This is a genomic window from Acinetobacter sp. CAU_H_29a_1, from assembly GCF_058599505.1.
In genome coordinates this window covers 3,455,192-3,570,534 of the sequence record NZ_CM178655.1, presented here as the reverse complement: position 1 = coordinate 3,570,534, position 115,343 = coordinate 3,455,192, and the positions used below count along the sequence as shown (strand labels likewise).

The window sequence follows — 115,343 nt, the reverse complement described above, 5'->3', positions numbered from 1 at the left end:
TGGGGTCACAAGTTCAAGTCTTGTCAGACCCACCAAATCTGACTAACAAGCATTGTTAAATGCTGAATACAGAAAACAGAAACATTGACTTATTGATAAGCTGGGGACTTAGCTTAGTTGGTAGAGCGCCTGCTTTGCACGCAGGAGGTCAGGAGTTCGACTCTCCTAGTCTCCACCAAATTTCAAGACAAGAAAACTTAAAGCACTGCTTTAAGGCTTTTCCTTGAAATTTAAGCAAGAAGCTATGCTTCGCGCAGATAGGTTGGATTACAGAAATTAGTAAGTAGATAACTTATTAACTTCTGTGATTTATCACAGTTTCCTGACCTGACGAAGGCTGGAAAAATCATTAACAGAATATATTTGAGTTGAAATAATTTGTTCATACTCGTTTTTAAGATCGACATTAACAGTGATTTATTACTGATTGATGAAGATTGAAGAAATGAGTTACTAGCGAAATTAACTGAATCAAGCGTTTTGGTATGTGAATTGAATTGAAGCTGTACAGTGTTTAAGTACACAGAACAACAAACTGTAAGGAAGTGATGAGAAATCATCATAGACTGTCTTAATCCTACTTGTAGGGATTAACGACTGTTTGGGGTTGTATAGTCAAGTAATTAAGTGCATGTGGTGGATGCCTTGGCAGTCAGAGGCGATGAAAGACGTAATAGCCTGCGATAAGCTCCGGGGAGGCGGCAAATATCCTGTGATCCGGAGATTTCTGAATGGGGAAACCCACCTGTCATAAGGCAGGTATCGTATGATGAATACATAGTCATACGAGGCGAACGAGGGGAAGTGAAACATCTCAGTACCCTTAGGAAAAGAAATCAATTGAGATTCCCTCAGTAGCGGCGAGCGAACGGGGAAAAGCCCATTAAGTCATATCAGTTTTAGTGGAATGCTCTGGGAAGTGCAACCATAGTGGGTGATAGTCCTGTACACGAAAGGGCTGATATGATGATGTCGAGTAGGGCGGGGCACGTGAAACCTTGTCTGAATATGGGGGGACCATCCTCCAAGGCTAAATACTCCTGACTGACCGATAGTGAACCAGTACCGTGAGGGAAAGGCGAAAAGAACCCCTGTGAGGGGAGTGAAATAGATCCTGAAACCGCATGCATACAAGCAGTGGGAGCCGACTTGTTCGGTGACTGCGTACCTTTTGTATAATGGGTCAGCGACTTACATTCAGTAGCAAGGTTAACCGCATAGGGGAGCCGTAGAGAAATCGAGTCTTAATAGGGCGTTTAGTTGCTGGGTGTAGACCCGAAACCGGGTGATCTATCCATGAGCAGGTTGAAGGTTGGGTAACACTAACTGGAGGACCGAACCCACTGTCGTTGAAAAGCCAGGGGATGACTTGTGGATAGGGGTGAAAGGCTAATCAAACTCGGTGATAGCTGGTTCTCCCCGAAAGCTATTTAGGTAGCGCCTCGGACGAATACCATTGGGGGTAGAGCACTGTTTCGGCTAGGGGGTCATCCCGACTTACCAAACCGATGCAAACTCCGAATACCAATGAGTACTATCCGGGAGACAGACTGCGGGTGCTAACGTCCGTAGTCAAGAGGAAAACAATCCAGACCGCCAGCTAAGGCCCCAAAATTATAGTTAAGTGGGAAACGATGTGGGAAGGCATAGACAGCTAGGAGGTTGGCTTAGAAGCAGCCACCCTTTAAAGAAAGCGTAATAGCTCACTAGTCGAGTCGGCCTGCGCGGAAGATGTAACGGGGCTAAAACTATATGCCGAAGCTGCGGATTTGCAATTTATTGCAAGTGGTAGGGGAGCGTTCTGTAAGCCGATGAAGGTGTATTGAGAAGTATGCTGGAGGTATCAGAAGTGCGAATGCTGACGTGAGTAACGACAATGCGAGTGAAAAACTCGCACGCTGAAAGACCAAGGGTTCCAGTCCAACGTTAATCGGGGCTGGGTGAGTCGACCCCTAAGGCGAGGCCGAGAGGCGTAGTCGATGGGAAATTGGTTAATATTCCAATACTTCTATGTAATGCGATGAGAGGACGGAGAAGGTTAAGTCAGCCTGGCGTTGGTTGTCCAGGTGGAAGGTTGTAGGCATGTATCTTAGGCAAATCCGGGGTACTGTATGCTGAGAACTGATAGCAAGCTGTACTTGTACAGTGAAGTGGCTGATACCATGCTTCCAGGAAAAGTCTCTAAGCTTCAGTTACATAGGAATCGTACCCGAAACCGACACAGGTGGTCAGGTCGAGTAGACCAAAGCGCTTGAGAGAACTCTGCTGAAGGAACTAGGCAAAATGGTACCGTAACTTCGGGAGAAGGTACGCTGCCGACGGTGATAGGATTTACTCCTTGAGCTATTGGCAGCCACAGAAACCAGGCCCCTGCAACTGTTTATTAAAAACATAGCACTCTGCAAACACGAAAGTGGACGTATAGGGTGTGATGCCTGCCCGGTGCTGGAAGGTTAATTGATGGGGTTAGCGTAAGCGAAGCTCTTGATCGAAGCCCCAGTAAACGGCGGCCGTAACTATAACGGTCCTAAGGTAGCGAAATTCCTTGTCGGGTAAGTTCCGACCTGCACGAATGGCATAATGATGGGGGCGCTGTCTCCAGCAGAGACTCAGTGAAATCGAATTCGCCGTGAAGATGCGGTGTACCCGCGGCTAGACGGAAAGACCCCGTGAACCTTTACTGCAGCTTGACATTGAACTTTGATCTTACTTGTGTAGGATAGGTGGGAGGCTTTGAAACCGAGACGCTAGTTTCGGTGGAGCCAATCTTGAAATACCACCCTGGTAATATTGAGGTTCTAACTCTGTCCCGTTATCCGGGACGAGGACCATGTCTGGTGGGTAGTTTGACTGGGGCGGTCTCCTCCTAAAGAGTAACGGAGGAGTACGAAGGTGCGCTCAGCGTGGTCGGAAATCACGCGTAGAGTATAAAGGCAAAAGCGCGCTTAACTGCGAGACCCACAAGTCGAGCAGGTACGAAAGTAGGTCTTAGTGATCCGGTGGTTCTGTATGGAAGGGCCATCGCTCAACGGATAAAAGGTACTCTGGGGATAACAGGCTGATACCGCCCAAGAGTTCATATCGACGGCGGTGTTTGGCACCTCGATGTCGGCTCATCTCATCCTGGGGCTGAAGCAGGTCCCAAGGGTATGGCTGTTCGCCATTTAAAGAGGTACGCGAGCTGGGTTTAGAACGTCGTGAGACAGTTCGGTCCCTATCTACCGTGGGCGTTGGAAATTTGAGAGGATCTGCTCCTAGTACGAGAGGACCAGAGTGGACGAACCTCTGGTGTACCGGTTGTGACGCCAGTCGCATCGCCGGGTAGCTATGTTCGGAAGGGATAACCGCTGAAAGCATCTAAGCGGGAAGCCTACCTCAAGATAAGATTTCCCTAGGACTTTATGTCCTCTAAAGAGCCGTTGAAGACTACGACGTTGATAGGTTGGATGTGGAAGCATAGTGATATGTGAAGCTGACCAATACTAATTGCTCGTGAGGCTTGACTATACAACACCCAAACAGTTGGTGTTGTGGTTCAAATCACTGCAAACAACTTGATTTAGTTATAAAGCTAGATACATGAGCGAGGAATAAACAAACATTAATTATGTTTGTCCGAGCGCAAGACATAAAGCTATGCTTTATGTTAAAATCAACTCAAATATACCTGTTAATAACTCATTTGATGAAAGTTAGGCATACACAATGTGTAAATAAGACCCAACGAATAGTCATAAACAGTTGTGCTGGCGACAATAGCAAGAGTGAACCACCTGATCCCTTCCCGAACTCAGAAGTGAAACCTCTTAGCGCTGATGGTAGTGTGGAGTTATCCATGTGAGAGTAAGTCATCGCCAGCTCATTAATTCTAAATCCCCCTAACTTAACGGTTAGGGGGATTTTTTTATGCTGAATATATTAAATAATGTTAGATAATAAAAGATTGGCTAAAAGGTAGCTGTTAACACTTAAGAGATTTAGTTTTTCACTTAAATTTGATGATTTATTACTCACTAAAAGAGATTATAACTAAGTATCCGAATATATTCTGAGCAATTTTAACAACTATTCCATCTATATCCGTTGGGAAAGAATGGCTATAGTTAACTCGTGATCATGCAAAATGTGTCAAAGCAAGGTTTCATTTAAGTTTTAATGTGCTCAATAAAAAAGAAACCCCGACATCCTGTCGAGGTTTCTTTGTATTTCAGTGCTTAGATACAACTCCTGTCATATCTCATGTCCTGATGCTCAAACTGATTATTGTTGTTTTAAGTTTGGGAAACGTCCTGTCTCCTGATGTATTCAATATATGCTATAAGCTGTTTTAAGGCTAGTGGTCACTTTCCTTAGTTTTTGTAAGCTTTGACTTACACGGATTCATCTTGTTACCAAAGCGGATAACGCTGTACTTATGATTTCTCTACAATGAATTGGGATCGTGCGTTTAATGGGGAAGGCAATGCTGAGAAAAAAAGCTTTTTGTTTGTTGATGACAGTGAGTGCATTTTTTGGATTAATGGCATGTCATGCACAAAGATCAGCGGAGTCAGCAGCACATGAACAACAGGACAGTTCTGCTTCTTTAGGCACATCTATACACCTCAAACGTATTTCTGAATTCAATGAGCCATGGGCATTAGCGGTATTGCCTGATGGGCGATTATTAATTACTGAAAGATCAGGACAGTTGATTTTATTTAATCCTATAGATCAGACAAAGACTCTCATTAGGAATATACCTAAAGTGGCTTACGGTGGTCAGGGCGGATTGGGTGATATTGTTTTACATCCTGATTTTGCACAAAACCATCAAATTTATCTTAGCTATGCTGAAGCAGGGCAAGGTGGTTATGGTGCGGTTGTGATTCGTGCTGATTTGAATTTAGATCAGGCGCAGCCACAATTAGACAACCTTAAAACGATATGGAAACAAGTACCCAAGGTGCGTGGGCAGGGACATTATGCACATCGGATGTTATTTGATGGTGCAGGGAAATTATGGATTAGTTCGGGAGAACGGCAAAAGTTTGAGCCTGCACAAGATTTAACATCGAACCTTGGAAAAATGATTCGCTTGAATGATGATGGTTCTGTTGCTTCAGATAATCCATTTCAGATGCAGGGTGATGTCGCAAAACAAATATGGAGTTTGGGGCATCGTAATCCTTTGGGAATGGCTTTGGATGCCAAAAAACAACTTTGGGTGGTGGAGATGGGCCCTAAAGGTGGGGATGAGCTTAATTTAATTCAAAAGGCTAAAAACTATGGTTATCCAATCGTTTCGAATGGTGATCATTATAGTGGTGTGAATATCCCTGACCACGCCACGCGGCCTGAGTTTGAAGCGCCAAAATTAGACTGGACACCCGTAATTTCTCCATCGAGTTTGATTTTTTATACGGGACAGATGTTTCCAAAGTGGCAGGATAAAGCCATCATTGGTGGGCTTTCATCTAAAGCATTAATTATTGTAGCCACCACAGCACAGCCAGTAAAAGAAATCCAACGGATAGATATGAAAGAACGTATCCGTGGTTTACAACAAGCGAAAGATGGCAGTATTTGGGTGATTGAGGATGGGAAACATGCAGATTTAATTCAGCTGCTTTCACATTAATCACCCAAACAGAGTGTTGCTAAGAAAGACAGTCTTAAAGCACAGCATGTCGATCGGCATTGAAGACATTGGCTTGGATCTGCATCAGTTTTCGTTGTCCTTGTTTACCATTCATCCGCCAATGGGCAATTTTAATATTATCGATCAAGGCGACATCCCCTTTTTGCCACTGGAGCAAGAGTGCATCGTGATATAAGGCTTCAAAGAAGTGTTGTTTTTCCTGATCGGTCCATTCAATTTTTTCACCTTCATGGGTGAAAAGTTCCCATGACAGTTGCATGCAGTTAGCCGTGGGGTCTGGTAGAAGCCTACCTCTATGCTTAAAGCTTTTTTGTGCAGCTTGGTGGGCAAAAGCGTTGGTATTGTTTGCAAAAGCCCACGGCTGGATCATCAACTTTTGCGTGTTCGGGTGTATGACAACGATAGGTGAGCGTTTTAAGGTAAGTTTGGTTTCTTTATTTGGTTGTTTGTTGAAACGAAAGGGCCTTTTGTTCAATAGCAAGCGATCAAAAAGATTGAGTTTACGTGTTGAAATATAAGAAAAATGGTTCCATGCGCCCAAGTATTTTTGTTGTAAGCTAACTGGAAAATGGGTCCAAATTTTTTCGAGGTTATTAAATCCAGTTTCGAGTAAGTGGTCTGCGGGTTCTTGGCAAAACAAGGCAATATAACGCGAGCGAGTCGAGTATAGGCCACCTTCGACATGTGGACCTTGAATTGAGTTTTCAACAGAGCCTAATTGCACCGTATTGTGGTTGAGATAAGGTCTATCATGACCTGCACGATTTTCGCTATATTTACGCATGAAAGAGGCAAACCAACCTGATTTTTAGGTGTAAATGTATGCCAAGGTTCAAGCTGAAAATGATGTTCGATCAACTCATGAAATTCATAGTGACGTTGTAATTTAAAGCTGCGAAATAATAAGATGCCGTACTGATGCAACTCTTGCATAAGTTCTGTGCGATGGACTCTAACGTAAGCGGTTAGAGCATCTACATCTGTATATTCGGGATCAGCGACATAAATTTTGCAATAATCATTTAAAAGTGTGGTGTTTAGTTGCATGTGAATGGTCTCTATTTTTGTTTTTTTAATTCATTGTATTGGACTGAAGCCTTTTGGCTGAAGCAGCAGATGTTCAGTAGGCGAGAGTATAAAGTGTAGTTCGACCAGCAGATGTAATATTTCGTTGTGCAGAAGAACATACTGACAAACGGTGACAGTCTTAATATTTTATGGATTAGCGCTTAAATATGTACGATGGATGGAAGTGATGTTTTTTAAATTTCCTATGTTTTTATGTATTTGTTTTATATCATTATTTTTAGAAAATTTAAGTTGGGATAGTCATCCTGACAGACCAATTTGATTTGTATTCATGAGTTTCTTCTAAAGTATTGAAGCTTATAAGAGGTTCGTTAATATCTGATCGTGATTTGGACTTTTAGAGAAATATTGAGCTAAAAATCAATACAATTAAAAAGCCCCCGACATCCTGTCGAGGGCTTTTTAAATTCTTTCAAGCGGTATAACTCCTGTCCTACCGATCAGCATCCTGCTGTGTATGTTGTTATTTTTGTTTTTCATCTGAGACATCCTGTCTCTGTATGATTTAACTATAGCGTCGATGCTGTTTATTGAAAAGCCGACAAATACTCAAGTTACTGTAAGCAATAGCGTACAGAAGAATCTCATGCTTATGCGCTTACATATTTAATGAGTTTATCAATTGCTGCTTTTAAATTTTTCTCATCAAAAGGATTTGGTTCAAAATCTTCGGTTTTATTGCGTGAAAAAATATCTCGAATTTCAATCACCGCATTGGTATCGACCAGACCGAGCTGAGTACCGACTTGGCGAATTTGGTCGATGGAGCGTGAGCCATTGGTACCACCATAACTGATATAGGCCGCAGGTTTGCCTTGCCATTCTTTGCCTAAATAATCCAAGGCATTTTTAAGTGCAGGGCTATAACCATGATTGTATTCGGGGCTAATGAAAATAAAGGCATCACCTTGGGCAATGTGGTCGGCCCATGCTTGTTGTTTGGGTTGATCATAAATGCCCGTCATAGGAGGATTGGCACCTGAAAAAATTGGCAAATCCCACTCTTTTAAGTCGACCAACTCGAGTTGGACTGTATTGAGTTCTAGTTGTTCAAAGCCTTTTTGCACCCATCGCGCAACTTTAATGGCTGTCCGACCTTCGCGCACACTGCCTATAATGACCTGAATTTTCATGAAAAATCCTTGGAAAATAAATGTGATGACGCTACGGTAGTATGAAAATTAGGCTTTGCATAGATTGAATGTGTATCTGATCGACAAATGTTTGAGGCATTAAAAAAGCCCCCGAAGGGGCTTTAGCTAACACACAGATGGTCGACCTGTGGCTTTACATAATTTTGATACCTTGTTGGCCGGCAGGTGTCACTTTGAAGATTTCTACTTCAAAGGTAATATCTTTACCTGCCAATGGATGGTTAAAGTCGACTTCGGTGATGTCATCACCTACAGTTTTAACCACACCATAAAGACTCTGTTTAGCTTTGTCCTCAAATTCAATCATGTGCCCTTCAATAGGACGCTGTTCAAATTTGACTGTATCAAACTGTTGTACGTTTTCAGGATTCCACGGGCCAAAAGCATCTTCTGGTGGTAGGCTCACCGTACGACGGTCGCCAGCACGTAAACCAAACAGTGCTTTTTCAAAACCAGGCAGTAAGCTGCCATCACCCATCACTAGGCTTACAGGCTCTTCACGGCTACGTGTGTTATCAATTTCTACGCCATTTTCAATGCAAACAGAAAAATGTAACTCTACTTTTGAACCTTCGCTTACGCGAGTTTCTTCATTGGGATTAATAAAATCAGTCATGGTTTACTTCGGCACGTTGGATACGGTTTTTTTCGAGAAAAAAGGTATCGATCAACAAAAGGATCGTTCCTAGCGTAATCGCACTATCTGCAATATTAAATGCAGGGAAGTGGCTGTTTTGATAGTACACATGAATAAAATCAACCACGTAGCCTAAGGTTACACGGTCAATTAAATTCCCTATAGCACCACCTAAAATTAGGGCAATCGCGATGGGCAGCACTTTCACGGTTTTAGGCATACGCATTAGCCAAAACAGAAAAATGACAGACACAATACCTGCAAGAGAGGTAAAGAAATAACGTTGCCAGCCGCCCGCATCGGACAAGAAACTAAAGGCTGCGCCATAGTTATGCAATAAGGTCCAATTTAAAAAGGGCAGGACTGGTACGGGATCTGCATAATTCAGATGGGTACTGGCAATCCATTTGGTCCATTGATCTAAGACAATCGCTAGAATAGCCAAACCTACCCACACCAAATTGTGCGGATAGAATTGGAATAAGCCCTTTTTATGTTGTGGGTTAGGCATACTTTCTCTCTTCGCCTTGGCCTGTAGGAAGGTTGATAATACAACGACCACATAGACCTGGATGTGTAACATGTGTATTCACATCTGGCAGCACATGCCAGCAGCGTACACATTTTTCACCATCAGCCGCCGAGACTTGAACATTCAGACCTGCCAGATCAGAGGCTTCACCTTGAGTTGCATCGAATGCATTGACCAAGACTTGTGAAGTGATCATAACAAAGCGAAGTTCATCATCTAGACGATCCAGTACGTCTTTGAGTTCTGCATCTGCCCACAGTTCAACTTTGGCAGAGAGATTTGAACCCACGATTTTCGCGGTACGCGCAGTTTCGATGAACTTGTTCACCGCAGACTTCACTGCAATCAGCGTTTGCCAATCGGCTTCAGACAACAAGTTTGCTTTTGAAGCCACAGGAATGTCATACCATTCCGCAGTGAATACGTATTTCTCAGTTTGTTCTGGAATGAGTGGCCATGCTTCTTGAGCGGTAAAGCTTAAGATTGGTGACATCCAACGTACAAAGGCTTGCACCAAATGATACAGCGCAGTTTGAGCTGAATGGCGCGCTTGTGAATCGGCTTTGGTGGTGTACTGACGGTCTTTGATGATGTCGAGGTAGAAACCACCCAAGTCATTGATACAGAAGTTGGTTAGTGCATTTGCCACGATATGGAAGTTCATATCTTCATAGGCTTGTTGAATGGTTTTCTGCACGTCCGCTGCACGTTGCAAGATGTATTGATCAAGTGCGATCAATTGATCTACAGGCAATGCATCCGTCGATGGTTTGAAACCATTTAAGTTTGCCAATAAGAAACGCAAGGTATTACGAATACGGCGGTAGCCATCTGATGCACGGTTAAAGATTTCTTTACCAGCAGTCATTTCATAACGGTAATCGGCCGATGCAATCCAGAAACGTAAGCCGTCTGCACCCATATCTTTAATAATGTCTTGTGGGGTGATGATGTTGCCCAAAGATTTTGACATCTTACGGCCTTTTTCATCCACCACGAAGCCATGGGTCAGTAAGCCTTTGTACGGCGCACGTTCATTGATCGCAATCGAGGTGAGCAATGAAGACTGGAACCAACCACGGTGTTGGTCTGAACCTTCAAGGTATAAATCAGCAGGATCGGTGAGTTCTTCGCGTTCACGCAGTACGGCATAGTGCGTTGTGCCTGAGTCGAACCACACGTCTAAAGTGTCACGAACACAGTTGTACTGTTCCGCTTCATCCCCGATAAAATCTTTCGCTTCACGGTTATACCAAGCGTCAATTCCTTCTTGTTCGATCAACTTCGCGACCTCTTCGATCAACTCTGCTGTGCGCGGATGGAGTTCGTTGGTGTCTTTATGCACGAAGAATGGGATTGGCACGCCCCACGTACGTTGACGCGAAATACACCAGTCGGGACGACCTTCGATCATGGCTTGAATACGGTTTTTACCCCAATCAGGCACAAAGCTAATCTCGTTTTCAATCGCATTTAAAGCGTTTTGACGCAGGCCTTGTGCATCCATGCTGATAAACCACTGTGGGGTCGCACGGAAGATAATTGGCGTTTTATGGCGCCAGCAGTGTGGGTAGCTGTGTTTGATCGGTTGATGTGCCCATAAGCGACCGACGGCACCCAAAGCTTCAATGATTTTTGGATTGGCTTTGTAGATGTGCTCGCCTGCAAAAATCGGTGAAGTTGGTAAATACACACCATTACCGCCCACTGGGTTTTCAACTTTTAAGTTGTACTGTAAGCCAACTTTATAGTCGTCTACACCATGGCCAGGTGCAGTATGTACCGCCCCTGTACCGCTGGTTGCAATGACATGTTCACCCAAAATCACAGGCACTTGACGATCGGTCAGTAACGGGTGTTGTAATAATAGGTTTTCGATTGCTGAGCCGTTAAAATCAGCGAGAACCACAGGATTTTCAAGCTTATAACGCTCAACTGCCGACTCAACTAAGTCTTTAGCTAAAATAAAGTTTTGCACGCCACGGTCGGTGCTAACTTGAACTAGTTGATAGTCAATTTCAGCATGGACGGCAACTGCTTGGTTTGCAGGCAAAGTCCAAGGTGTGGTGGTCCAAATTACGATATCTGTTGCGGCTTCTACGTTGATATTTAAACGTGCGCTTAAGTCTTTTAAGTCGACAACCGTAAAGCCAACGTCAATCGCGTCAGATTTTTTATCTTCATATTCCACTTCAGCTTCAGCCAAAGCTGAACCACAGTCTAAACACCAGTTCACAGGTTTAAGACCTGGTTCGATATGGCCTGCTTTCGCAATTGCGCCAACAGAGCGCACAATGTCTGCTTCCTGCTTAAAGTTCATGGTCAGGTAAGGATTGTCCCAGTCACCAAACACGCCCATACGCACAAAGTCTTTCTTTTGCAGTTCAACTTGGGTGTAAGCATATTCACGGCAGGCTTTACGGAAAGTAGAAGCATCCACCTTCACGCCCACTTTACCGACTTTCTCTTCTACTTTCAGTTCAATTGGAAGGCCGTGGCAGTCCCAACCTGGTACATAAGGGGCATCGAAGCCGTCGAGAATACGACTTTTAATAATGATATCTTTTAAAACTTTATTGACCGCATGACCCAAGTGAATTTGGCCATTTGCATACGGAGGGCCGTCATGCAGGACATATTTTTTCTTGCCAATACGCGACGCACGAATCTGCTGATAAATGTTGTCGGCATACCACTCTTCTAACCATTTTGCTTCACGTACCGCAAGGTTTGCTTTCATGGCAAATTCGGTACCTGGGAGGTTGAGTGTGGCTTTATAATCCACTGCATTTTCAGTAGTTTGCTTATCGCTCATGCAAGATGTCTTCCAATTTAATCAGCGGCTCGGCTGACGCGTTTTACATAAAATTGATTGGTATTTAAAAGGGAAATGTGGGGGTGTTTTGGCGGAACTCAAGCAGTTTCACCACATCATCATCAATTCCCGCTTTGAGTGCTTCCAGCGAAGGGTAGTTCTTTTCACCATGTAAGTAGTTCAAGAAAGTGACCCGCATTAACAAGCCATACAGATTAGCAGAAACATCAGGGAAATGTACTTCTAATCGCCATTCTGGCTGTGCTTGTTGAATGGCTGGACGTGTTCCGACATGACCCGCACCAAAAAGCGCTGAATGGTCATATCCTGCAACCCCTAATCGATCAGGGTGGTCTGCTTTCACTTTATCGCGTAAAGACGTGGTTTCACACATCACATCTACACCATAAATGCCGTTTAAACAGGGTTTATGTCGGTTTAAACGTACATTAATGGTTGGAAAATCAAGGGTTCGGCCAATTTGGTCGCCATATTGTACCCGACCCGTAATACTATAAGGGCGCCCTAATAACTGAGCAGCCAGCGCCAAGTCCCCTGCGGCCAGTGTTTGGCGAATCCGAGTTGAACTGACGCGTTCACCTTCTGCGAGGATGGTTTCTAGATTGTGGACTTGAAAACCATAGTTTTCGAGAAATTCGCTGTTGCCTTGGCGGTTTTTACCAAAGTGAAAGTCATCGCCTAAAACCAAACTTTGGGCATTGAGTTTTTCTTTTAAAATATCGGCAAATTGTTCTGCATTTAAACTGCGGAAGCTGTTGTCAAATTTCGCGACCGCAATATAGTCCACACCCAGCTCGGTTAAATATTCGACTTTTTCACGCAATGATGAAATACGCGGTGGAGCATCATAACCTTTAAAAAATTCAAGTGGTTGAGGCTCAAAAATCATCACCACTGTTTTTAGATTTTGTTGTTTTGCAATGGCTTTGAGCTGATGAATCATGGCTTGATGACCCAAATGCACCCCGTCAAAATTACCGATAGTGACAGCAGTTTTTTCTAATTGGGTATGTGAAGGCAAAGCATTTAGACGGAGCAGCTTCATGGGCAAATCAAGTGCTTGGAATTAAGAACGGCTTATATATTGCCATATTCTTGGGCATTCGTCTTGTGGTTGTTTTTTGACAACGCAAAATTTAGTGCAAAGTATATTTTTATTATTTTTATTGATTTATTTAATATAAATTAATCAATTTTTCTTATTTATAAATTTAATTAGTATAAATGTAGATTTTAAATGAGGTCGAACTCATGCAAAAACCATTTACACAACTTGGACAGCGGCAAAATCTGATCCGTCAATTCACTCCCAACTGGTTCACTGTCAGTATGGGAACAGGTGTTGTGGCATTAATTGTATCAGAGTTTCCGATGTTAAAGGCATTCACATGGCAACTCGGCACAGGGCTGTGGTATTTCAATATTTTACTGTTCGTACTTTTTAGTGTGCTATATGGCTTACGTTGGGCATTTTATCCGCACGAAGCCAAACAGATTTTTCAACATCCAAGCATGAGCCTATTTTTAGGGACGATCCCGATGGCGCTGGCTACCATCCTCAATGGCTTTTTAACTAACTGTGCGAAATTCTCCATCTATAATCTGTGATTTAGATTGTGATGGATAGCACGACTTTTCGTTATTCAGGTCTTTCTTGATTTTTTATATATTCCCGAATTACATCAATTGTAGCCCCGCCTGTTGTAAGTAGACAGTATGCTCTCGTCCAAAGTACAGGCTTCCAATAATACGGTTTTAGTTCTTCCTCAAATTCTTTGCGTATCAGTCGGCTTGACACTGTTTTTAGATTGTTAATGAATTTGCTTGGCATGATATTCGGGTGCATTTCTAGTAATAAATGAATATGGTCAGCTTCACCATTAAACTCAAGCAAGTCAATTTCCCAATCGGCACAGTTCTTTTTTACGATTTCTTCAAGCCGATTCAGCATTTCATTTGAAAGGCATTTCTTGCGATATTTTGTTACTAACACTAAATGATATGTGAGCTTATAAACACAGTGATAATGTGATTTCATTATATTTACACTAAGTAATTAATTTGTTAAATTATAACCATGAAACAACCTTTTTTAAAAGCGTATAAATATCGCATCTATCCAAATTCTCAACAGAAAGTGCAGTTTGAAAAGCACTTCGGATGCACTCGCTTTATTTTCAATTGGGCTTTAGCTCTTCAAACCAAAGTCCATTCAGAAACTCAAAAATTATTATCAAAAAAGGATATTCAAGACCAATTGGTTGCAATGAAGAAGCAACCTGAATTTGAATGGTTGAATGAAGTAAACAGTCAATCACTTCTTAGTGGATTACTTCACCTGCATACTGCTTATAACAATTTTTTTCAGCGATTGAAGAAAGGCAAGATTGAATTCAGGAAAATTAAAGGCTACAAGTCAAAACCTGATGAAAAACGCCCAATGAGTCATATTGTTGGCTATCCACGGTTCAAATCCAAGAAAGTACCTCAACGGTCTTATCAATGCCCTCAGCACGCAACGGTGAGCTTTGAGCATGGTTTACTACATCTACCTAAAATTAAAGGGATAAAAACTGTATTTAGTCGGACATTTGATGGGAAAATTAAAACTGTCACCATTAGCAAAACAGCAACAGGTAAGTATTATGCTTCTATCTTAGTTGAGTCTGAGTTAGAGCTTGTTGCACCAACAACAGTTCAACCCGATCAAACTATTGGAATTGATATGGGTTTGAATCACATGCTCATTCAATCTAATGGTGATAAAGTTGAAAATCCAAGACACTTACGGCAGGCTCAAAACCGCTTAGCTATACAGCAAAAGATATTTGCCCGAAAACAGAAAGAATCTAAGAATTATCAGCGTCAAAAGTTAAGTGTTGCATTCATCCATGAAAAAGTGCGTTTGCAACGCTTAGACCTACATCATAAACTAACGCATCACTTGATCTGTGAAAACCAAGCGACCACGTATGCAGTAGAAGATTTAGGAATTAAAAACATGGTAAGGAATCGAAAATTAGCGAAGTCTATTTCAGATGTAGCTTGGGGTCAATTTCTTACGATATTGCAATACAAGGCAAAATGGTTTGGCAAGAATATTCTACAAATTGGAAGATTTGTTCCCAGTTCAAAAACTTGTTCTTGCTGTGGCTATAAGATGGAAAAGTTACCGCTAAGTGTCAGATTGTTTGAATGTCCAAATTGCAATTTGGTTGAAGATCGTGATGTGAATGCGAGTATAAATATCCGTAATTTCGCTTTAGCTGATGCACTAGGGCTTCGTGCTGTGTAAAGAGTTCCTATGCCACAATACTTGTCAGCGCAAGTGTGGCATCGAAAGGTGTAATCAATTTGATTGCATAGGTCGCACAAATTCCCCCACCATAACTCTTAGTTTGGTGGTGGGAGTATGTCAAAGTATGGTCAGCCTATTTATGGCGACACAGCTGTACAGATTGCTCAAACGCTCTGGTATGCTGATGTGGTCTTGGCGCTCTTGGTGGCGTGGGTAGTTCCTTTTGCTATGTATCGACATCAGGAGCATGCTTTACAGCAGATGACCGCGGTGTGGTTATTGCCGATCGTGGCCTGTGAAGTTGCAGCCAGCAGTGGTGGTCTATTACTGGGGCATTTGGCAGCTGATACTCACGCCGTTGCGATTTTATTGGGCAGTTATGTGTTGTGGGGTGTTTCAGTATTACCCGCCTTTGCAATTTTAACGATTTTAATGTTGCGTTTAGTTTTACATAAATTGCCTGAAAAAGAGTTGGCGGTCAGCAGTTGGTTGGCTTTGGGGCCGATAGGCACTGCTGCTTTGGCATTATTGGTTTTGGGGCATCAGGCACCGATGCTGATGGCGAGTTTGGGCTTAGCACAACTGGGTCAGTTATTTCAGCAGGCGGGAATTTTGGCCAGTTTAATTCTGCTGGGTTTTGGGCTGTGGTGGTTGGGGATTGCGGTACTGATGACTTTGCACCATGCTAAACAGGATTTGCCGTTTAATTTGGGCTGGTGGGGACTGACTTTCCCATTGGGCGTATATACACTGGCAATCTTAACCTTAGCCCAGCAACTCAATTTGGCCTTCCTGTATGCCGTTGGCTATGCTTTTGCAGTCATACTGATGTTGTTATGGAGTTTGGTTGCAACCAAGACGGCACACGGTTTTTATCAAGGGGATTTGTTCTTTTCGCCGTGCTTAAAAACCTATTTAGAACAGCAGTATAAATGAGGTCTACAATCCTTTCAGTTTAAAGCGCCATCTGATCTTATGTAGGTTGTTTGAACAGAGACCAGAGGCGCTTTTCTTTCGGATCGATTTGTTTTCTAATGGCACGCATGAAGTCTGTTAATTGAGTATTTTATGTCGGATGTTGCATTGATCATGGCTTTGCCGAATGAGTCTAAAGGATTGTTTGAGCAAGCAGGGATTGAAGTTCACTACAGCGGTATTGGTAAAGTCAACGCGGCCTATAAAGCATTTGAAGTGATTCAAAAAACAGGCTGTAAAACTCTGATTAATTTAGGTACAGCAGGCAGTACGTATTTTGATAAGCACGAATTGGTCGAAGTCTCTCAATTCGTACAACGTGACATGGATGTGTCTCCACTCGGTTTCGCTGTCGGTTTTACCCCATTTGACACCATGCATCCTGCGGAAATTCACTTAGAACCGTTTTTCCAGCAGCTCCGTACCGGCATTTGTGGAACAGGGGATAGCTTTGAAACAGGTAAGCCCAAAGTACCGTGTCATTTGGTTGATATGGAAGGATATGCGCTGGCAAAGGTCTGTAAAAAACAGGGTGTCCGTCTGATTTCAGTCAAATATATTTCAGATGGTGCCAACGACACCGCGCATTTGGACTGGGAAGACAATTTGTTATTGGGAGCTCAGAAATTATTAGCATTATTTGAAAGTATCTGAGGCTTTGATTCTGTCTTTTTCAATTCGGCGACCATAGAGTGCTATGGTCGTATGCCAAAATTACTCAGCTTTGAATAATGCAGACGGTGTTCGCGGGATCACGCCATACAGCATCATATGCACGGTATGTTGAATGACTCGTTGTTGCATACTGCGGTTACGTAGGGTTTTACCTGTTACCATTTCCATTTGCGTGGCAAAGTCAGCATAGTTTTGTGTTAAGGCCCAAATGTTGAGGATTAACAGCTCAGGGTCTATTTCAGTTGAAATTTTACCTTGCTCTTGCCAATTGCTAATGACTTTGGCTTTACGTTTGACCAACTTCTTTAAAGGCCCTTTGAGGATTTCCAAAATATGCGGAGCCCCTTGGATCACTTCTAACGCAAACAAGCGAGATGCTTTCGGTTGAGTCCGAGAAACCTCAATCTTTTGCAATAAGTAGTTGGTGATCGCTTCTTCCGGCTCTAAGTCAGCTTCTAACATCTGTAGTGGGGCTAACCATTTTTGTAGAACCGTCGTTAAAACTTCAACGTACAAAGCTTCTTTATTTTCATAGTAATAGAAAATATTTGATTTGTGCATTTCAGCAATCTGTGCGATTTCATCTAAGCTTGCTCCATTAAATCCATAGAGCGAGAAGACATCTAGTGCAGCATTCAGCAGCTGGTGGCGTTTTTGAGTACTCTTTTTCTGTTCCATTCTGTAATTTAAAAAACAATAAAAAGGGGAAGGACAAATTGTACGGCAAATCATCAGATTTGTGCACAAAGTGGAAATTTAATTTTTTGAATAATGATCATTTATTCTGTAGATTGGCTCTTAAATTGCGATAAATTCTAAACGTTGTCCAATAAAATATAATTATATAAAAACTATTTTGTCTAAACTATATGAAATGATTCAATGGGAAATAGCATGTTTTGATAAAAATAACGTGAAATTTATTACATTATTTAAACTAAAGTATGCTTAAGTGATATGAAAGTCTTTAGCTTTTTTTACTGAAATTTAGCATAAAAAATCCTTAGCACCTCAAGCTAAGGATTTTTTAGTCTACTTATGTGGCTAAAACCGCATTTAACACCTGCTGTTCAAGGGTATTGAACGGCATATCTTTGACGCGAGGGCGGGGTAGGTCGACTTGAAACTCTTTGGCAATATGGCCACGGTCTAGCAAAATAATCCGATCGGCCAGTTGAACGGCCTCACTGACATCATGGGTGACTAAAATGGCGGTAAAGCCTTGTTCCGTCCATAATTTTTCAATCAAATTCTGCATATCTAAGCGGGTTAAGGCATCGAGTGCTCCCAAAGGTTCATCGAGCAATAAAATCCGTGGTTTATGCGATAAAGCTCTTGCCAAAGCGGTCCGTTGACGCTGTCCCCCAGAGAGCTGCGAAGGCCAAAGTCCCGCTTTTTCTTTGAGTCCGACTTTTTCTAGCAAACCCGAGGCAGTGGCATGTTGTTGTTTTGGCAACCCCAGTTGTACGTTTTGTTCAATGGAGCGCCATGGTAGCAGTCGTGGATCTTGGAACATGACCCGTATATCGTCTGCGGTAATCCCTTCGCGGAGGTGTCGTGCGGACTTAAACTTAATTTCGCCGTAGCTTTGTTGTTCTAAGTTGGCAATCAGGCGCAGCAGGGTACTTTTACCACAACCACTGCGTCCGACAATGGCAGCATCCTCACCCGGCTGAATATGCAGATCTAAGTCTTCAAGGACTTTAACTGAACCATAAAACTTATGCAGTTGTTCGATAATAATTTCGGCCCCAAGCACCGCTTGAGGGTTAATGTCTTGATTGTGATTTGGCGGCGACGGAATATTTGCATGGCGACCAAGGCTTAAATCAGTCATCTCAAACTCCTTATTTTTGGTATCCTGCATGCCAGCGCAGCAGGTATTTTTCTAATGTGACGGCCAGTACATCAGCCAATTTTCCAAGTAGGGCATACAGTAAAATCCCCACCAAAACGATGTCAGTCTGTAAAAATTCACGTGCATTCATGGTCATATAACCGATGCCGGCTTGGGCTGAAATGGTTTCGGCAACGATCAGCAGGACCCATACCAAACCCAGTGAAAAGCGGAGTCCGACTAAAATAGAGGGCATCGCACCCGGTAAAATAATTTCTTTGTACAATTGCCAACGGGTCAAACCATAGCTTTTCCCCATTTCAATGAGTTGTGGATCTACCGAACGTATACCGTGATAGGTGTTGATGTAAATGGGGAAAAAGACCCCGACCGCAACCAAAAAAAGCTTGGCGGTTTCATCAATCCCGAACCATAAGATCACCAACGGAATAAGTGCCAGTGCAGGAATATTTCGGATCATCTGTAGAGTGGTGTCGAGTAGAGTTGACGCCGTTTTCGATGAACCATTTAACAAACCCAGAAATAGACCTAAACCCCCACCCACCAATAGGCCGAGTAAGGCACGGCCTGCACTGACTTGCACATGCTTCCATAGTTCACCACTCAGTAGCAGGTGCCAAAAAGCGGTAACCACTGCCGTTGGTGCAGGTAAAATCCGACTTTCTAAAAGTCCTGTGCTGGAGGCAATTTGCCAAAGCACAATCAAGCCGATAGGAAAGAGCCAAGGCAGCAATAGTTGCCCTAACTGAGTTCCACGTGAAACCTTTTCCTGCTGGAGGGTTTGCACTGAAACGATCTTGGACATTAGGCAGGCTCCTGAATCACTTTTGCTTTTTTGTTTTCATCGGGTGTGTAGTTGTTTGCCACAATCTCACCAAAGGGGCCTGTTAAATTTGGTTGTGCTAACTTTGCTTGAGTTTCGAGTGGCAGGAGTGGAAACACCAACTCGGCAAAACGAATAGACTCTTCAAGATGTGGATAGCCTGAGAAAATAAAGGTGCTGATGCCCAAGTCGGCATATTCTTGAATACGGGCTGCAACCGTTTCAGGGTCACCGACCAATGCCGTACCTGCACCCCCACGAACCAGACCTACGCCAGCCCAAAGGTTTGGGGACACTTCCAGTTTGCTACGGTCACCATTATGCAGTTCAGCCATGCGACGTTGACCGACCGAGTCCATGCTCTTAAATTTAGCCTGTGCCGCAGCAATGGTGGCATCATCGACATATTGAATGAGCTCTTCCGCCGCTTGCCATGCTTGTTCATTGGTTTCACGCACAATTACATGCAGACGAATACCATAGTTGAGCGTACGGCCTTTGGCTTCGGCTTTGGCACGGACAGCGTCAATTTTGTCTTTAACAGCAGCAGGAGGTTCGCCCCATGTCAGATAAGTATCGACCTGATCAGTGGCTAATTCGATGGCATCATCCGAGGAGCCGCCAAACCAAAGTGGAGGGTAGGGTTGTTGCACAGGTGGATATAGCAGTTTGGCATCATCTACTTTTAGACGTTCGCCGTGAAAGGTAAAGCTTTCACCTGTATTGGAGCGGGTTAAAATCTCACGCCAAATTTTGACGTATTCATTGGCAGTTTTATAGCGAGTGGAGTGGTCTTCATAAACGCCATCCCCTTGCAGTTCTTTTTCATCGCCACCGGTCACCAAGTTCAATAAAACCCGACCATTGGAGAGACGGTCAAAGGTGGCTGCCATCCGTGCAGCCAGTGCCGGAGTGGTCACGCCTGGACGCAGTGCAACTAGGAATTTTAATTTTTTCGTGGCATCAATCAGGCTGGCTGCGGTCAACCATGGGTCTTCACATGAACGACCTGTTGGAATCAAAACACCTTCATAACCCAAATTATCCACGGCAACTGCAATCTGTTTCATATAGGCATGGTCCACTTGACGCGCACCTTTGCTGGTACCTAAGTAGCGACTGTCACCGTGAGTTGGGATAAACCAGAAAATTTTCATTTTAAAAAATCCTTAGATAGAGTCGTTTAAGGTTTGCTCGGTGCAACCCAAACGGTATTTTGAACTTGAATGTGTTTCGGAATGAGCTGGACTTGTTGGAACAAATCCGCAATTTGTTGTTGGGCTTGCACCACTTCAGGCGTCAGGGTTTGAATCGGTGAAGGTTTCAGACGTTTGTCGATGACGCGTTGGGCAATAGAGGGCTGTAAACCCGTACTTTGGGTATAGACCGAAAGTGCCTGTGGTTGGTTTTTTAGCACCCATTGATCGGCCTGATTCAGCCCATGAATGAACTGAGCGGTGGCTTCAGGGTAGGTCTGAATGAACTTGGGGTTGCCAATATAAAAAGAATAGGTTTGTGGAAATGCTGTGCCATCAATCAAGACTTTGGCCTGTGCATCTTGCTCTGCTGCACTGAGGTAGGGTTCCCAAATGGCCCATGCATCGATGGATTGTTTATCAAACGCGGCACGTGCATCTGCAGGGGGCAGCCAAATCGGTTGAATATCCTGCCAACTGAGCCCTGCTTTTTGTAAGACTTTCGCCAGTAACTCATGTGCGCTTGAACCGCGTTGAACCGCAATCCGCTTGCCTTTTAGGTCTTGAATTGAATCAATGGTACTATTTTTAGCAATCAACAGCGCTTGAGCATTGGCTGGAACTTGTTCATAGCCGACATAACTCAGCTCTTTGTCAGCAGCTTGAGCAAAGATCGGTGGGGTATTGCCCACAGAGCCAAAATCAACTGCACCGACGGCCAAGGCTTCTAGCATTTGTGGGCCAGCAGGGAACTCTTTCCATTCAATTTTGGCTTGAGGAAATTGCTGCTCAAATAATTTTTGTTCACGAGCGACTAACAGGTTCAAAGACGACTTTTGGTAGCCAATCGACAGGGTTTTAACTGGAACGGCTGTCTGCTTTTCTGACGTATTCGTTGCTGCCGTGTCTTGCTTTTGGCATGCCCCGAGTCCCAGACTCAAGGTGACAATGCCAATACTGGAAACTGTTTTAAGTGTTTTCATAATGATCTCGTTATTTTTGTTTAATAATGGCAGCGTCAATATTCAGCTGGTTCGGAATGAGTTTTTGTTGATAGAAAGCATCCGCAACGTACTGCTGTTTTTTTGCGACTTCGGCTGAAATGGGTTGAACGCCAAAGCCCATACGACCAATCGAGGTTTGTAAAATGTCTAAAGACAAGCCTGTCGGTTTTTCTAACAACTGGGCTGCTTGTTGTTGATTCTGTTCGACCCACTGTGTGGTGGTGTTGAGTTCATTCACGACCGTTTTTAAAACTTCTGGATGGGTTTCGGCAAACTTACGATCGGCCAAATAGAACTGATGATTACTGACTAAGTTTTCTCCTGTAGCAATCACACGTGCTGAGATTTGATGTTCAGCGGCAGCAAAGAAGGGATCCCAAATGACCCAAGCATCAACTGCACCACGTTCAAATGCGGCACGTGCATCCGATGGTGGAAGATACACCGCTTCAATATCAGAAAGTTTCAGGTTATTTGCTTCTAACACTTTGAGTAGCAGGTAATGCACATTTGAACCTTTGTTGAGTGCAATCCGTTTGCCTTTTAAATCTTGGATGCTTTGAATCTTTGAGTCTTTTTGTACGATCAGTGCTTCTGCTTTAGGTGCAGCAGGTTGGTTGGCAATGTAAACCAAGTTCGAATTTGCAGCTTGTGTGAAAATCGGAGGGGCTTCACCTGCTTCACCAAAGACCACACTGCCGACATTTAAGCCTTCGAGGAGCTGTGGACCTGCAGGAAACTCGACCCATTTCACTTGGACATTTTGTGCTTTAAGCGCCGTTTCTAAAGTGCCACGCTCTTTGACGATGGGCAAAATGCCATATTTTTGAAAGCCAATATTGAGTGTGACGGTCTCAGCTTCTTTTTTCCCACATCCAGATAACATCATGGCACCCACGACTGCTGCAGAAAGAACGCTTGTTTTGATCCAGAACTGTGCTCGAGAAGTGCTCATGTGTTTCATAACTCCAAATAAATAAGGTGAGTGAGTTGGTGAACACATACGCTAATGGGCATTTCTTTTCAGAAAAAATAAGAAATCGGGCTTTAGACATGAAAAAAAAAGATAAAAACAAAAGTGCAAAACTTATGTAAAAAACAGCAATATAAAAAACATAAAATATAAAATTTATTGAGATTAAATGATTGATATTTATTATTTAAAAGGTATTTTTATTTTTGGAATAAGCTTAGTATTTCACGCAATATAGAGTTGAGCGATTTTTGCGGTGTTTTCTCGATAAAGATATGAGAAATAAAGATATCCATAATCCTGCAAAAGCCACTTAAAGTGGCTTTTTAAAGACGAGTGAGTTGCGCTGATAGTTGTATAAGGCTTGGCGTGCATTGGGAAGTTCATCGACATTGGCCGTTTCAAAGCCATGTTCTAAGAACCAATGTGCAGTACGTGTGGTCAGTACAAACAACTGTTGAATGCCCATACTGCGGGCTTTACCTTCGAGATAATGCAAAATTTGGCTGCCACGATTAGATTTGCGATAGCTAGGATCGACTGCGACACAGGCAATTTCGGCACTGCGGATTTCACCCTCTGCCGCTGGTAGTGGGTAAAGCGCAGCACAGGCCAAGATCATGCCATCACGTTCAATCACCGCAAATTGCCCAATTTCGTTTTCGAGACGTTCACGTGAGCGATAAACCAAAATGCCTTCTTCTTCAAGTGGGCGTAATAGGTTAATCAGTCCGCCGACATCTTGAATGTTGGCCATACGGACTTCTTCATAATGGGCGTCGGTAATCATGGTGCCCGAACCATCACGCGTGAAGAGCTCCTCAACCAAGGCACCATCATAAGCATAGGAAATCAGATGGACGCGATGGACGCCATCCGTCGAGGCTTTTTTGGCACCGCGTAAATGCACGGCAATGTCTGGGTTCGAATCTTGGTATTTCTCAATTTGTGCATCGAGCTTGTGTGGCGAAATTTCGCGTTGCAACTGACCATGTTCATTGAGCAGACCATGTTGTTTGCCCAAGAAAATCAGTTTATCCGCTTTAAGATGAATCGCTGTACGGGTCGCCACTTCCTCTGCCAGTAGGTTGAACACTTCGCCTGTGGTGGAATAGCCAGTTGGTCCGAGCAGCACAATATTGTGATTATCCAAATGGCGTTGAATGGCATCGGTATCGATCGTACGAACTTCGCCGGTTAACTGAAAATCGACCCCATCGCGAATGCCATAGGGCTTGGCTGTAACAAAATTCCCTGAAACTACATCAATGCGTGCACCATACATCGGTGAGTTGGCCAACCCCATCGACAGTAAGGCTTCAATTTGCAAACGAATTGAGCCTACCGCATTCATCACGCAACTTAGGGATTCTCGCGTGGTCACGCGGCGATGTTGATGAAATGGCGTTTGTATCTGGCTTTGTTTTAAGTTGTGGTTGATTTGCGGACGCGCGCCATGCACCAAGATCAGGCGAATCCCGAGTGAATGCAGTAAGGCAATATCGTGAATAATATGTTGAAAGTTATCGTGCTGAACTGCTTCACCATCAAACATGATTACAAAGGTTTTATTACGGTGAGCATTGATATAAGGCGCAGAATGTCGAAACCAATGCACATACTGCAAAGTTGTACTGTGATGTGTTTCGATGGAATTTTCGTGCATGCCTGTCTCAAAATGAACTGCTTAGCATGATTTTAATCAAAAAATGCAGAAGAGGAAGTCTTAAATAGAAAAACACCTGAAGCAATGTTCAGGTGTTCGATCGGTTTTGCGACACCAGCCAGAATTAACCGATAATACGTAGGATACGGTTATTGCGTTCATTGACTAAAACATAGTCACCATTGACCTTATACCATTGTTGGTAGCGTCCAGTGTTGGGTAGGCGACGTGCTTCGCGGTCACTGACATGGTAATGCGATGAGTCATAGCCTCGTGGCAAGGTTTGACCTGAGCGCCAGTCACGGCTTGGGTTAACACGTTTGTTTTGGTAGCGATTGTCATTGTCCCAACGACGGTCATCGCGATGATCCCAGCGCGAGTCATGAGCATGCGCGCGGTCATAGTATTGTGGTGCTGCCATTGCAGATGTGGCCATGAGCGCGCCTAAAGAGAGTGTGATTGCAGTCAGAATTTTTTTCATTGCTTTCGTCCAGTATCAGTCTTGTTTCGATCATTTAAAATTAGCGAATAACTCTAGAGAAAGCGTGAGGGCTATTTAGGTGAATTGTGAAATGTATGAAGAGACTGAGGAGATTGTTGTTTTTCTGCAATGCTTGCAAACAAAAGCTTTGGCACATAAAAAACCTGAAACAACGCCTTCCATGCTGTGCCTGACTGTGGTCTCTTAAGAGGAGTATGCAGTCGTACTAAAGCGGGTGAAAGGGTGTTGATTCAGGTCTCAAGAATAATGTCGAGGAGTTGTACAAAATGAAGCGCAGATTAAAGCCCCATAATGCGCAGAATATTGTTGCTGTCTGCGTCGACTAAGATGTAGTCATTGTTGATTTTGTACCACTGCTGGTTTCTGTTTGGCTTTGGAAGATTATGGTCTTTATATTCGACTTTATAGCCGTTACCACGGTAATGCTGTGGCATGACATAACCTTGTTGCCATTTATGCTGTTGTAAACGTTTGACACCGCGCTCTTCGCGCATACGTCGACGATCTTGCTGATCGTCATTACCTGAATCGCGAAAGTCACGTCCGCGTGGCTCGTTGCCATAGCGTGGATGATCGTGGTCAAACTGAGGGGCAGCAGTACTGAGACTGCTTGCCATCAAAGCACTGAAAGAGATTGCCAATACTGTCAAAATCTTTTTCATGTTGAATCCTCATTAAGGTAATTTCATTCTTTCCTATAATGTACGAAAAAAATGCAGAGAAACTGTGAAGATGAATTGGGTATTTATTAACAAATGCAGAGATATTAAGAAGATTATGCCCAATTCTAAGCCTGAATTAAATCATCAATTGCGCCAAAGGCCAAAGCAAACAGTCGGTATCTTCTGATTTTTGACTCATTTTGAGGGCTCAGATCTCCCTTTGTCAAAGAACGCATATAGTCAAACTACTTTATTGTCCATACAAGATTGTAAAAAACTATAAATAATTCATAGGCTTATTTGTATTAGTTTTATAGTGATTTAACTATAGTGCATTATTTAATTCCACTGCTGCGTTAGATGTTGTAATGAACGGATTGAATGAACCACTGCTTCAGCTTGTTTGGCATCCTCCAAAGCACAAATCAGGCTTTCGGGTAGTTGTAAATTATGGATATGACGAATGGTGTCATGTTTACGTTGCAAATCAGCCATGCTGCATCCTTATTTTCAATTCTTGATCAATCAGAATGATAAATAGGAAATATTGATCTTAAAAACCGAATATTTTTATTAAAATAATTTAAAAATACGATTTAAAATATCCAACTAGCCAAGCTGAGTTTTCAACTTGGCTGATTCGGCTTAACTAACTGCGCGAAATTCTCCATCTATAATCTGTGATTTAGATTGTGATGGATAGCACGACATTTCGTTATTCAGGTCTTTCTCGATTTTTTATATATTCCCGAATTACATCAATTGTAGCCCCGCCTGTTGTAAGTATAGTCAAATCATTATAAAACCAATACAATGGTGCAATGAGTTATTCAGAACATTTTAGACGTAAAATTTTAGCTAAGCTTGAGGAAGGTTATTCTATTCGAGCGGTAGCTGCACAATTTGAAATTAATAAAAATACCATTGTTGAATGGAAGAAACGTATAGAGATTAAAAAAACTCGTGTACGTAAACCTTCTAAAATTAACGATGATGCTTTACGTGAAGATGTTGAAAAGTATCCTGATGCTTATCAATATGAACGTGCTGCACGTTTTAATTGTGGTGTTTCATCTATTGGTGCTGCATTAAAGCGCTTAAATATTACAGTTAAAAAAAGACGTTAAGCCATCCTAAAGCAGATACAAAGCTTAGGGATAAATTTATTCTGCAAGTGAATGAATTAGAAAAAAACCATCCGATTATTTATCTGGATGAAAGTGGTTTTAAGTCACATGATTATAGACCTCATGGCTACTCACGAAAAGGAGTACCCTGTTTATGGCAATATAATTGGCAATTAAAGAATCAGACCAATGCCATTGGAGCAATCCATGAGGGTAAGTTATTTTCAGTCGGTTTATTTGACTGCAAAATCAATTCAGATGTTTTTCATTTTTGGATTGAGCAATTCCTCATACCAGCATTACCAGAAAATAGTGTAGTGGTTATGGATAATGCAGCATTTCATAAAAGAGCAGATATTCAGGAGTTATTGGAACAACAAGGGCATAAAATTCTTTGGCTTCCTGCATACAGCCCTGATTTAAATCCTATAGAACACATGTGGGCATGGGTTAAACGTAAGCGTAAAGAATGGTTGATCGACTCAGTCGATGAGTTATTTCGAGTTTTTTTCGAATCTTGTATGAATAATAAAGTAGTTTGACTATAGACAGTATGCTCTCGTCCAAAGTACAGGCTTCCAATAATACGGTTTTAGTTCTTCCTCAAATTCTTTGCGTATCAGTCGGCTTGACACTGTTTTTAGATTGTTAATGAATTTGCTTGGCATGATATTCGGGTGCATTTCTAGTAATAAATGAATGTGGTCAGCTTCACCATTAAACTCAAGCAAGTCAATCTCCCAATCGGCACAGTTCTTTTTTACGATTTCTTCAAGCCGATTGAGCATTTCATTTGAAAGGCATTTCTTGCGATATTTTGTTACTAACACTAAATGATATGTGAGCTTATAAACACAGTGATAATGTGATTTCATTATATTTACACTAGACTTCCGTCATAAATCAAAAAACGTACAATTTATTTGATCTTAAATTAATCAGCAAAATTATTTAATTCAATGGATAATCCTTGGATGAAATTCAAAGATATTCAAAAATTATCAGACGTTAAGTTTCGTAGGCTTACCGGTGTTAGTTGGGCTACATTTAACCTCATGTTGGCCGAGCTAAATAAGCATTTACCTGGTCATATTGGTAAAGGACGACCGCATAAATTACCGTTGGAAGATCGTTTGCTCTTATGTATAGAATATTGGAGAGAATATCGAACATTTTTCCATCTTGGTATGAGTTACGGTGTATCTGAAATGAGTGCAATTCGTATCACACGTGTTATTGAAGATACCTTAATCCGTTCTGGAAAATTTAACTTGTCAAAACAACTTCCTAATCGAGATGAAGTGGATTGGGAAGTTATTGTGATTGATGCAACTGAAATATTAGTTCAACGTCCAAAAAAAACAGAAGAAATGGTATAGCGGTAAAAAAAAGCGACATACCTTTAAATTTCAGCTATCTATGCACTATACAACAGGTGAAATACTGAGTGTATGTGGAAGTCATGGAAGCATGCATGATTTTAAAATATTTAAAAAAAGTATGAGGAAATTAAAATTTAAGCCCTTTTTTATCGTTGATAAGGGGTATTTAGGGATAAAAAAATTGGGTTTTGGATGCCTCATGCCATCTAAAGCAAAAAAAACTGAAAAACTAGATTCTGAATTAAAAAAGTTAAATAGAGAGATTGGTCGTAGACGAATTCAAGTAGAGCATGTATTTGGAAGGATGAAATGTTTTAAGATTTTATCTTGTGTATATAGAAATCGTCGTAAACGATTAAACCTGCGGTTTAATTTACTTGCTGGCATATACAATTTAGATTGGGTGAAAGATAAACAATTAAATTGATTGAAAAATGATTTATGAAGGAAGTCTACTAAGTAATTAATTTGTTAAATTATAACCATGAAACAACCTTTTTTAAAAGCGTATAAATATCGCATCTATCCAAATTCTCAACAGAAAGTGCAGTTTGAAAAGCACTTCGGATGCACTCGCTTTATTTTCAATTGGGCTTTAGCTCTTCAAACCAAAGTCCATTCAGAAACTCAAAAATTATTATCAAAAAAGGATATTCAAGACCAATTGGTTGCAATGAAGAAGCAACCTGAATTTGAATGGTTGAATGAAGTAAACAGTCAATCACTTCTTAGTGGATTACTTCACCTGCATACTGCTTATAACAATTTTTTTCAGCGATTGAAGAAAGGCAAGATTGAATTCAGGAAAATTAAAGGCTACAAGCCAAAACTTGATGAAAAACGCCCATTGAGTCATATTGTTGGCTATCCACGCTTCAAATCCAAGAAAGTACCTCAACGGTCTTATCAATGCCCTCAGCACGCAACGGTGAGCTTTGAGCATGGTTTACTACATCTACCTAAAATTAAAGGGATAAAAACTGTATTTAGTCGGACATTTGATGGGAAAATTAAAACTGTCACCATTAGCAAAACAGCAACAGGTAAGTATTATGCTTCTATCTTAGTTGAGTCTGAGTTAGAGCTTGTTGCACCAACAACAGTTCAACCCGATCAAACTATTGGAATTGATATGGGTTTGAATCACATGCTCATTCAATCTAATGGTGATAAAGTTGAAAATCCAAGACACTTACGGCAGGCTCAAAACCGCTTAGCTATACAGCAAAAGATATTTGCCCGAAAACAGAAAGAATCTAAGAATTATCAGCGTCAAAAGTTAAGTGTTGCATTCATCCATGAAAAAGTGCGTTTGCAACGCTTAGACCTACATCATAAACTAACGCATCACTTGATCTGTGAAAACCAAGCGACCACGTATGCAGTAGAAGATTTAGGAATTAAAAACATGGTAAGGAATCGAAAATTAGCGAAGTCTATTTCAGATGTAGCTTGGGGTCAATTTCTTACGATATTGCAATACAAGGCAAAATGGTTTGGCAAGAATATTCTACAAATTGGAAGATTTGTTCCCAGTTCAAAAACTTGTTCTTGCTGTGGCTATAAGATGGAAAAGTTACCGCTAAGTGTCAGATTGTTTGAATGTCCAAATTGCAATTTGGTTGAAGATCGTGATGTGAATGCGAGTATAAATATCCGTAATTTCGCTTTAGCTGATGCACTAGGGCTTCGTGCTGTGTAAAGAGTTCCTATGCCACAATACTTGTCAGCGCAAGTGTGGCATCGAAAGGTGTAATCAATTTGATTGCATAGGTCGCAAAGATTCCCCCACCATAACTCTTAGTTTGGTGGTGGGAGTATGTCAATAGGCGTAGTTGAGGTCGGTATAATCAGTCAATGATTTCTGTACATGCGCTTGGATAAATTCACGTACATCGGCTGCAGTCATCGGTTCACCATTTTTGCTGATGGCATGCTCAATGTCGGGCTGACCGTCAATTTTGATGCGATAAACAAAGCTTTTCTTTGCTTTATATTGTTCATCATTCTTAGCAATGACCGTGAGGTAGTGATAGCTATGTTCAAAGTTCAAGTCGGTATGGGCAAAAACAAACTGGTCGAAAAGTTTCAGTGTGGCGCCATTTTCCAGGGCTTGAAGTTCCTCCACAATACTGGCTTCAAACTTCATTCCATATTTTTCTGAAATCGGCTGTTGGTCAATCAACAGGCTAACCATACCATCTTCAGTGGGTTGTACAGTGATGTTGCTCAAGTCCGTCATGGCATATACTTCAAAAATGGAGTTGGACATCAGTATCCGCAAAAATTGAAAAAAGACAACCTTTTCTGAACCTTGAAATCATGTTGCAGATGACTAAGCTTCAGTTTGACGCATAAAAAAAGGAAGCCGAAGCTTCCTCTTAAGTGACACATTTTAGTCTTGTGCATCAATACTTTGACCATTCATATGCAAACTGTCATCGCCCATCAAGTACAGATAGGCAGGCATGATATTTTCAGGCGTTGGCAATGTTTTTGGATCTTCATCGGGATAGGCTTTTGCACGCATTGCAGTGCGGGTCGCCCCTGGATTGATACAGTTAAAGCGGATATTCGGTGAGGTATTTTCTTTGGCAAACAGTTGGCTGACCGCTTCAATCGCGATCTTAGACACGGAATATGCGCCCCAACGTTCACGCGTTTCACGTCCGACACCTGAGCTGGCAAAAACTACGGAGGCATGCTCAGATTTTTTCAGAAGTGGCATTAGCTCTTGAGTCATAACGAATGGCGCACGCAAGTTGACGGCCATGACATCATCCCAGACATCGACAGGATAATTTTCCAGTTCGGTACGCTCACCTAAAATGCCCGCATTATGCAAAATGCCATCTAGGCGCCCAAATTGGCGTTCTAAGGTGTCGACCAATAATTCATAATCACGAGGAGAGGCGCTCGACAGCTGCAAGGGTAAAATTGCAGGTTGCGGCGCACCTAAGCCTTCAATTTCATCATAAATGACTTCGAGCTTATTTAAGGTACGTCCATGCAGCACCACAGTTGCGCCGTGTAGGGCATAACTTAATGCAGCAGCACGACCAATACCATCGCCCGCACCTGTAATTAAGATGATGCGATCTTTGAGCAGATCGGGGCGAGGTTGATATTCTGAATATTTCATCATTACCTCCTCGTTATTTTGATTTTTTAATTGTGATAAAGTCAGTGAAGTGGACGGTGTAGTTTGACTCACAAGAGACTGAATAACATCGTCCAATTCAGCCACAGTCTTCACTATACAATCTGCTTGCCACGCTGTTAAGTCATCTTTGTGCGCGAATGGTAAATAACCATAAGCCGCCAAAATGGTATACATCTGCGCGTTACGACCCGCATCGATGTCACGTGGATGATCGCCGACATAGATACAATCTTGGGGTGCAATCGCGATGTGCTTGGCAGCCAAATACATCGGCTCAGGATCAGGTTTGGTCTGTGAGACATCCTCTGGGCAGACTAAAACCGCACAGCGCTCTGTCAAATTCAGCGCATCTAATAATGCTTCACTGAGCCAGCGCGGTTTATTGGTGACGATGCCCCAAGGAATCTCTTGGCTTTCAAGTTTTTCAAGTAGCGGATACATGCCCGAAAACAGGTCAGTATCTACTGCGATATCGGCACCGTAGGTATCTAAAAAACGCTGACGATGTGCAAGAAAAATCGGGTCTTCGACGGCAAGTTCTGGATAAACCAATTTCACCATCGCCCGTGCACCTTCAGAGACTTGGCTACGGATTAGGTCTGCATCGACCACAGCGACGCCTTTTTCACGGCACATGTCTTGAATAATACGAATAAAATCGGCTGCAGTGTCGATCAGTGTGCCGTCAAGGTCAAATAAGACGGCTTTCATGCAGCACCTTCTTTGACGGTATAGACCATATAATTGACATCGACATTCGGCGCTAACCAATAGCGTTTGGTCAATGGATTGTAATGTAAACCCGTCATGTCTTTCAGTTTGAGTCCTGCGCCGCGAATATCATGTGCCAGTTCAGAGGGCTTAATGAATTTTTGATAATCGTGGGTGCCTTTGGCTAGCATGCGCAGTACATATTCAGCACCAATAATGGCAAACAGGTAGGCTTTGGGATTACGGTTAATGGTAGAGAAGAATACATGACCGCCTGGTTTCACCAGTTTATGGCAGGCTTCAATGATTGAGGCTGGATTGGGTACGTGTTCCAACATTTCCATACAGGTCACGACATCGTATTGTCCTGCTTGTTCTTCTGCGAGCTGCTCAACTGGAATTTGGCGATATTCGATATGCTCAACACCTTCTTGTTCTGCATGTAAACGTGCCACATTCAGGGGGGCTTCGCCCATATCAATGCCGAGCACATTTGCACCACGACGTGCCATACTTTCAGCTAAAATTCCGCCACCACAGCCGACATCCAGGACTTTTTTTCCACTGAGTCCACCTGCATGTTCATCAATCCAGTTTAAGCGCAGAGGGTTGATCATATGTAAAGGTCGGAACTCCGAGTGCTGATCCCACCATATGGCAGCAAATGCTTCAAATTTGGCAATTTCTTGTGGATCAACATTCAGTTGCGACATCGTCGGCACCTCAATTTAAGTCATGATATTTAAAATGTTCAATAGGGCTTAGTGTAGCGTTTATTCTAGAAAAAGCGATAAAAGCCTGAAAAAAGTTCACAGAATGAAAACGAATTTGGCATATTTGATTTATAGTATTTGCATAAACTTATCATAATGATTTTGAGGACAATAAGTTCAATGAAAAAACTCCTTTTGAGTGGCTTAGCAACCGCTGTTTTCGCAATTTCGGGCAGTGCAATGGCTGCAAATTTTGTGGCAGGTCAGGACTATATCGTCGTACCAACACCTGTACAGGTGGAAGTGCCAGGAAAAATTGAAGTCCGCGAATTCTTTTGGTATGGCTGTGGTCACTGTTTTAAACTTGAACCGCATATGCAGACTTGGTTGAAAAAACTACCGAAAGATGTGCGTTTCGTGCGTACGCCAGCAGCCATGAATCCAGTGTGGGAGCAAGCGGCGCGAGCTTATTATGTGTCTGAGGCCTTGGGTGTACGTAAAAAGACCCACTTGACTTTATTCCATGCCATTCATGATCAAAATCAACCAATTCTAGAGCAACCTGCTTTAGCTAAGTTCTATACTCAGTTTGGTATTCCAGAAGCGAAATTTAACAGCACTTATAAATCATTTGCGATCACTTCAAAAATTGCACAAGCACAAGACTTAGCCAAGCGCTATCAACTCAGTGGTGTTCCTGCTGTGACGGTGAATGGTAAATATATTGTGCAAGGTGAAGATGCTAAAGTGACTCAAGTCGTGGATTACTTGATTGAAAAAGAACGTGCTGCAAAATAAGCTGAATCTGTTTTAAGTCCTTATTAAGTTAAAAAGCCTGCTGATGCAGGCTTTTTTATGGATTAACGATGTTTATTGCGCACTTGATGCAGGTTGTAATAAATCCTCATAACGCAGCTCAATTTTTCTTAAGGTTTTTAAGCGCCAAAGTTGATGACGAGCTTCGGCTTCATGTCCATTAAAGGCCAAGAGTTTGGCAAATTTGGTCAAATCATAGGGAATCGGGTAGTTCAGCACCATTTCCTCATAGTCACGAATTTGCTCAGGGCTGACTTTGCTGTATGGATTTAACTGAATCCATTCAATGCGGCGGTTAAACTCCGACAGCAGTAAAATGTGATCTTGATTGGTGAACTTTTCAGGGGTGTGTTCATAACGAGAAGCTTGATTCAGCTTTGGTACCATCAACTCATAGTCACGAATAATCAGTGCGACCAAGACCACACAGACAGTAAATGTGATCGGCATGGCAAAGCTCGGTAAAGTCCACGTTTTCACTTTTTGCTGAGATTGAATAATGCCTAGAATCAATCCGAGTGGCAGCAAGAAATAAGCATAGAACAACGGAAATTCAAGCATACCGTGAATCAGTAAAGCGCCGACCATCAGAAGTCCAATCACAGATTCCAGCGATGTCGCATGCTTTTGCAGTTGATAGCCCCAATAGCTGAGATAGGCAAAAAATGGAATCGCAATCACTAATCCATTCCATAACATAAAGTCGAGAATGAAGTTGTGCGCACTTTTCACCCAAACGGGGCCTTGGAACTGATCACTGATTAGGGTGTAAGCCACACTGGTTTGATGCCAACCATAACCAAACCAAGGTCGCTCAGCAATGGCATGGAGCATCTGTTGCCAAATGGCAAGACGTGACATATCGCTCGTTGCTCGCGCAACTGCATCACGGGTTTGGGTCACTTCGACATTAGACAGCTGAGCCAACAGGTGATTGAGTTGTGGAATAAACGCAATAAATGCAATGAACAACGCAAACCATGCGAGGGCACTATACCACTTCAGTTGAACCACACCTTTGTACTGCTGATAGAGCAAATACAGCAGTACACAAATGCTTGCGACCCATGATGTACGGGACTGACTCAGGGCTACCGCAAATAGCATCAATGCAGCACTGACGCACAGCAGAATCGAGTTGAATTTTTTCTTTTCAAATAGGTACAGTGTGCCGAGTAAGGACAGAATCAGAAAGCTCGCCATATTGTTCGGCTGAGCAAAGTTGGCATAAGGACGATCGCCTTTTAAAGCGGTCATACCGGGAATGTACTGTTCAATATTGAGCCATTGGCAAGTGGCGATGAGCGCTGTTACCAGACCGACCGACCAAAATACACTACACAGACCACTAAATAATTGCTCACGTTCCAAGGGTTTTTGGCTCAGGTTAAAACCTAAAACCATACTCAGCCAGAATGCAAAGATATATAAGCTACACATCAGTGCTTTGCTGAAAAAGAACAGCTCGCCAAAACCGTACTGAATGAAGGGCACGAGGCTCAACAGCAATAGCGGCAGACTCACTTTCGGGAGCAAGAGTTTTTCTTTTAAAAATAAGGCAGAGAGTGCAAATAAAGATAAAAATGCAAACAATTCACCTGTATAGGTGACCCAAGGTCGATAATGAATGGGCAATAGCCATGCCAAGGCAATACAGACACTCGCCGCTAAAAAAAGAAAAAAACGCATAGGAGCTACAGATGAAAAAACTGGCTCTATGATAGTGAAAAAGCATCCAAGTTTGAGCAAAGCGCATTAAAAATTTTGTAATACGGCAAAAATTACGTCTGCAAGCGTCTTAATGTAAGGTCGGATTGGCGTGTTTAGTCTGAGCAGATGGTCGTTGCCAATTGGATATTCCGCGGAACATGAGTTGAATCTGCACGATGGTTTTCAGTTTAAATGAAGCCTGCTGCTGTTGTAGTTCTTCGGGAGCCACATCTCGACTCAAACCAATCCAGCGCATGGCCCAGTTAAAGGAGGCATCTATTAAGATATTGGCCAATACTTTGAGGTCTTCGCTGTCATGAATATGTTGCATGCTTTCAATACGGGTTAATTCATGGGCGAAGTCATCGATTAAAAAGGCAATTTCTCGCTCAACGGCTGCACGGATCAAGGCAGAACCACCCCAACGTTCTCCAATCAAGAAAATCCACTGTTCAGGATGTTGCTCTACAGCATGAAAAAATAGATCTAAACTGTGCTCAATCGTGGCATGTGGACCATAAACATAGCTTTGTCCCAATTGGGTTAACATGCTTTTGATGTGGAGCGCCGCTTGATCGACCAGTTCAAGTCCTAACTCATCCAAATCATTAAAGTGGCGATAAAACGCGGTCGGTACTAAACCCACTTGGCGAGTGACTTCACGCAGACTAATGCGAGCAAAGGAACGTCCAGAGGTGCTGAGTTGTAATGCAGCATTCAGCAAAGCTTGGCGGCTTTGTTGTTTACGTTCTTCTCGAATCGACATAGATGATTGCCTCAGCCTCTTTTAAGCTTCAGTTTAACAAATAATATGGAGGGGTAGGGAAACAGGCGATCAATTACAAATGCAATGCAGTCAGACAAATGCTTTGGGTCTGCTTCTGCTATACTATGCGCCAACCTATTTAGTCAGATGAAGGGCGTATTATGCGTATCGACCAACGAACATTAGATCAATTACGTGATGTCACCATTACTCGTAACTACACACGTTATGCGGAAGGTTCGGTATTGGTTGAGTTTGGTCATACCAAAGTTCTTTGTACTGCAAGTATTGATAACTCAGTACCACGCTTTTTAAAAGGCAAGGGTCAGGGCTGGGTAACCGCTGAATATGGCATGTTGCCACGTTCGACGCATACCCGCGGTGACCGTGAGGCTGCGCGTGGTAAGCAAAGTGGTCGTACTCAAGAAATTCAACGTTTGATTGGCCGTAGTCTGCGTGCCATGGTGGATTTAAAAAAACTCGGTGAAAATACCATCACTATCGACTGTGATGTGATTCAGGCAGATGGCGGTACACGTACTGCTGCGATCACCGGTGCTGCGGTGGCCCTCATTGATGCGATGAACACATTGCTTGAGAAAAAGAAAATTAAGCAAGATCCATTAAAAGGCTTAGTGGCTGCAATTTCAGTCGGTATTTTCCAAGACGAAGTGCTTTTAGACTTGTGCTATGAAGAAGACTCAAACTGCCAAACGGATTTAAATGTGGTCATGACCCAAGCTGGCGAATTTATTGAAATTCAAGGCACGGCAGAAGATAAACCATTTACCCGTGTACAGTGCAATGCCATGTTAGAAATGGCAGAAAAGGGCATTCAAGAGTTGGTGAAAAAACAACAGCAAGCACTGGGCTGGTAAATTTTAACGCAATAAAAAACGCACTTGAGAGTGCGTTTTTTATTGCGTGTCGTTTGAATGCAAACTATTGGAATTAAGCATTAAAACGCATAGAAAGGTCGACTGCTTTGACATCTTTGGTCAATACACCCATCGAAATATAATCCACACCTGTGCTTGCGACTTCGCGCAAGTTGGCAATGGTGATATTCCCTGACGCTTCCAATTTACAACGCCCTGCAACATGCTTGACCGCATCAATCATTTGTTGCTGGCTAAAGTTGTCTAACATCACGATATCAGCTTGGGCTTCCAATGCTTGGTCTAATTCAGCCCAAGTTTCAACTTCGACTTCGACAGGTTTGCCTGGGGCAATTTGATGCGCTTTGGCAATGGCTTGAGCAATGCCACCCGCTGCCATGATGTGATTTTCTTTAATTAAAAAAGCATCGAATAAACCTAAACGATGGTTTTGACCGCCGCCGATCACGACAGCATATTTTTGGGCAATACGTAGACCCGGCAGGGTTTTACGGGTATCCAGCAACTTGGTGTTTAAGCCATCGAGTTGTTTGACATATTCCGACGTTTTGGTTGCTACAGCAGATAGTGTTTGTACAAAGTTGAGTGCAGGGCGTTCAACCGTAAGTAAGCTGCGTGCTGAACCTGCCAGTTTAAAAATGGTTTCATTGGCACAAACCAAATCGCCATCGTTTTTTAGCCACGTGATTTCAACACTGGGATCAAAAGCGGCAATTAATGCATTGACCCAAGGTTGACCTGCAAGAATCATGTCTTCACGGCTAATAATGGTCGCAGTCGCTTGTTCATCTTCAGGTGTTAAAAGGGCTGTAATGTCACCATCACCGATGTCTTCTTGTAATGCCTGTTGAATATTGAGTTGAATAGATTGTTCAAGCAGTTGCTGCGATATGCTCATCCGATTGTCCGTATCTTTATAGAAGCCATGAAAATTGCGCAATATATTAGCATTTTTCCTGAAAAAGGCGTGAAAATTTCAGAATCAAACGCTGAGCAATTTGAGAAATGACGGGGAAAGATTTAGCATGAGAGACATTAAAAAGATTGCCCAAAGGGCGCAATGGGTTTGAGGAATATAAAATATGCAGGTCATTCCGTCGTTTCAAGTGCAAGCAGGGCAACTGCTGGGAGCGAGACAAATTCCATCGCCTAATTTTAATGCACGTCCTGCTGATACTGAGATTCAACTGATTGTCATTCATAATATCAGTTTGCCTCCCTCACAGTTTGGCGGCGGCTATATTGAACAATTTTTTCAAAATCAATTAGATTGGTCAGTACATCCATATTTTCAAACCATTCAAGGCATGCAAGTCTCAGCGCATTTACTGATTTTAAGAAGTGGCGAAGTCTTACAATTTGTCAATTTTAACGATCGTGCATGGCATGCAGGACGCTCAAGCTATTTGGCCAAGAAAGAGTGTAATGATTATTCGATTGGCATTGAGCTTGAGGGCAGTGATGACTTGCCTTTTGAAGATGCCCAATATGAAACATTGGTACACGTGACGGCCTGTTTACAACAGGGCTATCCTCAAATTCAGCAGCATTTGGCAGGACATTCCGATATTGCACCAGGACGTAAGACCGATCCAGGCCCATTTTTTGATTGGTTAGGCTATCGAAATCGTTTGCAGCAGTTAAAAAGTCAATGAATTGAGAGTCAACAACAACATTAAACAATCAAATATTCGCTGAAGTTTCATTACAATAGCGGCAAATGAAAAACTAGGTGGATACGATGGCGCTGTGGCGGTCAACCGTAATTGTAAGTGCAATGACCATGCTTTCTCGGGTCTTGGGTTTGGTACGAGACATTGTCTTACTGAATGTCTTTGGGGCAGGTAAAGATTTCGATACCTTTGTGGTGGCCTTTCGTATACCGAACTTCTTCCGTCGCTTATTTGCTGAGGGAGCATTCTCACAGGCGTTTATTCCAGTACTGACCGAATATAAAACTGGGCGTACCCATGCGGAAGTTCAAATTCTGATCAGCCGTGTCTTTGGTTGTTTGATGACCGTTATGACGGCTTTAACCTTCATTGCTATGGTCGCAGCTCCAGCAGTGCTATACATCTATGCACCGGGTTTCCATGCCGATCCAGAGAAGTTTGATCTCGCGGTTTCAATGTTTCGCCTCACCATTCCTTATTTATTGTTTATGTCGCTGACGGCATTTGCCAGCAGTATTCTAAATAGTTATGGTTCCTTTGCTTCACCCGCATTTTCACCGGTATTGCTGAATGTTGCGATGATTGCAGGAGCATGGTGGCTGACGCCGTATATGGTAGAACCGATTATGGCACTTGGTTGGGCAGTGATTGCTGCTGGTGTATTACAATTGGCGATCCAAATTCCTGAACTTTGGCATAAAAAGTTACTGATTCCGCCGAAAGTCGATTTTAAACATGAAGGGGTGGATCGCATCATGAAATTGATGCTGCCTGCGCTATTTGGTGTTTCTGTCACGCAAATCAACTTACTCCTGAACACCATTTGGGCTTCGTTTATGCAAGACGGTTCAGTGTCATGGTTGTACAGTGCGGAACGTATGACTGAATTACCTTTGGGCTTGATTGGGGTAGCGATTGGTACGGTGATTTTACCCGCATTGTCGACCCGTCATGCAGAGCAGGATATGTCGAAGTTTCGTGGCATGATGGATTGGGCTGCGAAGGTCATTGTTTTGGTGGGGGTACCGGCTAGTATCGCGTTGTTTATGTTATCGACCCCCATTATTCAGGCCCTGTTCCAACGCGGTCAATTCACCATTGAAGATACGCAAATGACGGCTTTGGCTCTGCAATGTATGAGTGCTGGGGTGATTTCATTTATGTTGATTAAAGTCTTTGCACCTGGATTTTATGCGCAGCAAGACACCAAAACACCAGTCCGTGTCGGTTTAATGGCCGTTGCCGCAAATGCGATTTTAAACGTGGTGTTTATTGGCTTCTTTAAATTGATTGACTGGCAGGCAGAGCATATGGCTTTGGCTTTAGCTTCTTCGGGCTCTGCTCTGGTGAATGCGGGGATGTTGTATTTCTATCTACACAAGCGCGATATTTTCCGTTTTGGTGCACACTGGAAAAAACTGTTTATCCAGTTTGGTATTTCTAACGCCGTGATGATTGCGGCATTGTGGTATGCATTGACTTGGTATAATGGTGATGTTTCACAATGGATCCGTGTTGCAGAAGTGCTCGGATTGTGTGTGGTGGGTGTCGTGGCTTATGCGATTGGTTTGCTCTTTACTGGGTTTAGACCACGTCATCTCAAACATGAAGCATAAAACAAAGCAGTACTTTTTTTATATTGCAAGCAAAGTGCGTAGCTTAAAAAAAGCACGGCTTGATTGAAGAATAGATTGAAATTAATAAAAAGCCTGATCACGAAGATCAGGTTTTTTATTTTGTATATAGCATTGCCTTTGTATTGCCGTCTTATTTTGGCAACACTTCAATCAGTTCCACATCAAAAATCAAGGTGCTATTCGGTTCAATCACATCGCCTGAACCAATTTGGCCATAGCCCAGTTTAGCGGGAATAAAGAAACGATATTTTGCGCCTTCTTTCATTAGCTGTAAGCCCTCGGTCCAACCTTGAATTACTTGGCTGACTTGAAACTCCGCAGGCTGTTGACGTGCAATCGAGCTGTCAAAAACGGTCTGATCAATCAAACGTCCTTCATAATGGACTTTGACTTTGCTGTTGGCCTTAGGTGACTTGCCTTGGCCTTGTTGTAAAACCATATATTGTAGGCCTGAAGCCGTGGTTTTCACCTCGGGTTTTTTCGCATTTTCAGCTAAGAAAGCCGCACCAATTTTGGCATTTTTGTCTGCCAATTCTTTCACTTCTAATAATTGTTTCGCTTCCGCTTGGTGCTTATATTGGGTGAGTACACGCGCCATTTCTTCATCGCTTAATGACGCAGCTTGGCCTTTAGAGGCTTCACGTAACCCTTGCACAAAAGCATCAAGATCTAAATCTTGAATTGACTCGGCATTGCTACGACCCATGAGATAGCCAAAGCTATAACCGACTTGTTGATTGATGCTGCTTTTAGTATTAATCGGTGCAGCAAAAACAGGTGTAGAAAGTAACAAGCCACAGAGTAATGTTGTTTGAATTTTCATATTGTATTCTCAATAAAAAGAGGAGAGCAAAAGCTCTCCTTTGATTGACTTGTCTTATTTTACTTTAATCAGTTCAACATCAAAAATAAGCGTGCTGTTGGCTGGGATCATGCCAGGTACACCTTGTGGGCCGTAGCCTAAGTTAGAAGGGATGTAAAGTGTCGCTTTCCCACCTTCTTTCATGAGTTGTAGACCTTCGGTCCAACCTGGAATCACTTGGTTTAAAGGAAACTCAATCGGTTCGCCACGTTCAAGCGAACTATCGAAGACTTTACCGTCGACCAATTGGCCTTTGTAATGCACAGTCACGACAGAGCTGGCAGTGGGTTGCTTGCCTGTACCTTCTTGTGTAATTTTGTACTGTAAACCTGAAGCCGTGGTTTTCACCCCAGTTTTTTTCGCATTTTCAGTTAAGAAGCTGTCGCTGGTTGTTTGTGCTTGTTTCGCATCATTAGCCTGTTTTTGCTGCATTTCTTGTTGGAACTGCTCATAGGCTTGTTTTAATTCTTCTTCGCTATAGGCAGGTTGGCTACGAGCATGACCGGCACGGACACCCGTTACAAAACTGTTAATATCGAGTTCTGGTGGAGTTTGATGAGCAACCTCATAACCCAGTGCATAGCTAATTTTTTCTACGGCAGATGCATTTTTTGAAACTTGGGCTTCGGCTGAAGCTGGGTGTTGATATGCATAATAAACGGGAACAAGTGCAGCACCGCCTAGAATAACAGCTACAGCAATGGGTAAGGCTTTACTCATGTGAAATTTTTCCTAATTCTATTACATTCAGAAAGTTTTTTAGCATCTTAGCAGACTTCATGAATGACGTGTTTTGTACCACCAGTACATTTTCAAATTAATATATGCCGAAGTCCTTAAAAAAACTATAAGGATTTGAATATATAAACGTTTGTCATACAAAATAAAAAGCCAGAAATCAAGTTCTGGCTTTTTATCGGTTAGAGAATGTATTTAGTCTGATTCTTTATTGGCTTTATAGGCATAAGCATAGTTATAGCCATAGCCTGCACTTGAACGCTGAATATCGTTCAGGATAAAGCCATTCACTTTCACACCAGCTTGTTCGAAGCGATTCAGGGTCAATTCAAGCTCCTTCATCTGCGTTTTCGCATAACGGGCAATCACTAAGTTAACACCTGTGTATTGAGAAATAATGATACCATCCGTCACTGCTAAGACTGGTGGAGTATCAATAATGACATGATCAAATTTCTCTGACATTTGCTCTAATAAATTTTTGAACTGGTTAGAGCTTAATAGTTCAGACGGATTCGCAGGACTTTTCCCGCGAGAAATCATACTTAAACCTGGCACTTCTGTAGGACGAATAACCGTGTCTAAACTTTGTTGACCATTGAGTAACTCTGTTAAGCCAGGTTGTGTTTCGAGATTAAAATACTTGTGTAAATAACCCCGACGTAAGTCTGCGTCTATAATTAATACACGTTTATCGCTTTGCGCCAAAATTGTGGCTAAGTTGGCTGAGATAAAGGATTTACCAACTTCAGGTGCTGGACCTGAAATCGTAATCAGATTATTCCGGGCAGAGCTTAGAGCGAAATGAATAGCTGTGCGCATACTTCTTAAGCTCTCAATAGCGATATCATCGCTATTTTTAACTGCAAGTATAGGAATGGTCTTTTTCTTTTTCAGAATTTTATTTCGGCTTTCTTGCACTAGCGAACGTGGTACAGTGGCATAAACGGGCAGATCCAGATTATTTTCAATTTCTGAAGAATCTTTTATTCCTGAGCGTAGCATGTTGCGCAATAATGCCAAGAGAGTGCCGAGGAAACCACCTAAGAAAATAGATAGAATTAAAATTTGCAGTTTTTTCGGCTTGATCGGTTGCAATGGTTCTACGGCAGTATCGACCACACGCACATTACCAATTTCACCGGCTTTGGCAATGCGTAGCTGCTGATAAGAGTTTAACAGGGCAGTATAGAGCTGCTGTTTCACTTCAACTTCACGGAAGAGTTGCAAGTATCGGCGTTGCAGGTCTGGTAACTGCTTTAAAGTAGCTTCCAGCTCGTTAATTCTTTTATTGATCGCACCCAGTTGCGCACTCATCTGCTCCATCACCGGATGTTCATTGGTGTATTTGGCAGAAGCTTCAGCCACTTGCTGTTCGAGCTGTGCTTTTTGGGTTTCCAGGCTAATACTTTGGGTCAGATACAGTTCAGATTCTTTGGTGACATCGACTGTATTAAACTGCTGACGGAAAGTATTGAATTCTCGCTCAGCTACATCCAGTTGCTGGCGCAATTCAGGCAATTGTTCATCCAGAAACTTAAGCGTTTGTGCCGTTTCTGCAGAACGACGTTCAATATTTTGCTGGCTATAGGCAACTAGGATGGCATTGAGAACCTCAGTAATATGCTGTTTATCCGTGCCCTGATAATTCAGGCCTAATACACCGGTCATTTTGCCTTTTTCTGCAACAGAGTAATTGGCGAGAATTGATTTTACTGCAGCGGGGAGGGATTGCTTGCGAACAAGATAAGGTGCCATGAACTGGTCCTGGCTATAAATGGCAACTTTCCACTCACCATGTTCGGACTGCAATTGACTGCGCTGGTTTAATGGCGCAGAGAAGACCACCTGTTCTGTGGCCGGATCAGTTAAAGTGTATTTACCTTGCTGAAAGTCTAGACGTAAATTTTTGTCATGGAAATAAGCCGGTACTTCAAACTGACGGATATCAAAGGATTTACCATTGTCCTTAAACAAAACAGATGATTTACTGTATTCGGTCTGATAGTCATGCGGTGATAACAAGCGGTCGGTAAAGCTGTTTTCAGTGCCAGCGATGCGTAGATCGAGGTTTAAGGCTTTAATGGCCGAACCCAGCACCAGACGCGATTTCAGCAGTTCTATTTCTGCCTGAGCCGGCTGCTTTTGCTCTATCATGTTGGATAGATCACCCAATAAGGCAGCAGAAGTCCCTTTATTCTCTTCGACCTGTACCAGCGCATCGACCGAATAAGTGTCTGGGGTGACCCTTAAATACAGCAATGCGCAGATCACGCTTAAGATGACACACAGCGCAATCAGCTTCCACTGGGCAATGAGTGAAAAAAATAATTCTTTTAAGTCTATCGTATCTTCAGTATTGCTATTTTGGCTCATAATCTTGATTTCAAATTTAAATATATTTTTTCCAGTCAGCAATACAGCTCTGTATTAACTGGCAGGTATCATCAAATACAGCTTGGTCATGCTGATAAGGGTCAGCAATATTCCTGGCTTGCCAGTGCCCCAAACGGAAGGTTTTACCTTTAGCAAAAGGCCAGGTCTGTTCCAGATGTTTTTGTTGGTTTTGACTCATCACCAGAACCAGATCAGCCTGTTTAATCATCTCGGCATTTAGCTTTCGAGCGACATGCGGGCTCATATCAATGCCCAAACTTTGCATGCACAGACTGGCTTTTTCATCTGCTGCATGTCCTACCATGCCCGCAATACCCGCAGATTCAATCTTTAAATGCGGATACTGTTGTTTTAAAAAGTATTCGGCCATAGGACTACGGCAGATATTGCCAATACAGACCAGTAAAATATGTTTAATCTGCATTATTGCCCCAAGCGATCCAGGTTATAAAGTGCATTCGAGAATGGAATCACCTGGTTTACGACACGTTGCCAACGTGCCAGACCTGAAGCATCGACATAGACAATATCATTGCTGCGCATCTTGAACTGGTTAGCCAAGCCAAAATCGGCAATACTGCTCAGGTCCATCTGATAAACTTCGGTATGCACAGCATTTGGCTGGCTGCGTACGATATAAATTTTGCTGCGGCTGGCAGAGAGTGGATTTAGGCCCAAACTTTCACCTAATACATCACTTAAACTCATTCCTTGATCGCGCAGTGGCAAGGACTGGTTTTTACCCGACTCACCCATGACATAGATTTTTTGATTTTCACGATTATTCACATATAAAGTGTCATTTGGCTGGATCAGCAGGTTATGCAGTGAAAAACCTGCTTTTTCCAGTTCTACCGTATTCAGGGTATAGGTCTGTCCCTGACGAACCAAGGTAATGGAAGCATTATTTCCCTGTTGTGCATTGACACCACCAGCCATGCCCAAGGCCGTATAGACACTCACTGGCTGATCACTTAAATAAAACTGTCCGCCTTTCATGACATTGCCCTGAACGGAGTAGCGCTGGCCCTGATAGGATAAAACACGAACAATGACATCCGGGGTTTTTAAATAACGTGACAGTTGACTGCGTAATTCGCGGTTGACTTGGGTCAGGGATTTACCCGCAGCCTTGTAGCGGCCAATAATGGGAAACTGGATATAGCCCTGTGAGTCAATCTGATAACCGTTAGCCTGAGCAGACTGTTCACTGCTAATGGTATTGCTTGGCGGGGTCATTTCCGGATAGGCCCATAAATAGATGGACAGGAGATCACCCGGACTCAGACTGTAGCTACGATGCGGGGTGCTAAACAAATGGGCGTAGTCTTGTTGAATATTTTGTACAGCAGGCTGAACAGCCAGCATAGAGTCTTGGGTGAGTTTAATCACATTGACTGAAGTGCCGAGTTCGGTTTGATAAACACCTTCTGCTGGTAGGTCATACGTTTGCAGACCAGAGGTCACTGCGCAGCCGGTCAAAGTGAGACCGCAAGTCAGTAAAAAAGCCAGTTGAATTTGTCGCACATGAAATCCCGTTTTTAATATTTAATTCGTTAAATCCGCCATATTCTACCTGAGAACTTTGATTTTATTATAACAAAATGTATCTGATTTTACTTGAACAGTGAATGAAGAGAATAAGGCCTGCTTGCCCATCCAAATCTTTTTCTAGAGCATTCCTGCATAAGCTTAGTCAAATATTTTCTTATTTTTTTGTTTTTTGGTGTTAAATCACAACAGAATTTTCACGTTTTTCTGCTAGTATGCGCGCCGAGAGATTGAATCTTCATAAGTACAGTACATAAATAAGGCGTTGAAATGCTATCTATTGCAGATTTAAAAATTGCGGTGACTGGGTTGGACTATGTGCCTTCAGCCTCAGGCAAGAGTGGTAAAAAAAAACTCATAATTTCAAAATTAGATCGTACTTTTTTAAGTTTAGTTTTACTGAAATATAAGTAATACTTGATCAAGCATATGAATATTTTATCTAAGAAAATTATCTCTAATTCACTTTGGATGATGATAGAAAAGTGCATTAGCATTTTCGGTCTTATCTTTGTCACTTCATATGTGGCCAAATATATTGGCCCCTCTAACTTTGGTAAAATAGCATTAGCAGCAACCTTATTTGGCTTTGTGCAAACTTTAACTTGGTTTGGTAATCAGGAAATATTATTCAAACGAGTGAGTAAGAATCCAAATTCAGGATTGAAGTATCTTTTTGGCACACAAAATTTAAGAAAGATTTTATTTTTAATATACAGCTTGCCTATTTTGATTGGCTTATGTTTATATTCTGATCAATTAACCCTTATTTTTGCAATAGCGACTGCCTTAGCTGTTTATTTTATTACCCAAGATATTTTTGCAATCTATAATAATGCAATATTGGCCTCCTATATCAATGCTATTGTAAATATGATTGGATTGGGTATTGCTTTATTGGTTCGTTATCTGATTGTTCTATTTGAGCTGAATTATGCTTTTTTGGGGATTCCTATTGTTCTCACAGCACTTATTCCTTTTTTACTAAAGAAATACATTTTTAATAAATCTCAACAGTTAAAGCCTATTAGCTTGAAACACTATAGAAAATATTATTTTGGTGCAGGTAGTGCTTTGGTATTGTCTACATTAGCAGTTACTTTATACACTCAGGTTACAAGCTTAATGCTTGCCGCATTAACATCTACACGTGAATTAGGGATTTATGCTGTAGCTGTGACATTAGGAATGTCATGGGCTTTTATTAATACTTCTATCATTACTTCAGTTTTAAGTAAAATATATAGAGAAAAAAGCAACTATCAATCATATGTGATGATTGCGAAGTTAAATGCCGTGATAATACTTATTTCATCGGTAGTAGTAACTATGTTGGCTATTTCGGGGCAATGGATAGTGAATCTATTTTATGGAAATGCTTATCAAGAGGCATATGAGTTAATTGTAATCTTAGGATTGGCTACTTTATGTAGCGGTTTAGGAACGATTTCTGCACGTTTTTTGGTAAAAGAAGAAAGCTACCGCTATATTTCAAGAAAAATGATGTGTGTTGCAATTAGTGCATTGCCAATATCTTACATTATGATTTATTTATTTGGTTTAAAGGGGGCTGCATACAGTGTGCTCATCATTGAATTGCTATCACTAACCTTCTTTAATTACTTTTATAAAAATGGTCTTATATTTAAGATACATTTTTTCCCATTTTTTAAACATTCATTAAAATTTAAGCATTAGGAATAAATAAGTGTTAAATATTACTGTTGTAGGTACTGGTTATGTTGGTTTATCTAACGCTGTGTTATTTGCACGTCAGCACAAAGTAACTAGTTTAGATATTGATGAGAATCGTGTCACTTTAATTAATCAAAAAATATTACCTATTGCAGATGACTATATTAAACAGGCTTTTGAAGAAGACAATTTAAATCTGAAAGCTACACTTGATCAGGTTCAGGCGTATGGGCAAGCCGATTATATTATTATTGCGACCCCAACTAATTATGATTCTGAGACTAATTATTTTGATACGTCTTCTATAGAAAGCGTTATTGCAGAGATTATTCCGCTGAATCATACTGCAACAATTGTCATTAAATCTACCATTCCTGTGGGTTATACAGCACAGATAAAAGCAAAATTCAAAACAGAGCAGATCATATTTGCGCCAGAGTTTTTACGTGAAGGTAAAGCACTCTATGATAATTTGTATCCATCACGAATTATAGTTGGGGAAAAGTCTGAACGTGGTGAAGCAATTGCTCAGCTATATTTAAATGCAACGGTTGAAAAAAATGCTCCAATTTTATGCATGGAATCTACTGAGGCAGAAGCAGTTAAGCTGTTTTCAAATACCTATTTGGCTATGCGTGTCGCTTATTTCAATGAGTTAGATACCTATTGTGCAAAACACGGTCTGAGTAGTTTAGATATTATACAAGGTGTGAGTTTAGACCCTCGTATTGGTCAACACTACAATAATCCGTCATTTGGCTATGGTGGATATTGCTTGCCTAAAGATACCAAGCAGTTACTGGCAAATTATAAAGATGTGCCGCAAAATTTGATTCAGGCAATTATTCATTCAAATAAAACCCGTAAGCAATTTATTGTAAAAGAGATTCTTAAAAAACGTCCAAATATCGTGGGGATTTACCGTTTAACGATGAAAGCAGGTTCTGATAACTTTAGGGATTCAGCGATCCAAGACATTATCCGTGAGTTAGAGGAATATAACATTCAAGTTCAGATTTATGAACCTACTTTACAGCAAGAAACATTTGAAACTTATGCAGTAAAAAATGATTTGAATGAGTTCTTATCAAGTTCCGATGTGATTCTTGCGAATAGAATGAGTGATGATTTGAAGCATGAGTCAAGTAAAGTGTATACACGCGATCTATTCGGGAAGGATTGAGTATGTTAATAATGTTAAATAAATATGGAAAGAAAAGTTTTATTCTTTTTATATTTACATTATTTTTATCCTTATATATGATTTTTAATTCATTATTTTTTCAACCAGATATGTTGGCTTGGGTTTCTTTACTGGTATCAACACTTATATTTTTGTTCTCTTATTTAGCATTTAGTGTAAAAAAAATATTTCTATTTATAACTTACATTTATCAATACTTGTTTATTTTTTCTTGTTTTGTAAAAAAAAGCTATTTGTATATGAATAATATTAGCTATGATATTTTTTCATATATTTTTCTGCCAATAATGATTTTTATTATTATTATTCCATCACTATTTATTATTAGACCAAACTTAAATGAAATAATTGAAAATAAATATACAAATAGAATGATTTCATTATTATTTCCCCTTATTTTAATTTCAATTTTTTACTTAGTTCCATATACATTTAATACTTTCCTATATGGGGCAGCAAATGTTAGAGCAGGAGGAGCTGAGAACTCAGAATATTATTCACATATGCCACAAAATATCTTTACAACATTGAATGTTGGGATAGCAATGTTGTATTCGTTATATTTATTTTTGTTATTTTATGTTGTGTCAACCCAGAACAAAAAAAAGTTTTTAATCATTTGTTTTTTAGGTGTTTTAAGTGGTGTGATAGGTGGTCTTGTTTTTGCTACTAGAGATAGATTTATTTATATTTTCTTATATTGCTGTCTTTTTTATTGGTTATGGTTGCCTTACTTAATAAATAACTACTTCTTTAAAAAAATTAAAAAGTATTTTTGGTTTTTAGGCTTTGTAATGTTTGGTTTTTTTATTTGGATTACATTAGATCGCTTTTCTTCAGATTTTGATTCTTTGTTTAAAGATTCTTTATTTTATTTCGGTGCCCAGCCATATATTTTTGCTGAAATTGTAGAAAATCATCAGAATTTTTATGGTTGGGCATATAATTTTCCAGTTTTATTTGATTCAAATATATTTATGAGAAGAGATAGTTCATATTTTTGGATGTGGGGTACTTTATTTCAAAACTTTTATATCATGGGGGGGTGGTTTTATTGTTTAATATTAATTTTTTACCATTTGATTGTGTCAAGTGCTTTTTTTATCTATTTTAGGAAATTAACTTGGTTGTATGTTGTTTATTTGATTTTATATTTTCAAATAGTTGTTCAAGGGGTTTTTTATTTTAATTTAGGTTTTAAGGGTGGAAATTTGTATATATTGCTAATGTTGTTTATAGGACTTGTAATGCAAATAACTTTGTTAAAAAATAAGAGAGGATAGGTAAAAGTGGAACCACTTGTAACTATATATATACCTACTTACAATCGCTTAAGTTTGCTTAAGCGTGCTGTAAATTCTGTTCTGCTGCAAACATATAAAAAGATAGAAGTAATAATAGTTGATGACTGTTCAACAGATGGTACTCATAATTATTTAAACGAATTATCAAAAATAGATATTCGCGTGAGATTTTACATAAAAGAAAATAATTCTGGCGCTTGTGTAAGTCGAAATATTGCAATCCAAAATGCTAAAGGTTTTTTTATAACAGGCTTAGATGATGATGATTATTTTGAAAAAGATAGGATTCAGTCATTTATAGATGCTTGGAAGAATAAAAAAAATAATACTGTAGCTATAAGTTCTTTATATGTGCTTAAAAATAGAACCACTTTGACATATGGTAAAAAAAGATTTAAGAATAAGGTCATTAAATTTCATGAAATGTTTTTATCAAATCCAGTTGGTAATCAAATTTTTACAGAAACTGAAACTTTGAAAAAAATTAACGGGTTCGATGAGAATTTGAAATGTTGGCAAGATCTAGAATGTTGGTTGAGAATTCTTCAATTAGGTAATATCGAAAAAATATTTAATTATAGCTATATTATAGATGTTAGTCATGATAAGCCAAGAATTGGCAATAGTCAGCATGATAAATATTTAATTAGTCAACGCTATATTTCAGAGAAATTTAAGCTTTCTCTAAAGTATGAAAGATATTTATATATTCAAACCTTCAATTGTAATGGTGCAAATATAAGTATCAAAGAATATTTAAATACTTTAATTAAGTTTCCGTCATTTATATTTTTTATTAACATCTTATCTAAAATTTATCAGGTTTTTAAATGAATATATTTATTTGGATGAATTATCCTTCTCATCATCAATCGCATTTCTTTGATACTTTAATTAAATATGATGTAAATTTAAGAGTTGGATATTATGCAGAAATTACTAATGATAGAAAAGATTTAGGATGGGATGTTAATACTTTAAAGCCTTTTGAATCTCATGTCACTGCAGCTGAAATGGATGATTTTTTAAGTAAGTATTCTAATTTTGTACATATTGTTCCTGGATATGGAAGTAGATTTACTCGAAAGTTAGCTATTCATTTAAGTCAGAAAAGTATTAATTGGGTTCATTGGAGTGAGAAATCTACTCCAGGCCTATGGTGGTATAAATCATTCTTAATAAAGAAATGGTATGCAAACTTAGTTAATAAGTTTGCTTTAGGTGCATTAGCACAGGGGATTTTAGCTGAAAAAGATTTTAGAAGATGGGGGATTAAAAAAGATATTAAGCATCTTAGTTATTCTATAAAGCCTCTAATATCTTATGGGGGTAATGAAAATATTTCGAAATTTAAAATTGATAAATTAGCTTTTCTATACTTGGGACAGCTTATTAATCGAAAAGGAGTTGATTTACTATTAAAAGCATTTTCTGAGATTGAAGATGATAAGTGCTGTTTAATAGTTGTTGGTAATGGTTCCAATGAAATTAAATTAAAAGATTTAGCTAATAAATTAAATATACGAGCTGATAAATTGCTATTTCATCCAGCTGTTAGCTCAAAAGATATTTCAAGTATAATGAGTTTAGCTGATGTATTCATACTTCCTAGTCGTAATGATGGGTGGGGGGTGGTTTTAAATGAAGCTGCTAGCTTAAGTAAGCCCATGATTGCCTCAGATATGGTGGGTGCAGCTTGGCATTTGATTGAAAATGGGAAAAATGGATATAGATTTAAATCAGGTGATTATAAAGATCTTAAAACCAAAATGGAATATTATACTAAAACTGAAAATTTGATAAATGAACATTCTTTATATTCACATGTTCTATTTGATCAATATAATAGTGATGCAATGGCGGAAAATTTAATATCTTATTTAAGTACATGGTTGAATAGTAATGAAGATAATGGTTGATACTTCCATTTGTGCAAAAGGTGGTGGGGTACAAGTTGCTTTATCCATCATTGAAAATATTGCCATTGATCCAAGCTTTGAAGTAATTTGCGTTGTGAACCCTGAAATTGATAAACAGTTATCAATTTTAGCTAAAGAAAGTGTTAAACACTATTATGTTGAAAGTATAGAGCCGATTTATAAGAAGTTCGCTCAAGGTAAGCGTATTTCAAAAATCGAACAAAAGCATAATCCTGAACTCGTTTTTGTGGTTTTTGGCCCAGCTTATTGGAAACCTAAAGCTAAAACATTACAAGGTTTTGCTCTAGGTAAAATATTATATGAGAAAGAATTAAATATAGGTATTTATGAAAAAGTTTTAAACTTTATTAAGAAAAAACTATTTCAAAATTCTCAAAGCTATTTATTGGTGGAAACTGAGTTGGTTAAAAGCAAGCTATCAGCTAGTTTTAAATATCCATTAGACAAAATTTTTGTTATTGGAAACTCCTATAGTCCGAAATTTAAGAAAAATATTTTAGATAATGAAAATAGAATAGTACCTAAACAAGATAAATTTAGAATTCTCGTTCCTGGCAGCTATTACCCACATAAAAATTTAGAAAGAATCATTCTTGCCTTAGCTGAAATTAAAAATGCCCCAAGTTTTCAGCACAATTTAGAGGTTGTTTTTACTATTCCAAAAGAAAGTAATGACTGGAATAATTTAGTAATATTAGCTGAAAATAATTCAGTGATTGATCTTATCTCAACTACAGGTTTTGTTGAAAACTCTCAATTTGCTGAACTCTACTTGGAAAGTAATGCTGTGATTTGTGCTAGCCTAGTTGAATCATCGACTGCGGTATTTCCAGAAGCATTTTTAGCAAAAAGACCCTTGCTTGTAAGTGATAGGGCATTTGCCACCGAATTATGTGAAGATGCAGCCCTATATTTTGATCCATTGGATGGAAAAGATATAGCAACTGCAATTTTGAAACTTATCTCTGACATTAATCTACAGCAATTGTTAGTAGATAATGGACAAAAAGTTTTGTTGAAAAATTATCCTAATGCAGAAGATAAATGGAATCTGCAAAAACGTTTAATTACACATTTATATACTAAATAGTGGTTCTCATGTTTAAAAATAAAGTTTTATTAATCACAGGTGGTACAGGTTCATTCGGTAATGCTGTTCTAAAACGCTTTTTAGAAACAGATATTAAAGAAATTCGTATCTTTAGTCGTGATGAAAAAAAGCAAGATGATATGCGTAAAAAATACCAGTCATCTAAGCTTAAATTCTATATTGGTGATGTTCGCGATTACACGAGTATTTTAAATGCAACACGCGGTGTTGACTACATTTACCATGCGGCAGCTTTAAAACAAGTGCCTTCATGTGAATTCCACCCAATGGAAGCAGTTAAAACCAATGTATTGGGTACGGAAAATGTTTTAGAAGCTGCCATTCAAAACCACGTAAAACGTATTGTATGTTTAAGTACAGATAAAGCTGTTTATCCCATCAATGCAATGGGTATTTCAAAAGCAATGATGGAAAAAGTCATTGTAGCGAAATCACGTAATTTAGAAGAACTAGATACGACTATTTGCTGTACACGTTATGGTAACGTGATGGCTTCACGAGGCTCAGTGATTCCCTTATTTGTCGATCAAATTCGTCAAGGGAAACCTTTGACAATAACAGATCCAAATATGACCCGCTTTATGATGACTCTGGATGATGCTGTTGACTTGGTGCTATATGCATTTGAGCATGGTCAAAATGGTGATATTTTTGTACAAAAAGCGCCAGCAGCAACCATCCATGTTTTAGCGCAAGCTTTAACTCAGTTATTAAATGTACCTGAGCATCCTATTTCAATTATGGGTACGCGTCATGGTGAAAAAGCTTTTGAAGCATTATTGAGTCGTGAAGAAATGGCTGTTGCTTTAGATCAAGGTTATTATTATCGCGTGCCAGCGGATCAGCGTGACTTAAACTATGCAAAATATGTTGAAAATGGTGATTTAAAAATTACCCAGTTTGAAGACTATAATTCTCATAATACCGAGCGTTTAGACGTTGAAGGCATGAAAAAATTGCTTTTAAAACTTGGTTTTGTTCGTGCCTTGACTCAAGGCCAATATATTGACCCAGAGGCATAAAATGAAAATTTTAGTCACAGGTTCAAATGGCTTTATCGCCAAAAACTTGATTCAGTTTTTAGCTGAAAAGTCAGATGTAGAAGTTTTGACGATTAACCGTCAATCAAATGCTGTTGAATTAGAATCATCCGTACTTTCTGCGGATTGGATTGTACATTTGGCTGGGGTAAACCGTCCTTTAAATGAACAAGAGTTTATTGATGGTAATGTTACGCTCACACAAAAAATAGCAGACATTCTTAGACAAGCAGAAAAGCAAACCCCGATTATTCTCTCTTCATCTATTCAGGCTGAACGTGATAATGCCTATGGACAAAGTAAGCTCGGTGGTGAACAAGCCCTATTAGATCTGCAGCAAAAGCAGGGCAATCCTATTTATATTTGCCGTTTAGCCAATGTGTTTGGTAAATGGTCACGTCCAAATTATAACTCGGCTGTTGCAACATTTTGCTATAACACTGCAAATGACTTACCGATTCAGATTCATGATGAAAATGCTGTTATTCGTCTAGTGTATGTAGATGACGTCGTAGAGTCATTCTGGAATATTATTCAGGGTACACAGCAGGTAGAACAAGTTTTTGCCATACAGCCTGAATATCAGATTAGCGTCGGTGAATTAGCACAAATGCTGCAAGATTTTAAAGAGTCTCGCAATACCTTAATTACCGGTCGTGTCGGAACAGGCTTAACTCGTGCACTTTATTCAACCTATTTAAGTTTTTTAAAACCTGAACAGTTTGACTATAGCGTACCTAAATATGGTGATCAGCGCGGTGTGTTTGTCGAAATGCTGAAAACCCCAGATGCAGGGCAATTTTCTTACTTTACTGCACATCCCGGTATTACCCGTGGTGGCCATTATCACCATACTAAAACTGAAAAATTCTTGGTAATTAGAGGTAAGGCATTATTCAAGTTTAAGCATGTGGTTACAGGTGAATTCTATGAGCTTCAAACTTATGGCGATGAACCACGAATTGTAGAAACTGTGCCAGGCTGGACCCATGATATTACCAATATTGGTAATGAAGAAATGGTAGTGATGCTTTGGGCAAATGAAATATTTGACCGTGAAAAACCAGATACTTATGCCATGCCACTAACAAATTAAGAGTTAAAATTGTGAAGAAATTAAAATTAATGACCGTTGTTGGAACGCGTCCTGAAATTATTCGTTTATCACGTGTTATGTCTGCGTGTGATCAATATTTTGATCATATTTTGGTACATACAGGCCAAAACTATGATTATGAACTCAATGAAATTTTCTTTACCGATTTGGGTATTCGTAAACCTGACCATTTTTTAAATGCAGCAGGTGCAACAGGTGCAGAAACGATTGGTAATGTCATTATTGCAGTTGATAAAGTTCTGGAAGAAGTTCAGCCAGAAGCTCTACTGATGTTAGGCGATACCAATAGCTGTATGGCGGTCATTCCTGCCAAGCGTCGTAAGATTCCAACTTTTCACATGGAAGCAGGAAACCGCTGCTTTGATATGCGTGTACCTGAAGAAATTAACCGTCGTATTGTCGATCATACTGCTGACATTAATTTAACTTATAGCACGATTGCACGAGATTATTTGTTGGCTGAAGGCCTGCCTGCAGATCAGGTGATTAAAACAGGTAGCCCAATGTTTGAAGTGCTACATCACTACAAGGCCAAAATTGAAGCTTCAGATGTATTGGTACGTTTGGGCTTAACAGAGCATCAATATTTCATTGTCAGTGCGCATCGTGAAGAAAATATTAACTCAGACCAAAACTTTTTAGATCTGGTTAAGATGCTCAATGCTGTGGCTGAGAAATATCAATATCCTGTGATTGTTTCAACGCACCCTCGTACCCGTAAGCGTATTGAAGAGTTGAATGTCGAATTTCACCCATTAATTCAGTTATTAAAGCCTCTCGGTTTTAGTGATTACAATAAATTGCAGCTTTCTGCAAAGGCTACTTTATCAGACAGTGGCACTATTAATGAAGAATCTTCTATCCTAAATTTTCCTGCTTTGAATTTACGTCAGGCGCATGAACGTCCTGAGGGAATGGAAGAAGCTGCGGTGATGATGGTGGGTTTAACTGCAGAACGGACTTTGCAAGGTCTAGATATTCTGGATCATCAACCACGTGGCGAAGAACGACTATTGCGCTTAGTTGCTGACTACAGTATGCCAAACGTGAGTGAAAAGGTGGCGCGTATAATTTTAAGTTATACCGACTATGTTAACCGTGTGGTGTGGAAGAAATACTAAGCTATGAAAATTCTTCTTTTAACGCAGTGGTTTGATCCTGAGCCTACATTTAAAGGGCTTGCTTTTGCCAAAGAATTAAAGCGACAAGGTCATGATGTTCAGGTACTCACTGGGTTTCCAAATTACCCGGGTGGGAAAATTTATGATGGTTATAAAATAAAACTTTCTCAACGTGAAGAAATAGATGGTATTTCTATTTTACGCGTGGCTTTATATCCCAATCATGATAGCTCTGCGTTAAAAAGAATTTTTAATTATATTAGCTTTGCTTTTATGGCAATGCTTTTTGGCATTTTTGCGACTAAAAAAGCCGATGTAATTTATGCTTATCACCCCCCATTAACCGTGGGGATAGCTGCTATTTTTATTAAGTTTTTCCGACGTATACCGATTGTCTATGACATTCAGGATATGTGGCCTGATACTTTAAAAGCAACAGGTATGCTGAATAACAATAAAATTTTAAGTCTTATTGGTTCAGTTTGTCAGTTAGTTTATAAATTAGTTGATCATATTGTCGTGTTATGTCCCGGCTTTAAAAAGCAGCTAATAGATAGGGAGGTTCCAGTAGAAAAAATTAGTGTTATTTATAATTGGTGTGATGAACAAGGTTTGACTCAAGCGCAGCCTGCAAAGATTGAATATCAACAACTCATGCAGAATAAATTTAATATTGTTTTTGCCGGAAATATGGGGAAAGCTCAGGCTTTGGATAGCATTTTAGATGTTGCTAAAGAAGTCCAGGATATTCAGGATATTCAATTCGTTTTTGTTGGTAGTGGGACAGAAACTGAGCGTCTAAAACAGCGTTTAATTAGTGAAAATATTTCAAATACTATCTTTATTCCACGTATGCCTATGGCAGAAGTTGGAGGGGTATTAGAGCTATCAAGTTTATTATTGGTACACTTAAAAAAAGATCCATTGTTTGAGATTACTGTACCATCTAAGACTCAAGCTTATATGGCAATGGGTAAACCTGTATTAATGGCTGTGGCAGGAGATGCTGCTGATCTTGTACGACGAGCTGAGTGTGGCTGTGTTGCAATCTCTGAGGATGTAGAAAGTATTCAGCAAGCTATTTTGAAAATTTATCACTTGTCTGCTAGTGAACAGCTGCAAATGGGCTTAAATGCGCACAACTTTTATCTACAAGAATTATCTTTAGAAAGTGGGGTCTTAAACTTTGTAACGATTTTTGAGAAAGTTAGTCGAAAAGTTTAATTTGAGAGAAAATGTAATGAAAGTTTTAATATTAGCCCCTCATGCAGACGATGAAGTGATTGGTATGGGAGGAACGATTGCGAAACTAACCTCCCAAGGACATGAAGTAGTATTAGCTATTTTAACAGGACCTGGTGATGGGACTCATCCGATATGGCCAAGTTCATTATGGGATGGTATTCGTACTGAGTGTTTAGATGCTGCAGAAATTTTAGGTATAACTCAAGTTATATTTAAAAATTTACCTGCTGCTTGTTTAGATCACTACCCGACATGGAAAGTGAATGGTGAAGTGGATAAGCTAATTCAAGAAGTTAATCCAGATGAAGTATATATTCCCTTTCAGCATGACTTACATCAGGATCATGGTGTAATCAATTACGCTGCATTGGTAGCTTTAAGACCATATTTATCAAAAAATAAAAATTTAAAGAGAGTGTTATGTTATGAGACACTTTCAGAAACCCATTTAGCGGCACCTTATTTAGTTGCTGCATTTCAACCTAATATTTTTGTTGATATAGAGAGTTTTTTAGAAAAAAAACTATTGGCAATGGCTGCTTATAAAAGTCAAGTTCAACCCTCAAATATGCCACGCTCACTTAAATCATTGGAATCTTTAGCTCATATTCGAGGAACACATATAGGCAGTATGGCAGCAGAAGGTTTTGTACTGATAGGTGAATATCAGCGATGAAATTCACAGTTGCTTTAAAACGATTAACAGATCTCATAATTTCTCTATTTTTATTAATACTCCTATCACCAATATTAATCGTTTGTACCCTGTTTATAAAATTAGGTGACAAGGGGCCAATATTTTATAAACAACAACGGGTAGGGCTTAATGGCTGTTTGTTTGAAATTTTAAAATTTCGTTCTATGACTGTAAATGAAAATAGATCAATTCGCCAAACCTTTAATACTGATCCAGAGGTAACATGGATTGGGAAAGTGATGCGTCGTACCAAAATAGATGAATTACCTCAACTGATTAATGTTGTAAAAGGAGATATGGGTTTGGTTGGCCCTAGACCATGTCTTACCATAACTTATGAAGAAATGCCTGAATGGGCAAAAGAGCGTTTTAAAGTTCGTCCTGGGATGACCGGATTAGCTCAAATTAATGGTAATATTTTTTTGAGTTGGGAAGAGCGCTGGAAATACGATATTCAATATGTAAAAAATTTATCTATTTTAAATGACATGAAAATTGTTTTTAAAACAATATTGGTGGTTATTTTTGGAGAAGATAAATTTAAAAAGGATGTGAAATGAAGCTTATAGTTATTGGTGGAGTAACAAGCACAAAAATATTAATTGATAAACTTCTAGATTCAAATATAGCTGATGTTACCGTTTATGGTTATGAGCCTAAAGATCATTCTTTAGTGAGTGGATGGACAGATTTATCTTATAGTCAAAATAAAGGATATGCTTATAAGGCATTTCAAAAAATAAATGACTTTGAAAATGAAATTGTAGAAGCAAACCCAGATTATATTTTTGTTGTTGGTCTTTCTCAATTAGTATCTAGAAAAATTATTGATGCTGCTAAAAAATTTTCTATCGGTTTTCATCCTACTGCTTTACCAAAAGGTAGAGGTAGAGCGCCTTTAGCATGGATTACTGAAAAATGTGGGGATGCGGCAGCGACTTTCTTTGAGTTGACAGAAAATGCTGATGAAGGACAAATTTTTATTCAGACCCCATTTTTGGTTGAAGAATCTGATGATGCAGAAAGTGTTGAAGCTAAATTATTGATTGCAGAAAAATATGCTTTAGATGGATTAATTTTTTCAATAAAAAATGAGCAGCTAAAGGGAGTACAGCAGTCAGAAGAACAGGCTACGTTTAATGGTAAACGTACTCACTTGGATGGTTGTATAAATTGGGAAAATACAGCCTATAAAGTTGACCGGTTAATTAAAGCGGCAACACGTCCACACCCTGGTGCTTTTACATTTTTTGAAGATTTAGAAATAAAAATCTGGAAGTCTGAAGTTTTATTTAATTCGCCCTATAATGGTGTTGTGGGGACTATTCAAAAAGTTGATAAAGAAGAGTTTATTATTCAATGTCTTGATCATTGTATTAGAGTGAAATGTTGGTCTACTTCTATTTCTTGGTTACCTAAAGTAGGGATGAGACTAGGATATATCAATTCTCTCGAAATTAATCAGCTAAGAAAAAAAGTAACAGACTTGAGTGAACGCTTAGAAGTAATAGAAACTCTTCTAAAAAATTTTGAGTAGTAATTAATTTTTTAAAATTAAATTTGAAAGATGTCGAAAGGGTTTGAAGTAATGGTTTTATTTATTGGTGTGTACGGTGCAAGTGGTTTTGGTAAGGAAGTTATGCCATTAGTTCGCCAGCAATTTCCAACTTTAGCCAAAGATAACTTTGTTTTTATCGATGATGGCCAAGCAGGTAATCATTTAAATGGCTATGTCGTTTTAAGCTATCAGGATTTTCTCGCTAAACCAAATACACATAAGGCTGTAACGATTGCTATCGCGAATAGTCAAGTTCGTGAAAAACTGGTTCAGTGTTTAAATGAGGACCAGATACAGCATCTAGATGTTCATGCAGGTAATACAGTTATTCTAGATGAGGTGCATATTGGTGAAGGAAGTTTACTTTGTCCTTTCACTTGTCTGACATCCAATATCAAAATTGGAAAATTCTTTCATGCCAATATTTATAGCTATGTCGCTCATGACTGTATTATCGGTGACTATGTCACCTTTGCTCCCGGGGTGAAATGCAATGGCAATATTCATATCGAAGATCACGCCTATATTGGTACAGGTGCTGTGATTAAACAGGGTACACCTGACCAGCCTTTAGTGATTGGTAAGGGTGCCGTGGTCGGTATGGGGGCTGTGGTCACCAAAAGTGTACCGCCCGGCGTGACAGTAGTCGGCAATCCGGCACGGATCTTAGAGAAAAAATAAGTTTTTAAATTTAAAAATTCAGGACACATCATGTTAAACACTGCATTTGAACCATGGCCAAGTTTTACTCAGGAAGAAGCGGATGCGGTTTCCCAGGTTTTGTTGTCGAATAAAGTCAACTACTGGACCGGACAGGAATGCCGCGAGTTCGAAAAAGAATTTGCCCGGTTTGCAGAAACCCGGTATGCAGTGGCATTGGCCAATGGAACAGTAGCACTTGATGTCGCACTCAAGGCATTAGGTATTGGCGCAGGGGATGATGTGATTGTTACCTCACGTACCTTTCTGGCCTCGGCCAGCTCCATTGTAACAGCTGGGGCAAACCCGGTCTTTGCCGATGTTGAACTGGACTCCCAAAATATCTCCCGCCGTACCATTGAAGCGGTGATCACACCCAATACCAAGGCCATTATCTGTGTACATCTGGCAGGCTGGATGTGCGACATGGACCCGATCATGCAGCTGGCTTCCGCTAAAGGCCTGTATGTGATCGAAGACTGTGCACAGGCGCATGGAGCAAAATATAAAGGTAAAGCTGCCGGTTCAATCGGTCATGTTGCGGCCTGGTCTTTCTGTCAGGACAAGATTATGACGACAGGTGGTGAAGGCGGCATGGTGACCACCAATGACGAAGTGCTGTGGAAAAAAATGTGGTCCTATAAAGATCATGGCAAGAACTTTGACAGCATCTATAACAAGCAGCATCCACCGGGTTTCCGCTGGCTGCATGATTCCTTTGGTACCAACTGGCGCATGATGGAAATGCAGGGTGTGATCGGACGTCTCCAGCTGAAAAAAATGCCGGAATGGACTGGAAAACGCCTTGCCAATATGGAAAAGATTTATGCGGCATTTGCAGACAGTTCATATTTTAGCGTCCATCGTCCATCCGATGATTATGTGCATGCTGCCTATAAATGTTATGTGCAGGTCAATATCGATACTTTGCCAGAAGGTTGGTCACGTGACCGGATCATGCAGGAAATCAGTGCGCAGAATGTGCCTTGTTTCAGTGGCTCCTGTTCAGAAGTTTATCTCGAGCATGCTTTTGATGATACGCCATGGCGTCCAGCACAGCGTTTGAAAAATGCGCAGCAATTGGGTGAAACCAGTCTGATGTTTTTAGTTCATCCTACTTTAAGTGATGAAAGTATTCATAAAACAGTCACGGCAATTCAACAGGTCATTCATAGAATAATTGCTTAAACTTTTGCAAGATAAGTGCACCGTATTCGGTGCATTTCTCTATATAATATCGTTCTAAGTTATTAATAAAGTCGTAATTCATTAAAAATTTATTAAAATTGAGAAAACGTACCCAGTGAAATCGATCATTACACCCTTTGTAGAATCACCACGAGTCGCCAAACTTGCATTTTTAATTATTCTAGATTTTTGTGCTTTTCCGGTCCTGATCTGGCTATGTTATGCCATTCGCCGATTCGATTTAGGCGCAGAAGTGGTACCGAATCTGGCTTTTGGTACGCTCTGGGTCAGTGTAATTGCAGTTGTATCCCTATTCGTGTGTGGTGTCTATCGCTTTATTGTCCGTACGTATAATGAAGTGTTTATGATTAAAATGGGGCTGGCGACGGCTCTGACTGTCGCTGGTCTTTATGCGCTGGCTTATTTCACGCCGGCATTTATTCCGACTTCTATTCCGCTGATGTTCGGCTTTATGATGTTTGCCTGGATCTGGTTTAGCCGGGGCATCATCCGTTTTATTATCCGTTCCTACTTGCAGGCCGATGTACAGAAAAAACGCATTGCGATTTATGGTGCGGGTCATGCCGGTCAACAGGTTGCTGCTGCACTGTATCGTTCCAATGAACATTTGCCGATCATGTTTATTGACGACAAACGCTCGCTGGCGGGACAGCAGCTTGGTCGACTTAAAGTCTATGATGCCCAGACTGCCTTAAAACTCATGCGCAAGCAAAAAATTGATGAAATTCTGATTGCGTTGCCTTCGGTAGGGCGGCTCCGTAAAAGTGAAATCATCAAGTTTTTAGAACCGGCTCATTTAAAAATTACTGAAATTCCAGGTCTGACCAAACTGGTCGATGGTGAAATTCGAATTTCTGATATTCAGGAAGTAGATATTATTGACCTGCTGGGACGTGATCCTGTTCCGCCGGTTCCTGAGCTGCTGGCCAGAAACATTAAAGATAAAGTGGTGATGGTCACAGGCGCGGGTGGTTCGATTGGTTCAGAGCTGTGCCGCCAGATCATTAAAAACCAGCCGGCCAAAATTATCATTTATGAACTGACTGAATTTGCGCTCTATAGTATTGAAAAAGAGTTACGCCTCACTGCAAGCTGTGAAATTATTCCGATTTTAGGTTCAGTTCTCGATGAACGTAAGTTAGAACGGGTGATTGAACAATATGGCGTACAGACTGTTTATCATGCTGCCGCCTATAAACATGTCCCGCTGGTCGAGTGTAATCCGCTGGCAGGTCTGAAAAACAATGCCGTTGGAACCGCCTTTAGTGTGAATGCAGCGGTGAAGAAAGGCGTCGAAACCTTTGTATTAATTTCAACTGATAAGGCGGTACGTCCAACCAACGTGATGGGGGCGACCAAACGTATGGCAGAGTTGTACTGTCAGGCTATGGCAGAGGCTCAGGACCAGACCCAGATCAGTATTGTGCGTTTTGGTAATGTGCTCGGTTCTTCGGGTTCGGTGGTGCCGCTGTTTAAACAGCAGATTGCCAAGGGTGGACCGATTACCGTGACTCATCCGGAAGTGACCCGGTTCTTTATGACCATTCCGGAAGCCTCGCAGCTGGTAATTCAGGCCGGTGCTTTGGGTACAGGAGGCGACGTGTTCCTGCTGGATATGGGCGAGCCAGTACGGATTCAGGATCTGGCTCGTCAAATGATTGCGCTGAGCGGACTCAAAGTCAGAGATAATAAAGACCCGAATGGTGATATTGAAATTCAATATACTGGGCTACGTCCAGGCGAAAAACTTTATGAAGAACTGCTGATTGACGAAGAAAATACAGAAATTACTTCACATACGCGTATTCTACGATCTGTCGAAAAACATTATCCATTAGCAGAAATTCTGGCAGTATTTAACCGCATACATGAACTTACAGCGACTCAAACCGACATTGAATGGGCGCTGGCACAATTAGAACATTATGTGGATGGTTATGTACGCGGTAACGAAATTAAAGTGAACTAGGTTTTTATAGATATGATTAAGAAAGCAATTCTCCCTGTGGCTGGTTTAGGTACGCGTTTCTTACCTGCCAGTAAATCCATTCCTAAAGAAATGGTGACAGTCGTGGATCGCCCTGCGATTGAATATGTGGTACGTGAAGCGGTTGCTGCCGGAATTGAGCAGATTATTCTGGTGACCCATTCTTCTAAAGCATCGATTGAAAATTATTTTGATCGTAACTTTGAACTTGAAACCACGCTTGAGCAAAAAAACAAAACGGACTTACTCAAAGAAATTACTGAAATTTTGCCTACAGGTGTGAGTGTGATTAGTGTACGCCAACCACAGCCTCTGGGTCTGGGCCACGCAGTACTGTGTGCCAAAGCCGTGATTGGCGATGATGACTTTGCGGTGTTACTACCAGATGTGCTAGTCAAGGATCAAGACCCTGAAAATGACCTGGCGCGTATGATTCAGCGTTATGAAGAATCTAAAGCGTCACAAATCATGGTGGAAGCAGTGCCTGAACATCTGGTCGACCAGTATGGCATTGTTGATGTTGCTGCATCGCCTGAGGAAGGTGAAAGCATAGTCATGCAAGGCATTGTCGAAAAACCGGCAGTCGGCACCGCACCATCAAATCTGTCTGTGGTCGGGCGTTATATTCTGCCGGCCAAAATCATGCAACTTTTAGAACAGACCCCACGCGGGGCAGGTAATGAAATCCAGCTGACCGATGCAATTGCAATGCTGCAACAAACAGAAGCTGTAGAAGCATATCGCATGAAAGGCCAGACCTTTGACTGTGGCAGTAAGTTGGGATATCTAAAAGCTGTTTTACATTATGGCGTCGATCATCCTAAACTCGGTAGCGAGTTTAAAGCATTGATTCAGGAACTGGCTTTGTAAGAAAAAATAATAAAAAGGAATATTATGAAAGTCGCAGTATTGGGAAAAACCTTATTTTCCGGAGTCATTTCAGCTCTTTTATCTGAATGTGGTCACCAGGTGGTCTGGTGTAACAGCTTCAATGCAGATGAGTCGGCCCGGCCCTATTTCCAGGATGAATCTCTTCAGCTATTACTGCAAAAACAGGAAAAATCTGGCTTTTTAAACTGTTGTGATTTTCAGCATCTGGATTTTAATCAGGATGTTTTTTTCTTTAGTTTTAATGCGACTGAAGAACAGCAGGCATTTCAGATGCTGGACACCATCCGGCATGCCTGTTTTGCCCATCCCAAACTGATGATTAATGCTTCGACCTTTGGCTTGCATGGCACCCAGCGCTTTCAGCAGTTATTGCCGAATGATGACTGGATTTATCTGCCGGATATTATTCAGGAAGGGAATGCACTGCGTAGCTTTACTCAGGCCACCCAGCTGATCGTGGGTTGTGATCATGCAGATATACAGCCTAAAATCAAAGAATTATTACGTCCCCTTTTTCCACGCGCGCAGCAGTATCTATTTATGCCGGTTCTGGATGCCGAATTTACCAAGCTGAGTATTTCCGGCATGCTGGCCACCCGGATCAGTTATATGAATGATCTGGCCAGTGTGGCAGAAAAGCTTGGCATTGATATTGAACAGGTACGGCAAGGCATGGCTGCGGATAACCGGATTGGTTCTGCCTATCTGTTCCCCGGTGTCGGTTTCGGTGGAGAAAATTTCTCACATGATATTCGGACTTTGACACATGCAGTGGCAGATTCAGGGGTAAAAAACCAGCTGTTGGAGCAGGTCTGGGATATTAACGAACAACAAAAAGAACTGCTGTTCCGTAAACTCTGGAATTATTTCCGCGGAGACTTAAAAGGCAAGGTCATTGCGATCTGGGGTGCAGCTTTTAAAGAAAACACGCCGAGTATCCAGCAGTCTCCGGTACATGCCATGCTGACCGCTTTGTGGGCGCAAGGCGTGACGGTCAAGCTACATGATCCTCAGGCAATCGCAAATATTGAAAAGGTTTATGGGCCACGGGAAGACCTGATCCTGTGTAAAGACCAGTATCAGGCCGTGGAAGGTGCGCATGCCTTGTGTCTGATGACGGCATGGAAACAGTATGGCAGTCCGGATTATCCGTATCTGATCAAGCTGATGCAGCATCCCCTGATTCTGGATGGGCGTAATCTGTATGATCCGACGTATGTCAAGACACGTGGTTTTAATTATATTGGGGTGGGACGTTAATGTTGAGCCATTTTAATCCAAATCTCGACACTGAAACTGTGTGTCAGAAACTCGCCTCGAACAAAGAACAGCTTCAGTCTGAGCATTTGCGGGAGCTGTTTGCGGCTGACCCGGAGCGCTTTAATCGATATTCTATCCAGTTTGAACAACTGCTATTCGATTATAGCAAACACAGAATCAATAAAAATGTGCTGCAGAGCCTGATCGAATGGGCCGATGCACAGAACCTCAGATCCTGGATTGGCTCCCTATTTTCCAATCAAAAAATCAACTATACCGAGCAGCGTGCTGCCATGCACTGGGCACTACGCCTGCCGAAACAGGATCAACAGCATGCTGATCTGGCAGCTGATGTACATGCCCAGCTGGAACGGATGTATGCCCTGGTAGAACAGATTCATGCCGGGCAGCGTCGCGGTGCCACCGGTGAAGTGATTCAGGATGTGGTCAATATTGGCGTCGGTGGATCAGATCTGGGTCCCTTGATGGTCACGCATGCCTTGTCTGATTTTAAATACCAGTCTGCCCAGCCACTCAACGTACATTTTGTTTCGACCATGGATGGCAGTCAGCTGTCCGAGCTGTTGCATCAGCTGCGTCCGGAAACGACACTGTTTATTATTTCCTCCAAATCCTTCGGCACCATTGATACCCTGACCAATGCCCAGACAGTACGCTTATGGCTGGAAAAGGCCTTAGGTCAACATCCTTATATTCTCAAGCATCATTTTATTGGAGTATCAACCAAGCCGGAAAAAATGACCGCATGGGGCATTGCGCCGGAAAACCAGTTGCTGCTCTGGGACTGGGTTGGCGGGCGTTATTCACTCTGGTCCTGTATCGGACTGCCAATTGCCTTGAGCATCGGGATTGAGGGTTTCAAGCAGCTGTTGGCCGGTGCTTATGCAGTTGACCAGCATTTTCAGTACCAGCCTTTTGAGCGCAATATTCCGGTGCTGATGGGACTTTTGGGAGCATGGAATACCAATTTTCTGGATATTCAGACCCATGCAATTCTGCCTTATGACGGACGGCTGAAATATTTTGCATCTTACTTGCAACAGCTGGAAATGGAATCCAACGGTAAGTCGATCCAGCGTAATGGCGAAAAAGTCCAGCTAGATACCTGCCCGATCATCTGGGGGGAGGTTGGACCGAATGCCCAGCATGCCTTCTATCAGTTATTGCATCAGGGTACGCAGTCAGTCAGCTGTGATTTTATTGCACCGGTAAAGCGTTATAATAGCCAGCAATATACCTATGCAGACAGTGCCGAAGCATTGGTCGAACAACATCATTTGGCATTATCCAACTGTCTGGCGCAGTCGCGTTTACTGGCTTTTGGTAATGAAGCGCTAGATCAGGCCGAATTGGCAAGTTTGCCGGCCTATAAACAGTATGAAGGTAATCAGCCGAGCAGCACCCTATTGCTGCAAGAGCTCAACCCATACAGTTTAGGCATGCTAATTGCACTCTATGAACATAAGGTATTTGTTCAGTCGGTGCTGTGGAACATTAACCCGTTTGATCAGTGGGGCGTGGAAAAAGGCAAGGAAATTGCCAACCAGTTACTGCCCATCCTGAATGGTGAACAGACCGATCTGGATGGTCTAGATGGCTCAACCCAAGGTTTAATTAAAGTTCTATTAGGAAAGTAAAATGGCGAAAATTCTGGTCACAGGTGGGGCCGGCTATATTGGTTCACATACATGTGTGGAGTTGCTGAATGCTGGACATGAAGTGATCGTGCTGGATAATTTGTGCAATAGCTCTTCCGAGTCCTTAAGCCGGGTAGAAAAGCTGACCCAAAAAAGCCTGACCTTTGTGGAAGGCGATATCCGGGATAGCCAGTTACTGGATCAGGTCTTTCAGCAACAGTCGATTGATGCAGTGATTCATTTTGCCGGGCTGAAAGCGGTGGGAGAAAGCCAGCAGATTCCTTTGGCCTATTTTGACAATAATATTGCCGGTTCCATCAGTCTGGTGCAGGCGATGCAGCGTGCACAGGTATTCAAACTGGTCTTCAGCTCTTCGGCTACGGTCTATGGTGAAAATAATCCTTCACCTTTAAATGAAGAGATGCCTACCGGAATGCCGACCAATAACTATGGCTATACCAAACTGATCGTAGAGCAGCTACTGGAAAAGCTGGCTGTGTCTGATGAACGCTGGTCGATTGCATTATTGCGTTATTTTAATCCGGTCGGTGCGCATAAAAGCGGCCAGATTGGAGAAGATCCACAAGGAATTCCTAATAACCTGATGCCTTATGTAACTCAGGTAGCTGTAGGCCGTCGTGAAAAACTGTCTATTTTTGGTCATGATTACGATACGGTCGATGGCACTGGCGTGCGGGACTATATTCATGTGGTTGATCTGGCTAGTGCACATCTCTGTGCTTTGAATAATCGTCTGGTTTCTCAAGGTTGTCGTGCCTGGAATATTGGTACCGGTAATGGGATTTCAGTGCTACAAGTCAAAAATACCTTCGAGCAGGTGAATGGTGTTGCTGTTCCATTTGAGTTGGTACCACGGCGTGAAGGCGATGTGGCGACCTGTTTTGCAGACAATGCGCGTGCAGTAAAAGAGTTGGGCTGGACCCCCGAATATGGCTTAGAGGATATGCTCGCCGATAGCTGGAAATGGCAGAAGCAGAATCCTAAAGGATATGGATCATAAATATGAATTTTATTTATGGGGTCATTTGTCATCAACTTACCCATTCACTGGTTTTTCTGGTGAATGAGCTGCTGAAAAGTCCTCATAGTATTATTCTCATTCATGTCGATCAGAAAGCCGACCTTGCCCCATTTCATACTCAATTCGGACAGCATGATCAGGTATATTTTTTAGCAGACCGGACAGATGTACGATGGGGCAGCTATAGCCAAATTGAGGTCATGTTAAAACTCCTGCAGGAAGCGCAAAAATATGATTACGGCTATTTTTTCTTCCTGTCCGGAGATGACATTCCTTTATGTTCCAATACAGCAAGAGAATTATTTCTAGAAAAAGAATATCAGAAACAGACCGAGTTTGTGGGTTATGATGATTTAGCAGATGATGTGGAACAACGGGTGAATGTCCTGTATTTACCGATTATGTATCAGAAAGCTAAATCACCATTATTTCAGTTACTGAACAGATGGGAATTATGGTATTGCCGGCACTTCCGTAAACAGGATATTTCTCATTTACCTAAACTCTATAAAGGTTCAAACTGGATTACCCTCACCGATCAGGCGGTGACATTTATTCTGGATTATCTAGAAGCAAATCCGGATTATACAAAAACCTTTAAATCTTCACTCTGTGCAGATGAAAGTAAGCGTCCGCTGAACCCCATGTCTATTTTTTAATTTGAGTTGGATTTCCAGCGGTGTGGTAGCAATTCTTCTATTTGGGTCACTTTATGGGTCGGCAATCTTTTCAGCACATCACTTAAATAGGCATACGGATCCAGCCCATTCGTAAGCGTCCGCTGAACCCCATGTCTATTTTTTAATTTGAGTTGGATTTCCAGCGGTGTGGTAGCAATTCTTCTATTTGGGTCACTTTATGGGTCGGCAATCTTTTCAGCACATCACTTAAATAGGCATACGGATCCAGCCCATTCAGCTTTGCTGACTGGATTAAAGTCATGATGTTTGCCGCTCGCTGACCACTGCGCAGCGAACCTGCAAATAACCAGTTCTTACGTCCCAACGCCCAAGGCCGCACCTGGTTTTCCACCCAATTATTGCAAATCGGTAGATTGCCATCATCCAGATAGCGGCTTAAAGCTGGCCAACGCTTCAGAGTGTAATTGATGGCCTTGGCGGTTGGAGAACTCGATGGCACCGTCAGTTGATGCTGGTTGAGCCATTCATACAGTTGTTGCATCACCGGTTGACTATGCTGTTGTCGGTATTCGCGGCGCTGTTCTGCTGTACCATCGGTCTTTCTCCTGAGTTCTGCTTCTATGGCATACAGTTTCTGAATCAGCACTAAGGCCTGTTCAGCGACCTGACTTTTCTTGGTCACATGCAGTTCATGGAATTTACGACGCGCATGCGCCATGCAGCCCACCTCAATAACTTGGCCTGATTTAAAGCGTGCTTTATAACCACTGTAATCATCACAGACCAGATGGCCCTGCCAGTCTTTCAGGAACGCTTCAGCATGCTGGCCTGAACGACTATCCTGAAAGTCATAAATCACGGCTTGAATTGGATTATATTGGGTTGTTGCATAGGCCCAGACATAACCTTTCTTCGGTTTTTTCTCATCATCACCCATCCGCATGATGGTGACTGGTGTTTCATCTGCATGCAGCACCCGCTGTTGCAGCACCACCTCTTTTAAAGCATTGGCCAGAGGCTCCAGTTCTACACCGCAGCGACCTATCCAGTCAGATAAAGTTGATCTAGAAAGCTCGATTCCCGCCCGCTGATAGATCAGACGTTGACGGTACAGCGGTAAATGATCTGCGTATTTCGAGACCAACACATGGCTCAGTAGTTCAGGACTGGCAATACCTTTATCAATCACATAGGCGGGCATCGCTTGCTGAGTCAGGGTGTCACACTGATCACAGACCCATTTGCCACGCACATGCTGTTCCTTATAGAACTGTGCCGGTCTGAAATGTAGTTTTTCACTGATATCTTCGCCGATACGACGCAAGGTGCAGCCACAAGCACATTGGGTTGATGTTGGTTCATGCTCGATACGGATGGTGTGTAGATGATCGGGCAGCAGTCGACGTTTAGGTTTGTTGACTGTGGCTTTGTGTGTCGCTGCATCAGTTTTATCTGCATTCAGCCGTTCCAGTTCCAGATCAACAGCGGCAATATCTTCTTCGACCGCTTCATCCCACAGATGGATTTGTTTTGCGGTGAGATGTTCGTTTTTACTGCCAAATTTGTGCTGTTTAAATAGTGCGAGCTCATGCTCGTATTTTTGCGTGAGAATGGAAAGATGTTGAACTTTGGCATCCAATTGCTGGTTTGATTTTTCTAATTCTTGATTTGATTGTGCCAAAGACTGATGCTGCATTGCCAACTGCCGGGTAAATTCCAGCAGTTGTTCATGGGTCAGTTGGCTTAAATCAGGCAGTGTATTCATGACCGCAGTATGCCTGAGGTCATGAGAAGAATGAAATAGAACGTTTGGAGAATAGCAGAATGGACCAAGCTAGTTTAGAGCATTGTGACCACTTGCTGTCGTCCAATGCGCTGCCAAGGCAAACCCTGGATCAGTGCCTGTAACTGTTCTGGACTGAGTGCCAGGGTTTCACCCTGATGAACTTTAGCCCAGTGAAATTTGCCCTGTTCCAACCGCCGAGAACACAGCCAGATCCCCAGTCCATCATGTACCAGCACTTTCATGCGATGGCCACGTTTATTACAGAACAGGTAAGCACAATGCGGTTTAATGTAGCCAAAGGCTCTCACCACCTGAGCCATGGCCGTATCCATACCTGCACGCATGTCCATGGGCTGGGTAGACAACCAGATTTCATCGATACGGATCATGTTGTAAGTGCCTTGAGTAATTCTGCTAAAGCAGATATTTCTGATACTTGCCATTTCAAGCCAATTTCTGCTTTTGAGTGGGGTAAAGTAATTTGAACTTTTAACATGTCAGTAGGAGTATGATCTAATGGTGCAGAGCAAGATAAGGCAATAAATGCAGGTTTATTCGATAGTGGTGAGCGATCACTCCTTGGCTTAGCATCAATTAAGCGAATCCATTTGGATACAAGATTTGTATTCAATCCATGTTGCAAAGCGACTGAAGCAATTGAAACCTCCGATGCTTTACACGCCTGAACGATATGCTGTTTAAATTCAGCACTATATGTTCTTCGTATTATCGTAAGAGATGCGATGGATGTCTGATTATTTGTAGTCATAAATTTAAGTCCCCACTTGTTTTTAAGTGAGGACTAAATTAAGGCTTATAGGACGAATTCATAAGGTGTGTTCAGCGGACGCTTACAGATGAAATCTTTTTCCATACCATTATTTATAATTCCCATTTTCAGCAACGCATCTATCGTGCCCAGCATAGGATAGAGGATTGTGAAACAGGGCTAAGATATATTGACTGGGATTCAGGACCGGATTATCCCAGAACTTTAGATGTGTCTGATTTTGATAAAATGAGTAAGCATCCGGCTAACACAGCCTTACCAAGCGATCCTATAAGCCTTAATTTAGTTCCCACCTAAAAACAAGTGGGGACTTAATCCATGAACATGGATATATATTCAGCAACACCTCCTGTTGCTAAAAAACGCCGAAAATACAGCAAAGAATTCAAACTCAGTATTGTCAATGCCTGCAAAAATCCTAATACCTCGATCGCTTCGGTCGCACTGCAACATAGTATTAATGCCAACCTTGTCAGTCGTTGGATCAGGATCTTCAGCCATCATGAGGGTGCCGTGCAGGATCCTACTCATGTGAATCCAGCATTTATTGCTTTGCCTTACACTGCTGCAATCAGCCAACCTATTGATGAGAGGATCACGTTGTGTATCACCGTGCCTCATACGAATAATGATATTCAGCTAAAATGGCAGACATCAGAAATACCTGCCTTGGCAGAATTACTCAAGGCACTTGCAACATGATCCGCATTGATGAAATCTGGTTGTCTACTCAGCCCATGGACATGCGTGCAGGTATGGATACGACCATGGCTCAGGTGGTGAGAGCCTTTGGCTACATCAAACCGCATTGTGCTTACCTGTTCTGTAATAAACGTGGCCATCGCATGAAAGTGCTGGTACATGATGGATTGGGCATCTGGCTGTGTGCCCGGCGGCTGGAACAGGGCAAATTTCACTGGGCTCAAGTTCACCAAGGTGAAACCGTGGCCCTCAGCCCGGAACAGTTACAGGCACTGATCCAAGGTTTGCCCTGGCAGCGCATTGGACGACAGCAGGTGGTGACGATGCTTTAAACCAGGCTGTTCCATTCTGCTATTCTCCAAACGTTCTATTTCATTCTTCTCATGACCTCAGGCATACTGCGGTCATGAATACGCTGCCTGACTTAAGCCAACTGACCCATGAACAACTGCTGGAATTCACCAGGCAGTTGGCGCTGCAGCATCAGTCTCTAGCACAATCAAACCAACAATTGGATGCCAAAGTTCAACATCTTTCTATTCTCAATCAAAAATACGAGCATGAACTGGCGCTGTTTAAAAAGCACAAATTCGCCCAAAAGAATGAACACTTAACGGCAAAACAAATCCATCTGTGGGATGAAGCGGTTGAAGAAGATATTGCCGCGGTTGATCTAGAACTGGAACGGCTAAATGCAGATAAAACCAATGCAGCGACACAGAAAGCCAAAACCAATAAACCTAAACGTCGACCACTGCCAGATCATCTACACACCATCCGTATTGAGCATGAACCTGCATCAACCCAATGTGCTTGTGGCTGCCAACTCCGTCGTATCGGCGAAGATGTCAGTGAAAAACTGCATTTCAGACCGGCACAGTTCTATAAGGAACAGCATGTGCGTGGTAAATGGGTCTGTGATCAGTGTGACACTCTGACTCAGCAAGCGATGCCCGCCTATGTGATTGATAAAGGCATTGCTTCACCTGAATTGCTCAGCCATGTGCTGGTATCGAAGTATGCCGATCATTTGCCGCTGTACCGTCAGCGCCTGATCTATCAGCGGGCTGGCATTGATCTGTCCAGATCCACTTTATCTGACTGGATAGGTCGCTGCGGTGTAGAACTGGAACCTCTGGCCAATGCCTTAAAAGAGGTGGTGCTGCAACAGCGGGTGCTGCATGCAGATGAAACACCGGTCACCATCATGCGGATGGGTGAGAATAATAAAAAACCGAAGAAAGGTTATGTCTGGGCCTATGCCACCACACAGTATAATCCAGTTCAGGCGGTGATCTATGACTTTCAGGATAGTCGTTCAGGCCAGCATGCTGAAGAGTTCTTGAAAGGCTGGCAGGGCTATCTAGTCTGTGATGATTACAGTGGTTATAAAGCACGTTTTAAATCAGGCCAGGTGATTGAGGTGGGGTGCATGGCCCATGCACGTCGTAAATTCCATGAACTGCATGTAACTGGGAAAAGTCAGGTTGCTGAACAGGCCTTAGTGCTGATTCAGAAACTGTATGCGATAGAAGCAGAACTCAGGAAAAAGACTGATGGTACAGCGGAAGACCGCCGCGAATACCGACAACAGCATAGTCAACCAGTGATGCAACAACTATATGAATGGCTCAACCAACATCATCTGACAGTGCCATCGAGTTCTCCCACCGCCAAGGCTATCAATTACACTCTGAAGCGTTGGCCAGCCTTAAGCCGCTATCTGGATGATGGCAATCTACCAATATGCAACAATTGGATAGAGAATCAGATGCGTCCCTGGGCGTTGGGACGCAAGAACTGGCTGTTTGCAGGTTCGCTGCGCAGTGGTCAGCGAGCGGCAAACATCATGACTTTAATCCAGTCAGCAAAGCTGAATGGCTTGGATCCGTATGCCTATTTAAGTGATGTGCTGAAAAGGTTACCGACACACAAAGTGACCCAAATTGAAGAATTGCTGCCGCACTGCTGGAAACCTAAATCGAATTAAAAAATAGGTATGGGATTCAGCGGACGCTTACTAAAATGAGGCAATCAGGCATGCTGTTTGCGCGGAAAATGAATGCAAATATTGCAGTCGAGATACTCGAAAAATATTTTCCATAAGAATTTAAGGCTGGAACAGTACCCTAAAAACTGGAGTCTTTTCTCTGGTTTAAAGGGCACTGGTTTCAGTTTTTTTTGAGTATTTAAGCTTCGCCCTGGATCAGTTTTGTCAACTCATCGACATAGTCCTGCATTGGTCGTGGATTCTGGTCACGACGGCTTTCAATATTCAAACGCAGTAAAGGTTCAGTATTGGAGGCACGGACATTAAAACGCCATGCACCAAAATCCAAACTGACTCCATCCGTCTGGTCGATAGCAGGGTTTTGATCGGTATAATGATCAAAGAGCTTTTGAATCGTAATTTGAGTATCTGAAACTTTAAAGTTGATTTCACCTGAGCATGGAAATTTGGCAATCATTTCTTCGACTAGAGAGGATAATGATTTTCCTGTTTCAGAAAGTACTGCTATTGCCAGTAACCACGGAATCATCCCGCTATCACAATAGGCAAAGTCACGGAAATAGTGATGGGCACTCATTTCCCCGCCATAAGCTGCATTATGTTCACGCATCACATCTTTGATAAAGGCATGGCCTGACTTGGACTGAACCGTGATCCCTTGGAATTGTTCCACGATATCCAGCGTATTCCAGACCAGACGTGGATCATGGACAATTTTCTCACCAGCCTGTTTCAATAAGAAAGCCTGTGCTAACAGACCGACAATATAATAACCTTCAATAAACTGGCCTTTTTCGTCGAACAGGAAGCAGCGGTCAAAGTCGCCATCCCAGGCAATGCCCATATCCGCACCATGCTGAATGACCGCATCACGGGTACTATCACGGTTTTCAACCAGAATTGGATTCGGGATGCCATTCGGGAAGTTACCATCAGCTTCATTATGAATTTTGATAAATTCAACCGGAATCTGTAGCTGTTGAAACTTCTGTTCAATCGCATCCACTACATGACCTGCGGCACCATTGCCAGCATTCATCACCAGTTTTATCGGGTGGATTTTTGCCGGATCGATATAGGTCATCAGGTGATCGATAAATTCTGGAAGGATATTATATTGTTCAGTATAACCTTTTTGGACAACCTCAATGAATTCTCCTGATTCTGCCAAGGCCTGAATCTCTTTAAGACCAGTATCGGCACTGATCGGGCGGGCATTTTCACGTACCAATTTCATACCATTATAGTCCATCGGATTATGACTGGCCGTCACTTCAATTCCACCTTGGACATCCAGGTGGAAAGCTGCGAAATAAACTTCTTCAGTCCCGGTCATGCCCAAATCCAGCACGTTGACTCCAGCATCATTTAAACCGCGAGTAGTCGCCTGTTTTAAGCCCTCACTGCTCAGGCGTATGTCACAACCAATCACCACGGTTTTCGGTTGGTAGATCTGTCCGTAAGCACGACCAATTTTATAGGCAATCTCTTCATTGAGTTCTGTGCCCAGTTTGCCGCGAATATCATAGGCTTTAAAGCAAGTCAGTTTTGTCATGTGATTTCTCAAAATTCGCAAAAAAGAGTTGAAGTTATAAGGGATTAAAACAGTATAGAGATAAATGGATAAAATGAAAAAAACCTCTATAAAAAATTACAGAGGTTATATCATTGATTATACAGTTGAATATAAGTATGACTCAGAGTGTTATTTAAAAATTGTGCAATGTAATTCCCACTGAGGCTAAACCGTACTTTTTATCTAAACGAGAAGCCGTGACACCATTATATAAGAAAGGGACATAACCGATTAAATTATGCTGATACATTTCACCCTTAATAAAGCCTCTAACTTGAGGACTAAAATCATAGTTTAATTTAAGTCCTATACTATGGTTATCTTTAATGGGTGCAGCACCGAAATTACTGATCCGGTCATCAATGTCTTTACGCCATAAGCGTTGATACTGATAGGCCAATTGACTTTCAAAATTACGATAACGCCAATTCCAAGAACCGCCAAATCCTGCATAAAAAGCGTCATAATTCAGATCTTTTTGAATATCGATCCCAAACTCATTTGCATCACCGGCTACATTCAACTCTTTCACAATTAAATCATCAATTGTACAGGGTTGACTGAGCTGACCAGTATATTGATTATTAGACTGAATTTGGAAATCCATGAGGCAGCCATTTTTCTGCCCTTGGATATTTAATTGATCTACTTTTACCTTACTATAGCCAAGGGTCGTAAATAAATTAACCATATTCATATGATCGATTTTACGGCTAAAAATACTGTCTAGTTGTAATTGCCAATCTTGAGCATCTTGAACCGTAATTTGTTCTAAAGTACGATTTTGGATCTGCGTAGGGGTGGATTTTTTGATTTCATCAGAAAAATTGCCCCAAGTACTCAGACGGAATGTCACGGTATCATTTTTGTTTAGATTAAAGTCAGGTGTGTAACGCACCGCAAGGAGAGGGCTGGAAATCGTATTGGTATCTTGCGCATAATCAATTTCCCGATACTGGTAACTGGCTTCTAAGCCCCAGATTGGAGAGAATTTATGCATAAGATGTACATGTGCACCGATATAATCTCCGGCTCCTTCTGAAACACCTTCACTTTCTCGAATATTAAAGACATCAATCGTATCATTTACTGCATCTATACCGATACTGAGTGCAGTATCAGTTTGAGTAAAGCTATTGGCTTGCAAATATAGATCATTTGGTGCAGCCCAAGCGGTAAAAGAAGACAGTAGGCCTAATCCCAGCGTTGTAAAAGCATATTTCATGTATTTAATCACTTTAGAATATTCAATAATTAAAGCCAGCAAAAACGCTGGCTTTAATTGATTCAGATTAGTTAAGTTTAAAGTGACCTGTTAATGCGAAACCATTTAAACTAGTATCACCAACAGTAACGGAGCCACTGTTTAAGCCTAATTCAGGATCAATCACATACATACGTGGTGCGACAACTGCTGTAACAGTGATTTTATCCTCTGCACGTAACAGATTGAAGTACTGATTATAGTAATTAGCTAAAGTACTGTTTTGTTGGACCATGTCATATAAAGAAATTGAGCCATTTGAAGCAATTGAGATGTCTGAAGCTGCGTCAAATGTTCCATTTGTAATACTACCTAATGATGACGCAATTTTAAAAGTTGCGCCTGCTGGGATGGTTGCTGATTGAATTGAACCATCTGCATTAAAGACAATATTCAATTTGTCTAGGTATACATCTAAGGTTTCTTCTAATGCATTACGATTGGCAACTACTTTAAAGCCAACCTCAGCGCTTTCATTTACATTGGTCGTGGTATTCGCCATTGCAAAAGTGATACGGGCAGTATTATTAATATCAGTACGGTTTACGAGTAACGGTGCTGCTGCGGTAGAGTTTTTAATTTGTTCCAAAGAATAAGAAGCAAGAGAGAAACTATTGATAAGAGGAGTTTTGACGATATCCTGGATTTGTTCAAGTATCCCCTCATTATTTTCAATCGCATTCACTAGGTCGTTCGCACTTCCCCCTGTTGTAAGCACCGTAGCTACTACATCAGAAAGAGTTTGAATATTACCTTGTACTTGAACAGCCAATTGCTCAGGAACTCGGATCTCTTCGCCTTTTTCTTCTAACTTTTCATTTGCTGTGTTCACAGCCGCTTCTAAAACAGCACTGAGTTGAGTAGGGGAGATCGCACCAGTTGAATCAAATAATGATTGATTTGGTGTTTTAAGTGTTTGAGTGATTGCATTCACAGCTAAAGCAGTTGCTTCTTCAAGGTTAAGGGCAGCATTACCTTCACTGTTTGGAAGAGCTTGTAAACTATCCTCAATTTGCGTGATTAATTGCTGCAAGACAAAGATAGATGCCATTTCTTGGGCAGTACCAGAAGAAACTGGGTTAAAGGTAGAAAGGTTAGAAGCATTGGCGTTTTTAATACCCAGATTATCTAGAATAGTTTGTAGATCCTGAGCAGAGCTTACATAATATTCAAGAGTAGTCAATGGGCTTGCAACCAGTAAGTTTCTAGAACTCCAATTTTGTAAGTTCGTTTTTTTAATTTTAAGCGTTCCGGTAAATGGTAAACCAGTCACTAAATCTGTGCCACCAGTCACGGTCATCGCAGATTCATTGCATGCACGCGTAGTGGTGAAATTAAATTTACCTTCATCATTTGTTTCAGTTGTTAAGCCATCGCAGTCATCTAATGAGATAGTGGCTCCACCCACATAAAAGTCAACGGCTACACCTTGAACAGTGTTAGGTACAAATGGACTTGCACCATGATCATTATCACTACCGCCACAGGCACTAAGTAATAAAGAAGTAGCAGCTGCAAGTGCTGTAAGTTTAAGTGAATGCTTTAACATAATTTGCCTCGAAAAGTAAGTTTCTAGTTTTGTTACGTTGTAAAAATAGTACGAATTTTAAATGAAAATGTATAATAAGCGAATGACTAAAACATTAATTATGCTAAAAGATTATAAAGAAAATTGAGTAAAAGTAACTCATTTTTGTCTATTCAATATGTAACGATGTATTTAGTTTGTATCATTGATTTTCCCTTTTCTAAAATACGTTGAGCCCATTCAGCGTAATAATTTACATCTTCTACTTCTTCGTTTTTTGAAGGATGATTAATTGTAGTTATTGTAGTAATACCTCTCACTTCAGATAGAAACTTTTTAGGCCAACTGAGTGATTGAGACAGTATTGAATTATTTAATATTTCTAAATCTGTCTCAATTAATCGTTGAGTTTCTTCTTCATATGGGAGTAATAAGGTAGAGATATTTTTTTTACCATCTGAAGTATCAATTTCACACAAATAAAATTGATGATTATTTTCTATGTTCAAAATTTTATAGACATAAAAGTAGCGTAATTGATTGTTTGCAAACTTATGCCCTCTGAAACGTTTATATTTTTTAAAAGGTGAGTTCTTTATTTCTTTGATTTTATATCCTTTTTTCTCAATTTGTTCCAGTAGTTTAATCAAGTCTTTATGAGTGACTCGCTCTAGTTGAATTTCTGATTCTGTTGTAAATCCAGGCACTGTACCCTCTATATCTCCTTCGCCTCCAGCAAATCCTTCTTCTTGATTTTGATCTTTATCCATTTGTTTTTGTCTTTTCCGTACTACAGTTTCAGCAGGAGGTGTCTCTAAAGAAATTTTTAATTCTTCTATAGTATAAATTTTTCCAGGTATATTTCTTATTTTATTCAGTAGTTTATCAGTATCTGCCTCAGCATTTTTATTCAGTTTCTCTTTAGGCTGACTTGCTGGTTTTAGTTTATTTGAACCTTGCCCTTGAGCATTTTTGACCTGTTGTATAATTTTTTTTGCAGTGAAATGAAATTGAATAGGGCGGTTGATAGCTGTATCAAGATTTTTGAAAGATCTGATGCGCTCAATTCTGTAAATACCTATTTTTTTATCATAAATTCCATCTACTGTTAGATGAATATTTTTGATCTCAGGAGCCTCCATGTCAAAATTAAAATATTTAGCACTGTTTTGATCAGTAATTGTTTTCTGATAAATGCTAAGGAAGGCTTTATTTAAATCAGGTTGTAATAGAATTAAAGCCAATTTTTTCAAAAAATGAGGATCGGAGAGATCTTGTTTTAAAATCTTTTTATTTTGTGCAATAAAAATGTGGATTGCATCAGGATCCTCTACGTCTACTAAAATATCTGTTGAATAGTTTTCTGCAAAAAGTGCCGCACGTAAAAGATAAGGGTGTGAAAAAAATAGATCTCTAGCAAGAATGAGCTTAGGTAAAAGAATCGTAATACTTTTATCTGATATAGATGAATCATAATTAAATTCAAAACAGATCCTACCCTGATGCATCTTTTGAGGCTCATCCTCAGATAAAATGATAGTTTTGAATGTTGTGAAATTTACACTTTTAAGTGTATGGCTAAATAATTTCTTTTTTGGATAGTCATCAGCAATTGGAGTGAGATAGTCATAAAGAAGAATGCTCTCAATTGGTAATTGAAGCTGAATATAGCTGTTAATAATAGGGTTAAACAAATGAGTATCAATATCAAACCGAGTTTGACCACGTCGACTAATTTTTGTCGCAGTATAGTAAATCATATCATTCGGTAAAAAGTCAGTTGAACAATCACTCATTTTTCTATTTCTTCCCAAATATTATTAAAAAATCGACGTGCTTCTGGCGTTAATCGCTGCTCACTTAATCCTGATTCACGTAAAAAAACACTCGATGGATAACATCTATCTTCAATATTTTGGCGAATATAGGTTCGAGTCAGGCGACGTATTTGATAACAATCCACAGACTCAGCGTAACGATCCAAAAAGGCTGCAGTCAATGGGAAAAAATTCCAGTTTTTTTCAATCATACTCACTGAACCCAGTTGTCTAATAAAAAACTTTTTTGTCCATTGCGGGGAGTCTAGATCTTCTAATAATTCATTCCGTATTTTGATGAGTTGTTTAATAAACTGTCGATCTCGAGCTCTCCAGTCAATACGTGGTTTAGGGACAGAAGGAGGGGGAATTAAAGCTGATTTATTGATAAATAATAGCCAATCTTTATGATTGCGATATAAGCGAGCATACAGTGAGCCATTTTGTTGGCGAGCCTGTTTGACTGGCCTTTCTAGGATTAATTTTGTCCATTGTTTTTGGTCCTCAGATAACGTTTGATCTACTTTATTATCAATACATATTGCTGCTGTTGCGGCATCTTCCTCTAGGTCCATTGATACTAGGTGAATATATTGCTTATATATTTCAATTGGATTTTTCTCTGGAACAAGAGCTTTTAATACGATTAGATGCTCAAGATAAGAAAACGCCTTGCGGTGTTTCCTACAGATATTTTTGAGCCAGCAGTTCTCAGACAGCAGATCACCTAAATGATAATATTGAAGAAAACTTTCGCCCCAATATTCAATGACTAATTGACGGACTTTTTCGTAATTGATATTTTTACGGCCTGATAGTAATTCCCTATCTTTTAAGACATAGGTATCTACACAATTTCCGAGCTTTGCGTTAAATTGAAGAGCATGCTCTTCAATTTAACATCTCTGGTCTGGATCAGCGTCTTGTCAAACGTTATAACAGCCTTGTAAAACTCAATATGAATCCTCTTGCTTCACTTGCTCCCGCAATCAAAGACCTGGCCTCTACCCAAAAGTCGAGTTTCTCAACTACACAGGCTGTTTGGCGATTCCTGAATAATAATAAAATCTCTTTTAGTCAATTAAACCAGCCGATTAAGCTTCTTGCATGCGAACAGATCAAGACATCACCGCATCAGTATGCATTAATCGTTCATGACTGGTCTCAACTGCAGTATGTGAAGCACAGTCATAAGGTTCGGCGTCTTCAAAGAACAGAGGCGAATTCAGGCTATGAATTGCAAAGCAGTTTACTTGTCGATGCGTCATCAGGGCTCCCAATTGCGCCATTAGCTCAGACGCTAACAGATGCATCCGGCTGTTATTCCACATTCAGTGAACAATACAGCGAGCGCAAGTCCCATTTGGACTCACTCGCAGAACAAATCAAAACGATTGAACAGTATCCGATTGAGAAAACAAAAGTCCATATCATTGACCGTGAAGGAGACTCGATTGCCCACTTGAGGGAAATCAGCAGCCATGGTTTCAAATGGTTGATTCGGGCCAAAGAAAGCCATCGGATTGAGCATCAAGGGGAAACCTACAAAGTTGCAGAAGTCGCAGAAAAAGTAGTAACTCAGCAAGTTAAGCCGATTGCTTATAAAGGAAACAGGCATATGCTGCATGTTGGAGAAACCGATATTCGGATAACGCGTGCAGCAAAACCGAAGAGAAAAGATGATTTAGGCCAACGGGTTGCTCCCCAGCCAGGCAAGGCAGTTACAGCCAGATTAATTGTTGCTGTGGTGAAAGATGCTCAAGGTAAAACAGTCGCGAGATGGTCGCTGATCAGCAATGTTTCTTCAGAGATTGATGCGGTAGAATTAACCACCTGGTATTACTGGCGCTGGACAATTGAGTGCTATTTCAAGCTTCTGAAGCAGGCAGGCCATGACGTTGAATCATGGCTTCAGACCACACCTGCAGCGATTTTAAGACGGCTCCTGATCAGCAGTATGGCGTGTGTACTGACTTGGCGAATACAGCGTTCTGAAGATGAACAAAATCAGAAAATTCGTATATTTCTGGCCCGTCTTTCAGGCCGACAGCAGAAGAGAGGTAAGTTGGAAAGTGCACCTGCAATATTGGCAGGACTTTCGATTTTACTGAACACTCTTCAACTGCTCTCAGAATATTCAATAGATGAACTGAATGAAATCGCAACAATTGCATTAGGTACATCAAGATGTGTAGATACCTATGCTTTTAAGATAAGAAAATAAGCATCTGATACAGTAGAAAAATCCTGCACATTGAAGGGTGCTGAATGAGCGAGTAGCTCTTCGATCAGTCCTGCAAGCTCGATATGATGATTTACGTCTTGAGGATTAAACACAAGCTGTGAAGACTCTTTTAGTGCATTCAAATGGGCAAAATAGAATTTTCGGTCTATCCCATTGCAAGGGATCGAACTTATAAAAAGAGGTTGCTGATGTCCTGTACAATACTCGTACCCAGTAATCTGCCAGCTGCGTTTCCAGTAAACTTCACCATATTGTTCCATCTGTTCTTGCCAACAATGAGGACAGAATCGAAAAAAACTCACAGCTTTGATCCGTGATGCATTTTTTCCCAATTTAGTATGCAGTGATTGATACTGTTCATTTCGCAATGCCTGCACAGCATAACGCATCACTGTATCAGGTTGGAATGGTTGGTAAATTGGTAGTAGGGTGTGCTGGCTAATTAAAATAAGCGCATCATAATGACCTGGTAAGTAACCGGCCAACCTGTCTAGATGCGAAGGTAAATCGTAAGTTGGTGTTAAATTCCTGCTATTGAATAATTCTTCAGTGAGATATTTGGGACTCAGAATCCCATTGTGAACAGCATAACGGGCAATTACACTGTAAATTAGCTCATCCGGATATGGCATTGGAAAATTCGAAATCATAATACCGTGCTCTCCATTCTTTGTTGCTTAATGCAAAATAGGACGAGTAGGATCAAACAAATAGTGAGATGATTTTAATAACTCATAAACATCTATTTCCTGTTCTTGTGCTTGACTGAAAAAGTTTCGTAAGTCAGTAGCTTCAGTACTTTTCCATTCCTCTGCCTTCATGACTTTACGAGATGTCCGTGGCTTCCTTGCCGGAGTCGTGGTTTGATGCTGTTTAAACTTATCTTCTGCTACAGGGCTGTCTAATACTTCCAGAATATGCTGGAGGAGTACCTGTAAGTTTTCGTTTGGATATTTTTTTAATGCAGAAGTGACATGCGGTTCTATTGTAGCGGCGGGATGACCTAATGCTGTCAGCATACCTATTAAAGTAGAATAATGCGGTCCCAGATCTTTATGCTGTTTTTCTGTTTTTAATGCGGCTTTAAAACGGTGTTGTTCAACATACTCCTCAATTTGAACTTGAGGGATAGTGAGGTCAGAATACCGTGCAATACGTGCAGGATTGCCTGAACGCAGTGCATCTAGAATATCGTGGACTGGCTGCAATTGTTCTTCGTAGACTTTTTTAAATAATTCTGAGGTGATTTTTTCCAGACTGATGGTGATTGCATGAATTTGTACCAGACAGAACAACTTAACCACTAGATCCGGAATACCTTGCGTATAATAATACCAAGTGGCTCTTAATTCATCGGTCAGTTCAGCTGGTTGTTGAACCCATTGATACTGCCATAGCTTGTTTGTAAAAGCATGCCATTCAGAAATAATCATTTGATCGGGAGTACTAGGATCGGGAGTAGGGGCTTCATTACGCATAGGTTCCCAGATTAAAGAGCCTAATCCTGCACTGCGTCTAGCTGATCTCAAGTCTTCTTGCAAAATTTCATTGGCTTTGGGTGTCCCAATCATCACGATCGGAATGGATGCGACATTCACCAAGGTGACAAAGAAATTAAGAATAATCTCAGCCCCACCAGATTTTTTTGTATTTAAATGCTGGATTTCATCAATGATTAAAAGTCCAATTGAATAGTTATTTGCGATGATTTTCATCTGCTGCAGCATTGCATTTACATTTAAGCGGCTTCTGGTAAAACGATGCTCGAAGTTAGTATCTCCTAATGCTAAATCTACTGCTCTAAAAAAGTTTGAGCATAAGTTTTTTAAAGAGCTATCATGAGGGCAATCAATTTTAAGATAAACAATTTGCTTTAACCCCAGTTCTTTATGCTCAATCACTTGCGGATAATAACGCAAAATCTTGTTCATCGTGGTCGTTTTCCCACTCCCAGAACATCCTATAATAGACATACTAGTGGCTGTCGATTCTGGAGGAGCGTAGCGGTAAGAGCTTTCGTTTGAAGGTTCTAGTTGTTGAAAAGCCGCGTGCAAATGCCTGTGTCGATCACCATTATTGATGTTTCTACTCACGTAACCTTGCCGGATCATGATAGAAATTTTTTGTTCAAGGGATAGATGTTTGGTGAGTGGTTGGAAAAAATCATGAGGCAGTTGAGCAATTAGATGAATTCTTTCTGGTTGAGGCAAAAAACGCTGCTCTGGAATAAATTTTAGTTTCCCTCGTAGGTGTTTAATAACCGACTTCGTGTCAAGAATGGGCGGTAATTGAGTAATGAGAGGATTATCCCCATAGATGTCTTCTATTGATGTATTAATCGTGAGTTCATTATTATTCATTCTTCATCGTCCTCTTCAAATAATTGTCTCATTAAATCTGGTTGACTTGTCAAATCTAGATTGCTGGTTTGAGATGGGGGTATTTGAGTATTATCTTTATTGGGATTGATGGTCCGGATAGAATTTACAGGCCTGTTTTGTAGGTGTTCCGCACGTTCCATCTGCATGGCTTCTTGTTTATTCTGCCGGATATTTCGAGTACGTTGTGCGTTAGAAAGTTGGTGAACTCCCGCTTGAGCCCGCCGACTCTGTGCTGACTTAATGATGTTGTCAGTAAAATCCTGCAATTCGCTGATGGCTACAGACTTGAGTTGCGAATGCTGTTTTTCAACAGTTTTGATCGCTTTTTGAATTTGTTCAGCTTCCCACCAGGTCAGATGTTGATATTGACGTGAGGTATCATTTAAGTGAGCCTCCCAGTATTCCAATTTATTTTCATCATAAAAAATATAAATGGTATTTACTGAGTATGGGTCAAAACCAATCCGCAACTTTTTCGGGCGAGATTTGGTTGTGTTTCGAATAAACCAGCCTTGTTGATGCATTTCCAGACATTGATAGACTAATCCTTTGACTTTAAGTCCTTTGTCACTTAAGGAGGCATCGATCCTAGGTAGCAAGCCAACATATAGTGATTTGTTATCCACTTGTCTTAACATCCCAGTGCGGTGCTGTAGGCCCCACTGCCAGAGCTTAAGAGGAATAGATGGCAGGTCAGTTGGCATATCGGCACTGCGATCATATTTCGTCAAGACATCAAAATTATTGCGTAACAAGATGCAGCTTAATATGATTTTTCTGAACTCTTCCAGAGTCAGGCACGCTTCTAGCCGATAATCATGTCCGCCTTTCTTTTTTTCCTTGAATCCAGAAACAACACCAATATTATCGTAGGATTTAAAGCGTGACTGAATGATTCCGAAAGCCCTCTCCACAATACCTTTGGCATCGCTTCGATACGGTGGTGCATTTTCAATTCGAACAGAAAAGTTTTTTTCAAGAAGTTCAATTTGATAGCCAATTAGTTCGCCGCGGTCTGCAAGTATGGCGCTAGGTAAACCATAAATCGGCCAGTCTTCCGCTTGTATTTGTAAGCCATAACTCTGACAGAATGTTACTTTATCTTGGATTGCGACGCTGAGGCATTGTATGGCTGTGTTAAATGAGCTGTTTTCCATACCGACATAAAGCCCAGTAATCATCCGGCTAAATACATCGATAGCAATATATACGGTAGGTCTGCCAATAATCTGTGATGGATCTCGTGATGATACAAGGTAGATATCAGCGATTGTTGAATCTATTTCATAACGTGCACCAGGACCATTTGCGTGCTTGGTCGCTGTTGAAGTCAGAGGTTTGTGATCTTTCAGAGTTTTCTGATTCTTCAGAATTTCCTCGGAATTGTTCTTATTTCTATATCGCTTATTATAAAAATAATAGAATTGGGCATAGGTTGGAATATCTGCGGCTTGCACTTGATGAAAGTGCTTAGAAAATAAATTTTTAAACCGAAGATAAGTTTCGTTAATGGATTGTTTTTTGACAGGAACTAAATACTCTTCGATGGCTTGCTTAAAATATAATTCAACCTGTTCAGTGACATTCTTACCTTCATTCGATTCATAAATGCGTGGTCTGCCAATTTTTTTATCACCTATAGCTCTTTTTTGGCCTTTTCCACCTGAGTTTTCATAGTCAGGTAGCAAAGCATTTATAGTTTGACCACGTTGCCAGTAGCGTCTTAGGAGTCGTAGGATTTTATTAATTGATACTTCTTTTTCTAGATGTATAGTTTTAATTTTTGCAGTCCTGATTTTTGCATTGATAAGAACTTGTTCATCATTAATTAAATCTTGAATAATAAAAAAGTTTTCATCTCTTTTTTTGAGTTGAATAGAATCCTCACTCAAGTTTAATCGTTTTAAGTGATCATAAGGATCTTGTGCTGGTATTAGGCTTTGATCATCTGAGAGAGTTTGAAGTTCCTTGGATAAAATGAGTTCAGGAAAAGCATTTTTATTATCAATTGCAATCCATACGGTATACTGCGGTAAGAATTTGAGTATCCGGTATTGTGTTGAATTCAAGATGTAAACTGAATTAATTAGTTGCATGGACTGTATTCTCGTTCTGGAGCAAATTACTTGCATGAATATCAGAGAGTTTAAGCTCCAAGTACGAAATTTCTAGATTAAATTGCAGTATTCGCAGGGCAAATAGTTTTCTAAACAATGCGAGCGTCGTTCCGATACCCCTTTTTTGAGTTTGGTCAGTATGGTTGCAGAAAGAGATCAATGAGCTTTGAGGATACTGGCTAATTTCTTCCATAAAATAAATTGCTTGATCAATCATATGATTTGTTATTTCAAGATTATTTTTTTCTACATACAGCCATTTAATGTTCTCTAGTACCGTAGCAGGAATATCCTTTTCGGTAATCAGCTTGAATGGCGTATTGTGCTCTTCTTCCCAGTAACGACGTTTAATTTCTAAAGACTCAATAATATGAGCTTTATTCAAATCCTTGCTATAAAGAGTGTCGAGGGCTATAGAAAACTTACCAAAATCAACTAAAAAATCTGAAGATAGGGTAAAAGGTAGATAATCAACCGATACCTTTTTCATCCGGTAACGAGAACAGATGGAGTTAAGATCATAGATATCCAAAGGATAATGTTCACGAATATCTGTAACGTTCTGATTCCAGTCAAGCAGCAAAAAGGTGGATAACTCTAGATCAGAAAACAAGTGGTGAAGACGTTTACTCACACGACCTTGTACTCTATGAGAGCGACCAATTGAACTGAAGTTATGAACAGTTTTGCAAGATTTATAATCTCGTCCATGGCCTTGGCCATATCCTTCTTTTACTAATTCCTCATAGTTTTTTATAATTTTTGTCATACAGAAGACCTATGAATTTTGGTTGATAATTCATCATATCTCAAGGAAGATAATTTTGTATTTGGCAGAAATATACAAACTTAAATATATTTATATACAAACAAAATTTTATAATTTTTATTTAATTATTTTTTAAATTCAGTAGCTTAATAATTTATCGGGTATTTTAGTACTCAATTGCTGAGTTTAAAAAACGTTTAGGATAGGCAAAAGTATTCAAATTACATCTTAGTAAACATCGTTGCATATTTTTATGTAAACCAACTGCATATTCAGACTCAAACCCGACCACTCATTCTGGTTCATAGTAAAATGCTTATTTTATATTCCAAATATTTTAAAACAAAATATGCAAATTTGAATCTTAAAGTATTGCCTTAATCTGCTATAACTTGTACATCATATTGATGCACAAGTTGGTGGGAAATATGGCTAACTTAGCAACAGAACGAATCAATGTTCGTTCAACTGTAGATGTAAAGAATGTAATTGAGCAAGCTGCGAATTTATTGGGTCTTAGTGTGAGTTCCTTTATGATCCAATCCTCATTTGAACGAGCAAAAGAATTACTTAAATATCATCACGAGTTAAAAGTAAATAATGCTGATCGTGATATGTTAATGAATTTGCTTGAAAATCCACGCCCTGCAAATGATGAGATGAAAAAATTAATGAGTTTATTGGATGAAAATTGAGGTTTTACAAGACCATCATCAGAAAAAATCATTTAATTGTGGGCAAGATGATCTAAATAAATCCATAAAACAATACACATCCCGATATCAGAAATCAGGAACAAATAAAACCTATGTTGCTATTGATGATGATACACAGTAGGTGAGAGGATTTTATTGTCTATCAAGTACCTCTATAGGATTTGATGCTATTTTCACTAAACGATTACCTCGTTATCCATTACCTTGTGTGGTTGTGGGTCGCTTTGCCGTTGATCAAGCAGCGCAGGGCAAGGAATTGGAAAAGTACTTTTAGCTCAGGCTCTTAAACAAGTTTCAAAAGTTGCTCAAATTATTGGTGTTAATTTTGTTGTAATACATGCTAAGGATCAAAAAGCTATGAAGTTTTATCAGCGGTTTGGCTTTATCTCATTAACATCAAATCCATTAACATTAATCTCTGTACACGACAAATTTCACAGAACCCTTATCCTATCAGGATTCTGCTTTCTTAAAATTGCCAAAATTTCCTTAAACTCTTCTTTTTTCCCAAAACCAATTAAACGCTGAATCGCCATTTGAACATAGTCTAAACCATAGCGAAATAAACTCATTGAGAGTCGTCCATGCTTCTTTATTTTTATCGCTTTTTTTTGATCATGTTGCCATTCACCCGTTAAGTAACACCAACAGAAGCTTATAGCTAACACCGCAATCAATTTTTTCACTCGTCTAGGGTCTGTCAAGCGCGTATTTTCAAGATTAAACCCGCGTCCTTTGAGACAACTGAATAAGGTTTCAATTTCCCAGCGTAATGCATAATCCTGAATAGCATTGGCATTAAACTGAGGAGAAACGACGAGTAAAAGCTCTCCATTTTCTAACTGTAGTGCACTTATATATAGTTTCACCCGACCAACCAAAATCCGTCGTTTACGACATTCAATTTGACCAACTTTAAGATGGCGAAATAAATCACTAATTTTATGATTCTTTCCTAAATGATTGGTGACAATGAAGTTTTTTTAACACGAATGCAGAAGTTGATGTCTTGTTCAATTAACCATGTAAACCACTGCTCACCGATAAACTCTCTGTCTGCGAACACATTCACAACACGGTCTTTACCAAAAATGGCTATAAAGCGTTGAATCAAAGCAATACGCTCTTTCGTATCTGAATTTCCACGTTTATTAAGCAATGTCCAAAGGATAGGTATCGCTATTCCACGATAAACGATTGCGAGCATCAGGATATTAATATTTCGTTTTCCCCATTTCCAATTGGTTCTATCTAAAGTCAGTTGCACTTGGTCGAATGAAAACATATTGAAAATCAACTGAGAAATTTGACGATAATCAAAATACTGACCTGCAAAGAAGCGCTGCATACGTCGATAAAATGATTGTGGTAAGCACTTGATGGGCAAGGCTTTAGATGCAGAAGAAAGATTACATGTTTGCTTTAAAATAATCACAAGCATGATGAGCGCAAAGCACTTTAAATGTGACTTGTTCCATTTTAGAGATTTGTTTAAGATAAGATATAACTCATTGAGATGTGTCATAGTATTCGTCGTTAGAAAACAATTATTGTGACATTATTTCAATGAGTTATCTATTTTTGTCGTGTACAGAGAACATTAATATATCCAGTGAATGAAATACCTCATTTTAAATAAGGTGGGCTGCTAGCTAGTAACAGGAATAGCTAATAGACTTATTCAGAGTTTGCACATAGTTCCTTATCCCTTATTTTGCTTTATGACCAAATACTGCGTCTAATTATGGTAATTTAATTAAGTTTGTTTTATTTTTGATCATAAGTTGTTGATATATATTATTCATTATTTTTCAATTTTAAAATTAAGTTTGTATTAGAATTTGGTATCCTTAATTTTAGATGAAATTAAGTTTGTATTAAGTATCGGGTTCTTCCACTTTAAAATACGAATTCTTGCTCAGAAAGGTGAAGCATACTTTAAATAAAAATGAAATGTTTTCAAGATGAGGTCAAAAAGGGATGCTTTTTGAATCTAGGGTGAGATTTTTATATATCTATATTGTTGAATATATTAGTAATAATTTTATATTTCTGGTGTGATTCTAATTTGAATTTATTTATATTAAAAACCCTGTAGACTTGGTGAAGAATCACTGGGTCTACAGGGTAGGGTTTCGTTCGTTTACTTCATTAATATCCAAACTTAAATAATTAAATCTAAACTTAATTATTTGATACAAACTTAATTATACGAACACACCAGCCTTTATTTAAATAATTATTCTACAGTGACCGATTTAGCGAGGTTTCGAGGTTGGTCGACATCCGTACCACGAAGAACCGCAACATGATAAGACAGCAATTGTACAGGCACGCTATAAACAATTGGAGCTAGTATTGGACTGATGCTTGGTACATAAACCACATGCTGACGGTCTTTGGCTTTAATGCCACTATTTTCATCGGCAAAGACAAAGAGTTCACCACCACGGGCTTGAACCTCTTCCATATTGGATTTGAGTTTATCGAGCATGTCATCTTTCGGTGCGAGAATGACCACAGGCATGTCATTGTCGACTAAAGCGAGCGGACCATGTTTAAGTTCACCTGCGGCATAGCCTTCAGCATGGATATATGAAATCTCTTTGAGTTTTAACGCCCCTTCAAGTGCGATCGGGAAATTCGTGCCACGACCTAAGAATAAGCAGTGCTGCTTCTCTACGAAGAGTTCAGATAAACGTAAAATTTCAGGGTCATTACGTAAGGTATCTAAAATTACTTTAGGGGTATGCCAAAGTTCAGCCGTAATATCAGCCACATGCTGTACAGAAATGCTCTTCTTGACTGTACCGATTTTTAGGACCAATAACATCAGTGCTGCAAGCTGCGTGGTAAACGCCTTGGTCGATGCTACACCAATCTCAGGACCCGCCAGTGTAAGCAAGCTATGATTGGTCTCACGTACCATAGATGATGTTGCGACATTACAAATAGTCATGGTGGTGATGTCAGCACCTTTTGCTGCAGCACGCTTTTGGGTATCACGCAGTGCGGCTAAAGTATCAGCGGTTTCACCAGACTGTGAAATGCAGACATAAAGCGTGTGATTGACAATGACAGGGCTGCGATAGCGGAATTCGCTCGCAATTTCTACTTGGCACGGTAAATCAATCAGTTGTTCAAACCAATATTTGGCAATCATCCCTGCATGGTAGCTGGTCCCACAGGCAATGATTTGGATTTGTTGAATTTTTTGGAAATCAGCGACTGCATTGGCAAGAAAATCTTCACGCAGTGCATTGCCATCTAGAGCTTGAGAAATGGTTTGTTGAATCGCTTCGGGTTGCTCATAAATTTCTTTGAGCATGTAATGCTTATATTCACCTTTAGATGCATTGCTGACGGCAGCATCTAATTCTTTGATTGGGCGCTCGACCCGTTGACCAGCGACAAAAACTTCAATGCTATTGCGGGTTAAACGAGCAATATCACCTTCTTCAAGGTAAATAAAACGATTGGTAATAGGTAGTAAAGCCAATTGATCTGAACTGATAAAGTTTTCGCCAATACCGACGCCAATGACCAAAGGTGAACCTTCACGCACGGTAATCAGTTCATCGGGATGGTCAGTATGTACAATACCTAGTGCATAAGCCCCTTTAAGCTGAGGCACGACTTGTTGCACAGCTTCCAGCAAGCTTGGAGTTGACTTTAAAGCATCCTTCACCAAGTGAGCGACCACTTCAGTATCGGTCTGTGAGGTAAATACATAGCCTAAAGCTTCAAGATCATCTTTAAGTTCTTGATAGTTTTCAATAATGCCATTATGGACTACAGCAACATCGCCTGAAATGTGCGGATGTGCATTATCTTCAGTGGGTTTACCATGGGTTGCCCAGCGGGTATGCGCAATACCCAGAGAACCGATAATATTGGATTGATTAACGGCTTCTTCTAAATTTGAAACTTTACCGACACGTCTTTCGCGTAAAACTTGACCTTGATTGACCAGCGCTAAACCCGCAGAGTCATAGCCGCGATATTCAAGGCGCTTTAAACCTTCAATTAAAATATTGGTAATACTACGTTCTGCAACGCCACCGACAATACCGCACATAATTTAATCCTCTTATTTCTTCATCTTTTGTGGACGTTGATAGTTTTCTTTTTCAACTTGCTTAGAGCGTTCTACCGCTAAACTATTCTCTGCAACATCACGGGTAATGGTTGAACCTGCGCCGACGGTTGCCCCATTGCCAATCGTGACAGGTGCAACCAATGAGCTGTTGGAACCAATAAATGCAGCATCACCAATGATAGTTTTAAATTTATTTGCACCATCATAATTACAGGTAATGGTCCCAGCACCAATGTTCGAGCCTGCACCAATTTCAGCATCACCTAAATAGGTAAAGTGGTTGGCTTTTGAACCGAAGCCAATGCTGGTGTTTTTGACTTCAACGAAGTTACCAATATGCACTTCAGCCGCCAGTTTTGCACCTGGGCGTAAACGAGCAAAAGGACCAATCTGCGCATCTTCACCAACCATAGCATTATCAAAGATGCTATACGGCTGAACTTTTGTACCTGCTGCGATCTTGGTGTTTTTGATGATACAACCTGCACCAATTTCTACATGGTCGCCGAATTCACATTCGCCTTCAATAATCACATTGATGTCGATGCGTACGTCTTGCCCAACGGTTAAATTTCCACGAAGGTCAAAGCGACTAGGATCAATTAAATGCACACCTTGCTGCATGAGCTTTTTGGCTTGATCGGTTTGGAATTGGCGTTCTAATGCGGCGAGCTGAATACGATCATTCACTCCTTCAACTTCGAAGGCTTGTTCAGGCTCCACCGATGCGACTTGCATCCCATCAGCTAAGGCCATTGCTACAATATCAGTCAGGTAATATTCACCTTGCGCATTGTTATTGCTGAGTTTAGGTAACCATTCGTGCAATTTGGCATTGCTGACACAGTAAATACCTGTATTAATTTCTTTAATCTGATGCTGCTCTGTGGTCGCATCCTTATGTTCAACAATCGCCTGAATCTGACCATTCTCACGAACTATACGCCCATAACCTGTTGCATCGGCTAAAGTTAAAGTCACTAGACCAATGCCTGTCTCGGCAGTTGCATTGAGTAATTTTTGTAGTGTGTTTTGAGAGATGCAAGGTACATCGCCTGATAAAATCAGTGAGCTGCCTTCCTGCGGAAGGACTGGGAGTGTCATTTGCACTGCATGACCTGTTCCGAGTTGCTCAGCTTGTTCCACCCATTCAATCTTTTCATGAGTAAACGTTTCTTGAACTCGTGCACCGCCGTGGCCATAAATTGTAATAATATTGGCTGCATTTAATTTTTTTGCAGTGTCGATGACATGACCAAGTAAAGGACGTCCTGCAAGTGGTTGTAGTACTTTGGGTAAAGAAGAACGCATACGTGTTCCTTTACCTGCAGCAAGAATAATAACAGTCGTTGACATGTTGTAATCCTAAAAATGGCCTAAGCCACAGTGAAATAAAAATAAATCCAAATACAAAGTGCAGCCCATAGTCCTGCAATCAGGTCGTCGAGCATAATGCCAAAACCACCCTCGACTTTTTGGTCAATGACGCGAATTGGCCAAGGTTTCCACACATCAAAAATACGAAATAAAACAAAACCCAGCAGTAGCCAGAGCCAATTCATTTGCCCTAAATATAGAACAGGTAAAAAAGTGATGGACTGGCCAGCAAACTCATCCCATACAATACGCCCATCATCATGTACGCCCATCACTTTGGCGGTATGCCCACAGATATAAATACCAATGAGAGACATGAGGAATATGGCAATAATGGTGTTGGATAAGCCAATTGCAAGCCAAATCGGGACAAACAGCAGCGCGAAGGCAGAACCAAACGTTCCAGGTGCTTTAGGTGCTAGCCCTGAGCCAAACCCTACACCGCAAAACACGATGAAACGGTCATACCAAGAAATCTGACGAAAGAGGATAGGGGGCTTATGCAAAGTGTTGATATCCATTAAATTGCAAGGAATGGTCTAAGCCATTTTGTTGAAAACGCAGACCACTTTCGGCATCAATTTTTCCAATGACACTGATGCTGCTATGGTTTTGTTGTTGCAAAAGTTTTTCATAATTCTGCGGACTTATTGTAAAGCATAATTCATAGTCATCGCCACCCGCCAAAGCATATTGCCATTGTTGTTCTCGTGTTACATCTTGTAGAGCGGTATTGATTGGCAATTGATCAAGTTGTAGGGTCGCGCCCACATGGGATGCTTTTAAAATATGACCGAGATCTTGTGCTAAGCCATCCGACACATCAATCATACTGTGCGCCAAGCCTTTGAGCGCCTGACCCAGTTCACATCGTGGGGTGGGGTAGTCCAAACGTTGTTGGAGAGGGTGGCCTAAGTGTTGCAAGGCAAAAGCAGCATCACCGACCGTACCACTGACACAAATCAAATCACCCACTTGCGCGGCAGAACGGGTGACGGCTTGACCGATATCAACCCAGCCCAGTGCAGTCACGGAAATGGTGAGATGTGGGCTTTGTGTGGTGTCTCCACCAATTAAACTCACGCCAAATTGATCACAGCAATCATATAAACCCTGACTAAAGCCTTTGAGCCAGTCATGATCAATTTGGGGTAAGCTCAAGGCCAATAAAATACTCTGAGGTTTCGCACCCATTGCGGCGATATCAGATAAATTGACCGCGACAGATTTCCAGCCAATCGCATGTGGGCTGGTATCAAGCGGGAAGTGGCGTCCAGCAACCAAGGTATCGGCACAAATGACCAATTGTTGCTGCGGTGGTGGGGTGAGCAAGGCTGAGTCGTCACCGACGCCTAAATCGACAGAATGAGGACTCTTACGATTAAAATAGGTATCAATGATCGAAAACTCAGCCATACAACAAATCTACTACTGTGAGTTCGCTTGTTGCTTTTCTGCTGCACGTAAAGTTGTTGCTAAACGATCTAATACACCATTGATGTATTTATGGCTGTCTGCACCGCCAAAATGTTTAGCAAGCTCGATCGCTTCGTCTAAAACCACGCGATATGGAATTTCAAGATGTTCCTTGAGTTCATATGCGCCTAAACGAAGGGTCGCAAGTTCAACGCCGTCAAGCGCAGAAACTTCGCGATCAAGCACAGGGATTAAGAGCGCATCCAATGCTTCATGATTGGCAACCACTTGGGTTAACAATTCATGATAATAGCTCAGATCCACTTTGTGCATGGCATTTTCCACACGCGTACGTGCTTCGATCTCATGGACTGGATTGTGGCTCATTTGCCATTCGTAAATTCCTTGTACAGCAAAGCGACGTGCTTTACGTTTTGCTGCATAAGTTGCTTGCAATGTTTGCGACATAGCGTTAAATAGCCTTTAACAAGTTAACCATTTCAATTGCAGTAAGAGCAGCTTCGCCGCCTTTATTACCTGCTTTTGTACCCGAGCGTTCAATCGCTTGTTCAATACTATCCGTAGTCAATACACCATTAATCACTGGAAGACCAGATTCTAGGCCAACCACCCCTAAACCTTTGGCACATTCACCTGCAACAAAGTCGAAGTGCGGTGTGCTACCACGAATCACAGCACCCAGTGCAATGATGGCATCGAAGCGTTCAGACGCCACTAATTTTTTAGCCACGACAGGAAGTTCCCACGCGCCTGGTGCATGAACAACAGTGATATTATCCTCTGATACACCATGACGTTTCAATGTATCAATTGCACCTTCTAATAGATGTTCGACAACAAAACTATTAAAACGACCCACTAAAATCGCATAACGGCCTTCGCTAGCGAGATGTAACATACCTTCAATACGGCGAATTGCCATAGCAACCTCGATGATTTTTTAAGTTGTTTGATGTGCGGTGATATATTCCACCACTTCTAAATTAAACCCAGAGAGTGCATTAAAGCGTAAAGGTGAGCTCAAAAGCTTCATCTTTTCTACGCCTAAATCACGTAAAATTTGTGCGCCCACCCCAATGGTTTGGTACTGCTGAGATAAAGCCGCATTGGATTTGGTTGGTTTTGGTGCTGTAAGGCTGTCTAAGGCTGGGCCTAAGTCTTGTAAATGACGCTGACCAATCCAGACTAAAACACCACGATCGCTGCTTGCGATTTCTTGCAGGGCTTTGTCGAGATTCCATGCTGGCTCGCCGTCTTTTTTGTTGAGCTTGAGCAGGTCACGAACAGGGTTGAAACCATGGACACGAACGGTGGTTACCCCTTCTTTTGGTTCACCTTTCACCAAAGCCAAGTGAATATCTGGATTGCCTAATTCGCGGTAACGATATAAGTCAAATGTCCCATATTCGGTATCAATGCTTTGCTGATCAATACGTTCAACTGTTTGCTCGTTGGTCATACGATAGTGAATCAGATCCGCGATAGTGCCAATTTTTAAACCATGCTTTTCAGCAAAAATTTCAAGATCGGCACGACGCGCCATCGTGCCATCTTCATTGATGATTTCACAGATGACCGATGCAGGCTCTAGACCTGCTAGGCGAGATAAATCACAACCTGCTTCGGTATGACCTGCGCGGTGTAGAACGCCACCAGGCTGAGCCATCAATGGGAAAATATGTCCTGGTTGAACGATATCTGATGGTTTGGCATGTGCCGCTACTGCCGTTTGAATGGTATGCGCACGTTCTGCAGGTGAAATTCCTGTAGAAATACCTTCAGCCGCTTCAATGGAAAGCGTGAAGTTGGTGCCATGTTGTGCGCCATTGGCATCGACCATCAATGGAAGATTCAATTGTTTACAGCGATCACGGCTGAGCGTTAAACACACCAAACCACGTGCGTGGGTGATCATAAAGTTGATGTCTTCTGCGCGAACATGGGTCGCTGCGATAACTAAATCACCTTCATTCTCACGATCTTCGTCATCCATCAGGATGACCATTTTACCTGCACGGATATCTGCAACTAGCTCTTCAACGGTATTGAGCGGCATCAACCTTCACCTTCATCGTTGTCGCCATGGACGACATATCATTTGTTTTCATTGGCACATAGTTTAAGCTTTTTTCAGGCTTTTGCCTATGTGCGAATCATTTCCTTGAGTCGTCCATTGTTATACACAGTCAGTCCCAGCTTGAAAAGATGCCTTTATTTTAAAAAGCTGAAATATGCTTAGTCTTTAAGCGATTGAAAAGCATAAAAAAGAACAATCTTATCGAAAATAAGTCAATCGGCGCAGTAAATAAGGGGTCTAGACAAATGTTGCACTATTGATGGCTTATGGTTGAGCGGTAAAGTCGTTCTTTTTTGAATTTGACCATCAGGTTCAGTTTTAGCAGGGTACTGCAACTAATGAATCAGACCGGGGTGGATATTTGAGTTCACTCATGGGGTAGGGGGTGGTCCAAAAATATATTGAATATGCCGTAGCGAACAACCAGACGATTCGTCATCTATTTTTGATTTTTTGATATAATTCTTCTTTTTTAATCCTCTGGATTATTTCTTCTGTGATGTCCTTACTTGCTCAATATTTTGCACAGCAACAATTTTGCGTATTGGTTGAATACTTAAGCGCACACCAAGCCCAGTGGTCTGTGAAAACTCAATTTGCAGGCTTTCCTGCGGCTATGACGCTGGCCGATCGGGTGCATGCAGATGACGATGAAGCGCCTTTGCAAGTCGCCAAACAGTATCCACAAGAGATTGAGAAAGTCATTCACTTTTCGGGGAAAGCGCGTGATATACAAGACTTTGAGCAGTTTTTGAAAGATGCAAAAACACAGGGTCAAAAGAACCTGTTGCTTTTAACAGGCGATAAATTAAAACAGCACCACTATAGCCATGACCTAAAGCCACGAACACGTTATTTGGAGTCGGTGAATGCTGTCATGGAAGCCAAACGCCAAGGCGGTTTTCATATTGGTGTGGCGTTTAATCCGTTTAAATATGCGGAAGCGGAAAAAGAGGCGCAATATCTGAAACTGCATAAAAAGATGAAAGCAGGGGCTGATTATGTGATTACCCAATTGGGCTATGACATGACTGCTTTGCAAGATGCACATGCATTTTTGGTGCAGCATCAGTATGCTCAGAAAATTTTAGCCTGCGTCATGCCACTGACCTTGGCACGGGCTAAGTTTATGCTGAAGCATAAAGTGGCGGGTATAGTGATCACCCCGCATATGTTGCAGGTATTGCAACAGGAAAAAGAACAGGGTTTAAGTGATCGCGTTTATGTGCGCTGCGCATTACAGATTCTAATGTGTCGACATTTGGGTTTTGCGGGGGTGCATTTATCGGCTTGCCATCAGCCTGAAGAACAAAGCTTACTGGAGCGTTATATTGAAGAATATCGGCATTTGAGTTTTGCTGAGTGTGAACGACTTTGGAATACGCTTTGGCAGGTGCAAACAGGCACAGAGTTTCATCCGAAGCTGGATTGTTATTCGCGACCTGCGACCTCAAGTCAGATTATTAAGTACCAACATCTGCATCTGATGCACGATGCTTTATTTGAATCTAAACTGGCCAAAGGCGTGGGGCGGTTTATTTTCAATTTCAATGTTTGGGATCGCTCGCGTGCCAATCAAGTACTACTGAAAACAGAACATTTGAGTAAACATGCAGTGGTGGGCTGTGAAAGTTGCGGTCAATGCCGTTTAGGCGAGACTCTGTATATTTGCCCAGAAACTTGCCCCAAAGGCTTGGCCAATGGGCCCTGTGGTGGAACCAGCTTAGACCGCTGTGAATTTGGTGACCGTGAATGCATTCACTCAGTCAAAGCACGCTTAGCCAAAGCCGTTGGACAAACCAAGATCTTAAAAGAAAAGCTGATTCCGACCGTGTCGATTGCGGTGCGTGGAACCAGCTCTTGGAAAAATTGGTATGTGGAGTCTACTGGCTGAAATCAGCTGTCCTGATCCATGGCATTGGAATAGAACTTTTGTCCGAGTTTGATCCGTTCACGGCCTTGACTCATGCGCCAACGGTTGCTATCCCGCAGTGAATACACACAGCCGCAGTACTCTTGTTGATAAAACTCTTCACGTTTGCTGATGTCCAGCATGCGTACCGCACCGCCATGCTTGCGCCAGTTGTAGTCCCAGTAGTGAATGCCTGCATAATGTGAAGCAGAACGGTGGCCGCACTCATTGATCTGTTGCATATTCTTCCAACGGGAAATACCGAGAGAGCTGCTGATTAGACTAAAGCCATGTTCTGCCGCATATAACGCTGTCCGTTCAAACCGCATATCAAAACACATGGTGCAACGGATCCCTTTCTCTGGCTCATTTTCCATACCTTTAGCGCGTGCAAACCAGTTGTCTGTGTCGTAATCACAGTCAATAAATGGAATGTGATGTTTTTCTGCAAAGCGAATATTTTCTTCTTTGCGAATCAGATATTCCTTTACAGGATGAATGTTGGGGTTATAGAAAAAGATAGAAAAATCGATACCTGATTCAATCAGGGTTTCCATGACTTCACCTGAGCAAGGCGCACAGCAGGAATGCAAGAGCAGTTTGTCATGACCTGTGGGGAGGCTAAGTTTCTGACGTTCGAGCTTCGACATATTGAATGGTTTTTATCTATTTAAACCAGACAGTTTAAAACGTCTAACGAGTGGATCAACGGCGATTAGATGAAGAATTCTCAGGATGAGCTGATGAATTTTCATGATTAAAATCGACTTTGGCCGATGAATAAGACCTGTATTGAGCGCTGTAGATGAGTAGAGAGAGAACATTTGAGAGGCCCAAACTTGCATAATGGAGCGAGATTCGTCATCATTTACACAAAGGGTGTTTAACAGTTGTGTTAGATAGGTATTCGTTGAAGGCGGGCCACTTCAACAGCATGAAAGAGAGTATCTAGCTGTGCTTCATTTTTTTACTACGCCTTCCAATAAGGAATTGGAGTGTCGTCATAACTTTCAGTATGAGACCGATATGCGTTTGATCCAACGCTGTAAATTCCTTGAAGATCAAGATGAGAAAAAAGCCATTCAACATCTTTTAAAAGAACGGGGTTATACCAAAGCTGAGATTTTAAAGCTCACCATTGATGGTTAAATCTAAGATTTAAAAAAAGCTTCCTATTTTGGAAGCTTTTTTGTTTTTACATGTTCTGTTTGGCTTCTCACCAGTTTGAGAGACAAGTGACTTTGATTCGATATTTACATAATGCTTCACGTGGAACATAAAAAAGCCCGAAGACTAGGGTGGTGAGAAGTTCTGCTGTCAGCACGGTATGCTTTTTCAGCGCTTTAGCTTGCTCAATTTGGATAGAAGATCAGAATCATCAGTTCTCAATATTTGAGCTGAATTTAACTCAGGTACAAGAGCATGCTGCTTGCTGTCAAATGATTTCGCTATATCAAAGTAGAGATATCACAAGAGTTCGATGCATAGCCACGAGTTAAATAGGACCGTTGGTGGGCTGGATTCGGTCGTTGTACCTCTCAAAAACTGAAGGGATCACGCTTCAACCTAGGCATGACCAAGAGATAGTCTTAAAAGTCATCCACAGTTATAAAAGAAAGCCTTACTTCGATTAGCGCTCATGCACGGATCATGAAGATTATGAATTTAAATGCTTAAATTTTTCATTTTCTGTAAATTGGGCGAATATTTTCGTTGTGGATCATAAATATTAAAGTGAAATAAACTAATTAAGTAGAAATTAAGATGAGAAAAAATAATCAAATGTGGCTTTTATAGGTTAAGCTATACCGTATTCATCAAGATTAAAAAATTGGGCTGTGCCAGATGTTAGAACTCCGCCATTTAAAAACCTTAACCGCTTTAAGAGAGCATGGCTCATTGGTGGCTGCTGCGGGAGACCTATGCTTAACGCCTTCTGCTTTATCACACCAGTTGCGTGAGTTAGACCAATGGTTTGGGGTAGAGGTGGTGAACCGTCGTAGCCGTCCAGTTAGCTTTTCTAATATTGGACAGCGTTTATTAAAACTAGCGGATGAAGTATTGCCGCAGGTACAAATTGCACAAAGCGACATCACCCGTATTGTGCATGGTCAAACTGGACGAATTACTTTTTCCTCCGAGTGTCATAGCTGTTTCGATTGGTTAATGCCGTTGTTAAATCAATATCGCCAACAGTATCCAGATGTTGATCTGGACTTCGCTTCAGGTTTTGAGGCCAATCCGCATGAGTTATTGCAGACAGGTGAATTTGATTTATTAATTACGGCCGACCCGATTGCGTTAAAAGGGGTGGAATATTTCCCGATTTTTGAGTACGAATCGCGTTTGGTTTTATCCAACACCCATCCTTTGGTTCGTGCCAAAGATATTACCGTGCAAGAACTTGCAGAAGAAACCTTGGTGACTTATCCAGTAGATAAGCACCGTTTAGATATTATGTCGCGTCTGTTTATTCCGGCCAATATTCTGCCGAAACAGATCCGCACCACCGACCTCACCCAAATGCTGATTCAGCTGGTAGCCAGTGGGCGTGGTATAGGGGCATTACCCGATTGGGTGGTGAACGAATATGAACAAAAGGGTTGGGTGACTTCGCGTCGTTTGGACTGCGTAGCGCCTGAAGGTTTGCGTAGGACTCTTTATGCAGGCTATCGCACTGAGGAAAAAGAGAAAGATTATTTCGAAGGCTTTTTAAAACAATTGGATAAATTTGCCAAAAAAAGAACGCAATATTACCTCTAGTCACTCTTATTTTATGGAGGAGGATCAGTGTTGCTGTATCCTCCTTTTTTGAACATATCAGCGCTTGTTATTTTTTGTGAAAAATGTGGCTCAGTGCTATAATTGCGCGCCTGATAATTTATCAACTTTTAAACACTGATCATGATGATGCAACTCCACGTATCCCGCTTGAATATGAGCTTGGTTGATCAAGAATTATCAGCTATAGAACACATTCCTGCGATGCAACGCCGACGCTTATCGCGTCTGGCAAAGCTGGCTTTGAATAGCGCAATGCAGACTTTAGCCACCCGCAAGGTCGATTATATTGTTTGGGTGTCGCAATATGGCGATGAAGCAAAAACACTGAATATTTTAGAAGATGTGTTACGCGAGCAAACCCCTTCACCGACTCAATTTTCAACCTCAGTACATAATGCAATTTCGGGCTTATATTCTATTTTATGTCAGGATGCGACACCTGCGACCAGTTTGGCGGGTTCGTGGAATGATGGACTGATTGAAGCCTATGCGTGGCTAAAAACAAGGCCAGAAGCTCGTCAGGTTTTGCTGGTGTATTATGATGAAGCCTTGCCAGACATTTATGCCGAGCATCAGCCATTTGCTGCTTTTGCGATGGCCACGATGATTTCATTAGCGCCTGCCAACTTGATGTTGACGCCAAAGCATACGGATGCAACGCCAGCCTATCAGCAGGCTTTGGCATTTAACGCATTTTGGAATAATCCTGAGCAAACTGAATCTGAAGCGTGGACGAAATGCTGAACTTAAACCGAATCAAGCAGAAAGCAAACTATGTCTGGCGTGTTGGAGCGACAGGGTTTAGTTTTGCCAGCTTTGGCTTAGGCGGCGTGGCGATTGGTGGTTTGATTGCACCCTTGGTCAAGCTGAGTTCAGCAGACCCTGAGCTGCGAAAGCAGCGTACTCAAAAGGTGATTAAACACAGTTTTAAAGGTTTTACCGAAATGATGGTGAAACTGGGCATTATGACCTATACGGTTGAAGGTTTAGACAAACTACAGCACAGTCAACAAGAGTTGGTGATTGCCAATCATCCGACACTGATTGACGTGGTGGTTTTAATTGGTTTAATGGAACAAGCAAACTGCGTGGTCAAGCAGGCACTGTGGTCGAATCCTTTTACCAAAGGTCCTGTGCAAAGCGCAGGCTATATTTTAAATGCAGGTTCTGAACAATTTATTCAGGACTGCGTACAAAAATTACAGCAGGATCATGCGGCGTCCTTGTTGATCTTTCCTGAAGGGACACGGACAGCCAAAGGTGAGCAGCTGAATGACTTTCAGCGTGGTGCGGCCAATATTGCCCTGCGTGCAGGTGTGCCGATCCGCCCTGTGCTGATTAGCTGCACGCCATCGACCCTGACCAAAAATGAAAAGTGGTATCACATTCCAGAACAGCCTTTTCATATCCATGTGAAAGTGTTGGATGCGATCCGAGTGGAAGACGTATTGGATGATGTAACGGTCAATCCCAAAAATGTGCGTCAATTAAATCAACAATTACAATGGTTTTTTAACCAAGAGTTATCCGTAAATGAGCAATCTTGCTGATGAATTAAAGCAAATGATTATTGATGTCCTCGCCCTTGAAGACATCCGTATTGAAGACATTGATACAGACGCCCCTTTGTTTGGTGATGGTCTGGGTTTGGACTCGATTGATGCTTTAGAACTGGGTTTGGCATTGAAAAAGCGCTATGGCATTCATCTAAATGCAGAGTCTGCAGAAACCAAAGAACATTTTAAATCAATTCAAAGCTTAGTGGCTTTGGTTGAAGCACAGAAAACAGCATAAGAGGTTGCTATGCTTGCACAAGAAACCGTGTTAGAAAAATTACGTGAGTGGATGGAAGAGCTGTTTGAAATTGCGCCTGAAGATGTGCAGTTAGAATCAAACTTAGCTTCAGACCTCGATGTTGACAGTATTGATGCCATTGATTTGGTCGTAAAAATTAAAGAGCTGACAGGCAAACAAGTCAATCCTGACGACTTTAAAAATGTACGTACCGTACAAGATGTGGTGCTCGTGATTCAGAATATGTCTGCTGCATGAACAATATTTTAAAAGGGATAGCAGGGGTCGGATTGATCCTCTATCCTTTTTTTGTAGCTTATGCTTTGGCGCATGGACAGTATGTCTGGGTCAGTGCTGTACTGATTGTGCTAGGCATCCTGCGCTTATTGAGTAAGGGCAATGCCTTGCTGTGGCCATTGACGGGTTTTGCCATTTTATGTGGCGGGCTGAGTTTGATTTTAAAAGATCATGCGTGGCTTAAACTCTATCCTGTCTTTATGAGTCTCGGGGCACTATTTATTTTTGCCAGTACCTTGATTCGACCGCCTTCAATGATTGAACGTTTTGCACGTTTGGCAGAACCTAATTTGCCCGAAGAAGGGGTAGAATGGACCCGTCAAGTGACCAAAGTTTGGTGTGGTTTTTTCTGCATCAATGCGGTCATTGCCCTGATCACTGTTTTCTTTGCACCGATGAAGATTTGGGTGCTGTATAACGGCTTGATCTCTTATGTCTTGATGGGTGGGTTGTTGCTGGGTGAATTTGTGTTGCGTAAACGCCAGCAGCGACTGCATCAGGCACAGAAATAACAGCATCTTCGTCAGGGCAACTGAAATAGTGGCCTCGAACTATCGCGATTAGAAAAACGGTTTTAAAAACAAATTATATGTCTTGTCATTTTCAACACCATCTCCATTCATCACGTCCCTTGTGTATTCAGGCGGACTCTAGTTTTGTGTCCTTTCACACTTTTTGGTTGGATGTGGCTGAACAGGCTGCGCAAATTCAGCAGTTGGAACAGCCGGTATGGGCGCTTTGGCAAGAAGACAGTTATGAGTTTTTAGTATTGTTGTTTGCAGCCTTGCAAGCAGGTAAACAAGTGCTATTGCCGCCGCATCGGGTCAGCGACTTAGAAAAAGAATTGGCTGAACAGCAGATTTACTTTTTAAAACGTTTGCCGTCAACAGTAACGACAACCTTCGAGCTTCAATTTGATGCGGCCTTTTTCAATCAGGCGCAGTTGTATTTTTATACTTCGGGCTCAACTGGGCAGCCGAAAAAGATTCCGCGCACTTTGCAACAACTGTTCAATGAAGTCTGTGGTTTAGAAGCCAGTTTTGATTTGCCTGAGCAAGCGGTTGCGATTGCCACGGTGAGCCATCAACATATTTATGGTTTGTTGTTTAAGTTGTTGTGGCCCTTAGCCAGTGGACGCAGTTTCTATCAAAAACAACTGGCTTTCCCTGAAGATGTGGTTGATGTTCAAAAGAAAATCACCTGTGTGCAGTTACCTAATTATGTGATTTCCAGCCCCGCTTTGCTGAAGCGCTGGACCACAGATGTGGTATTGCAAGACTGTCATATGGTCTATTCTTCTGGTGGAAAGTTGGATGCTGGTGTGCGTCCTTTGCTGAACCGTCCGATTACCGAAGTGTTTGGCAGTTCTGAAACAGGCGGGATCGCTCACCGTCAGGCAGATGATGCGCTATGGACACCCTTCGCCAATGTCGAAATCGAGTGTGCCGAACAGCAAGAGTTAGCCGTTAAAACTGATCATGCCTTTAGCGCGGATTGGATTTTGACAGGGGATAAAGTGCGGCTCGTGGATGCAGATAATCTCAAAAGTCCATTTCAGCTATTGGGACGTTTGGACCGCATTGTCAAACTTGAAGAAAAGCGGTTAAGTCTCGATGCGATTGAAGCGAAAATCGCTGAATTGGTCGAAATACAGCAGTGTCATGTTTTAATTCATGAAAAAGAACAGCGCCAGATTTTGACGGTGGTAGCGGTGCTGACCGAGGAGGCAAGGGTACTGCTCACCGAAAAGGGTAAAGCCGCCTTTACTGCACAACTGAAAAAACAATTACAACAAAAACTGGAAAGCATTGCGATTCCGCGGCAGTGGCGGTTCTTAACGCAAATGCCACAAAATGCACAATCGAAGTTGAATCAACAGTATTTAAAATCACTCTTTCAACCGATGATCTTGCCTGTGGTGTTGATGCAGCAATCTCAGGATACGCAGATCAGTTATGCTTTGGAATTTATTCCAGAGCTGGAGTGTTTTAAAGGGCATTTCCCTAACTTTCCGATTTATCCGGGCGTAGGGCAAATTGGATTTATTCAACATTTTGCCAAACAAAACTGGGCGGATTTACTGTGGTGTAATGGTTTTGAGCAGTTAAAATTTCAGGGATTGATTCAACCCTATCAAGCGGTGGAACTGCTGCTTAGCCGTAAAGCGCATAAGGTCAGCTTTGAGCTGAAAAATCATGACAAAATATTGGCATCAGGACGTTTGCTGTTTGCTGTGCCTGTAGACGTTTAAGCCGAGAGACAAAAATGAAACACTGCTTTGTGATTCCTGTGTATAACCATCCGCATTATTTGGCCGCGTTATTATCACATTTAAGCTCTTTTGAGTTGCCGATTATTATGGTGAATGATGGCAGTGATGCCGATTGTACGGCGGTGTTACATCAGCTCGCGCATGACTACCCAAGGGCCGATTTGGTTGAACATACCCACAATCAAGGTAAGGGGCAGGCGGTGATCACAGGTCTCAAGCATGCCTTTCAATCTGGTTATAGCCACGCCTTGCAACTAGATGCTGATGGACAACATGACTGGCAGGATGTGCAACGCTTTTTAGACACCTCTATCCAGCATCCCGAAGCCATGATTATTGGTCAGCCGATCTTTGATGCGACTGTTCCAAAAAAACGTCTCTATGGCCGTTATGCAACCCATATTTGGGTGTGGATTAACAGCCTGTCTTTTGACATTAAAGACAGCATGTGTGGCTTCCGCATTTATCCTATGGCGCAGACGGTGAACATTTTAAATACAGCCAAGTTTCAACCGCGGATGGGCTTTGACTCGGAAATTTTGGTGCGTTTGAAATGGGACAATGTATCGTTTATCAATCTGCCCACGCATGTGATTTACCCTGAAGGCGGCATTTCGCATTTTGATGTTTGGCGTGACAATCTGGGCATGGCGCGCGCGCATAGCCGCTTATTGGGTGGCATGCTGCTGCGTTTCCCCAAACTGATTTATCAGAAAGTCAAAGGCTAAGGCGGTCAGAGAAGCATATGCAGAAATGGAGCGCCGTGAAAGAGCGTGGCGGGATGTTGCCGCTGATGCTAATGCTGGGTTTCTACCGTTTAGGTGGGCGCTGGCTATGTCGGGTCATCTTGTACTTTGTGATTTTATGGTACTGGCTCTTTTCCAATACCGCGCGTCAGGCTTCGCTATTGTACTTAAAAAAACTGCATCATTTTGCAGGTACGCAGTCGCCGTTTCAGACTGAGCCACAGCTTTGGCACAGCTATACGCATTTGATGCAATTTGGCGAATGTATTTTAGATAAAATTGAAGGTTGGCTCGGGCATATTCCTGAGCAAAACTTAAAGCTACATGGTCATGCGCACTTTCGGTCGCACTATCAAAAAGGTGCGGTGATAGTGGTGTCACACTTTGGCAATATTGAATTGCTGCGCGCCGTCAAAGCAGAGCATCCGCAGAAAATTAATGTGTTGGTCTATCAAAAACATGCCACCAAGTTCAATGCATTTTTAAAAAAACTGAATGAACATGCCGATGTTAATTTGGTTTCGGTGGATGAGCTAGGAATCGAAACAGCACTGATTTTGCAGGATAAATTGGAACAGGGTGAATGGGTGATTGTGGCAGCAGACCGCGTACCCGTGCAGTCAGATCGGGTACAATCGGTTGCTTTTTTAGGCGAGCAAGCGCTGTGGCCGCAAGGTGCGTGGATTTTGGCCAGTTTATTGAAAGCTCCTGTGTTGGCAGTGTTTTGCTATAGAGTCAATACACATTTTGAAGTGCATATTCATCAAGTCGCGGAGCAGTTAAATTGGCCGCGGAAAGAGCGTTTACAAGCCATGCAACAGACCACACGACAGTATGTGGAACTGTTGGAACAGCATTGCATACGTGCGCCCTATCAATGGTTTAATTTTTATAATTTTTGGAATAAAGGATAAGTTTTGTGTTAATTGTTGGGGAAGTTCCGCTCAGTATTGAAGATGTTGTGGCTGTAGCGCGTAAAGAGAAACAGGTGGCATTGCCTACCTCTGCTGAATGGACAGCATTGATTCAACGTGGCGCAGATTTCCTTGATCAGCTGTTGCAAGACGAAGGCGTCATTTATGGCGTGACCACGGGTTATGGCGACTCGTGCTTGGTTGAAATTCCAGCCCACCAAGTGCATGAGTTGCCGCTGCATTTGTCGCGTTTTCATGGCTGTGGCATGGGACAAAACTTAGACCTAATTACAGCACGTGCTGTCGTGGCGGTGCGTTTATGTTCTTTGGCACGTGGCTATTCGGGTGTCTCGCATGCCTTGTTGCAGCGGTTGGTCTGGATGTTGAATGAAGATGTGATTCCTGTGATTCCCTCGGAAGGTTCGGTTGGTGCCAGTGGGGATCTGACGCCTTTGTCTTATATCGCTGGGGCCTTGGTTGGTGAGCGCGATGTGTACTATCAAGGTCAGATCGTGCCGATTGCGCAAGTGTATGCCGAAAAAGGTGTGCAGCCTTTGGTGATGCGTCCCAAAGAAGGCTTAGCTCTCATGAATGGTACAGCGGTGATGACTGCTATCGCTTGCCTGAATTATAAAAAAGCCGAACAGATTTCTTTTGCCAGTACTTTGATCACCGCATTGAATGTATTGGCTTTAGAAGGGAATCCAAGCCATTTTGATGAAGTCTTGTTTGCACAAAAACCACATCCGGGACAGCAACATATTGCAGCTCAGTTACGTGACTGGTTAAACAGTGAAGTGCAGACCGAACACCAAAGTTCACGCCTGCAAGACCGTTATTCACTACGCTGTGCACCGCATGTGATTGGGGTGTTTGAAGACTCCAAAGTGTGGCTGCGTCAGTTTATTGAAAATGAGCTGAACTCAAGCAATGACAATCCATTGATTGACCCTGTGAACCTGCGGGTACTGCATGGTGGACATTTCTATGGCGGACATATTGCCCAAGCCATGGACAGCCTGAAAATTATGATTGCGAATATTGCCGACCTGATGGATCGTCAATTGGCGCAGTTGGTGGACTATAAAATGAACAATGGCTTGCCACGCAATTTAACCGGTTCAAGTGCTGAGCGTTTACCGCTGAATCATGGCTTTAAAGCGGTGCAAATCGGGGTTTCAGCATGGACAGCAGAAGCCTTGAAGCAGACGCTCGCTGCGTCAATTTTCTCACGCTCAACCGAATGTCATAATCAAGACAAAGTTAGCATGGGCACCATTGCTGCGCGTGATGCCAGTCGTGTCATTACCCTGACCGAACAAGTGATTGCAGCACTCAGTTGTGCAGCAGTTCAGGCGGTCAAACTCAAAGGTGTAGATACAGAACTCAGCCCTGTTTTAACAGCATTTCAACACTGGGTGCTTCAGAGCTTCACCTATGTAGAGGAAGATCGTCCTTTGCAACATGAGCTTCAAATGCTGGTCAACCGCTTTGAGGATTTAGAACTGTTAGGCAGCATTGCTGTTCAATATTCATAGGAAATGAGCATGTATGCTGATGTAATTATTGAAGTGCCTTTTCATGATGTCGATACCATGCATGTGGTGTGGCATGGGCATTATTTAAAATATTTTGAAATTGCACGTTGTAAACTGCTGGATCAATTTCACTATAACTATAACCAAATGCGTGACTCAGGCTATGCATGGCCTGTGATTGAAAGCTATGTCCGTTATGTACAAGGCATTGAGTTTGAGCAAAAAATTCGCGTGCGTGCCATTTTAAAAGAATGGGAAAACCGCCTAAAAATTGAATATCTGATTTTCGATGCGGTTTCGGGTAGAAAGCTGACCAAGGGCTATACTTCACAAGTGGCGGTACACATTGAAAAACGTGAAATGTGCTTCCAGTCACCACAGGTGTTGTTGGACTGTTTAAATGCATGGCCTGAGTTTAAGGCGGAGTAATGCAAGCATGATTCGAGACAAATTTTCCAAGCCGATTTTGGTTGCGTGTACAGCCAGTATGATGACTTTGCTTGCTCCCGCAGCGAATGCACAAAGTACTGAATTGAAGCAGGTGTTTGCTCAGCTCGGTGCAATGCCTGTGGTGCGTGCTCAATTTGAGCAACAGAAAAAACTGGCCTCTTTAAATAAAACCTATGTGTCCAAAGGCACGGTGCTGTTCAGCAAAAACCAAGGCGTGCTGTGGCAGATTCAAAGTCCAGTCAAAGCCGATTTGGTGGTGACACCGCGTAAGCTGGTACAAAAGACACAGCGGACTAGCAGTCAAATTGAAGTCGATAAGACTCCGTATGGCTCTGTAGCGACAATGTTTTTACAGTTGATGTCGGGCAACGAAGCGGCGCTCGCTAAAAACTTTAATGTGGTGTCTGCCAATTACAGCCCGACGCAGTGGAATGTCAGCTTAACGCCGAAAAGCAGCCTGTTTAAAAAGCTTTTTGTCCAAGTCGATGCCCAAGGTCAGCGTTATGTGGACCGTATCACGATTTTGGAACAAGCCAATAATCGCACCATCATTCGTTTTAGCCAGCAAACGGCTCAACCTCAAACTTTAACGGCTGCGGAAAATGCGCTTTTCCAATTGGCAAAATAAATTTAGCGCCCTATGGCTGTTGGTGCTGTGTGTCATTGCTTTGACACTGGGCGCGGCTTGGCTGAATAAAGGCATTAAGATTGAGACCAATATTTTTGCTTTGCTGCCTGAGGCACATCAAGATGCGCATCTGGAACAAGCGCAGCAATATGTGAGTCAGCAGTTAAATGACAAAGTTTTTGTGGTGTTGGATGCCAAAACGGATCAGCAACTCGAACAGGCAACGCAAGCACTCAAAACCCAAGCCGACCAAAGTCAGCTGTTTTTACCTGTTCGTCCACAGCTTGATCCTGATCAATTTGCCCAAGCGCTGTATCAACACAAAGCAGGGCTATTATCCAAGACCGATCAGCAGATGGTGCAGGAGCAGGATGATGCCGCACTGATAGAGCAAGGCTTATTGCAACTGATGAGTCCCGGCATGCCGATCACGGCTGAAATGCTCAAGCAAGATCCCTTGCTGCTGTTCCCGCGTTATGCAGTGGGTTTAAGCGCTTTACAAAGCAATGCCGATATCAATTTAGAGCAGGGCTTTGCCACAATTCGTGATGAGCAGGGCATCTCGCGCCTGATGGTACTTCAGCTTAACAATAGTCCCTATAACATTGCCTACCAAGAGCAGACCGCTGCATTTATTCAACATATCAATTCGCAGTTTAGCCAGTTGCAGGTCAAACCGCACTGGACAGGTACGCTGCTGTTTGCACAGTTCGGCACTAACTCTGCAAAAGAGGAAATCTCGACCATTGGTGTAGGTTCGACCATCGGAATTTTACTGCTGGTTTGGTTTGGCTTCCGTTCGATCAGACCCATGCTAACGGAAATGGTTGCGGTCGGCACAGGCAGTCTGGTGGCCTTTGCGGTGACGTATTGGGTTTTCGGCGAAATTCACCTGATGACACTGGTCTTTGGTGCTAGTTTGATTGGGGTCTGCGTCGATTTTTCATTTTACTTCATGGCCATGCAGTCTCAGCACCGACAGGTGGATGGATTTGCTGTTTTAAAACCATTGCTGCCGAGTCTATTTGTGGGGTTGATGACCACACTGTTGGCCTATGTGGTGCTGAGTTTTACCCCATTTCCGGGTTTTAAACAAATTGCAGTCTTTTCCATGGTTGGATTGAGTGCTGCATGGGTGACCAGTATTTTATTACTGCCACGTTTGCCTGCGCTGAATGCGGAACCTGCGATACGTGCTTTGGGCTTTATTGGCAAAGCACGCAGTTATGTGCAGAGTCGAAATACACTGCGTTATGGCATGATTGCACTAATTCTACTGCTGACAGGCAGCAGCCTCGTCCTCCTGAAAAGCAATGATGACATCCGCAATTTGCAAAGTATGGATGCCACCTTAAAGCAGGAAGATCAATATATTCGTTCGCGTTTTATGCAACAGCAAAGCAGCGAATATTTTGTGGTACAGGGCAGAACCCCAGCAGAGTTAGAACAGCATGAACAGCAACTGTTGGCAGAGCTTACGCCCTTGCAGCAGGCTGGTAAGTTGGATGCTGTGCAAGCCTTAGGGCAGTGGGTTCCCTCGCTTGAGCAGCAAAAACACAATATCGCGATGTTACAGGCGATTCCTCAATCCGCTTTGGTGAAATATGCGCAAGCACTACAGTTCAATACCGCCGATGTTTTAAACTGGCAAGCGCATTTAAAAGACCAACCGTTGCTGACCGAAGCAGTCTTTAAAGATCATCCCCTGCATTTTTTGCAGATGAGTCCGACGCAACGTTTAGTGATGCTGCAAAATGTGCATGATGTACACGCTGTGCAACAGCTTGAAGATGCGGATGTACAACTGTTACGCCCCGTTCATCAGCTGTCTGAATTGTTTAAACAGCATCGTGTGCAAGCACAGTGGCTATTGCTGAGTGCTTTGCTGATTTTAGCCATTGGCTTAGGGGTACTTTATGGCAAAAAATCCATTCTGCCTTTGGTGTTGCCTGTCAGTATGGCTCTAATGACCACGTTTGCGATTCAAGCCTGGCTCGGTGTCGAGATTAATTTATTCAGCATTATGGGCACCTTCCTGATCATTGGAATTGGGGTGGACTATGCGATTTTCTACCGCCACGGACATGATCACCCGCAGGTAGTGGGTATGGCTCTGTTCCTGTGCATGATGTCGACGTTCTTTGGTTTTGGCTTGCTGTCTTTCAGTCATACCTACGCCATTCACAGTTTCGGTTTAACGGTGTTGCTGGGCGTTATTTCTTCATTTATTTATGCCACACTTTTTACATCCTCCGATGCAAAACATGTGGTGGTTCAACAATATCAGCCAAAGAGCTGAGTCAAAGGGTACAGTGCAATGAGCACCATGCAACAGACAGATGTTTTAATTATTGGGGCGGGACCATCAGGCAGTTCGGCCGCAGCTTTGCTGCGCCAAAAAGGCCATCAGGTCACGGTGATTGAAAAGCAATATTTTCCGCGTTTCTCCATCGGTGAGTCTTTATTGCCGCAGAGTATGGTGTTTTTGGAAGAAGCGGGTTTGTTGGATACGGTTCGTGCACATGCCGATGAATATGCCTTTCAGTTTAAAAATGGCGCGGCTTTTTTAAGAGGCACACAGCGCAGTTTTTATGACTTTACCCAAAAGTTTAGTGAAGGCCCAGGCACCACGTGGCAGGTACGACGTGCCAACTTTGACCAGCTTTTGGCACAGCAAGCTGAAAAAATGGGCGCAGATATCCGTTTTGGTCATGAAGTCTTGGCGGTCGATGTCGCATCCACACAGCCGATTTTGACGGTGAAAGATGCGCAAGGCAACAACTACCAAATTCAAGGCAAATTCCTCTTAGATGCCAGTGGTTTTGGCCGAATTTTGCCAAAGTTTCTCGACTTAGAAAGCCCGTCGGACTTTCCAGTGCGCCGTGCAGTCTTTACCCATATTGAAGATGGGTTGTTGGATGATCCTGAGTTTGACCGTGAGAAAATCTTAATTACCGTACATGAAAAAGACCATCGTGCGTGGTATTGGTTGATTCCCTTTGCTGATGGACGCTCTTCATTTGGTATCGTGGCGGAGCAAGATTTCTTTGAAAAATACGGTTATGACGGCAGTGCGGATTATGACTTAGAAGCTTTGCAGAAACGTATTTTGGCGGATGATGCCAGCTTGTCGTATGTGTTACGTCATGCCAAACATGATACTCCTGTACGTACTTTGGTGGGCTACTCTGCCGATGTGAAACACTTGGCATCTGAAAACTATGCACTACTGGGCAATGCGGGTGAGTTCCTCGATCCTGTCTTTTCTTCAGGGGTAACCATTGCCTTAAAATCTTCCAGTCTAGCAGTGCCATTGGTCGAGCAAGTGTTGCAAGGTCAGACGGTAGACTGGATGGAGCAATATGAAAAGCCGCTACGTAAAGGCATTCAAGTGTTCCGTGCCTATGTCGAATCATGGTATTCAGGTGAGTTTCAGGATGTGGTATTTTCGACTCAGCAGGATGAAAAAATTCGCCGTATGATTGCATCTTTACTGGCAGGTTATGCATGGGATACGAGCAACCCGATTCATCGCAATGCCAAGCAACGTTTGAGCACTTTGGCCGAATATTGCCGAGAAGAACAACCTAAAAAAGAGTCGCTGACCGATGAAACTTAAGCTGCGTTTAAAGACCGTCAGTTGGGTTTTAGCCAGTGCGCTGCTCTGTAGTGCCTGTCAAAGTTGGATTCCCAAAGCGCAGGGACTCGCGACTCCGCAGTGGGCTGCGCAGAATTACCAGCGTCAAGACCAAATTGAAGTGCAGTGGAAAACCCAGAGTTTCAGCTTTTTACTGTACCAACAACAGCGAGGACAGTCGCTTGATATGCTGGCACTTAGCCTTACGGGACAGCAGTTATTCAAGCTCAGTTTTGATGGTCAAAAGGTAGACGTTGAACAGCGGATTGAGCCGATGAGGTTATTGCCTTTTGATTATGTGGTGCGCGATATTCTGTATGCGACCTATCCCAATTTTGCTGCGTTACATGCCGCTCAAAATGAGGTCGTACAGAAAGACGATACCATTTATATGCAGCAACAGCCCGTGTTGAAAATTCAGCAAAATGAGGGGGCAATTGAGCTAGATAATTTGCAAGTGCCTTATCAGATGGTCATCAGTGCGGTGAGCAATACTTTAGAAGATGATCAAGGTGACCATCATGACTAAAAAACTACAGCATGTTTCAGCTGTTGGCATTCAGTTCAGTGCGGCGCTGTCGGCTTTGGGACAAA

105 protein-coding genes, 2 tRNA genes, 2 rRNA genes and 6 pseudogenes (2 of these 115 running past the window's edge) are annotated in these 115,343 nt (G+C 41.5%); 63 read left to right on the top strand and 52 right to left on the bottom strand.

The window, feature by feature from the left end; genetic code table 11:
* The 5 genes from AC4MDD_RS17905 to AC4MDD_RS17885 all read left to right on the top strand — a co-directional run.
* Window positions 1-35 (top strand) — tRNA-Ile (locus AC4MDD_RS17905) (it extends 42 nt beyond the left edge of the window).
* Window positions 36-102: 67 nt separating this feature from the next.
* Window positions 103-178 (top strand) — tRNA-Ala (locus AC4MDD_RS17900).
* A gap of 435 nt (window positions 179-613) precedes the next feature.
* Window positions 614-3,507: ribosomal RNA gene (locus tag AC4MDD_RS17895) — 23S ribosomal RNA — on the top strand.
* A 238-nt stretch (window positions 3,508-3,745) separates the two neighbouring features.
* Window positions 3,746-3,860 (top strand): 5S ribosomal RNA (rrf, locus tag AC4MDD_RS17890).
* A 602-nt stretch (window positions 3,861-4,462) separates the two neighbouring features.
* Window positions 4,463-5,620, top strand: a complete 1,158-nt coding sequence (locus AC4MDD_RS17885) for a PQQ-dependent sugar dehydrogenase (protein ID WP_335998101.1) — start codon at window positions 4,463-4,465, stop codon at window positions 5,618-5,620.
* Window positions 5,621-5,654: 34 nt separating this feature from the next.
* Here AC4MDD_RS17885 and AC4MDD_RS17880 read toward each other — a convergent pair whose 3' ends face one another.
* From AC4MDD_RS17880 to ribF, 6 genes are all read right to left on the bottom strand, one after another.
* Window positions 5,655-6,425, bottom strand: coding sequence for a TauD/TfdA family dioxygenase (locus AC4MDD_RS17880; RefSeq protein ID WP_491882140.1), 771 nt, complete (start codon window positions 6,423-6,425; stop codon window positions 5,655-5,657).
* 895 nt (window positions 6,426-7,320) lie between these two features.
* Window positions 7,321-7,863 (bottom strand): NADPH-dependent FMN reductase, encoded by a 543-nt coding sequence (locus AC4MDD_RS17875; protein WP_114836732.1) that lies wholly within the window; start codon window positions 7,861-7,863, stop codon window positions 7,321-7,323.
* 154 nt (window positions 7,864-8,017) lie between these two features.
* Window positions 8,018-8,500, bottom strand: coding sequence for an FKBP-type peptidyl-prolyl cis-trans isomerase (locus AC4MDD_RS17870; RefSeq protein WP_004684162.1), 483 nt, complete (start codon window positions 8,498-8,500; stop codon window positions 8,018-8,020).
* Window positions 8,493-9,032, bottom strand: a complete 540-nt coding sequence (gene lspA / locus AC4MDD_RS17865; protein ID WP_010325539.1) for a signal peptidase II — start codon at window positions 9,030-9,032, stop codon at window positions 8,493-8,495. Before lspA ends, AC4MDD_RS17870 begins: the two co-directional genes overlap by 8 nt.
* Complete coding sequence (gene ileS / locus AC4MDD_RS17860) at window positions 9,025-11,868, bottom strand: isoleucine--tRNA ligase (protein ID WP_279693385.1); 2,844 nt, start codon at window positions 11,866-11,868, stop codon at window positions 9,025-9,027. The genes lspA and ileS overlap by 8 nt, the downstream gene beginning before the upstream one ends.
* A 64-nt stretch (window positions 11,869-11,932) precedes the next feature.
* Window positions 11,933-12,934, bottom strand: a complete 1,002-nt coding sequence (gene ribF, locus AC4MDD_RS17855; protein WP_279740847.1) for a bifunctional riboflavin kinase/FAD synthetase — start codon at window positions 12,932-12,934, stop codon at window positions 11,933-11,935.
* A 206-nt stretch (window positions 12,935-13,140) separates the two neighbouring features.
* On the opposite strand from ribF, the pseudogene AC4MDD_RS17850 reads away from it, so the two are divergent.
* Window positions 13,141-13,461: pseudogene (locus tag AC4MDD_RS17850) on the top strand (SLAC1 family transporter); the annotation flags it as partial.
* 67 nt (window positions 13,462-13,528) lie between these two features.
* On the opposite strand, the gene tnpA (AC4MDD_RS17845) reads toward AC4MDD_RS17850, so the two are convergent.
* Window positions 13,529-13,927, bottom strand: a complete 399-nt coding sequence (gene tnpA, locus AC4MDD_RS17845; protein ID WP_004684186.1) for an IS200/IS605 family transposase — start codon at window positions 13,925-13,927, stop codon at window positions 13,529-13,531.
* A 39-nt stretch (window positions 13,928-13,966) separates the two neighbouring features.
* On the opposite strand from tnpA (AC4MDD_RS17845), the gene AC4MDD_RS17840 reads away from it, so the two are divergent.
* From AC4MDD_RS17840 to AC4MDD_RS17830, 3 genes and pseudogenes are all read left to right on the top strand, one after another.
* Window positions 13,967-15,184 carry an RNA-guided endonuclease TnpB family protein gene (locus tag AC4MDD_RS17840; RefSeq protein ID WP_491882139.1) on the top strand — a complete coding sequence of 406 codons (1,218 nt, stop codon included), beginning with the start codon at window positions 13,967-13,969 and terminating at the stop codon, window positions 15,182-15,184.
* Window positions 15,185-15,310: 126 nt separating this feature from the next.
* Window positions 15,311-16,123: pseudogene (locus AC4MDD_RS17835) on the top strand (SLAC1 family transporter); the annotation flags it as partial.
* Between the two features lie 132 nt (window positions 16,124-16,255).
* Complete coding sequence (locus AC4MDD_RS17830; protein ID WP_062031505.1) at window positions 16,256-16,816, top strand: phosphorylase family protein; 561 nt, start codon at window positions 16,256-16,258, stop codon at window positions 16,814-16,816.
* Window positions 16,817-16,876: 60 nt separating this feature from the next.
* On the opposite strand, the gene AC4MDD_RS17825 is transcribed toward AC4MDD_RS17830, so the two are convergent.
* From AC4MDD_RS17825 to AC4MDD_RS17780, 10 genes are all read right to left on the bottom strand, one after another.
* On the bottom strand, window positions 16,877-17,515 hold the full coding sequence (locus AC4MDD_RS17825) for a TetR/AcrR family transcriptional regulator (protein ID WP_058868590.1): 639 nt from the start codon (window positions 17,513-17,515) through the stop codon (window positions 16,877-16,879).
* A gap of 358 nt (window positions 17,516-17,873) precedes the next feature.
* Complete coding sequence (locus tag AC4MDD_RS17820) at window positions 17,874-18,674, bottom strand: ABC transporter ATP-binding protein (RefSeq protein ID WP_491882138.1); 801 nt, start codon at window positions 18,672-18,674, stop codon at window positions 17,874-17,876.
* 10 nt (window positions 18,675-18,684) lie between these two features.
* Complete coding sequence (ssuC, locus tag AC4MDD_RS17815) at window positions 18,685-19,500, bottom strand: aliphatic sulfonate ABC transporter permease SsuC (protein WP_063454421.1); 816 nt, start codon at window positions 19,498-19,500, stop codon at window positions 18,685-18,687.
* Entirely contained in the window at window positions 19,500-20,675 is a 1,176-nt protein-coding gene (gene ssuD / locus AC4MDD_RS17810) for an FMNH2-dependent alkanesulfonate monooxygenase (RefSeq protein ID WP_491882137.1), read from the bottom strand. The genes ssuC and ssuD overlap by 1 nt, the downstream gene beginning before the upstream one ends.
* Window positions 20,676-20,701: 26 nt before the next feature.
* Complete coding sequence (locus AC4MDD_RS17805) at window positions 20,702-21,697, bottom strand: aliphatic sulfonate ABC transporter substrate-binding protein (protein WP_491882136.1); 996 nt, start codon at window positions 21,695-21,697, stop codon at window positions 20,702-20,704.
* A 10-nt stretch (window positions 21,698-21,707) separates the two neighbouring features.
* Entirely contained in the window at window positions 21,708-22,673 is a 966-nt protein-coding gene (locus tag AC4MDD_RS17800; RefSeq protein WP_491882135.1) for a sulfonate ABC transporter substrate-binding protein, read from the bottom strand.
* 331 nt (window positions 22,674-23,004) lie between these two features.
* Window positions 23,005-24,357: an amino-acid N-acetyltransferase gene (argA, locus tag AC4MDD_RS17795; protein WP_491882134.1), complete on the bottom strand. Its 1,353-nt coding sequence runs from the start codon at window positions 24,355-24,357 to the stop codon at window positions 23,005-23,007.
* A 124-nt stretch (window positions 24,358-24,481) separates the two neighbouring features.
* Entirely contained in the window at window positions 24,482-24,838 is a 357-nt protein-coding gene (locus AC4MDD_RS17790; protein ID WP_491882133.1) for an RcnB family protein, read from the bottom strand.
* Window positions 24,839-25,137: 299 nt separating this feature from the next.
* Entirely contained in the window at window positions 25,138-25,521 is a 384-nt protein-coding gene (locus AC4MDD_RS17785) for an RcnB family protein (RefSeq protein ID WP_004684183.1), read from the bottom strand.
* A 339-nt stretch (window positions 25,522-25,860) separates the two neighbouring features.
* On the bottom strand, window positions 25,861-26,016 hold the full coding sequence (locus AC4MDD_RS17780) for a hypothetical protein (protein WP_004684184.1): 156 nt from the start codon (window positions 26,014-26,016) through the stop codon (window positions 25,861-25,863).
* A 326-nt stretch (window positions 26,017-26,342) separates the two neighbouring features.
* Here AC4MDD_RS17780 and AC4MDD_RS17775 point away from each other — a divergent pair, with 326 nt between their 5' ends.
* Both AC4MDD_RS17775 and AC4MDD_RS17770 read left to right on the top strand, forming a co-directional pair.
* Complete coding sequence (locus AC4MDD_RS17775; protein WP_000122230.1) at window positions 26,343-26,648, top strand: IS630 transposase-related protein; 306 nt, start codon at window positions 26,343-26,345, stop codon at window positions 26,646-26,648.
* A gap of 47 nt (window positions 26,649-26,695) precedes the next feature.
* Window positions 26,696-27,190: an IS630 family transposase gene (locus AC4MDD_RS17770; protein ID WP_005402037.1), complete on the top strand. Its 495-nt coding sequence runs from the start codon at window positions 26,696-26,698 to the stop codon at window positions 27,188-27,190.
* On the opposite strand, the gene tnpA (AC4MDD_RS17765) is transcribed toward AC4MDD_RS17770, so the two are convergent.
* On the bottom strand, window positions 27,191-27,523 hold the full coding sequence (tnpA, locus tag AC4MDD_RS17765; protein ID WP_491882132.1) for an IS200/IS605 family transposase: 333 nt from the start codon (window positions 27,521-27,523) through the stop codon (window positions 27,191-27,193).
* Window positions 27,524-27,703: 180 nt separating this feature from the next.
* Here tnpA (AC4MDD_RS17765) and AC4MDD_RS17760 point away from each other — a divergent pair, with 180 nt between their 5' ends.
* From AC4MDD_RS17760 to AC4MDD_RS17750, 3 genes and pseudogenes are all read left to right on the top strand, one after another.
* Window positions 27,704-28,027 carry a helix-turn-helix domain-containing protein gene (locus AC4MDD_RS17760; RefSeq protein ID WP_491882131.1) on the top strand — a complete coding sequence of 108 codons (324 nt, stop codon included), beginning with the start codon at window positions 27,704-27,706 and terminating at the stop codon, window positions 28,025-28,027.
* Between the two features lie 37 nt (window positions 28,028-28,064).
* Window positions 28,065-28,457 (top strand): annotated as a pseudogene (locus AC4MDD_RS17755) (transposase family protein); the annotation flags it as partial.
* 57 nt (window positions 28,458-28,514) lie between these two features.
* Window positions 28,515-29,732 carry an RNA-guided endonuclease TnpB family protein gene (locus tag AC4MDD_RS17750; RefSeq protein WP_436905660.1) on the top strand — a complete coding sequence of 406 codons (1,218 nt, stop codon included), beginning with the start codon at window positions 28,515-28,517 and terminating at the stop codon, window positions 29,730-29,732.
* A gap of 120 nt (window positions 29,733-29,852) precedes the next feature.
* On the opposite strand, the gene AC4MDD_RS17745 is transcribed toward AC4MDD_RS17750, so the two are convergent.
* The 4 genes and pseudogenes from AC4MDD_RS17745 to ubiG form a co-directional block, all read right to left on the bottom strand.
* On the bottom strand, window positions 29,853-30,272 hold the full coding sequence (locus AC4MDD_RS17745) for a hypothetical protein (protein WP_428870298.1): 420 nt from the start codon (window positions 30,270-30,272) through the stop codon (window positions 29,853-29,855).
* Window positions 30,273-30,425: 153 nt separating this feature from the next.
* Window positions 30,426-31,172 carry a YciK family oxidoreductase gene (locus AC4MDD_RS17740; RefSeq protein WP_005401600.1) on the bottom strand — a complete coding sequence of 249 codons (747 nt, stop codon included), beginning with the start codon at window positions 31,170-31,172 and terminating at the stop codon, window positions 30,426-30,428.
* Window positions 31,173-31,250: 78 nt separating this feature from the next.
* Window positions 31,251-31,904: pseudogene (locus tag AC4MDD_RS17735) on the bottom strand (HAD family hydrolase); the annotation flags it as partial.
* Window positions 31,901-32,617, bottom strand: a complete 717-nt coding sequence (gene ubiG / locus AC4MDD_RS17730) for a bifunctional 2-polyprenyl-6-hydroxyphenol methylase/3-demethylubiquinol 3-O-methyltransferase UbiG (protein WP_094148627.1) — start codon at window positions 32,615-32,617, stop codon at window positions 31,901-31,903. The pseudogene AC4MDD_RS17735 and the gene ubiG, both read right to left, overlap by 4 nt.
* 180 nt (window positions 32,618-32,797) lie before the next feature.
* On the opposite strand from ubiG, the gene AC4MDD_RS17725 reads away from it, so the two are divergent.
* A complete protein-coding gene (locus AC4MDD_RS17725; RefSeq protein WP_114836721.1) occupies window positions 32,798-33,415 on the top strand; it encodes a thiol:disulfide interchange protein DsbA/DsbL in 618 nt (205 codons plus the stop codon).
* Window positions 33,416-33,487: 72 nt separating this feature from the next.
* On the opposite strand, the gene AC4MDD_RS17720 is transcribed toward AC4MDD_RS17725, so the two are convergent.
* Window positions 33,488-35,122: a PglL family O-oligosaccharyltransferase gene (locus AC4MDD_RS17720; RefSeq protein WP_491882130.1), complete on the bottom strand. Its 1,635-nt coding sequence runs from the start codon at window positions 35,120-35,122 to the stop codon at window positions 33,488-33,490.
* 109 nt (window positions 35,123-35,231) lie between these two features.
* Window positions 35,232-35,909 carry a TetR family transcriptional regulator gene (locus AC4MDD_RS17715; RefSeq protein ID WP_491882129.1) on the bottom strand — a complete coding sequence of 226 codons (678 nt, stop codon included), beginning with the start codon at window positions 35,907-35,909 and terminating at the stop codon, window positions 35,232-35,234.
* Window positions 35,910-36,070: 161 nt separating this feature from the next.
* Here AC4MDD_RS17715 and rph point away from each other — a divergent pair, with 161 nt between their 5' ends.
* On the top strand, window positions 36,071-36,787 hold the full coding sequence (gene rph, locus AC4MDD_RS17710) for a ribonuclease PH (protein WP_491882128.1): 717 nt from the start codon (window positions 36,071-36,073) through the stop codon (window positions 36,785-36,787).
* A 73-nt stretch (window positions 36,788-36,860) separates the two neighbouring features.
* Here the strand turns inward: rph and nadC are convergent, their stop codons facing one another.
* The gene (nadC, locus tag AC4MDD_RS17705; RefSeq protein ID WP_491882127.1) at window positions 36,861-37,706 is read right to left on the bottom strand and encodes a carboxylating nicotinate-nucleotide diphosphorylase; all 846 of its coding nucleotides are present in this window, start codon (window positions 37,704-37,706) and stop codon (window positions 36,861-36,863) included.
* Between the two features lie 184 nt (window positions 37,707-37,890).
* Between nadC and ampD the strand changes: the two genes are divergently transcribed.
* Complete coding sequence (ampD, locus tag AC4MDD_RS17700) at window positions 37,891-38,463, top strand: 1,6-anhydro-N-acetylmuramyl-L-alanine amidase AmpD (RefSeq protein WP_491882126.1); 573 nt, start codon at window positions 37,891-37,893, stop codon at window positions 38,461-38,463.
* 77 nt (window positions 38,464-38,540) lie between these two features.
* On the top strand, window positions 38,541-40,097 hold the full coding sequence (gene murJ, locus AC4MDD_RS17695) for a murein biosynthesis integral membrane protein MurJ (protein ID WP_491882125.1): 1,557 nt from the start codon (window positions 38,541-38,543) through the stop codon (window positions 40,095-40,097).
* A 151-nt stretch (window positions 40,098-40,248) separates the two neighbouring features.
* Here the strand turns inward: murJ and bamJ (AC4MDD_RS17690) are convergent, their stop codons facing one another.
* The 5 genes from bamJ (AC4MDD_RS17690) to AC4MDD_RS17670 form a co-directional block, all read right to left on the bottom strand.
* The gene (gene bamJ, locus AC4MDD_RS17690) at window positions 40,249-40,941 is read right to left on the bottom strand and encodes a BamJ family beta-barrel-assembly machinery protein (RefSeq protein WP_491882124.1); all 693 of its coding nucleotides are present in this window, start codon (window positions 40,939-40,941) and stop codon (window positions 40,249-40,251) included.
* A 54-nt stretch (window positions 40,942-40,995) separates the two neighbouring features.
* Window positions 40,996-41,700: a BamJ family beta-barrel-assembly machinery protein gene (bamJ, locus tag AC4MDD_RS17685; protein WP_491882123.1), complete on the bottom strand. Its 705-nt coding sequence runs from the start codon at window positions 41,698-41,700 to the stop codon at window positions 40,996-40,998.
* Between the two features lie 213 nt (window positions 41,701-41,913).
* Window positions 41,914-44,094: a polysaccharide biosynthesis tyrosine autokinase gene (locus AC4MDD_RS17680; protein WP_491882122.1), complete on the bottom strand. Its 2,181-nt coding sequence runs from the start codon at window positions 44,092-44,094 to the stop codon at window positions 41,914-41,916.
* 16 nt (window positions 44,095-44,110) lie between these two features.
* Window positions 44,111-44,539, bottom strand: a complete 429-nt coding sequence (locus AC4MDD_RS17675) for a low molecular weight protein-tyrosine-phosphatase (protein WP_491882121.1) — start codon at window positions 44,537-44,539, stop codon at window positions 44,111-44,113.
* Window positions 44,539-45,642, bottom strand: coding sequence for a polysaccharide biosynthesis/export family protein (locus AC4MDD_RS17670; protein ID WP_491882120.1), 1,104 nt, complete (start codon window positions 45,640-45,642; stop codon window positions 44,539-44,541). The genes AC4MDD_RS17675 and AC4MDD_RS17670 overlap by 1 nt, the downstream gene beginning before the upstream one ends.
* A 453-nt stretch (window positions 45,643-46,095) precedes the next feature.
* Here AC4MDD_RS17670 and AC4MDD_RS17665 point away from each other — a divergent pair, with 453 nt between their 5' ends.
* The 21 genes from AC4MDD_RS17665 (at window position 46,096) to AC4MDD_RS17565 (ending at window position 69,103) form a co-directional block, all read left to right on the top strand.
* The gene (locus AC4MDD_RS17665) at window positions 46,096-47,364 is read left to right on the top strand and encodes an oligosaccharide flippase family protein (RefSeq protein ID WP_491882119.1); all 1,269 of its coding nucleotides are present in this window, start codon (window positions 46,096-46,098) and stop codon (window positions 47,362-47,364) included.
* Window positions 47,365-47,374: 10 nt separating this feature from the next.
* Window positions 47,375-48,544 carry a nucleotide sugar dehydrogenase gene (locus AC4MDD_RS17660; protein WP_491882118.1) on the top strand — a complete coding sequence of 390 codons (1,170 nt, stop codon included), beginning with the start codon at window positions 47,375-47,377 and terminating at the stop codon, window positions 48,542-48,544.
* Between the two features lie 2 nt (window positions 48,545-48,546).
* Window positions 48,547-49,848, top strand: a complete 1,302-nt coding sequence (locus AC4MDD_RS17655; protein ID WP_491882117.1) for a hypothetical protein — start codon at window positions 48,547-48,549, stop codon at window positions 49,846-49,848.
* Window positions 49,849-49,854: 6 nt separating this feature from the next.
* Window positions 49,855-50,703 (top strand): glycosyltransferase, encoded by an 849-nt coding sequence (locus tag AC4MDD_RS17650; protein ID WP_491882116.1) that lies wholly within the window; start codon window positions 49,855-49,857, stop codon window positions 50,701-50,703.
* Window positions 50,700-51,788: a glycosyltransferase family 4 protein gene (locus AC4MDD_RS17645; RefSeq protein WP_491882115.1), complete on the top strand. Its 1,089-nt coding sequence runs from the start codon at window positions 50,700-50,702 to the stop codon at window positions 51,786-51,788. The genes AC4MDD_RS17650 and AC4MDD_RS17645 overlap by 4 nt, the downstream gene beginning before the upstream one ends.
* On the top strand, window positions 51,781-52,899 hold the full coding sequence (locus tag AC4MDD_RS17640; RefSeq protein ID WP_491882114.1) for a glycosyltransferase: 1,119 nt from the start codon (window positions 51,781-51,783) through the stop codon (window positions 52,897-52,899). The genes AC4MDD_RS17645 and AC4MDD_RS17640 overlap by 8 nt, the downstream gene beginning before the upstream one ends.
* An 8-nt stretch (window positions 52,900-52,907) precedes the next feature.
* The gene (locus AC4MDD_RS17635; protein WP_491882113.1) at window positions 52,908-53,942 is read left to right on the top strand and encodes a polysaccharide biosynthesis protein; all 1,035 of its coding nucleotides are present in this window, start codon (window positions 52,908-52,910) and stop codon (window positions 53,940-53,942) included.
* Window position 53,943: 1 nt separating this feature from the next.
* Complete coding sequence (gene wbjC, locus AC4MDD_RS17630) at window positions 53,944-55,056, top strand: UDP-2-acetamido-2,6-beta-L-arabino-hexul-4-ose reductase (protein WP_491882112.1); 1,113 nt, start codon at window positions 53,944-53,946, stop codon at window positions 55,054-55,056.
* Window positions 55,057-55,067: 11 nt separating this feature from the next.
* A complete protein-coding gene (wecB, locus tag AC4MDD_RS17625) occupies window positions 55,068-56,198 on the top strand; it encodes a non-hydrolyzing UDP-N-acetylglucosamine 2-epimerase (RefSeq protein ID WP_491882111.1) in 1,131 nt (376 codons plus the stop codon).
* A 3-nt stretch (window positions 56,199-56,201) separates the two neighbouring features.
* Entirely contained in the window at window positions 56,202-57,422 is a 1,221-nt protein-coding gene (locus AC4MDD_RS17620; protein WP_491882110.1) for a glycosyltransferase family 4 protein, read from the top strand.
* Between the two features lie 16 nt (window positions 57,423-57,438).
* Window positions 57,439-58,119, top strand: coding sequence for a PIG-L deacetylase family protein (locus AC4MDD_RS17615; protein ID WP_160232171.1), 681 nt, complete (start codon window positions 57,439-57,441; stop codon window positions 58,117-58,119).
* On the top strand, window positions 58,116-58,700 hold the full coding sequence (locus AC4MDD_RS17610; protein WP_491882109.1) for a sugar transferase: 585 nt from the start codon (window positions 58,116-58,118) through the stop codon (window positions 58,698-58,700). Before AC4MDD_RS17615 ends, AC4MDD_RS17610 begins: the two co-directional genes overlap by 4 nt.
* On the top strand, window positions 58,697-59,677 hold the full coding sequence (locus AC4MDD_RS17605; RefSeq protein WP_491882108.1) for a methionyl-tRNA formyltransferase: 981 nt from the start codon (window positions 58,697-58,699) through the stop codon (window positions 59,675-59,677). Before AC4MDD_RS17610 ends, AC4MDD_RS17605 begins: the two co-directional genes overlap by 4 nt.
* Window positions 59,678-59,728: 51 nt before the next feature.
* Complete coding sequence (locus AC4MDD_RS17600; RefSeq protein WP_491882107.1) at window positions 59,729-60,379, top strand: NeuD/PglB/VioB family sugar acetyltransferase; 651 nt, start codon at window positions 59,729-59,731, stop codon at window positions 60,377-60,379.
* Between the two features lie 30 nt (window positions 60,380-60,409).
* A complete protein-coding gene (locus AC4MDD_RS17595; RefSeq protein WP_491882106.1) occupies window positions 60,410-61,585 on the top strand; it encodes a DegT/DnrJ/EryC1/StrS family aminotransferase in 1,176 nt (391 codons plus the stop codon).
* Between the two features lie 115 nt (window positions 61,586-61,700).
* A complete protein-coding gene (locus tag AC4MDD_RS17590) occupies window positions 61,701-63,575 on the top strand; it encodes a polysaccharide biosynthesis protein (protein WP_491882105.1) in 1,875 nt (624 codons plus the stop codon).
* 12 nt (window positions 63,576-63,587) lie between these two features.
* Entirely contained in the window at window positions 63,588-64,463 is an 876-nt protein-coding gene (galU, locus tag AC4MDD_RS17585) for a UTP--glucose-1-phosphate uridylyltransferase GalU (protein ID WP_338840187.1), read from the top strand.
* A gap of 24 nt (window positions 64,464-64,487) precedes the next feature.
* On the top strand, window positions 64,488-65,744 hold the full coding sequence (locus tag AC4MDD_RS17580; protein ID WP_491882104.1) for a nucleotide sugar dehydrogenase: 1,257 nt from the start codon (window positions 64,488-64,490) through the stop codon (window positions 65,742-65,744).
* On the top strand, window positions 65,744-67,402 hold the full coding sequence (gene pgi / locus AC4MDD_RS17575) for a glucose-6-phosphate isomerase (protein WP_491882103.1): 1,659 nt from the start codon (window positions 65,744-65,746) through the stop codon (window positions 67,400-67,402). Before AC4MDD_RS17580 ends, pgi begins: the two co-directional genes overlap by 1 nt.
* 1 nt (window position 67,403) lies before the next feature.
* Entirely contained in the window at window positions 67,404-68,423 is a 1,020-nt protein-coding gene (galE, locus tag AC4MDD_RS17570) for a UDP-glucose 4-epimerase GalE (protein WP_491882102.1), read from the top strand.
* Window positions 68,424-68,425: 2 nt separating this feature from the next.
* Window positions 68,426-69,103 (top strand): beta-1,6-N-acetylglucosaminyltransferase, encoded by a 678-nt coding sequence (locus AC4MDD_RS17565; RefSeq protein WP_491882101.1) that lies wholly within the window; start codon window positions 68,426-68,428, stop codon window positions 69,101-69,103.
* On the opposite strand, the pseudogene AC4MDD_RS17560 reads toward AC4MDD_RS17565, so the two are convergent.
* From AC4MDD_RS17560 to tnpA (AC4MDD_RS17545), 4 genes and pseudogenes are all read right to left on the bottom strand, one after another.
* A pseudogene (locus AC4MDD_RS17560) lies at window positions 69,100-69,219 on the bottom strand (transposase domain-containing protein); the annotation flags it as partial. The gene AC4MDD_RS17565 and the pseudogene AC4MDD_RS17560 sit on opposite strands and share 4 nt — an antisense overlap.
* A 26-nt stretch (window positions 69,220-69,245) precedes the next feature.
* Entirely contained in the window at window positions 69,246-70,850 is a 1,605-nt protein-coding gene (tnpC, locus tag AC4MDD_RS17555) for an IS66 family transposase (protein ID WP_491881702.1), read from the bottom strand.
* Window positions 70,851-70,924: 74 nt separating this feature from the next.
* Window positions 70,925-71,260, bottom strand: a complete 336-nt coding sequence (gene tnpB / locus AC4MDD_RS17550) for an IS66 family insertion sequence element accessory protein TnpB (protein WP_004684362.1) — start codon at window positions 71,258-71,260, stop codon at window positions 70,925-70,927.
* Window positions 71,257-71,640 (bottom strand): IS66-like element accessory protein TnpA, encoded by a 384-nt coding sequence (gene tnpA, locus AC4MDD_RS17545; RefSeq protein ID WP_491881703.1) that lies wholly within the window; start codon window positions 71,638-71,640, stop codon window positions 71,257-71,259. The genes tnpB (AC4MDD_RS17550) and tnpA (AC4MDD_RS17545) overlap by 4 nt, the downstream gene beginning before the upstream one ends.
* Before the next feature lie 339 nt (window positions 71,641-71,979).
* Here tnpA (AC4MDD_RS17545) and AC4MDD_RS17540 point away from each other — a divergent pair, with 339 nt between their 5' ends.
* From AC4MDD_RS17540 to AC4MDD_RS17530, 3 genes are all read left to right on the top strand, one after another.
* Window positions 71,980-72,363, top strand: coding sequence for a transposase (locus AC4MDD_RS17540; protein ID WP_001055585.1), 384 nt, complete (start codon window positions 71,980-71,982; stop codon window positions 72,361-72,363).
* A gap of 20 nt (window positions 72,364-72,383) precedes the next feature.
* The gene (gene tnpB, locus AC4MDD_RS17535) at window positions 72,384-72,695 is read left to right on the top strand and encodes an IS66 family insertion sequence element accessory protein TnpB (RefSeq protein ID WP_158319084.1); all 312 of its coding nucleotides are present in this window, start codon (window positions 72,384-72,386) and stop codon (window positions 72,693-72,695) included.
* Window positions 72,696-72,769: 74 nt separating this feature from the next.
* Window positions 72,770-74,353, top strand: a complete 1,584-nt coding sequence (locus AC4MDD_RS17530; RefSeq protein ID WP_491882100.1) for an IS66-like element ISAba25 family transposase — start codon at window positions 72,770-72,772, stop codon at window positions 74,351-74,353.
* A 199-nt stretch (window positions 74,354-74,552) separates the two neighbouring features.
* Here AC4MDD_RS17530 and AC4MDD_RS17525 read toward each other — a convergent pair whose 3' ends face one another.
* From AC4MDD_RS17525 to AC4MDD_RS17505, 5 genes are all read right to left on the bottom strand, one after another.
* On the bottom strand, window positions 74,553-75,929 hold the full coding sequence (locus AC4MDD_RS17525) for a phosphohexomutase domain-containing protein (protein WP_491882099.1): 1,377 nt from the start codon (window positions 75,927-75,929) through the stop codon (window positions 74,553-74,555).
* Window positions 75,930-76,083: 154 nt separating this feature from the next.
* Entirely contained in the window at window positions 76,084-77,175 is a 1,092-nt protein-coding gene (locus tag AC4MDD_RS17520; protein ID WP_491882098.1) for a hypothetical protein, read from the bottom strand.
* A gap of 67 nt (window positions 77,176-77,242) precedes the next feature.
* Window positions 77,243-78,763, bottom strand: a complete 1,521-nt coding sequence (locus AC4MDD_RS17515) for a hypothetical protein (protein WP_491882097.1) — start codon at window positions 78,761-78,763, stop codon at window positions 77,243-77,245.
* Window positions 78,764-78,915: 152 nt separating this feature from the next.
* Window positions 78,916-80,538, bottom strand: a complete 1,623-nt coding sequence (locus tag AC4MDD_RS17510; protein ID WP_491882096.1) for a Tn7-like element transposition protein TnsE — start codon at window positions 80,536-80,538, stop codon at window positions 78,916-78,918.
* Window positions 80,535-81,134 carry a TnsD family Tn7-like transposition protein gene (locus tag AC4MDD_RS17505; RefSeq protein WP_491882095.1) on the bottom strand — a complete coding sequence of 200 codons (600 nt, stop codon included), beginning with the start codon at window positions 81,132-81,134 and terminating at the stop codon, window positions 80,535-80,537. The genes AC4MDD_RS17510 and AC4MDD_RS17505 overlap by 4 nt, the downstream gene beginning before the upstream one ends.
* 383 nt (window positions 81,135-81,517) lie before the next feature.
* Between AC4MDD_RS17505 and AC4MDD_RS17500 the strand changes: the two genes are divergently transcribed.
* A complete protein-coding gene (locus tag AC4MDD_RS17500) occupies window positions 81,518-82,783 on the top strand; it encodes a transposase (protein WP_491882094.1) in 1,266 nt (421 codons plus the stop codon).
* On the opposite strand, the gene AC4MDD_RS17495 is transcribed toward AC4MDD_RS17500, so the two are convergent.
* From AC4MDD_RS17495 to AC4MDD_RS17480, 4 genes are read right to left on the bottom strand one after another with little or no spacing between them, the layout of a single operon-like run.
* Window positions 82,759-83,454 carry a TniQ family protein gene (locus tag AC4MDD_RS17495; RefSeq protein ID WP_491882093.1) on the bottom strand — a complete coding sequence of 232 codons (696 nt, stop codon included), beginning with the start codon at window positions 83,452-83,454 and terminating at the stop codon, window positions 82,759-82,761. The genes AC4MDD_RS17500 and AC4MDD_RS17495 overlap by 25 nt on opposite strands.
* A 27-nt stretch (window positions 83,455-83,481) precedes the next feature.
* The gene (locus tag AC4MDD_RS17490; RefSeq protein WP_491882092.1) at window positions 83,482-85,164 is read right to left on the bottom strand and encodes an AAA family ATPase; all 1,683 of its coding nucleotides are present in this window, start codon (window positions 85,162-85,164) and stop codon (window positions 83,482-83,484) included.
* Window positions 85,161-87,281 (bottom strand): TnsB C-terminal domain-containing protein, encoded by a 2,121-nt coding sequence (locus AC4MDD_RS17485; RefSeq protein WP_491882091.1) that lies wholly within the window; start codon window positions 87,279-87,281, stop codon window positions 85,161-85,163. The genes AC4MDD_RS17490 and AC4MDD_RS17485 overlap by 4 nt, the downstream gene beginning before the upstream one ends.
* On the bottom strand, window positions 87,268-88,071 hold the full coding sequence (locus AC4MDD_RS17480; protein ID WP_004728826.1) for a heteromeric transposase endonuclease subunit TnsA: 804 nt from the start codon (window positions 88,069-88,071) through the stop codon (window positions 87,268-87,270). Before AC4MDD_RS17480 ends, AC4MDD_RS17485 begins: the two co-directional genes overlap by 14 nt.
* A gap of 428 nt (window positions 88,072-88,499) precedes the next feature.
* Here AC4MDD_RS17480 and AC4MDD_RS17475 point away from each other — a divergent pair, with 428 nt between their 5' ends.
* Together AC4MDD_RS17475 and AC4MDD_RS17470 are read left to right on the top strand one after the other, a co-directional pair.
* Window positions 88,500-88,766 carry a type II toxin-antitoxin system TacA family antitoxin gene (locus AC4MDD_RS17475; RefSeq protein ID WP_491882090.1) on the top strand — a complete coding sequence of 89 codons (267 nt, stop codon included), beginning with the start codon at window positions 88,500-88,502 and terminating at the stop codon, window positions 88,764-88,766.
* Window positions 88,756-89,204, top strand: a pseudogene (locus AC4MDD_RS17470) (GNAT family N-acetyltransferase); the annotation flags it as partial. The gene AC4MDD_RS17475 and the pseudogene AC4MDD_RS17470, both read left to right, overlap by 11 nt.
* Before the next feature lie 17 nt (window positions 89,205-89,221).
* On the opposite strand, the gene AC4MDD_RS17465 reads toward AC4MDD_RS17470, so the two are convergent.
* The 8 genes from AC4MDD_RS17465 to ribBA form a co-directional block, all read right to left on the bottom strand.
* A protein-coding gene (locus AC4MDD_RS17465; protein ID WP_491881637.1) for an IS4-like element ISAba1 family transposase occupies window positions 89,222-90,312 on the bottom strand; the annotation gives its coding sequence in 2 pieces (ribosomal slippage) (window positions 89,222-89,772 and window positions 89,772-90,312; 1,092 coding nt in all).
* Window positions 90,313-91,026: 714 nt separating this feature from the next.
* Window positions 91,027-92,865 carry a glutamine--fructose-6-phosphate transaminase (isomerizing) gene (gene glmS, locus AC4MDD_RS17460; protein WP_490751643.1) on the bottom strand — a complete coding sequence of 613 codons (1,839 nt, stop codon included), beginning with the start codon at window positions 92,863-92,865 and terminating at the stop codon, window positions 91,027-91,029.
* Window positions 92,866-92,877: 12 nt separating this feature from the next.
* Window positions 92,878-94,242: a bifunctional UDP-N-acetylglucosamine diphosphorylase/glucosamine-1-phosphate N-acetyltransferase GlmU gene (glmU, locus tag AC4MDD_RS17455; protein WP_490751644.1), complete on the bottom strand. Its 1,365-nt coding sequence runs from the start codon at window positions 94,240-94,242 to the stop codon at window positions 92,878-92,880.
* 20 nt (window positions 94,243-94,262) lie between these two features.
* Window positions 94,263-94,784, bottom strand: coding sequence for a phosphatidylglycerophosphatase A family protein (locus AC4MDD_RS17450; RefSeq protein WP_491882089.1), 522 nt, complete (start codon window positions 94,782-94,784; stop codon window positions 94,263-94,265).
* Complete coding sequence (gene thiL, locus AC4MDD_RS17445) at window positions 94,762-95,679, bottom strand: thiamine-phosphate kinase (protein ID WP_201702092.1); 918 nt, start codon at window positions 95,677-95,679, stop codon at window positions 94,762-94,764. Before thiL ends, AC4MDD_RS17450 begins: the two co-directional genes overlap by 23 nt.
* A gap of 12 nt (window positions 95,680-95,691) precedes the next feature.
* A complete protein-coding gene (gene nusB, locus AC4MDD_RS17440) occupies window positions 95,692-96,147 on the bottom strand; it encodes a transcription antitermination factor NusB (protein ID WP_004983920.1) in 456 nt (151 codons plus the stop codon).
* A gap of 4 nt (window positions 96,148-96,151) precedes the next feature.
* A complete protein-coding gene (gene ribH, locus AC4MDD_RS17435) occupies window positions 96,152-96,622 on the bottom strand; it encodes a 6,7-dimethyl-8-ribityllumazine synthase (protein WP_004684294.1) in 471 nt (156 codons plus the stop codon).
* Between the two features lie 18 nt (window positions 96,623-96,640).
* On the bottom strand, window positions 96,641-97,756 hold the full coding sequence (ribBA, locus tag AC4MDD_RS17430) for a bifunctional 3,4-dihydroxy-2-butanone-4-phosphate synthase/GTP cyclohydrolase II (RefSeq protein WP_004983924.1): 1,116 nt from the start codon (window positions 97,754-97,756) through the stop codon (window positions 96,641-96,643).
* A 520-nt stretch (window positions 97,757-98,276) separates the two neighbouring features.
* On the opposite strand from ribBA, the gene AC4MDD_RS17425 reads away from it, so the two are divergent.
* Window positions 98,277-99,671, top strand: a complete 1,395-nt coding sequence (locus AC4MDD_RS17425) for a methylenetetrahydrofolate reductase C-terminal domain-containing protein (RefSeq protein WP_419380900.1) — start codon at window positions 98,277-98,279, stop codon at window positions 99,669-99,671.
* Between the two features lie 2 nt (window positions 99,672-99,673).
* On the opposite strand, the gene AC4MDD_RS17420 is transcribed toward AC4MDD_RS17425, so the two are convergent.
* On the bottom strand, window positions 99,674-100,339 hold the full coding sequence (locus AC4MDD_RS17420; protein WP_010325597.1) for an epoxyqueuosine reductase QueH: 666 nt from the start codon (window positions 100,337-100,339) through the stop codon (window positions 99,674-99,676).
* Window positions 100,340-100,715: 376 nt separating this feature from the next.
* Here AC4MDD_RS17420 and AC4MDD_RS17415 point away from each other — a divergent pair, with 376 nt between their 5' ends.
* The 17 genes from AC4MDD_RS17415 to AC4MDD_RS17335 all read left to right on the top strand — a co-directional run.
* The gene (locus AC4MDD_RS17415; protein ID WP_004684300.1) at window positions 100,716-100,838 is read left to right on the top strand and encodes a hypothetical protein; all 123 of its coding nucleotides are present in this window, start codon (window positions 100,716-100,718) and stop codon (window positions 100,836-100,838) included.
* A gap of 696 nt (window positions 100,839-101,534) precedes the next feature.
* Entirely contained in the window at window positions 101,535-102,452 is a 918-nt protein-coding gene (locus AC4MDD_RS17410; RefSeq protein ID WP_078389415.1) for a LysR family transcriptional regulator, read from the top strand.
* Between the two features lie 144 nt (window positions 102,453-102,596).
* Window positions 102,597-103,217, top strand: coding sequence for a beta-ketoacyl synthase chain length factor (locus AC4MDD_RS17405; protein ID WP_419380931.1), 621 nt, complete (start codon window positions 102,597-102,599; stop codon window positions 103,215-103,217).
* Complete coding sequence (locus AC4MDD_RS17400) at window positions 103,211-104,023, top strand: lysophospholipid acyltransferase family protein (protein WP_419380899.1); 813 nt, start codon at window positions 103,211-103,213, stop codon at window positions 104,021-104,023. The genes AC4MDD_RS17405 and AC4MDD_RS17400 overlap by 7 nt, the downstream gene beginning before the upstream one ends.
* Entirely contained in the window at window positions 104,007-104,267 is a 261-nt protein-coding gene (locus AC4MDD_RS17395) for a phosphopantetheine-binding protein (RefSeq protein ID WP_005012584.1), read from the top strand. The genes AC4MDD_RS17400 and AC4MDD_RS17395 overlap by 17 nt, the downstream gene beginning before the upstream one ends.
* Window positions 104,268-104,276: 9 nt before the next feature.
* Entirely contained in the window at window positions 104,277-104,525 is a 249-nt protein-coding gene (locus tag AC4MDD_RS17390; protein WP_419380898.1) for an acyl carrier protein, read from the top strand.
* Window positions 104,522-105,076, top strand: a complete 555-nt coding sequence (locus AC4MDD_RS17385; protein WP_490747201.1) for a COG4648 family protein — start codon at window positions 104,522-104,524, stop codon at window positions 105,074-105,076. Before AC4MDD_RS17390 ends, AC4MDD_RS17385 begins: the two co-directional genes overlap by 4 nt.
* A gap of 77 nt (window positions 105,077-105,153) precedes the next feature.
* Window positions 105,154-106,815, top strand: a complete 1,662-nt coding sequence (locus tag AC4MDD_RS17380) for an ApeI family dehydratase (protein ID WP_491882088.1) — start codon at window positions 105,154-105,156, stop codon at window positions 106,813-106,815.
* A 14-nt stretch (window positions 106,816-106,829) separates the two neighbouring features.
* Complete coding sequence (locus tag AC4MDD_RS17375; RefSeq protein ID WP_491882087.1) at window positions 106,830-107,564, top strand: glycosyltransferase family 2 protein; 735 nt, start codon at window positions 106,830-106,832, stop codon at window positions 107,562-107,564.
* A 17-nt stretch (window positions 107,565-107,581) separates the two neighbouring features.
* Window positions 107,582-108,496, top strand: a complete 915-nt coding sequence (locus AC4MDD_RS17370) for a lysophospholipid acyltransferase family protein (RefSeq protein WP_491882086.1) — start codon at window positions 107,582-107,584, stop codon at window positions 108,494-108,496.
* Between the two features lie 5 nt (window positions 108,497-108,501).
* The gene (locus tag AC4MDD_RS17365) at window positions 108,502-110,034 is read left to right on the top strand and encodes an HAL/PAL/TAL family ammonia-lyase (protein ID WP_491882085.1); all 1,533 of its coding nucleotides are present in this window, start codon (window positions 108,502-108,504) and stop codon (window positions 110,032-110,034) included.
* Between the two features lie 9 nt (window positions 110,035-110,043).
* Window positions 110,044-110,463 (top strand): acyl-CoA thioesterase, encoded by a 420-nt coding sequence (locus AC4MDD_RS17360; protein ID WP_491882084.1) that lies wholly within the window; start codon window positions 110,044-110,046, stop codon window positions 110,461-110,463.
* A gap of 58 nt (window positions 110,464-110,521) precedes the next feature.
* Window positions 110,522-111,112 carry a LolA family protein gene (locus AC4MDD_RS17355; protein WP_491882634.1) on the top strand — a complete coding sequence of 197 codons (591 nt, stop codon included), beginning with the start codon at window positions 110,522-110,524 and terminating at the stop codon, window positions 111,110-111,112.
* Window positions 111,087-113,411 (top strand): MMPL family transporter, encoded by a 2,325-nt coding sequence (locus AC4MDD_RS17350; protein ID WP_491882083.1) that lies wholly within the window; start codon window positions 111,087-111,089, stop codon window positions 113,409-113,411. The genes AC4MDD_RS17355 and AC4MDD_RS17350 overlap by 26 nt, the downstream gene beginning before the upstream one ends.
* 18 nt (window positions 113,412-113,429) lie before the next feature.
* Complete coding sequence (locus tag AC4MDD_RS17345) at window positions 113,430-114,731, top strand: NAD(P)/FAD-dependent oxidoreductase (RefSeq protein WP_491882082.1); 1,302 nt, start codon at window positions 113,430-113,432, stop codon at window positions 114,729-114,731.
* Window positions 114,721-115,278 (top strand): DUF3261 domain-containing protein, encoded by a 558-nt coding sequence (locus AC4MDD_RS17340; RefSeq protein WP_491882081.1) that lies wholly within the window; start codon window positions 114,721-114,723, stop codon window positions 115,276-115,278. The genes AC4MDD_RS17345 and AC4MDD_RS17340 overlap by 11 nt, the downstream gene beginning before the upstream one ends.
* On the top strand, window positions 115,271-115,343 hold the beginning of the coding sequence (locus tag AC4MDD_RS17335) for a beta-ketoacyl-[acyl-carrier-protein] synthase family protein (RefSeq protein ID WP_491882080.1). It continues 1,124 nt past the right edge of the window; only the first 73 of its 1,197 coding nucleotides appear in the window; its start codon is at window positions 115,271-115,273; its stop codon lies beyond the right edge, outside the window. The genes AC4MDD_RS17340 and AC4MDD_RS17335 overlap by 8 nt, the downstream gene beginning before the upstream one ends.

What these genes read in the sequence shown, in the direction of transcription:
- AC4MDD_RS17885 (WP_335998101.1), top strand. Translation starts at nt 4,463, where the DNA reads ATGCTGAGAAAAAAAGCTTTTTGTTTGTTGATGACAGTGAGTGCATTT.
- AC4MDD_RS17880 (WP_491882140.1), bottom strand. Translation starts at nt 6,425, where the DNA reads ATGCGTAAATATAGCGAAAATCGTGCAGGTCATGATAGACCTTATCTC.
- AC4MDD_RS17875 (WP_114836732.1), bottom strand. Translation starts at nt 7,863, where the DNA reads ATGAAAATTCAGGTCATTATAGGCAGTGTGCGCGAAGGTCGGACAGCC.
- AC4MDD_RS17870 (WP_004684162.1), bottom strand. Translation starts at nt 8,500, where the DNA reads ATGACTGATTTTATTAATCCCAATGAAGAAACTCGCGTAAGCGAAGGT.
- lspA (WP_010325539.1), bottom strand. Translation starts at nt 9,032, where the DNA reads ATGCCTAACCCACAACATAAAAAGGGCTTATTCCAATTCTATCCGCAC.
- ileS (WP_279693385.1), bottom strand. Translation starts at nt 11,868, where the DNA reads ATGAGCGATAAGCAAACTACTGAAAATGCAGTGGATTATAAAGCCACA.
- ribF (WP_279740847.1), bottom strand. Translation starts at nt 12,934, where the DNA reads ATGAAGCTGCTCCGTCTAAATGCTTTGCCTTCACATACCCAATTAGAA.
- tnpA (WP_004684186.1), bottom strand. Translation starts at nt 13,927, where the DNA reads ATGAAATCACATTATCACTGTGTTTATAAGCTCACATATCATTTAGTG.
- AC4MDD_RS17840 (WP_491882139.1), top strand. Translation starts at nt 13,967, where the DNA reads ATGAAACAACCTTTTTTAAAAGCGTATAAATATCGCATCTATCCAAAT.
- AC4MDD_RS17830 (WP_062031505.1), top strand. Translation starts at nt 16,256, where the DNA reads ATGTCGGATGTTGCATTGATCATGGCTTTGCCGAATGAGTCTAAAGGA.
- AC4MDD_RS17825 (WP_058868590.1), bottom strand. Translation starts at nt 17,515, where the DNA reads ATGGAACAGAAAAAGAGTACTCAAAAACGCCACCAGCTGCTGAATGCT.
- AC4MDD_RS17820 (WP_491882138.1), bottom strand. Translation starts at nt 18,674, where the DNA reads ATGACTGATTTAAGCCTTGGTCGCCATGCAAATATTCCGTCGCCGCCA.
- ssuC (WP_063454421.1), bottom strand. Translation starts at nt 19,500, where the DNA reads ATGTCCAAGATCGTTTCAGTGCAAACCCTCCAGCAGGAAAAGGTTTCA.
- ssuD (WP_491882137.1), bottom strand. Translation starts at nt 20,675, where the DNA reads ATGAAAATTTTCTGGTTTATCCCAACTCACGGTGACAGTCGCTACTTA.
- AC4MDD_RS17805 (WP_491882136.1), bottom strand. Translation starts at nt 21,697, where the DNA reads ATGAAAACACTTAAAACAGTTTCCAGTATTGGCATTGTCACCTTGAGT.
- AC4MDD_RS17800 (WP_491882135.1), bottom strand. Translation starts at nt 22,673, where the DNA reads ATGAGCACTTCTCGAGCACAGTTCTGGATCAAAACAAGCGTTCTTTCT.
- argA (WP_491882134.1), bottom strand. Translation starts at nt 24,357, where the DNA reads ATGCACGAAAATTCCATCGAAACACATCACAGTACAACTTTGCAGTAT.
- AC4MDD_RS17790 (WP_491882133.1), bottom strand. Translation starts at nt 24,838, where the DNA reads ATGAAAAAAATTCTGACTGCAATCACACTCTCTTTAGGCGCGCTCATG.
- AC4MDD_RS17785 (WP_004684183.1), bottom strand. Translation starts at nt 25,521, where the DNA reads ATGAAAAAGATTTTGACAGTATTGGCAATCTCTTTCAGTGCTTTGATG.
- AC4MDD_RS17780 (WP_004684184.1), bottom strand. Translation starts at nt 26,016, where the DNA reads ATGGCTGATTTGCAACGTAAACATGACACCATTCGTCATATCCATAAT.
- AC4MDD_RS17775 (WP_000122230.1), top strand. Translation starts at nt 26,343, where the DNA reads ATGAGTTATTCAGAACATTTTAGACGTAAAATTTTAGCTAAGCTTGAG.
- tnpA (WP_491882132.1), bottom strand. Translation starts at nt 27,523, where the DNA reads ATGAAATCACATTATCACTGTGTTTATAAGCTCACATATCATTTAGTG.
- AC4MDD_RS17760 (WP_491882131.1), top strand. Translation starts at nt 27,704, where the DNA reads ATGTTGGCCGAGCTAAATAAGCATTTACCTGGTCATATTGGTAAAGGA.
- AC4MDD_RS17750 (WP_436905660.1), top strand. Translation starts at nt 28,515, where the DNA reads ATGAAACAACCTTTTTTAAAAGCGTATAAATATCGCATCTATCCAAAT.
- AC4MDD_RS17745 (WP_428870298.1), bottom strand. Translation starts at nt 30,272, where the DNA reads ATGACGGACTTGAGCAACATCACTGTACAACCCACTGAAGATGGTATG.
- AC4MDD_RS17740 (WP_005401600.1), bottom strand. Translation starts at nt 31,172, where the DNA reads ATGAAATATTCAGAATATCAACCTCGCCCCGATCTGCTCAAAGATCGC.
- ubiG (WP_094148627.1), bottom strand. Translation starts at nt 32,617, where the DNA reads ATGTCGCAACTGAATGTTGATCCACAAGAAATTGCCAAATTTGAAGCA.
- AC4MDD_RS17725 (WP_114836721.1), top strand. Translation starts at nt 32,798, where the DNA reads ATGAAAAAACTCCTTTTGAGTGGCTTAGCAACCGCTGTTTTCGCAATT.
- AC4MDD_RS17720 (WP_491882130.1), bottom strand. Translation starts at nt 35,122, where the DNA reads ATGCGTTTTTTTCTTTTTTTAGCGGCGAGTGTCTGTATTGCCTTGGCA.
- AC4MDD_RS17715 (WP_491882129.1), bottom strand. Translation starts at nt 35,909, where the DNA reads ATGTCGATTCGAGAAGAACGTAAACAACAAAGCCGCCAAGCTTTGCTG.
- rph (WP_491882128.1), top strand. Translation starts at nt 36,071, where the DNA reads ATGCGTATCGACCAACGAACATTAGATCAATTACGTGATGTCACCATT.
- nadC (WP_491882127.1), bottom strand. Translation starts at nt 37,706, where the DNA reads ATGAGCATATCGCAGCAACTGCTTGAACAATCTATTCAACTCAATATT.
- ampD (WP_491882126.1), top strand. Translation starts at nt 37,891, where the DNA reads ATGCAGGTCATTCCGTCGTTTCAAGTGCAAGCAGGGCAACTGCTGGGA.
- bamJ (WP_491882124.1), bottom strand. Translation starts at nt 40,941, where the DNA reads ATGAAAATTCAAACAACATTACTCTGTGGCTTGTTACTTTCTACACCT.
- bamJ (WP_491882123.1), bottom strand. Translation starts at nt 41,700, where the DNA reads ATGAGTAAAGCCTTACCCATTGCTGTAGCTGTTATTCTAGGCGGTGCT.
- AC4MDD_RS17680 (WP_491882122.1), bottom strand. Translation starts at nt 44,094, where the DNA reads ATGAGCCAAAATAGCAATACTGAAGATACGATAGACTTAAAAGAATTA.
- AC4MDD_RS17675 (WP_491882121.1), bottom strand. Translation starts at nt 44,539, where the DNA reads ATGCAGATTAAACATATTTTACTGGTCTGTATTGGCAATATCTGCCGT.
- AC4MDD_RS17665 (WP_491882119.1), top strand. Translation starts at nt 46,096, where the DNA reads ATGAATATTTTATCTAAGAAAATTATCTCTAATTCACTTTGGATGATG.
- AC4MDD_RS17655 (WP_491882117.1), top strand. Translation starts at nt 48,547, where the DNA reads ATGTTAATAATGTTAAATAAATATGGAAAGAAAAGTTTTATTCTTTTT.
- AC4MDD_RS17645 (WP_491882115.1), top strand. Translation starts at nt 50,700, where the DNA reads ATGAATATATTTATTTGGATGAATTATCCTTCTCATCATCAATCGCAT.
- AC4MDD_RS17640 (WP_491882114.1), top strand. Translation starts at nt 51,781, where the DNA reads ATGGTTGATACTTCCATTTGTGCAAAAGGTGGTGGGGTACAAGTTGCT.
- AC4MDD_RS17635 (WP_491882113.1), top strand. Translation starts at nt 52,908, where the DNA reads ATGTTTAAAAATAAAGTTTTATTAATCACAGGTGGTACAGGTTCATTC.
- wbjC (WP_491882112.1), top strand. Translation starts at nt 53,944, where the DNA reads ATGAAAATTTTAGTCACAGGTTCAAATGGCTTTATCGCCAAAAACTTG.
- AC4MDD_RS17620 (WP_491882110.1), top strand. Translation starts at nt 56,202, where the DNA reads ATGAAAATTCTTCTTTTAACGCAGTGGTTTGATCCTGAGCCTACATTT.
- AC4MDD_RS17615 (WP_160232171.1), top strand. Translation starts at nt 57,439, where the DNA reads ATGAAAGTTTTAATATTAGCCCCTCATGCAGACGATGAAGTGATTGGT.
- AC4MDD_RS17610 (WP_491882109.1), top strand. Translation starts at nt 58,116, where the DNA reads ATGAAATTCACAGTTGCTTTAAAACGATTAACAGATCTCATAATTTCT.
- AC4MDD_RS17605 (WP_491882108.1), top strand. Translation starts at nt 58,697, where the DNA reads ATGAAGCTTATAGTTATTGGTGGAGTAACAAGCACAAAAATATTAATT.
- AC4MDD_RS17600 (WP_491882107.1), top strand. Translation starts at nt 59,729, where the DNA reads ATGGTTTTATTTATTGGTGTGTACGGTGCAAGTGGTTTTGGTAAGGAA.
- AC4MDD_RS17595 (WP_491882106.1), top strand. Translation starts at nt 60,410, where the DNA reads ATGTTAAACACTGCATTTGAACCATGGCCAAGTTTTACTCAGGAAGAA.
- galU (WP_338840187.1), top strand. Translation starts at nt 63,588, where the DNA reads ATGATTAAGAAAGCAATTCTCCCTGTGGCTGGTTTAGGTACGCGTTTC.
- AC4MDD_RS17580 (WP_491882104.1), top strand. Translation starts at nt 64,488, where the DNA reads ATGAAAGTCGCAGTATTGGGAAAAACCTTATTTTCCGGAGTCATTTCA.
- pgi (WP_491882103.1), top strand. Translation starts at nt 65,744, where the DNA reads ATGTTGAGCCATTTTAATCCAAATCTCGACACTGAAACTGTGTGTCAG.
- galE (WP_491882102.1), top strand. Translation starts at nt 67,404, where the DNA reads ATGGCGAAAATTCTGGTCACAGGTGGGGCCGGCTATATTGGTTCACAT.
- AC4MDD_RS17565 (WP_491882101.1), top strand. Translation starts at nt 68,426, where the DNA reads ATGAATTTTATTTATGGGGTCATTTGTCATCAACTTACCCATTCACTG.
- tnpC (WP_491881702.1), bottom strand. Translation starts at nt 70,850, where the DNA reads ATGAATACACTGCCTGATTTAAGCCAACTGACCCATGAACAACTGCTG.
- tnpB (WP_004684362.1), bottom strand. Translation starts at nt 71,260, where the DNA reads ATGATCCGTATCGATGAAATCTGGTTGTCTACCCAGCCCATGGACATG.
- tnpA (WP_491881703.1), bottom strand. Translation starts at nt 71,640, where the DNA reads ATGACTACAAATAATCAGACATCCATCGCATCTCTTACGATAATACGA.
- AC4MDD_RS17540 (WP_001055585.1), top strand. Translation starts at nt 71,980, where the DNA reads ATGAACATGGATATATATTCAGCAACACCTCCTGTTGCTAAAAAACGC.
- AC4MDD_RS17530 (WP_491882100.1), top strand. Translation starts at nt 72,770, where the DNA reads ATGAATACGCTGCCTGACTTAAGCCAACTGACCCATGAACAACTGCTG.
- AC4MDD_RS17525 (WP_491882099.1), bottom strand. Translation starts at nt 75,929, where the DNA reads ATGACAAAACTGACTTGCTTTAAAGCCTATGATATTCGCGGCAAACTG.
- AC4MDD_RS17520 (WP_491882098.1), bottom strand. Translation starts at nt 77,175, where the DNA reads ATGAAATATGCTTTTACAACGCTGGGATTAGGCCTACTGTCTTCTTTT.
- AC4MDD_RS17515 (WP_491882097.1), bottom strand. Translation starts at nt 78,763, where the DNA reads ATGTTAAAGCATTCACTTAAACTTACAGCACTTGCAGCTGCTACTTCT.
- AC4MDD_RS17510 (WP_491882096.1), bottom strand. Translation starts at nt 80,538, where the DNA reads ATGAGTGATTGTTCAACTGACTTTTTACCGAATGATATGATTTACTAT.
- AC4MDD_RS17505 (WP_491882095.1), bottom strand. Translation starts at nt 81,134, where the DNA reads ATGGACCTAGAGGAAGATGCCGCAACAGCAGCAATATGTATTGATAAT.
- AC4MDD_RS17500 (WP_491882094.1), top strand. Translation starts at nt 81,518, where the DNA reads ATGAATCCTCTTGCTTCACTTGCTCCCGCAATCAAAGACCTGGCCTCT.
- AC4MDD_RS17495 (WP_491882093.1), bottom strand. Translation starts at nt 83,454, where the DNA reads ATGATTTCGAATTTTCCAATGCCATATCCGGATGAGCTAATTTACAGT.
- AC4MDD_RS17490 (WP_491882092.1), bottom strand. Translation starts at nt 85,164, where the DNA reads ATGAATAATAATGAACTCACGATTAATACATCAATAGAAGACATCTAT.
- AC4MDD_RS17485 (WP_491882091.1), bottom strand. Translation starts at nt 87,281, where the DNA reads ATGCAACTAATTAATTCAGTTTACATCTTGAATTCAACACAATACCGG.
- AC4MDD_RS17480 (WP_004728826.1), bottom strand. Translation starts at nt 88,071, where the DNA reads ATGACAAAAATTATAAAAAACTATGAGGAATTAGTAAAAGAAGGATAT.
- AC4MDD_RS17475 (WP_491882090.1), top strand. Translation starts at nt 88,500, where the DNA reads ATGGCTAACTTAGCAACAGAACGAATCAATGTTCGTTCAACTGTAGAT.
- glmS (WP_490751643.1), bottom strand. Translation starts at nt 92,865, where the DNA reads ATGTGCGGTATTGTCGGTGGCGTTGCAGAACGTAGTATTACCAATATT.
- glmU (WP_490751644.1), bottom strand. Translation starts at nt 94,242, where the DNA reads ATGTCAACGACTGTTATTATTCTTGCTGCAGGTAAAGGAACACGTATG.
- AC4MDD_RS17450 (WP_491882089.1), bottom strand. Translation starts at nt 94,784, where the DNA reads ATGGATATCAACACTTTGCATAAGCCCCCTATCCTCTTTCGTCAGATT.
- thiL (WP_201702092.1), bottom strand. Translation starts at nt 95,679, where the DNA reads ATGGCTGAGTTTTCGATCATTGATACCTATTTTAATCGTAAGAGTCCT.
- nusB (WP_004983920.1), bottom strand. Translation starts at nt 96,147, where the DNA reads ATGTCGCAAACATTGCAAGCAACTTATGCAGCAAAACGTAAAGCACGT.
- ribH (WP_004684294.1), bottom strand. Translation starts at nt 96,622, where the DNA reads ATGGCAATTCGCCGTATTGAAGGTATGTTACATCTCGCTAGCGAAGGC.
- ribBA (WP_004983924.1), bottom strand. Translation starts at nt 97,756, where the DNA reads ATGCCGCTCAATACCGTTGAAGAGCTAGTTGCAGATATCCGTGCAGGT.
- AC4MDD_RS17425 (WP_419380900.1), top strand. Translation starts at nt 98,277, where the DNA reads ATGTCCTTACTTGCTCAATATTTTGCACAGCAACAATTTTGCGTATTG.
- AC4MDD_RS17420 (WP_010325597.1), bottom strand. Translation starts at nt 100,339, where the DNA reads ATGTCGAAGCTCGAACGTCAGAAACTTAGCCTCCCCACAGGTCATGAC.
- AC4MDD_RS17415 (WP_004684300.1), top strand. Translation starts at nt 100,716, where the DNA reads ATGCGTTTGATCCAACGCTGTAAATTCCTTGAAGATCAAGATGAGAAA.
- AC4MDD_RS17410 (WP_078389415.1), top strand. Translation starts at nt 101,535, where the DNA reads ATGTTAGAACTCCGCCATTTAAAAACCTTAACCGCTTTAAGAGAGCAT.
- AC4MDD_RS17405 (WP_419380931.1), top strand. Translation starts at nt 102,597, where the DNA reads ATGATGCAACTCCACGTATCCCGCTTGAATATGAGCTTGGTTGATCAA.
- AC4MDD_RS17400 (WP_419380899.1), top strand. Translation starts at nt 103,211, where the DNA reads ATGCTGAACTTAAACCGAATCAAGCAGAAAGCAAACTATGTCTGGCGT.
- AC4MDD_RS17395 (WP_005012584.1), top strand. Translation starts at nt 104,007, where the DNA reads ATGAGCAATCTTGCTGATGAATTAAAGCAAATGATTATTGATGTCCTC.
- AC4MDD_RS17390 (WP_419380898.1), top strand. Translation starts at nt 104,277, where the DNA reads ATGCTTGCACAAGAAACCGTGTTAGAAAAATTACGTGAGTGGATGGAA.
- AC4MDD_RS17385 (WP_490747201.1), top strand. Translation starts at nt 104,522, where the DNA reads ATGAACAATATTTTAAAAGGGATAGCAGGGGTCGGATTGATCCTCTAT.
- AC4MDD_RS17380 (WP_491882088.1), top strand. Translation starts at nt 105,154, where the DNA reads ATGTCTTGTCATTTTCAACACCATCTCCATTCATCACGTCCCTTGTGT.
- AC4MDD_RS17375 (WP_491882087.1), top strand. Translation starts at nt 106,830, where the DNA reads ATGAAACACTGCTTTGTGATTCCTGTGTATAACCATCCGCATTATTTG.
- AC4MDD_RS17370 (WP_491882086.1), top strand. Translation starts at nt 107,582, where the DNA reads ATGCAGAAATGGAGCGCCGTGAAAGAGCGTGGCGGGATGTTGCCGCTG.
- AC4MDD_RS17360 (WP_491882084.1), top strand. Translation starts at nt 110,044, where the DNA reads ATGTATGCTGATGTAATTATTGAAGTGCCTTTTCATGATGTCGATACC.
- AC4MDD_RS17355 (WP_491882634.1), top strand. Translation starts at nt 110,522, where the DNA reads ATGATGACTTTGCTTGCTCCCGCAGCGAATGCACAAAGTACTGAATTG.
- AC4MDD_RS17350 (WP_491882083.1), top strand. Translation starts at nt 111,087, where the DNA reads ATGCGCTTTTCCAATTGGCAAAATAAATTTAGCGCCCTATGGCTGTTG.
- AC4MDD_RS17345 (WP_491882082.1), top strand. Translation starts at nt 113,430, where the DNA reads ATGAGCACCATGCAACAGACAGATGTTTTAATTATTGGGGCGGGACCA.
- AC4MDD_RS17340 (WP_491882081.1), top strand. Translation starts at nt 114,721, where the DNA reads ATGAAACTTAAGCTGCGTTTAAAGACCGTCAGTTGGGTTTTAGCCAGT.